This is a genomic window from Streptomyces axinellae (genome assembly GCF_039532135.1).
GTDB classification, from domain to species: domain Bacteria; phylum Actinomycetota; class Actinomycetes; order Streptomycetales; family Streptomycetaceae; genus Streptomyces; species Streptomyces axinellae.
In genome coordinates this window covers 1-115,343 of sequence record NZ_BAAARJ010000015.1, presented here as the reverse complement: position 1 = coordinate 115,343, position 115,343 = coordinate 1, and the positions used below count along the sequence as shown (strand labels likewise).

Below are 115,343 nucleotides of genomic sequence, written 5' to 3'. Positions count from 1 at the left end.
GTGGCCGGGATCCAGGGGGTCGGGGACGCGCTGCCGCGCGACCGGGGGCCGCACTGGCGCACCTACTTCGCGGTGGACGACCCCGACGCCGCGGCGCTGCGTGCCAGGGAACTGGGCGGGCAGGTCGTGCGCGGGCCTTCCGACTCGCCCTACGGGCGGGTGGCGGCCGTCTCCGACCTGGAAGGCGCGCACTTCAGTGTGATCCGGCCGGTCGAAGCGGATCGCTGAGGCCCGCGGCCTGCGGGCGGACCGTACCGCGTCCGGTTGCGGGAGGCGCGGCGGGCGGCTGGGGCATGTCGACCGGCAGTACATCGGGTGACAGTGCTCCGGCGCCCGCCGAGGCCGCCGTCAGCCGCCGCCGGTGGTGGCGCCTGCACAGGACCTCGTAGCCCACCTCGCCGCTGGGCTCGCCCACATCGCCGACGACGACCTGCGCCCCTTCGACGACCATCCGGCCGCCGACGGTACGCGCGTTGTGCGTGGCGCGGGCGCCGCACCAGCACAGCGCCTCGACCTGGAGGGTCTCCAGGCGGTCCGCCAGCTCCATCAGCCGCTGGGAGCCGGGGAAGAGCCGGGTGCGGAAATCGGTGGCGATACCGAACGCGAAAACGTCGATGCCCAGTTCGTCAACGACCCTGGCCAGCTGTTCGACCTGGTCGGGCGAGAGGAACTGGGCCTCGTCGACGATCACATAGTCCGTGCGTCCGCCCGCGGTGAGATGACGGACCAGGTGGGCCTGGAAGTTGAGGTCCTCGGCGACCTCGACGGCCTCGGCCACCAGGCCGAGCCGGGAGGAGAGCCGGCCTTGGCCCGCCCGGTCGTCACGCGTGAAGATCATGCCCTGGAGGCCGCGGGCCGAGCGGTTGTGCTCGATCTGCAACGCGAGCGTGCTCTTCCCGCAGTCCATCGTTCCGGAGAAGAACACCAGCTCTGGCATGGCGTGTTCGGCCTTTCTGACGTTCGGGCGTGTGGGGACGCGGGCGGTGAGAGGGCCGCTGTGGACCTCGGCCGGGGCGGTTGTCGGAGTCCGGCGCGGGACAGCGGCCGTGGGGCCTCCCCCGGCCGGTGGGGCTGTGCTGGGGTCGCGGGCTGTCCTGGGGGCGGGGGCGGGGGCCGGCCTCCCAGGGCGGGGCTTCAGACGCCGGGCCCAGGACGTCAGGCGCCGGCCTCGGGATGCGGGCCTGCGGCTGCGGGTCCTTCAGGTGCGGACCTCCAGAAGCGGCACGAGCTGTTCCGCGGGGGTCGCCGAGCCGTGCATCCCGATCAACTCGGACTCCTTGGGCTCGCGCCGGGTGGCCACCACGGCGACATCGTCGCGCATGGCAGCGATGACGTCGCCGATTCTGCCGCGCACCCGGGGCTCGACACCAGGACCGAACCAGCCGAGCGCGACGGCCTCTTCGCGGGTGGCGACCCACGCCTGTCCGACCAGCACCTCGCGCCAGACGGCGTGCACATCGGCGGCTGCGCCCGGCACGGCGTAGATGTGGCGCATCCGGCCCTCGCCGCCGAGCTGGGCGACGCCCGCGCTCAGCTCCCAGTCCTCGTCGAAGTCGATCCGGGCCTCGGGCCGTTCGGGGATGTCGACCATGCCGTGATCGGCGGTGATGTAGAGCGCGGAGCGGGGCGGCAGCCGCTCGGCCAGCCGCTGCGCGAGCCGGTCCACGTACATCAGTTGGCCCCGCCAGGCATCCGAGTCCATGCCGAAGCGGTGGCCGTTGCCGTCCAGCTCGGCGAAGTAGGTGTAGACGAGCGAGCGGTCACCGGCGGACAGGCGCTCGGCGGCCAGATCCATGCGGTCCTCGGCCGCCATGCGCCCCAGGAACGTGCCCCCGGACAGGGCGATCTTGGTGAGCGGAGTGTGCTCGAAGTGCGGGGCCGTCACCTGACAGGTGGCCACGCCGGCCGCGTCGGCGCGCTGGAAGACGGTGGGGTAGGGCTGCCATACGTGGGGGTCGGTCCATGGCTGCCAGCGCAGTTGGTTCATCAGACGGCCGGTGGCCGGGTCCAGGGCGGTGTATCCGGGCAGCCCGTGCTCCCCCGGCACCCGGCCCGTGCCGACGGAGGCGAGGGATGTCGCCGTTGTGGAGGGAAAACCCGAGGTGATCGGCTCACCCGTGCCCCCCGCCGAACTCGGCAGCAGTGAGGTGAGGAACGGTGCCTCGTCCGGGTGCGCCTTGATCGCTTCCCAGCCCATGCCGTCCACCAGGAAGACGCAGGCCCGGTCGGAGGGTTCGAGCGGGAGGCCCGCCGCCATGCCGGGGACGCCGAGGCCCGCGGCGATGGAGGGCAGCAGATCGGCGAGGGAGCCCGTGCCGTAGCGGGGGACGGGCGCCGTGCGCGGGTCGAGGGGGGCATCGTCGTCGTACCAGGTGGCCTGCCCGGCCGCGCCGAGCGGAGCCGTCCGGTCCGGGTCCGCGACAGGGGCCGCGGAGCGTGGGTGCGGGTGCGGGTGCGGGTGCGGGTGACGCTCTCGGGTCACTGCGGGGGCCCGACACGGGTGGTGCCGGCGGTGGCCTCGGAGAGAGCCTGCGCGAAGGCGAGGGTCTGACGGACGGTGTCGGGCCCGTCACCCGCCTCACTGACGCGGAGCGAGAGATCATCGGCCGTGGAGGAGCCCGTATAGCCGTGATCCGCCTCGCAGTTGGGGTCGCCGCAGGTCGCGGGCTCCATGTCGAGGCGGGAGACGGCCCCCCAGCCGATGGTCAGGACGACCTCGCGGGGCAGGGTGCCGGGAGTGTAGGACTCCGGGTTGGCCACGACCCGGGAGAGCACCACGGAGGAGATGCGCTCCAGCTTCACGGACTCGGTCGAGGTGGTGGCATAGGGCGAGGGCGAGGTGTCGTCGGCCGCCTGTTCGTCGGTGTGGCTGACGAGGAAACGCGTGCGGGTCAGCACGAGGACCGTGACATGGCGGCGGACTTCGTTCGAGTCGAACGTCGTCTCCTGGTGCACGAGATAGGAGGCCACGGGCTCCCCGCCCACCGAGGCCTCCACAGCCTCGGCCACGAGGGCCGGGTAATAGCCACTGCGCTCGATCGCCTCGCGCAGCCCCTGGGTCGTCGTACCGGTCTTCGCCATAACAGCCATCCTAAAGGCCCGGGTGCCGACGCAGCCCCGGCCCGTCCCGCTCCGCTCCCCGCGCTCCCGCCTCAGTACGCCGGGAGCCTGCGCGCCCCCAGGTCGGGGCGCTGCCCAGGAGCGGCGACGCGGACGGAAGCGCTCAGCACTGTTACCCCGCGCGGCGCGACGACCACCGGATCCAGTTCGACGGTGACGACCTCCGGATGGTCGTCCATCAGCAGCGAGACGCGCAACAGCACCTCCTCCAGCGCCGCGGTGTCGGAGGGCTCCGCGCCCCGCCATCCGAACAGCAAGGGTGCGGAGCGGATCGCCCGGACCAGTCCGGCCGCCTCCTTGTCGGTGACGGGGACGAGCCGGTGCACGGTATCGCCCAGCAGTTCAGAGGGGGTGCCGGCGAGCCCGAAGGAGAGGACGGCGCCGATGGCCGGGTCCAGAGTGCCCCTGATGACCGTGCCGACCCCGCGCGGCGCCATGGTCTGCACGACGGGCCGCAGCTCCCCGGGAGCGCCGAGCGTGGCCGTCAGTTCACCGTAGGCGCGGCGCAATCCGGACTCTCCCGCGATGTCCAGCCGTACGCCGCCGAGTTCCGCGCGGTGCCGCAGATGGGGCGCCGTGGTCTTGAGCGCGACCGGATAGCCCAGCTCGCGCGCCGCCTCGACGGCCGCGTCGGCGTCGGGCGCCGGAAGGGTGGGGAGGACGGCGATGCCGTAGCAGTCCAGCAGCCGTGCGGTGTCCTGGTCGGTGAGCGCCCTGCTGTGTCCGGGCCGGTCGGTGGCGCGGGTGAGGAGGCTCGCCGCCGTGGCCTCGTCCACCTCGAACTCGGGCACCTTGCCGGGCGTACCGGCCTCGGCCCGCCAGCGGGCGTAGCGCACGGCCTCTGCCAGCGCGTGGGAGGCCCGCTCGGGGGTGGGGTAGGAGGGCAGCCCGCGTGCCGCGAGAGCCTCCTCCAGCCCCTCCATGGCGAGGTGGACGACGGCGACAGGCTTGCCCGCGGCCGGCTCCGTCGCCTCGTGGCGCACGGTCGCCTCGTGGAGGGCTTCGGCGAGCGTCTCGACGTAGCCCTGCGGCGGGTCGGCCGCCTCGTGGGTACGTGCGGTGCCCGGGAGTTCGGCGGGGACTGCCGGGATGACGGTGACGAGCACGGCGTCGGTTCCGGTGTCCGCGAGCGCTTCGCCGAGCGCCGCGCCGAAGTGGCCGGGCCCGGCGGTGCCGGGGAGCGCGACGACCGGCCGGGGCCGCAGTCCGTCGTTGAGGCAGGCGTCATAGGTCAGCAGGCTGAGTGCGTCGGTGTTGCCGACGATGCCGACGCGCGGCCCGGACGGAACGGGCTGTTCCGCGAGCAGGAGCCCGGTGTCCAGCAGTTCGGTGAAGGTATCGACCATGAGGACACCGGCCTGCCGCAGCAGGGCGTGGACGGTGGCATCCGGTGTGCGGGTGGCCGGTGCGGCGTGGCCGGGCGGGGGCGCACTGCCGCGCTGCCGGGCGCCCTTGACGACGACGACCGGCTTACGCGCGGCCGTGCGCCGGGCGAGCCGGGTGAACTTGCGCGGATTTCCGATGGATTCGAGGTACATGAGGACGACATCGGTGTCCGGATCCTCGTCCCAGTGCTGGAGCAGGTCGTTCCCGGAGACGTCGGCGCGGTTGCCGGCCGAGACGAAGGAAGAGGGCCCGATGCCGCGCCGGTCCAGCCCGTCGAGCAGGGCGATGCCGATGGCGCCCGACTGAGTGAAGACTCCGGTACGGCCCCGTTCGGGCATCCGGAGGGAGGGGGTCGCGTTGAGCCGCACATCGGGCCCGGTGTTGATCAGGCCGAGCGCGTTCGGGCCGACCAAACGCATTCCGTAGGAGCGGGCCAGGCGTACCAGCTCGCGCTGTTCGTCGCGGCCGAAGCCGTCGGTGAGGACGACGAGGCCCTGTACGGCGGCCTCGCCGCACTCGGAGACGACGGCGCGCAGCCCCTCGGCGGGCACCGCGACGACGGCGAGATCGACTCGCTCGGGAATCTCGCGCACGGAGCGGAAGGCGGGGGCCCCTGCCAGCTCGGCGGGGCCGGTGGAATCGGCACAGCCGACGGGGCCGGTAGGGCCGGCGGACTCGGCGGGGCCCTCCGGCCCGGTGCCCGACTGGCCGCCCGGCAGCTCGCGGTTGACCGCGTACACACTTCCGGCGAAGTCTCCGGCGCGCAGGCTCTCCAGCACGGCGCGTCCGGCGCCGCCCGGGGTACGGCTGGCGCCGATGACGGCAACGGAGCCAGGGGCCAGCAGCCGGGCGACGGAGCGGCCCTCGGCACGCTGTTCGCGGGCCCACATGACCGCCTGGGAGCGCTCGGTGGGTTCGAGGTCGAGGGTGAGGTGGACCGAGCCGTCCTCGAAGCTGCGCTTCTGTGAGTATCCGGCGTCGGTGAACACCTTGATCATCTTGGTGTTGGCGGGCAGCACCTCGGCGGCGAAGCGGCGGATGCCGCGCTCGCGGGCCACGGCGCCGATGTGTTCGAGGAGCGCGGAGGCCACTCCCCTGCCCTGCTGGTCGTCGCGGACGAGGAAGGCCACCTCGGCCTCGTCGGCGGGGTCGCCCGCGGGTCTGCCGAATTCGTCGATGCGGTCGTAGCGGACGGTGGCGATGAACTCGCCTCCGACGGTCGCGGCGAGGCCCACGCGATCGACATAGTCGTGGTGGGTGAAGCGCCTGACGTCCTTGTCGGACAGCCGGGGGTAGGGGGCGAAGAAGCGGTAGTACTTGGACTCGTCCGAGACCTGCTCGTAGAAGCTGACGAGCCGCTCCGCGTCGTCGGGCGCGATGGGCCGGACCCTGGCCGTCCCGCCGTCGCGCAGGACGACGTCGGCTTCCCAGTGGGCGGGGTAGGCGCGCTCCTCGGGGCTCGGCATGGGGCCAGCGTACGGCGGTGGGGGCCGCCGTGACGGCCGGGCGGGCAACGTATCGTCGCACCTTGGGATCGACGGATATGCCGGACGGCGCTGCGGAATGATCGCGGAATGGGCCACTCCGGCACCGTGCGAGACTGGTCTAGACAACGTTTCGAATCGAAGGGCAACACCATGGTTGAGCGCCGCGTCACCGTCGGCTGGGCCGAGGGGCTGCACGCCCGCCCCGCCTCGATCTTCGTCCGTGCCGCATCGGCCGCCGGGGTCCCCGTCACCATCCAGAAGGGCGACGGCAGCCCGGTGAACGCCGCCTCCATGCTGGGTGTGCTCGGGCTGGGCGCCGAGGGCGGCGAGGAGGTCGTCCTGGCCTCCGAGTCGGACGACGCCGCAGAGGCTCTCGACCGTCTGGCCAAGCTGGTCTCCGAGGGCCTGGAAGAGCTTCCTGAGACCGTCTGAGCCGGCTTGGCGAAGCCGCATCCGACTGATCAGCCCCCGGTCACCGTGACCGGGGGCTGATCAGTACGCGACTCGGAACGACGCGGTTCGGTACGCGGTGCGTACGCGGTGTCCGGATGGCGTGTGTCCGGCGCGAAGTGGCCCGGGTCTCAGACCTTGAGGCCGTGGCTGCGCAGATAGGCGATCGGGTCCATGTCCGAGCCGTAGTCGGGGCCGGTGCGGGCCTCGAAGTGCAGATGCGGGCCGGAGGAGTTGCCGGTGGAGCCGGACAGCGCGATCTGCTGGCCCGCCGTGACGCTCTGACCGACCGAGACGCTCATCGAGTTGAGGTGGCCGTACTGCGTGTACGTGCCGTCCTTGTGCTTGATCACGATGTTGTTGCCGTATGCGCCGCCATTGCCGGCCTCCACGACCTCGCCTGCCGCGACCGACTTGACGGGGGTGTTCATGCCCGCGTGGAAGTCGATACCGGTGTGACTGCCGGAGGACCACATGCTGCCGCCGGTCTTGTATCCGGTGGAGACGTAGGAACCGTCGACGGGGAGGACGTAGCCGCTCAGCTTGGCACGCTTCGCGTCGGCCGCACGGGCCGCCTTGACCTTCTCGTCGCGGTCCTTCTCGGCCTTCTCGGCCGCCGCCTTGCGCTTGGCCTCGTCGGCCTTCTTCTTGGCCGCCAGCTTGGTCTTGGCCGCGGCTTCCTTCGCCCTGGCTTCGGCCTGCGCCTTCTCGACCTCGATGGCCTGGGTGTGCGCCTGGTCGTCCAGGGTCTCGGAGATCTGACCGCTGATGCTGAAGGCGTCATCGAGACCGGTCTCGTGGACGCGGCTTTGCTCACCGCTCGCGGCAAGAGCCGGGGAGGCGAGCGTTCCGACGACGCCGACAGTGGCGAGCCCGGCTATGCCTGCGGCTCCGGCACCGGCCCTGCGGACCTTGCCGGGACGTCGGTGCTTCCCGGTGGGACGGGTGAACGCCATGGAGAGGCGTACTCCTTTCCTTCCTTCTCGCCTACCGGGTTAGCTGACGGGTTCGGAGCAGGAAGGTCTCCTACGGGCTGCCTCTGGCGAGGCGGCCCGATTCACCCCAGGGACTGCGTTGGGTCCCCGGCTCCCCTCGGCTCGCACCTCGGGAACTCGGCGATCGCCGTGCGTCGGCCGCGGGCGCGGTCACTTCTGACGAACAGCGGCAATGACGCTAAACGGGCCCACTTCTGAGCGGCAAACAAATCCCCGGGTTTGTCACGCACGCCACACCCCATATGGTCATACCCGGGCGAGAACCGGACATTTGACAGGGCCCGAAAGGGGGCCCGGAAGGGGACGTTCCACTCACGTCGCCCCCTTCCGGACCCGCCCGACCGGCCCGGCATCCGGGCCCGCCGTCAGTGCTCAGGAGCCGGTGACGACCTTCACCTCGCCGATCCCCAACTCGCGTACCGGGTCCGCGATCTGGGAGGCGTCACCGACCAGCACGGTCACCAGACGGTCGGCCGGGAAGGCGTTGACGGCCGCGGCCGTGGCCTCCACCGTGCCCGTCTCGGCGAGCCGGGCGTAGAGACGGCCCTGGAAGTCGTCCGGCAGGAACTGCTCGACCTGATCGGCCAGCGTCCCCGCGACAGCGTCCGACGTCTCGTAGCGCAGCGGCGCGACGCCCACCAGGTTACGCACGGCCACATCGCGCTCCTCGTCCGTGAGCCCCTCGGCGGCCAGGACGCGCAGCACCTGCCACAGGTCGGCCAGCGCCGGACCCGTGACATCCGTGGCCACCGAGCCGCTGATGCCCAGCAGCGCGGCGCCCGTGCCCTCCGCCGAGGAGCGCAGCACCTGCCCGAAGGCCCGCACTCCGTAGGTGTAGCCCTTCTCCTCGCGCAGCACGCGATCCAGCCGCGAGGTGAGGGTGCCGCCCAGGCAGTACACCCCGAGGAGCTGGGCCGGCCACACGCTGTCGTGCCGGTCGGGCCCGATGCGGCCGATGAGCAGCTGGGTCTGCACGGCGCCGGGCCGGTCGACGATGATGACGCGCCCGCTGTCGTCCGCCGAGATGGGCGGCATCGGGCGGGCCTCGGCCGTCGTCCCCGTCCAGGCGCCCAGGGTGTCGGCGAGGGCGGCATCCAGATCCACGCCCTCCAGGTCGCCCACGACGACGGCGGTGGCCGTCGCGGGGCGCACATGGGCCTCGTAGAAGGCGCGCACGGTGGGCGCGTCGATGCGCCGCACCGTCTCCTCCGTGCCCTGCCGGGGGCGCGACATCCTCGACTCGGCGGGGAACAGCTCGCGCGACAGCTCCTTGGCCGCGCGCCTGGCCGGATTGGCCAGCTCGTGCGGGATCTCATCCAGCCTGTTGGCGACCAGCCGTTCGATCTCGCTGTCGGGGAAGGCCGGGGCGCGCAGCGCGTCCGCGAGCAGGCCCAGTGCCTTGGGCAGCCGGGAGACCGGGACCTCCAGGGAGACGCGCACGCCCGGATGGTCGGCGTGTGCGTCGAGCGTGGCGCCGCAGCGCTCCAGCTCGGCGGCGAACTCCTCCGCGTCGTGCTTGTCCGTGCCCTCGTTGAACGCGCGGGCCATGATCGTGGCGACCCCGTCCAGGCCGTCGGGCTCGGCGTCCAGCGGCGCCGGGAGGTTGACCTCGACGGCGACGATCTCCTGGCCGGGGCGGTGGCAGCGCAGCAGCGTCAGCCCGTTGGGCAGGGTGCCGCGCTCGGGGGTGGGGAAGGCCCACGGCTTGGGGGTGCCGCTCCGGGGCTGGGGGTGGAAGTCCATGCTGGACGCTGTGGGTGCTGCGGATACTGCGCCCGCTCCGGTGTCGCTCACTGACCGGTCTCCTCGTTGTCGTTCTCCACGTGCGCCGCGTTCGCGTCCTGCGCCGTGCTCTCCCCGTGCTCGGCGGCCTCCGCCTGCTCACCGGACTCGACCGGCTCGTAGACGAGCACGGCGCGGTTGTCCGGGCGCAACCGCTGTGCCGCGACGGCGCGTACCTCTTCGCGGCTGATCTCCAGGACGCGGCCGACCGCTGTCAGGGCCAGCTGCGGGTCTCCGAACAGCACGGCGAAGCGGCACAGTTCATCGGCGCGCCCGGCGACCGTTGCGAGCCTGTCCAGCCACTCGCGCTCCAACTGGGCCTGCGCACGCTCCATCTCCTCCTCGGTCGGCCCCTCCTCGGCGAAGCGGCGCAGCTCGTCATCGACGGCGGCCTGGATGTCGGCGACCTCCGCGCCACCGGATGCCTTGACATCCAGCCATCCGAGCGAGGGCGCACCGGCGAGGCGCAGCATCCCGAATCCGGCGGCGACGGCGCTGCGGTCGTGCCGCACCAGCCGGGCGTAGAGCCGCGAGGACTCCCCGCCGCCCAGCGCGGTCAGCGCCAGGTCGGCGGCGTCCGCCTCGCGGGTGCCGTCGTGCGGGAGGCGGTAGGCGGCCATCAGCGCGCGTGAGGGCACCTCTTCCTCGACGACCTGGCGCTGCTCCTCGCCCATGACCTCCGGCAGGGAGCCGTCGCGCGGCGGGTGCTTGCCCCCGTGCCCGGGGATCGAGCCGAAGTACTTCTCGACCCAGGCCAGCGTCTGCTCCGGGTCGATGTCCCCGACGATGGCGAGCACGGCGTTGTTGGGCGCGTAGTACGTGCGGAAGAACTCCCGCGCGTCCTCCAGGGAGGCCGCGTCCAGGTCGGCCATCGAGCCGATGGGGGTGTGGTGGTAGGGGTGGCCTTCGGGGAAGACCATGGCGGTCATCCGCTCGAACGCGGTGCCGTACGGGACGTTGTCGTAACGCTGGCGGCGTTCGTTCTTGACCACGTCGCGCTGGTTTTCCATCGACTCTTCGTCCAGAGCCGACAGCAGCGAGCCCATCCGGTCGGCCTCCAGCCAGAGCGCCAGCTCCAGCTCGTGGGTCGGCATGGTCTCGAAGTAGTTGGTGCGCTCGAAGCTCGTGGTGCCGTTGAGGGAGCCGCCCGCGCCCTGCACCAGTTCGAAGTGCCCGTTGCCCTTCACCTGGGCCGAGCCCTGGAACATCAGGTGCTCGAAGAGATGCGCGAGGCCGGTGCGGCCCTTCACTTCGTGGCGGGAGCCGACGTCATACCAGAGGCAGACAGCTGCGACCGGGGTCAGATGATCCTCGGAAAGCACCACTCGGAGGCCGTTGGCCAGCCGGTGCTCCGTCGCTGTCAGCCCACCGGTGGCCGGCGGGGGCGTGGCCGTGTGACCCATGGGCGTGGAGTCCCTTCGATCGCGGGGGATTCCCGGCGGGGCGCCGGGAACTGCGGGGGCCGTCTGCGCGCCGCGCGCTGCGGACGGCCCTGTCACTGTATGCAACCACGCGGACAACGTGCGAAGTTCCCGTACGGTCTACCTCGCGGCGCTCCGTGTACGCCGGGTCGGGGAGCCGCTTGTCAGTGCGGCGGTCCACAATGGTCCGCGTCACAGCCGTGACGGCCGAAGCGCCGGAGCGCCGAAGCACCGGCACAGAGCTCCGGCGTGAAGCACTCGCACAAAACGACCCGCACCAAGCACCCGCACCGAGCACCGCACCACAACACGCGCACGAGACACGAGCCGCAGCGCACACGAAGACGCAGCGAAGCAGCACGAAGCAGCGAAGGAGCCGCAGCCGCGATGGCCCGCCGCAGTAAGAGCCGTACGCCCGGGACGACGCCCGGAGAGGACTTCGAGGAGCGCATCCTCGACATCGACGTCGTCGACGAGATGCAGGGCTCCTATCTGGAGTACGCGTACTCGGTGATCTATTCGCGCGCGCTCCCCGACGCCCGCGACGGGATGAAGCCCGTACAGCGCCGGATTCTCTACCAGATGCACGAGATGGGCCTGCGCCCCGACCGCTCTTACGTGAAGTGCGCGCGCGTGGTCGGGGAGGTGATGGGAAAGCTCCACCCGCACGGTGACTCCCCGATCTACGACGCGCTGGTGCGCATGGCGCAGGGCTTCTCCATGCGTCTGCCGCTCGTGGACGGGCACGGCAACTTCGGCTCGCTGGGCAACGACGACCCGCCGGCCGCGATGCGCTACACGGAGTGCAGGTCGGCCCCCGCGGCCGGACTGATGGTCGAGTCGATCGACGAGGAGACCGTCGACTTCGGCGCCAACTACGACGGCAGCGAGGAAGAGCCGGTCACCTTGCCGGCCGCGTACCCCAACCTGCTGGTCAACGGCTCCTCGGGCATCGCCGTCGGCATGGCGACGAACATGCCCCCGCACAATCTCTCCGAGGTCATCGCCGCGGCCCGGCATCTGATCAAGCATCCGGGTGCCGACCTGGAGACCCTGATGGGCTTCATTCCCGGCCCCGACCTGCCGACCGGCGGCAAGATCGTCGGCCTGGAGGGCATCAAGGACGCCTACGTCTCCGGACGCGGCACCTTCAAGATCCGCGCCACCACCACCGTCGAGCAGGTCACCGCGCGGCGCAAGGGCCTCGTGGTCACGGAGCTGCCCTTCGCCGTGGGCCCCGAGAAGGTCATCTCCAAGATCAAGGACCTGGTCAACTCCAAGAAGCTCCAGGGCATCGCGGACGTCAAGGACCTCACGGACCGCGAGCACGGGCTGCGTCTGGTCATCGAGATCAAGAACGGCTTCAACCCCGAGGCCGTGCTCACCCAGCTCCACAAGCTGACGCCGATGGAAGAGTCCTTCGGCATCAACAACGTCGCGCTGGTGGACGGCCAGCCGCTGACGCTCGGTCTCAGGGAGCTGCTGGAGGTCTATGTAGACCACCGGTTCAACGTGGTGCGCCGCCGCAGCGAGTTCCGGCGCGGCAAGCGGCGCGACCGGCTGCATCTCGTCGAGGGCCTTCTGGTGGCGCTGATCGACATCGATGAGGTCATCAGAATCATCCGGTCGAGTGAGAACTCGGCGGATGCCAAGGCATCCCTCATCTCCCGCTTCGAACTCAGCGAGATCCAGACCCAGTACATCCTCGACACCCCGCTGCGCCGCCTGACCAAATTCGACCGCCTGGAGCTGGAGGACGAGCGGGACAAGCTCAAGGACGAGATCGAGAAGCTGACCCAGATCCTGGACTCGGACGCAGAGCTGCGAAAGCTCGTCTCCTCCGAGCTGTCCGCCGTCGCCAAGAAGTACGGCACACCGCGCCGCACCGAGCTGCTGGACTCCGCCGAGGCACCGGTGGTCGCCGTTCCACTGGAGGTCGCCGACGATCCCTGCCGCGTGCTCCTGTCCTCCACGGGCCTGCTGGCGCGCACGGCGAACGGGGAGACGAGCTTCGCCGAGCCGGCCAAGCGCCAGAAGCACGACGTGATCGTCTCCGCGGTGCCCGCGACCACCCGGGGCGAGGTCGGCGCTGTCACCTCGGCCGGACGGCTGCTGCGGCTGACGGTCGTGGACCTGCCCCAGCTGCCCGAGACCGCCTCCTCCCCCAGCCTGGCGGGCGGAGCGCCGGTCGCGGAATTCCTCTCGCTGGAGAGCGACGAGACGCTGATCTGCCTCAGCACACTGGACGAGTCCTCCCCGGGGCTCGCCCTCGGCACCGAACAGGGCGTAGTGAAACGCGTGGTGCCCGACTACCCCCCGCACAAGGAGGAGTTGGAGGTCATCACGCTCAGGGACGGCGACCGTGTGGTCGGCGGTGCCGAGCTGCGCACCGGCGAGGAGGACCTGGTCTTCATCACCGACGAGGCCCAACTGCTGCGCTATCCGGCCGGCCAAGTGCGCCCGCAGGGCCGCCCGGCGGGCGGAATGGCGGGCATCAAGCTCGCCGAGGGGGTAAAGGTGCTCTTCTTCGGCGCGGTCGATCCGGCCGTCGAGGCCGCTGTGTTCACCGCCGCCGGATCGGAGGGCACTCTGGACGACTCGCTGAGCACTGCCAAGCTCACGCCCTTCGACCAGTACCCGCGCAAGGGGCGTGCGACAGGTGGTGTGCGCTGCCAGCGGTTCTTGAAGGGTGAGGACAAACTGCGGCTCGCCTGGGCGGGCCCCACCCCGGCGCACGCGGCCACCAAGGCCGGTGCCCCGCTGGAGCTGCCCGAGGCGGACCCGCGCCGCGACGGCTCCGGCCTGCCCCTGGAAAAGCCGGTGGCGGCTGTGGCCGGGCCCGTGTGAGGCGTGGGGGTCCGACGACCTGTAGCGGAGTCTCTGCGCCCTGACCGAGGAACCGGCTCCGGCGGCGACCGCCATGAGGGAGGCCCTGGCGTGACAGTGCGGCTGTCGCGCCAGGGCCTCCTTGCGCGAAGAGGTGAGCCTGGACAGGCAGTTGCCGACCGTGAATGGAGACCTCGCGGACGACGGCGCAAGGGCAGGCACATGAACACCAAGACGCAAGGAGCCGACGCGGCAAGGAGGCCAGGGCGGAGGCCGACGGGGGGCTCAGCGCGGGTCGAGTTGGCTTGTGTCGTCGGGGGCGCCGGAGGCACCGAAGCCGTCGGGCGCGGCGGGGTCGCCGGGCTCGGCCAGGCCGGCGGAGTCGTCAGGCTCGGTGGGATCGTCAGGCTCGGTGGGATCGTCGAAGTGGGCCAAGTCGCCCCGCCCGGCAGCGATGTCCGGGTCGCTGGGATCGTCGTCCGTCTCGGCGTCCACGTAGCGGAGGATGCCCCACATGGCCTGCGGGTCGCCCGCCCCGGAATGGTTCACACTCGCGTCGAGCCCCTTGCGCAGGGCCGCCGCGTCGATACCGGAGCCGATCATGACCAGTTGGGTCTCCCGCTCCTCCCCCCGGGGCCATGGCGCGGGCGCGAACCGCAGGAAGCCGCCGACGGCGTGGAGCGCGTACCGGTGTGCGGGATCGGCCGCGCCGAAGTCGACAAAGCCCTTCATCCGGTAGAGCCCGGCCGGCCTGCTGTCCAGGAAGGCGAGAAAGCGACGGGGATCCATGGGCGCGTCCGAGCTGAACTCGACCGCCTCGTAGGCGGCGTGCAGGTGCCCGGAGTGATCCTGCCCCGCGCCGTGCGCGCCCCCCGGAGCCTCCCCGTTCTCTTCCTCCTCCTCGTCGCCGTAAAGGAGGGAGTCGAACGACAGCTGCTCGACGGCCGCACGCTCACGCCGCACCCGGTCGAACAGCAGTGCCGGATCGACCCGGCCGTGGCGCGCCGGAACGACGGGTGTGCCCGGACTGAGCCGCTCCAACTCCCCGCGCAGCGCGCGCTGCCGCTCCTCGTCCACACGGTCGGCCTTGTTGAGCACCAGCAGGTCGGCCGCCGACGCATGGCGCGCCAGCTCGGGATGGTGTTCCCGGACGGCGTCGAACTCGGCGGCGTCCACGACTTCGACGAGCCCGCCGTAGACGATGTGCGGGCTCTCGCTCGCGAGGATCATCCGGATCAGCGTCTCGGGCTCGGCCACCCCGCTCGCCTCGATCACCACCACGTCCATGCCGGGGGAGGGGCGGGCGAGCACGTCGAGTACCTCGTCCATGTCGCTGGTGTCAACCGCACAGCACAGGCAGCCGTCCCCCAGGGAGACCATCGAATCAACCTGCCCGGACACGGTCATGGCATCGATCTCGATGCTGCCGAAGTCGTTGACGACCGCCCCGATACGGGTGCCTCTGCTACGCCGTAGAAGGTGGTTGAGGAGGGTGGTCTTCCCCGAGCCCAGAAATCCGGCGAGGATGATGACCGGAATCCTGCCGTCCACCGCGCCGCGCCCACTGCCCGCCGCACTGTCCACGCCGTGTGCCCTTTCTCCTTCAGCCGCAGGCATCCTCCTGGAGCCCCGCAGGCGCCCCGAGCGCCTTCCGGCCTCCCTCCCGGCCGTCGCCGGACGGCTGCCGATCGTAACCGAGGCCGCGTGCCCGGTGGCGGGCGGCGGGGGCTGTCGGTCCCGCGAGCGGCCCGGCCCGGCGGCTCGGTGGACCGGCGGCCAGTGGACCGGCGGACCGGCGGACCGCCTCCAGGAACCCGGGGCCGCCCGGGCCCAGGCCCCGGCCCCGGGCCCCGGCTCCTGACCATGCGGGGCGGCCCGGCGAGCAGGGGCGCGTGTCCGCTCCGCAGCCGGGAACCCAGGTTAGGGTCGCCTTTGTGACGACATGCGCGGCGGCCTCCCGGACACTGGCCGAACCCCTCGCGGGGACGGCGGCGACAGCCCGCACGTGGCTGCTGATCGAACAGCCCGGCCCCTGGGGCAAGCGGGCGCTGGCCGAGAGCCACCTCGACCCCGCGCTGGGCAAGGCCCTGGAGACGGCGGCGAGCGCGCACGGCGCACGCGTCGCGCTCATCCGCCGCCCGGGCAGGCAGGCCGACAGCGCGGACGGCCATGGACACCACCACGTCTTTCTGGCCCGCACGGTGCCCGGCGACTCCTGGGTATACACGGCGCGGCTCCCGGCCGGGGGAGGGCTGGAGGCGCTGCGCGCACTTGACTTCGCCGCGCTGGACGGGCACAGCGCCCGGCCGGGATCCGACGGGACCGGGCAGGCCATGGAAATCCAGCCACCCGACGGACGCCACGCGGCCCAGGCCCCCGGGCCTCTCTCCGGTTCTCGTTCCCATGCCCGTTCCGACACCCGTGCGGCGGGTCTCGGCCCCGGGTGGCGGCCCTACGAAGGCGATCCCCTGGCTCTCGTCTGCACCAACGGAAAGCGCGACCGCTGCTGCGCTCTGCTGGGCAGGCCGCTGGCCGCCGAACTTGAAGCATCCGGTGCGGCGAACGTCTGGGAGATCAGCCACATCGGCGGCCACCGCTTCGCCCCCACCCTCTTGGTGCTGCCCTACGGGTACGCCTATGGCCGACTCGGCGCAGTGGCGGTCAAGGGCGTGCTGGACGCGGTACGAGACGGACACGTGCTCACCGAGGGCTGTCGCGGACGCTCGGCCTGGGACCGTCCGGGGCAGGCCGCCGACCTGGCCGTACGCGAACGCACCGGCGAGATCCGCGCCGCCGCGCTGACCGTCCTGGCCACCACACCCGCCTCCACGGCCACTTCCACGTCCACGTCCACCTCGGCCCCGGCCTTGGCCTCGGCCGAAGAACCGGACAGGGCCCGCTGGGAGGTGACCGTCGGGCACGTGGACGGACGCCGCTGGCGCGTTGTCCTGGCCGAGGCCGACGACGGTCCCGCCCTGTCCGCGAGCTGCGGCGCCGCCCCGACTCCGGCCATCCGGATGGACGTCGAACGTTTCGAGACACTGCCACCGGGATAGCTCCGATGCGGCGCGTCATGGCACGCCGCCCGGAGGGACCGGGCCTGACGCTTGCCCACGTCGCCGCCCAGCCCAAATCGCCGCCCGGCCCGTGACGGCGCAGGTCAGCGGGGTGCGCGAAGCCGGGAGGTGCGCATGCGGGGGTCCGCCGGATAGCGTCCGAGTACCGGATGCACCGGATGCCGGATGCGCTCATCCGGATGCACAGCCCTTCGCGCCTCCGGTCGGCCCCCGACCCCCTGACCCACTCCCTCCACTTCCCTGCGTTCCCCTGCACTTCGCTGCACTCGTTCGACCCGCTCCCCGCTCACTCCTCCCGCCGTGAGGTCGCCCGTGTCCCTCTCCGGCCCGCACGCCGCACACCGCCGCTCACCGGAGCCCCCGAACCGCCCCGGCCCGCCCGTTCGGTCCGGGCGTCCCGGTCGGCCCGGTCGATCCGGCCGTCTCGGCCGCTTCGGCTGGCCACGGCGGCTCTCCTCGCAGGTTCTGCTCATGCAGTTGGCGGTCGTCACCGGGGTGACCGCGGTGGCCACCGGACTTTTCCTGGCGCCCTTCAGCTCGCAGCTGGACGACCAGGCGGCGCGGCGCGCGCTGGCCATCGCACAGGCGACAGCCGCCGAGCCGGGCCTGGACGACCTCGTCACCGAAGAGGCCCGCCCCACCCGCAACGGCCCGGTCCAGCGTGTCGCCGAGCGGGTACGCCGCGCCACGGGCGCCAGCTACATCGTGGTGATGGACACTCGCGGCATCCGGTGGTCACACGCGGAGCCCGCCCGTATCGGCGAACGTGTCTCCACCGATCCGGGTCCCGCGCTGGCCGGGAAAGAGGTCCACCACATTGACGAGGGCACCCTCGGCCGCTCCGCACGGGGCAAGGTCCCCCTGCGGAACGGGCAGGGCCGCGTGGTGGGCGCCGTATCCGTCGGCATCGCCTACGACAGCGTCCGGGACCGCTTCATCCGGTCCGTCCCCGGCCTGCTCGCCTACGCGGGAGGCGCTCTGGGGGTAGGCGCGCTGGCAGCCCTGCTCATCTTCAGAAGCGTCCAAAAGCGCACCCACGACCTCGCCTTCTCCGACATCACCGCGCTGCTGGCCGAGCGGGAGGCGATGTTGCACGGCATCCGGGAGGGCGTCGTCGCGCTGGATGCGAAGGGCAGGATCCGGCTGGTCAACGACGAGGCGCACCGGCTGCTCGACCTGCGGCCGAAGCACATCGGCCTGTCCCCCCACGAAGCCCTGGGCCCGGGCCGGACGGCAAGGGTGCTGGCCGGCGAGGTGCCGGGCGCGGACCTGCTGACCGTCAGCGGTGGCCGGGTGCTGGTCGCCAACCGGATGCCCACCGACGACGGCGGTGCGGTCGCCACTTTGCGCGACAGGACCGAGCTGGAGCTGCTGGGCCGCGAACTGGACGGCTCCCAGGGCCTCATCGACGCACTCCGCGCCCAGGATCACGAACACGCCAACCGGATGCACATCCTGCTCGGTCTGCTTCAGCTCGGCATGTACGACGACGCGGTGGAATACCTGAGCGAAACGGTCGGGGAGCACCGGGCCACGGCGGAGGAGATATCCGAACGGGTGCGGGACCCCCTCCTGGCCGCGCTGCTCGTGGGCAAGGCAACGGTGGCCGCGGAGCGCGGGGTCGCCCTCCGTCTCGCCGAGCACACCCTGCTGCCCGACCGTCTGGTCGATCCGCCCGAACTCGCCTCGGTGCTGGGGAACCTCGTGGACAACGCCCTGGACGCGGTATCCGGTTCGCCCGGGGGCCGGGGCCGGGTGGAGGTCACGCTCCAGGTGCACGAGGAGCCGCCGCCCACCGGACCATCGGCGCGAGGGCCGGACGGAACAGCCGAGCCGGCCCCGGACGATGACGGCACCGGCGACGCCGAAGTTGTCAGCGGCGGCGACGGCGCCTTGGACGGCGTTCAGTACGGCGGTCGGGCCCGGGACGGCTCGGAGGGCCGCCGCGGCAGACCCGGCACCCTCGTACCGACGCAGTCCCCGCCCCAGCGGGAGGACTCCGGCCCGCTGCCGACCGGCGTCACCCTCCGGGTGAGCGACAACGGGCCGGGCATTCCGCCCGAGCGCCGCGAGGCGGTCTTCGCCGAGGGCTGGTCCACCAAGGAGCCTCCGGCGCACGGAAAACGCGGCCTCGGCCTGGCGCTGGTGCGGCGGCTGGCCGAACGGCACGGGGGTACCGCCAAGGTCGGCGAAGGACCGGATGGTGGTGCGGAGTTCACCGTCACGCTTCCGGAGGCCCTTCATCCGGAGGATGTCCCGCCGCCGCTTACACCGCCCCACCGCCCGTGAGCCCGGTCAGCCCGGTAAGCCCGTGAGGAAGCGCGCCTCCGTCTCCGAGGCACGTCCACGGCGCCGTGACGTTCGCTGCGCTCCGAGCGCTTCGCCCCTTCACGTGACGCGACGGGAAAGGGACGAACGGCTCGGACGGGCGTACGGGAGGGGGCTACCGGCCGAGAGTGAACGCGGCGCGGTAGTACCTCAGACGTCGATGCGCGAGCGGTCCAGCGTGGCGGCGGAGGAGCTGATGAACTCCCTGCGCGGGGCCACCTCACTGCCCATGAGCAGATCGAACGCCTGCTCGGCTGCTTCCAGGTCGCTGATGTTGATCCGTCGCAGGGTCCGGTGGCGCGGATCCATGGTGGTCTCCGCGAGCTGGTCGGCGTCCATCTCGCCCAGGCCCTTGTAGCGCTGGATCGACTCCTTGTAGCGCACCTTCTTCTGCTCCAGCTCCAGCAGGGTCTGCCGCAGTTCGTTGTCCGAGTAGGTGTACAGGTATTTGTCCTGCCCCTTCTTGGGGTTGACCAGCTCGATCCTGTGCAGCGGCGGCACCGCCGAGAAGACCCGGCCCTGCTCGACCATGGGCCGCATGTAGCGCTGGAAGAGCGTGAGCAGGAGACAGCGGATGTGCGCGCCGTCGACATCCGCGTCGGCGAGGAAGATCACCTTGCCGTAGCGGGCCTGGTCGATGTCGAAGGTCCGCCCGGACCCGGCTCCTATGACCTGGATGATCGAACCGCACTCCGCGTTCTTGAGCATGTCGGAGACGGAGGACTTCTGGACGTTGAGGATCTTCCCGCGGATCGGCAGCAGCGCCTGGAATTCCGAGTTCCGCGCGACCTTGGCCGTGCCCAGCGCGGAGTCGCCCTCGACGATGAACAACTCGGTGCGGTCGATGTCGTCGGCCCGGCAGTCCGCGAGCTTGGCGGGCAGCGCCGAGGACTCCAGCGCGGTCTTCCTGCGCTGGGCCTCCTTGTGCTGACGGGCCGCGATCCGCGTACGCGCCGCCGCGACGACCTTCTCCAGCACCGAACGGGCCTGCGCCTTGGCGTCGCGCTTGGTGGACGTCAAGAACGCCTTCAGCTCCTTGGTGACGACCTGCGAGACGATCCGCGAGGCGGCCGAGGTGCCCAGCACCTCCTTGGTCTGCCCCTCGAACTGGGGTTCGGCCAGTCGTACCGTCACGACGGCGGTGAGGCCCTCCATCGCGTCGTCCTTGACGACATCATCGTCGGCGACCCGCAGAAGCTTCGTGGACCGCAGCGCCTCGTTGACGGTCTTGGTGACCGAACGCTCGAATCCGGACACATGAGTGCCGCCCTTGGGAGTGGCGATGATGTTCACGAACGACTTGAGTGTCGTGTCGTATCCGGTGCCCCAGCGCAGCGCGATGTCCACGCCCAGCTCGCGCTGCACCTCCGTGGGGATCATGTGGCCGACCTCGTCCAGGACGGGCACGGTCTCCTTGAACGTGCCCTGCCCCTGGAGCCGCACCACGTCGCAGACGGGCTTGTCGGGCGCGAGGTACTCACAGAACTCACTGATGCCGCCGTCGTAGCGGAACGTCTCCTCGGTGGCCCCCTCGCCATCCAGCCCGCGCTCGTCGCGCACGACCAGAGTCAGGCCGGGCACCAGGAAGGCCGTCTGCCGGGCACGCCCGTACAGCGTCTCCAAGGAGAGCTTGGCGTCCTTGAGGAAGATCTGCCGGTCGGCCCAGTACCGCACCCGGGTGCCGGTGCGGGTCTTGGGGACCTTCTTGCCCTTGAGGAGACCGGATGCCGGGTCGAAAGGCGCGTCCGGGCCCGACTCGGTGAAGATCCCGGGCACTCCGCGCCGGAAGCTGATGGTGTGCGTCCGGCCGTCGAGATCGACCTCGACGTCCAGGCGCGAGGAGAGCGCGTTGACGACGGAGGCGCCCACACCGTGCAGACCACCGGACGCCGCGTAGGCACCGCCACCGAACTTTCCGCCGGCGTGCAGCTTGGTCATCACGACCTCGACACCCGAGAGCCCGGTCTTGGGCTCGACATCGACCGGAATGCCACGGCCGTTGTCACTGACAGCGACGGAACCGTCCTCGTGGAGGGTGACCTCGATGCGGTCGCAGTAGCCGCCCAGCGCCTCGTCGACCGAGTTGTCGATGATCTCCCACAGGCAGTGCAACAAGCCACGACTGTCCGTCGAGCCGATGTACATGCCCGGGCGCTTGCGTACCGCTTCCAGCCCTTCGAGGACAAGCAGGTGCCGCGCGGTGTAATTGGAGCCTCCGTCCCGGTCTGCCCCGGTCAGCAGTGCGGTGGACGGCACGGACATATCGGCGGTCACGCGGTTCGCTCCTCGCTGAATTCTGCTTGAGACGGCTGGAGTGCCGCGTCAGAGGGTACCGAGGCCCAGGACAGCACGTGTCGCGCGACCCAGGCGACGGATCAGGAGATCCGCCATGCTAGCCCATTTTCGATATCCTGTTCGATAACACGTCCGGGTGACACACACATCACGTTCCCTTCGAGGCATGAACCATTTAGGCTCCGGGCACGTCCTCCAGAACGAAGGGCCTGAAGCAGCCCGGAGGCGGACAACAGCACAGCGTCACCGAGAAGGACCTGCCAGCGCCACTGGCAGGGTTCAGCCACCACGAACACCGCGAAAAGCTCAACAACAGACTGACCGATCAATCCCTGCAATACGGCCCATTCGCCGCCACCGGCAACATCCCGGCCTCCCGGACAGTTCGATCTCCGGGAATTAAGGCCAGAGCGGGAACGTTTTCGGCCTGGTTGGATGTTGACCCTGGTACGACAGCTCGTCGAGCTAGAGAAGAGGCGACGTGACTACAGTTCTGACCCCCGCGACCCCGCTGACGGCCGCCGACCGCTGTGACCGCTGCAATGCACAGGCGTACCTGCGCGTTGTTCTGGTGAGTGGCGGAGAGCTGCTGTTCTGCGCCCACCACGGCCGCAAGTTCGAGCCGGAGCTCAAGAAGATCGCCGCGGAGATACAGGACGAGACGGAGAAGCTCACCGCGGCTCCTGTGACCACCGGCGACGACGAACGCTGACGCGTTGATCTGACGCCCCTCGCGTACGCATCCGACGAGCTCACTCCGGCACAGGCCGGCAAGGCGGGCGGTTCCCCGGGCATCCGGGAAACCGCCCGCCCTCGTCGTCTAGTGCCCAGCCTTCGATGGCCACCGCCCCGCACCCACCCACGGGCCGGGCTTGAGCCCCATGGGGACCCCGCGATCCGCCGACAGAGCGCCCAGTGGGCCTCTCGGCGGCACCCACTGCCCGTCAGTCTCAGAGGGACCTGACCACCGAATCGACCGCTGAGATGCGCGTATAGACCCCTGGACGGCCCCGCTCCCCGCAGCCCACGCCCCAGGAAACGAGGCCCACCAGCTTCTTCTGGGCGATCAGCGGGCCGCCGCTGTCGCCCTGGCAGGCGTCGTGGCCGCCACTCTCCACCCCCGCGCAGAGCATGGTTCCCGGGTCATAGGTGCCCTCCTGGGAATTGCCCGGGTAGGCGCGCTGACAGGAGGAGTCGGCCAGCACGCTCACGTGGGCGGCCCGCAGCGAGGTCGCGTACGAGCCGCCGCCCGTGGTGTCCCCCCAGCCGTAGACGGACCCCGGAGTGCCGGGCCTGTAAACGGGGTCACCCTTGGCCGCCATTGGGATGACGGAACCCTCCGGCACGGCGGAGGAAAGCCGCAGTACGGCGATGTCACCCTTGTTGCTGGCGCTGTCGTAGTCCGGGTTGACCTTTGTGGACGCGACCGCGATCTCCTTGCCCGTCTGGCCCGTGAGGTCACCTCGCCCCGTGATGACCTTCAGATCACCCACCTGACCGGGCTCGGCCCCCAGCACCTCCTTGCTGAGGCAGTGCGCCGCCGTGACCGCCGTACGGGGCCCCACGATCGCTCCCCCGCAGAACTGGCCCGAGCGCTCTGACCCGAACCGGGCACGGCTGGAGAGCGCCACCACCCAGGGGTGGCTCTCGGCACGCACGGGGTAGCCGCCGATGACGGCGCGGTCCGGGTCCTGGTCATGCGCGGCGGCCTGCGGCACCAGCGGGACGAGCAGGGTCACTATCAGTGCCGTCACCATGACGGACACATGGCTTCCCAGGTTCTTCGGGATTCGGGCGGCGCGTGTTCGCTCACAGCGCATCAGTCGCATGGGACCGACCTCCTGACCGTACGGAACTACGTGACTACCCAGGGTGTTCCGGGTCCACGCTCGCCGCATCCCGGGCCCCGGATGCGCACCCTGTCGTCCGCACGCAGCACGAAGGGCGGTGACACCCCGCAGTGCGGGGTGTCACCGGCCTTCGTCATCGGCTCTGCACGGGCCTTCCCCGGCTTCGCTCTCGCTCGTTCGCCGCCTGTCGCGCCCCCCTTGCGCGCTCGCGTTCAGGCTCAGTCGAGGTAGTCCCGCAGGACCTGCGAGCGTGAGGGGTGGCGCAGCTTCGACATCGTCTTCGATTCGATCTGACGGATGCGCTCACGCGTCACGCCGTAGACCTTGCCGATCTCGTCCAGCGTCTTGGGCTGACCGTCGGTCAGGCCGAAGCGCATCGAGACGACGCCCGCCTCGCGCTCACTGAGCGTGTCGAGGACGGAGTGGAGCTGCTCCTGGAGGAGCGTGAAGCTGACGGCGTCCGCCGGGACGACCGCTTCCGAGTCCTCGATCAGGTCGCCGAACTCACTGTCGCCGTCCTCACCGAGCGGGGTGTGCAGCGAGATCGGCTCGCGGCCGTATTTCTGGACCTCGACGACCTTCTCGGGCGTCATGTCCAGCTCCTTGGCCAGCTCCTCCGGGGTGGGCTCGCGGCCCAGGTCCTGGAGCATCTGACGCTGCACACGCGCGAGCTTGTTGATGACCTCGACCATGTGCACCGGGATACGGATAGTGCGGGCCTGGTCTGCCATCGCGCGGGTGATGGCCTGACGGATCCACCACGTGGCGTACGTCGAGAACTTGTAGCCCTTGGTGTAGTCGAACTTCTCGACGGCGCGGATCAGACCGAGGTTGCCCTCCTGGATGAGGTCCAGGAACAGCATGCCGCGCCCCGTGTAGCGCTTGGCCAGGGAGACCACGAGGCGGAGGTTGGCCTCCAGCAGGTGGTTCTTGGCCCGTCGGCCGTCCTCGGCGATGATCTCCAGCTCCCGCTGGAGCTTCGGCGCGAGCTTGTCGGCAGCGGCCAGCTTGTCCTCGGCGAAGAGCCCCGCCTCGATCCGCTTGGCGAGCTCGACTTCCTGCTCGGCGTTGAGGAGCGGGACCTTGCCGATCTGCTTGAGGTAGTCCTTGACCGGGTCGGCCGTCGCACCGGCGGCGGCCACCTGCTGCGCCGGGGCGTCGTCCTCGTCGTCGTCGGAGAGAACGAAACCCTCGTTCTCATTCTTGACCTCGGCGGTAGGACCGTCCTCGGCGCCGGGCTTGCCCGACGGCTTGCCCGGAACCTCCTCCGCCATTTCCTCGTCGCCCTCAAGGAGTTCGTCGACGACGGACTTCTTGGCTGCGGCCTTCTTGGGAGCCGCGGTCTTCTTGGCCACGGCTTTCTTCGCCGCGGGCTTCTTGGCGGCGGCCTTCTTGGCCGCGGGCTTCGACGGATCGCCCGCGGATCCGGTACCCGCGATGGGGTCGTCCGCCCCCGCGGTCACGGCCGGGGCGGGAGCGGCGCTCGCCGGGGTGGCCTTCTTGGGAGCAGTGGGCTTGGCGGCGACCGTCTTGGTGGCGGTGCGCTTGGCCGGGGTCTTCGCTGCGACGCTCTTACGGGTGCGTTTGGGGGCCTCCGCGGCACTCACCATCAGCGTCACACCCTCCTCGTCGAGGATCTGGTTGAGGCTGCGCAGAACGTTCTTCCACTGGGTTGGCGGAATCTGGTCAGCCTCAAAGGCCCGACGCACGTCATCGCCGGCGATCTGCCCCTCAGCCTTCCCCCGCTCGATGAGCGCCATCACGGACTCGGACTCGGCGATCTCCGCAGGGAGAGTACGGGATGTGCTGGCCGACACGAACAACCTCTCGGAACGATGGAAACGGCGGACCACCGGTGGGGATGAACCGGCGGCGCGGGCGGAGCAGTGAAGAAACAACGACTTGGACAAAAGCCCCGGATGGAGCGTCCATATTCCTTCCTCGGCTGTCACCTCTTGAGTCATCGCGCTGCAACGCGAAGCGTTACGCCCAATTCACGTGGCCCGAGTCACACCGTGTACCTGCCCATACGCGGGCGAAACCGGGTGAAACGACCTGACGTGGTGCGCAAGGGCGGTCTCCGCCACCCCGCGCGTACGGCCGTGCCACCGGGTTCCGGTGGCACGGCCGTACGTACCGGGGCCGGTCCTGGGAAGAGCGAGGCCGCGGGCGCCCGGCCCTCCCCGCAGTGGAAGTCACGGGGAACATCGCCGGGAGGAGAGGCCGCCGGAAAGGCGCAGAGGATCCGGGAGGGCGGGAGTGGCCTCACAGAGACGGTGCGGCAGACCCTTGACCCGAAGCCGTCACTTCCACAGGACTCGCCGAACCCGGATCTGGTCTTGCGGCGCCACGCGAGCCGTCGGGACTTGCAGGTCCGTCGGAGCCGACGGGCCCACCGAGGTGGACCGAGTCGGGTCCCGGCGGCGTCGCGGCGCCTGAGATGCCGCGTGGTCGTGCACATGCTTGCGGTAGTGCTGCGGACAGTTGTGCTGTTGTGCTGTTGCGCTGTTGTGCTGCGGACTGGGCCAGTAGCGCTGGGTCGCGCCACCGGCACGGAGCGAAGCCGGCTGACCGGCTTCTCACAGGTTCCGGCACTCGGCCACGCCCGCGAAGACGGCTGGTGCTCGCCGCTCGCCCGCCCCGCCGTCAGTGCTCGCGCGGAGCCGGCACCACGTGGTCGGCACCCCCGGGCGCGGCGGTACCCGACTGCGGCGGCTGACTCGCCCCCGAGGAAACGGCGTGTCCCGCGGGGCCGGCTTGCGCCGGCTGTCCGGCCGGAGCGGGCTGCCCCGGCGCCGACTGCGCGCTTTGTCCTGCCGCGACCGGCTCGGTGTGCGCGCCGAGCAGTTGCCGCATCGCGGCCTCCGCGACGGCGGCCTCGCCGGAGACCAGGGCCTCGACGACCCGGTGGTGATGGGCGACGGACGTCTCGTTCGGCCGCTCGCACCCGGTGGCGGGGCCCCCGGAGACCTGAAGGGCGGAGGAGACGATCCCGGAGAGGTGCTCCAGCATCCGGTTGCCGGCAGCCTGAAGGATCAGACCATGGAACTCGGCGTCGGCACGGGAGAAGGTGAGCCCGTCTCCCTGCGCGAGTGCGTGGCCCATGATCTCGACCATGTCGGCCAGCCGCTGCTGAACATCCTCACGGCTCTGACCGGCGGCGAGGCGGGCGGCCAGCGGTTCGATGGTCCAGCGCAGCTCGCACAGCTCGCGCCGCTGGCCCTCGCGCTGAGGACCGAAGGCCCGCCATTCGATGATGTCGGGGTCCAGCAGATTCCAGTCACTGACAGGTCGGACCCGGGTGCCCACATTGGGCCGCGCGCTGACGAGGCCCTTCGCTTCAAGGACCCGGAGGGACTCGCGCACGACCGTACGCGAGACCTCGAAGCGCTGGCCGATCTCCTCCGGGACGAGCGGGCGGTCGGCCCCCAGGTCCCCCGAGACGATCATCTGGCCGAGCTGCTGGACGAGTTGGCCGTGCAGACCACGGCCACGGCTACCGGTCGCACGCCGGCCCACACGATTCATGTCAGCCTCAGAACCCTCCCACGCCGAGGCGTTGGTGGTGGTACGCGCCGTTCCCGTGGATTCGGCGTACGCGTAGCGGTCCAGCTCACCCGGGCCAACGAGGCCGGTGTCGACGGGGCGAGCCGCGGTCATCATGGAGTGCGCAAGGGTAGTCACGACCATTTGTGTCGGCGGGGCTTGAGACGGCCTTGAGGGCTATGGTGAAAAGCACACGAAAGGGTGATCGCTGACTTTCGCACAATTGACGCCTTATCGGAATGGGTGGACGGCGTCGTCGGTGGTCAGCGGCATCACGGACGTCTGAGGCCCGGTTGCCGCTGGACGCCGACGAACATCTGACGGAATTCGGTGAACTCGGGAACGATTGCCTCTCACCCGTGAGCTTCCGTGGGGCCCGGGGAGCGCGCCCGCGTGGGAGAGCGGGGCCTGCTCCGCTCCTGAACCACACCCGCCCGGGATGATGGGGTTATCTGTGTCTTGGACGCCCGCGCAAAGAGGTGAGGGCGTAGGCGCAGAGAAGGACCGTCAGCGACAACGCCAACGCCCGACCCACCGGCTGGGCCCCGATGCGCAGCACGACCGTGAACCACTGCTCCGCCCCCGGAGGCCATGGAACCAGCATCGTCGACCGCAGCCGCTCGGGCAGTCCTTCGAGGGACTGAGCGCCGGGACCACCCAGCCACTTGCGCACCAGCGGTGCCACAAGCAGGGGAACGGCGACAACAGCCGCTGTCCCAACGATCGTTGACCGGGAGACTCCCGCCGCCAGCACACCCGCCCACGCACAGCCGATGCTCAACATCAGTACGAGCGCGACCTGCGCACCGATGGAGAGACCTGCCGCTCCGGCCCCGGCCGGCCCGACCGGGACCAAGAGACTGGAGAGGTCGAAGGTGCCGGCGGGGAACGTCAGAGCGCCGCTGTCCATGCCGTACAGCAAGGTGAGTGCTGCTCCGTTGACCAGCGCTGTGACCAGGCACAGCGCTACGGCCGTGCCCGCCGAGACCAGCAGCTTGGCCCCCAACAGCCCCAGACGCCTGGGTACCGGCACATGAGCGGGAACAAGTGCCGGATATCTGAACTCCTGGCCGAATGCCAGGGCCCCCAGCAGCCCCGCCGCGAGCGCCGCGGGCGGCACGAGGAACGGTGAGCCCGGAGGCCAGCCGGTCAGCAGCTTCATTGCCGGGGACAGACCTGCCACGTGCTCGTCTGTAGCGTCTCCGCCGGCACGCGCAACGACCACGGCGACTGCGAGTGCCGACAGCAGCGCCAGTCCCAGCACCACCCACGGCGTCCGCACCCCGAACAGTCGCCGCAGTTCATACCGCACCGGCGCCACCGGCCCCGACCTGCGGGCCACGGGCAGACGAGGCGGCAGTTCCACCGAGACACCGCGCCCTTCCGAGCGAACTCCTGGATGCGCGGAAGGCGTAGGGGCGGGAGGCGTGGCCGAGTGTGCGGGGGCTGCTGGCGTGGCGTCGGCAGGGGCGAGGTGGGAGGACACAGGAGTGGAGGGGTTCAAAGTGGCTGGCTCTGCCCCGTTCGGAGAGACCGAAGAGACCGAGGAGACCGAGGCCTGCGTCTGGGGTGTGGTCGGGGCCGGGGCTGTTGGAGTGGCTGAAGAGTTCGAAGTAGGGGGAGCTGTCGGAACGGTCGAAGACGGAGGTGGTGAGGACGGTGCTGTGGAGGTAGATGAGGATGTGAGCGCGGACCCGAAAGCACTGGGGGCATCAAGGGCCTCCGGAGGAGCAGAATCTGCGCCGTCTCCCAAGAGGGGAGAACCAGATGGATTCAGGCCAGCCGAGATCTCCAAGGCGATCGGGCCCTGGGGAGCAGCCGCCGGGGAAGTGACCGAGGCCGCAGAAGTTTTCGGCTCCCGGCCCTCTGCGCCCCGCGCCGCGGCGGACACCCGCACCAGCGCCTCTTCCGCGTCGCCTCGGAACCCCTCCGACTCCGGCTCGCTCAACCGCTCGTCGGGATGCGGCGTCACTTCGGGCCGGACCTCTCTCCCCTGCGTCTCGGCGTTCACATCCGCCGCCTCGGCCCCACGGCGGCGACCGTCGCCCCCGCTGTGCCCGCCACCCCCAGCGCAACTTGAGCCCTGGGGCGGTTCGCCGCTGACGAGGTTGCTGATCCCCATCCCCGTGACGGTCTCGGCATCCGCCCTGACCTCGGTCTCGCCGCCGCACGCGCGACGCGACGTTCCAGGCGCGGGTACCGAAGCGTGCCCTGTCGAAGGCCCCGGTCCTCCCGCGCTCCGGCTCTCGGCCGGAGGCTCGGCCTGAGAACGGGGCTGAGGATCGGCCTCGGGCTGAAGCATCGGCCGGGACCCGACCTCACTCGTACTCGCAACCGCCGTCGCAAGCGTAAGGCTGCCCCCGGAATCGGTATCGACTTCCACCTCGCAGTCGATACGCGCGGCCTCAACCAGCATCGCGCCACCGCCCTCACCGCTCGCCTCCGGCCCCCGGGGCCCATCGCTCTCCATCTCCGTGGGCAAGTCGTGCGTCCGAACCGCCGTCACTTCGCCGGGCGCCCGCCCGTCAGCCCTCGCCAACGGTCCGGGGTGGTGGCTGTCCCCGGCATCGCCGATCTCCTCTGCCAACTGGTGCACAAGGATGCCGTGCCGAAATGCCGACTCCCCCACTGCCGCGCAATTGCTCCCATACACCGAAACCCTGCTCCCCCCGTCACACACCACTTCAACAACCCCGCGCCCCCTCTGGGAACGCTCGGCGCCGCGCGCCTCCTGAGTCAGCACCGCCGCGAACCGCTCGGCGTGCGGCGTCCGCACCGCCACCCGAGGACGCAGCCGCGTCCTTGAAAAGTCCTCGGCGTCCTGGTCCGCCACCAGCCTGCCGCTGTCGACCGAGACGACCCGGTCAGCGATCCGCGCCGCTTCCTTCGGATCCCGAGAGGTGGTGAGCACCAGCCCGCCCTGCTCGGCGTAACCACGCAGCAGCCCGTTCAGCCAACTCGCCTCCCGGGGGGACAACCCCCGCGCCGGCTCGTCCAGCACCAGCGTGTGCGGATCGCCCAACAGCGCGGCAGCCATTCCCAGCCTGCGGTCCATCCCCAGCGAAAAATCCCCCAGCCGATGGTGGGCAAGGCCGCTGAGTCCCACCACGTCCAGCACATCGTCCGCCCGGTCCAACGGCACTCCCGCCACCGCCGTCAGCATCCGCAGGTGACTCCGCGCCGTGCGAGCCGGATGCCCTGGAACGTCTCCGAGCAGCACTCCGATTTCCCTGGCCGGATGGGGAATCCGGTGCACTGAGCGTCCTCTGAACAGCGCAACGCCTCGCCCCGGGACGAGTTGCAGCATCAGCCGCAGCGCCTCGCTCTTACCCGAACCAGCCGGTCCCAACAGCACAGTGACCTTGCCAGAGCACGCCTCGAAGGTGAGGTCGTCTACACACGGCAGTCGCTTGCGCCGGGGCGTACTGGTGAGGCCGATGGCCTGAATCATCACTTCTCCCGCAGAACGCGTGGCGGACGCACCTCTGCAAGATAACGCGACATTTCCGACTTTCAGGGCAACCCGCTCGACGGGCGCTCCTGACGGATCGTGCTCCCGTCCCAGGGCGTGTCCAGGTCAGACCTCTGGCCGCAGCATCGGGGGATTCAGCAACGTCGCCCCGCCCGCCCTGAACAACTGTGCGGGCCGCCCTCCTTGACGGGTCGTCGTTCCGCCGGTCGGCACCAGGAATCCCGGGGTACCCGTCACCTTCCGGTGGAAGTTCCGCGGGTCGAGCGCCACTCCCCACACCGCTTCATAGACTCTGCGCAGCTCGCCCACAGTGAACTCGGGAGGGCAGAAGGCAGTGGCGAGTGAGGAGTATTCGATCTTCGATCGTGCCCGCTCCACACCATCCCGCAAGATCTCACCATGATCGAATGCCAGTGATTCCTGCTGCTCCGTACCGTCCCACTCCGCGCCGCTATCGGTCCCGGAGAGACTGCCGACCGGCGCCCATCGGGCGCTGCGCGCATCGCCGCCCGGGGTGGGCGAGGGCAGGTCGGGGGCGAGCACGAGATGGGCGACGCTGACGACCCGCATCCGCGGGTCCCGCCGTGGTGCCCCGTAGGTGGCGAGCTGTTCAAGGTGTGCGCCCGCGTTCTGGCCCCCGGATACGTGTGGCCGCAGCCCTGTTTCCTCCGTGAGCTCACGCGCCGCAGCGGCTTCGAGATCCTCGTCGCCCCGGACGAAGCCACCCGGCAGCGCCCAGCGCCCCTGGAAAGGGGGTCCGCCGCGGCGGACCACCAAGGCGCACAGTGCGTGTTTGCGCACGGTGAGCACCACGAGGTCGACGGTGACGGCAAAGGGCGGGTAGGCCGACGGGTCGTAGGGCATGACGTGATCATAGTCGTCTCCCTGACGATAAACAGTCCGTTCTCCAGCATCGGTCCACCTCCTTCTCTCACCCCGTACACCGCTCCCCCACCCGTTCGAAACCTCGCCTCAGCTGCTCAGATGGAGGCGCTCCGCTGCCTCCTCGACCACCGCCATACCGGCTCGGCTGATTCGCACCGCGAACGGCTCTTCCGCCACCCTCAGCCCGCTCAGCCTGAGCGCTCCCAGAGGAGCCGACTCCACCGGCCGGACGGCCACTGTTCCGGCCGGAGCGTCGGGCCTGACCCCGGCGAGCGCGGTGAGCAGCTGCACAGCGCCGGCCGCAGCGACAGCCGAGGGCCGACACGCCGCCGGGTGCGGGAGCGGCGCGCTGCCTTCGGTGCGCTGCTCTGCCGCGTACATCTCCGGCAGCCGGTATCCGAATCTCTCCGCCGCGTCCACGACCCCACGGAGCAATGAGCACGCCTCCCTTTCGTATCCGGCGGCGAGCAATCCCGTCACCGCTGTGGCCGTCTCCTGGATCCGCACCGCTCCGGTGCGATGGCCAAGCGGGTTGTGCCCGTCTTCGCCGTCGCCGAGGCTCCGCAGTCCCCATCCGGAATCCATCTGGGGGCCGTTGAGGAGCCTGCCGAGCTGCTCCGTGCGTACTGGGTCGAGCATGCCCGGAGCCATTTGTCCCTTCGGGGAAAGCCCCGTATCCAGTAGCTCGACGGCAGCCGAGCCCAGGTGGCTGTCGCGGGCCCCCGTGGGTGACAGCAGGGCCAGCGGCCGACCGCCTCCGGGGGCATCGCACCAGAACACCCCTGCGAAGTCCGTTCGCAACTCCGCTGCCCAGTCGCGCAGTTCGGCCCCGCCCTCCTTGCCGCAGGCATCCAGCAGCTCTGCACCCAGCACCGCCGCGCGGTGGGCCTGCGCCTGGACTTCGCAGCGGTAAGGACCGTGCGGAGCCGGATCGGGAAGGAAGGGCCCGCCTTCGGATGCCTTCAGCATCCACCGCAGACAGCTTTCGGCCGACGACAGGAGCCCTTCGACGTCGCGCTCCGGCAGCCCCCAGTACCGTGCCTCCGCCAGCACTGTGGGCAGTAGCAGCGTGGCCTCGATCCCAGTGCACCTGGGCGCGGCTCCGGGGCCTGCGTGACGAAGCGTCCCGGGAATCTTTCCGTTGTCCGAACCTCGGCCTGTGTGCTGACTCCGTGCGAGAGTGCGCATTGTCCCTGCGGCCAGCGCCGTGCCCAGGGGGAGCAGCATCCGGGCAGCGCGCAGAGACTCGGCCGGGGCGAGGGAACAGCGCCACGGCATTCCCGCCGCCAAGAACAGGTCGGATGGGCTCTCGGGGGCCCGGAGCAACAGAGCCCCGAGATCGTCGAGGGAGGTTTTCAGCAGCCGGTGGACCCTGGGATCATCGCCCTCCGCACGAAAGCCTTCCCAGAGGGGAGGACCGACCGCGTGCATCCCCTTTGCACTGGCCTCCGCCCGCAGCCTTCCGCTGTGGAGGCGGACTCCGGACTTGTGCTCGGGCTCATACAGTTTGATGCCGAGAACGAGGCACCGGCTCTCGCCGGGGTCCAATTGCCACTCCCACTGGAGAACTCCCGCCGATGCCCAGGCGGTGTCGGGGCCGGGGTGAGCGGTAACGGTGACGTGCACCCCCTGATCGCTCCAGCGCAGCCCGTTCCCATGGACGGTCGGTGTCAGTGCGACGCCTGATGCGCCGGCCGCGACTGTCCCCAGCTGTGCGAGATCGGTGCCCAGACGCAGCTCCAGCGGGATATGGAGGGGGCGTGTGGCGCAACTGCGCACGGTGATCCGCTCGGTGCCGTCGGCCGACCGAAGCCGTTCGACCATGATCTGAGGATCCGGTCCGTTGTCGGACGGAGTGCGTGCTGCGGCGAGGAAACGCGCCTGCCGCGCGTTCACCATACGTCCCTGAAGCGGCACCGGTTCCTGGCCCGACAGACGAAGCTGGCAACTGGCCAGCACCCGCCTTCCCCTGTCGTAGAAGCCGTCGAGCCCTTCTCCGCGCAACTGGCCATGTTCTGGAGAGATCGCCAGCGCGGGGGCGGCGGCGCAGATGAGGGAGGAGTGCACCGTCCTGTGCTCCGCAGGACGTCCGGCCGGGGCTCCTGGGTGTGTCCGCTTCGGCGCAGCGCGATCAGGTGCCCGTGTTGACGCCGTGGCGGGCCGGGATGATGCCGTCGGTTCCGTGCCCATGGACATGCGTGTTCCTCCGCTTCCTTTTCTCGGCGGACCGGATAGGGCCGGGACAACAGGGGTACGGGTGCGCTCCGTCCGCCACTCAAATGAACGGCGGGTGGCCTTGAGGGTCACGGGGCACTGCCCTTGGAGGCGTCGGACTGCTCGCCTTCGTCGTCGGACGCGCGCCGCTCCCGATCAGCGCGCAGAAAGCGGCGGATCAGCTCGGGGTCGAGCCCTTCGTTGCATGCCTGGTTGAGGAGTTGCGCGAAGAGGTAGTCCGGATCGGTGCGCAGGGCGAGCCCCAGGGCTACCCGGGCTGTGGGCCCGTCCCCTCCCGACCAGGCGACCCAGCCGGTCAGGGTGAGCAAGGCGGCTGCGTGTTCGGTGTACGGCCCGACGCAGCGACGGGAAAGAGCCCGCCAGAGTCGAAGGGCCGGGCCCACTTCCATGCCTTCCATCCACTCCGCCGCCTGATCACGCGTCCTACGGTCCTGGAGGCCGAGGATCACGGCGGCGGCCTCCTCATGACTGAGCAGTCCGTCATCGTGCGCGTCGGCGACTGTGTGGGTCCCCGCTTTCTTCGGTACGGAATGGTTGAGGCGCTCCATCAGGTGCCCGACAAGCGCCAGGGTGTCGCTGCACACCCGCTGACGCCCTTCGACGGTGAGCATGCGCTGGGTCAGCTCCGCGCTCACGGCATCGAGCACCCGCTCCTGCTCTTCCGCGAACGGCGGCCCGAGGGGAGTCAAGCGACTCTCCATGTCGCGAAGGGAGCCGTGCACCTGCACGCCGGCGTAGGTCGCCGCAGCGGCCATCGCCGAGGTGCCGGGCTCCGCCAATGGCATACCTTCGGGCACACAGCAGCGGGGGTCTGGGCAGCAGTAGGAGAAATAGCGTCCGCCAGAGAGGCACAGAGCCTCGTAGACAGGCATGTCCAGTTCACCGCACGCGGTGCGCAAGCGCTGCACGAGAGGCTTCAGCCGCTCCATGACCTCTTTGCCACTGCTGCCTTCGCCCGGCTCCTGGCAGAGGAAGAGGATGGCGCCGTCTGGACTCGCACCGCGCGCCCGCGAGCTGGCGTCCAGGCATTCGGCCACCTGCGGTGCCAGCGCCATCCTCTCGTCTTCGGTTTCGGGAATCCCGATCCGGAGGCGACCGCCGAAGCGGCCCCGCGGCCCGTGGAGAGCCACGGCGACGATGGAGTCGTCGGGGTAGAAGCCGAGGAGATACGGCAGCGCGTCAGCGAGCTCGGCCGGCCCCCGCAGGGAGATGTCGGCTACGTCACTCCCGGATGAGGGAGTCCCGGCGCTCCTGTCCGTGAACTCGTCCTCATCAGGGCGTGTCTGTCGTCGGTCGCCTCCCGTGTGCGGGAGGTGCGGTTCGTTGCCATGGGAATCGCGGTCGTGGTGAGTCATGTCTCGACGGTGACGCGCATCGTGAAATGGCTCCGCGAGTTGTACACAGGAGAGCATCGGTAATCTGCTCTTCATACGAATCCCGGGTTTTCCACAAGCCAGGTTCGTCCATAACCGGTGCCATCGGGTTGCATAGATGCATGAACACAGAGCTGCGCCGAGAGGCCGATGCCGTGCTGGCGGATCTCGTCGGCGATCGTGAGACGCCAGCACGGCTGCGCACCGATCAGTGGCGAGCCATCGAAGCCCTCGTCGCGGAGCAGCGGCGGGCTCTTGTCGTCCAGCGGACGGGCTGGGGGAAGTCGGCCGTGTATTTCGTGGCGACCGCCCTGCTGCGCAAGCGCGGTGCCGGACCGACTGTCATTGTCTCCCCGCTGCTGGCGCTGATGCGCAACCAGGTCGAGGCCGCCGCTCGGGCCGGGATTCACGCCCGCACCATCAATTCCTCCAACCCGGAAGACTGGGGCACGATCCGGGCGGAAGTCGCCGCAGGAGATGTGGACGTCCTGTTGGTCAGTCCCGAGCGCCTCAACAACCCGGACTTCCGCGACCAGGTACTCCCCCAGCTGACCGCCTCCACCGGTCTGCTTGTCGTCGATGAGGCGCACTGCATCTCCGACTGGGGTCATGACTTCCGCCCCGACTATCGCCGGCTCCGTACGATGCTCGCGGAGCTGCCCCCTGGTGTGCCGGTGCTCGCGACCACTGCGACAGCAAATGCCCGGGTCACGGCCGATGTGGCTGAGCAGCTCGGCACCGGCAAGGGTGCCGCCAGCGGCCACGCGGAGAAGGCAACGGGCGTGGCTCCGGCTCTGGTCCTCCGCGGCCCGCTGGACCGAGAGAGCCTGAGTCTGAACGTGCTCCGCCTTCCGGATGCCTCCCACCGTCTCGCCTGGCTCGGAGAACATCTCAAGGAACTGCCGGGCTCCGGCATCATCTACACGCTCACCGTGGCGGCGGCCGAGGAGGTCACCGCCTTCCTCCGCCAATGCGGTCATGAGGTGGCCTCGTACACCGGCAAGACGGAGAACGCGGAGCGGGAGGCCGCTGAGGCCGACCTTCTGGCCAACCGTGTGAAGGCGCTGGTGGCCACCTCGGCTCTGGGCATGGGTTTCGACAAGCCTGACCTCGGCTTTGTCGTCCACCTTGGTTCGCCCTCCTCGCCCATCGCCTACTACCAACAGGTGGGGCGCGCGGGCCGCGGGGTGGACCACGCGGAGGTCCTCCTCCTGCCGGGCCAGGAAGATGAAGCGATCTGGAGGTATTTCGCATCGCTGGCCTTCCCTCCGGAGGAACAGGTACGCCGCACACTCGACGTGCTGGCTGCCTCCGAGCGGCCCATGTCCCTGCCCGCCCTGGAGCCGAGGGTGGAGCTTCGAAGGTCACGGCTGGAGGTGATGCTGAAGGTCCTGGATGTCGATGGTGCAGTACGACGCGTCAAGGGCGGCTGGACCGCGACAGGCAGTCCGTGGGAATACGACGCCGAACGGTACGAGTGGGTGGAGCGCCAGCGCCAGGCGGAGCAACGGGCGATGCGCGGCTACACCGAGACCACCGACTGCCGGATGGAGTACCTCCGGAGGGAACTCGACGACGAGGGGGCCGCGCCTTGTGGCCGGTGTGACAACTGTGCGGGCAGAAGGTTCACGGAGGAGGTGGACGAGTCCCTCGTCGTGGCGGCCCGGGGCGAGTTGCGCAGTCCTGGAGTCCGGGTGGAGCCACGGAAGATGTGGCCCACTGGCATGGAAGCCGTCGGTATGAACCTCAAAGGACGCATTCCGGAACAGCAGCAGGCCGGGACCGGCCGGGCCCTGGGCAGGCTCACCGATATCGGCTGGGGAAACAGGCTCCGCCCATTGCTCTCCGTAACCGGTGAGGATGGGCCCGTGCCCGACGATGTGCTCCAGGGAGCGGTGACCGTGCTCTCCGACTGGGCCAAGAACCCTGAAGGCTGGGCATCGGGGTCACCGGACGCACCCGAGCGGCCGGTCGGGATCGTGGCGATCGAGTCCCAGACAAGGCCACAACTGGTGCGGTCCTTTGCGGAACGGCTCGCGGACATCGGCAGGATGCCGCTCCTGGGCGCGCTGATCAGTGTGGATGAGTACGGCGTCAAAGGGGCGCCTCGCAGCAACGGCGCACAGCGGCTCAGGACGGTGCACGAGGCGTTGGCCCTACCGACGGAGCTGGCCGACTCCGTCGCAGCGATGGGCGGTCCGGTGCTGTTGGTGGACGACTTCACCGACACCGGATGGACCCTCACTGTCGCTGCCCGGCTGCTTCGCCAGGCCGGTGCGAAGGAGGTGTTGCCGCTGGTCCTGGCGGTTCAGAACTGACAGGCCGCCCAAGGAAGCAGAGGCAGAGAAGAGGAAACAAGGAACATAGCGGGAACAACGAAAGGAGACAGCCTCAGAAGGCCGCGTGATGCACCAATTTGTTCGTTGCCGCCTCCCTCCGGGGCCGCGAGAATTGGAGCGGTTTCAGGACGAAGGGAGGAATGTGACCTTCGGCTTTGCTCCGTCCCCTGGAAGCGATCCCGTCTCCCGGCTCGGTCGTATGCTCCAGCCGGCCGAGTGGGCCGCCGCCGGTATCCCGCTCCTGCGCGACCCCCGTGAAATCGTCACCGGACTCTATGAACGTCATCTCCCCCGCCCGTCCACCACCGTGATAGCGGTGCTGGGACCCGAGGAACGGCTCGTAGCCAGCGCGTCGTTCAGCCAACACCCGGCCCGCCCCGACGGCTGGGAGTACCGAAATGCCCTGCTCGGTCAGCTCCGGCAGGTCATCCCGCACGACCTTCGCCTCCGGGCCCCTGTCCGCACCGCGGTGCTCCTTTGCTGCCGGCTGGGCGAGCAAGGATGGACTGCTGTGGACGGTGCCTGGATGTGGGGCCTGCGCGACGCCTGCACCCTGCACGGGTTGCGCTGCGGGGCCTACATCACGCTGACAGCAACAGGGTGGCAGGTGCTCGGGGAGGGGCGGGGCGGGCGGCGTCCCTCGGCCGTGACGCTGCAGGAGCGCTCACCTTCCAAGGGACAGGCCGCCTCCGCCGACGGCGCGCATGCCCCTGCTCCACCGCCCCCGTCCTCAGCCCGGAGAACAAATGCGGTGACCAACGGGCGACAGGCAGCCTCGGCATCCAACCCGACCGGGACGCCTCGGAGTTCGCACCAGACCCCTGCGGCGCGAACTGGCGGCAATGACGCTGCCGCCAGACAGCATCCGCGTCCGGCAGCAGCGCTGTAGTGCTGTAGCACCCAAAAGCAGGCCCCGGCCGCCCCCGGGCCCGTGCTCCACAGGGCCGGGCGGCTGCCCGGCCCAGGTGGACCAGGGCTCAGAGCAGTGCGCGCAGGCGCTCAGGATCGCCACACACGATGAGCTGCTCGGTGGCCTTCTCCAGAGCGCCCGGCAGGGCAGCCGCAGCGTCGGAATCTGTTCCTCCGTTGACCGCGAGCAACACGATGGTGCGATGCGTGGTGCGGGCTATCGCGGAAGCGTGGGCGCAGAAGATGTCCTCTCCGTCGGCAAGTTGGCGCCAGTAGGCGTCCTCGCCGAAGGAGAGTTCGTGCTGTGCCCACGGATGCTGCTCCCCGGTCGTGAGGAGCAGGATCTCACCGGGGGCGCGGCCCTCGTCGAGGAGCTTGTCGACGGTCTCGTCGGCAATCTCCACGGCGGTGGCATCGGTCGCTGGGACCAGTTGGATCTGGGCCGCGGCGGGGGCCGTAGCGGCAGGCGTGCGCGGGGCCGGCGGGTTCCCCTGGCGAGGGGCGCCAGGGCGCCCGGGGGTGCTGGGGCCCTTGCTGTCCACGCGCGGAGGTGCGGGCCGCGGGGATGGCCGGGGGCCGGGTACGGGTGCTGCGGTGTGGGATGCCTGCGGAGTTCGGGCTGCTCCCGCTGCGTTGCGGGGGCCCGGGACGCTCTCGTAAATCTGTGGCTCCTCGGGAGTGAGAGGCATGAGGTGTTGTCTATCAAATGACTGAATGAGACGTGTCAGCGGGTACGGGATCCAGGAGGGAATTCCGGTGTGGCTCCAGTACGTCGTGACCGCCGCCCGGGTGGGGCCGGGTCAGAAGAGGCCGATCTGTTCTGTGGGCTCGCTCCGAGTGCGCTTGAGATGCTTCCAGCGGGTCAGTGCGTCCATGTAGGACCAGGACAGCCGGTGGTGCGGTGTGGGGCCGCACTCCTCCAAGGCTGCCTTGTGCACGGGCGAGGGGTATCCGGCGTTGTCCTGAAAAGCGAACTCCGCGTGCTCCGGGGCAAGTTCGGTCATGATCTCATCCCGGCGGACCTTGGCGATGACGGAGGCCGCGGCGACGGCGACGCAAGTCTGGTCGCCCTTGATGACCGTGCGGACCCGCCAGGGCGCTCCGAGATAGTCGTGTTTGCCGTCCAGGATGATGGCGTCGGGACGTTGCGGCAGGCCCTCCAGGGCGCGGACGGCGGCGAGCCGGAGGGCGGCGGTCATGCCGTGCTCGTCGATCTCCTGTGGAGAGGAGTGACCGAGAGAGTAGGCGGTGACCCAGTTGCTCAGCTCCGCCGCGAGCTCGCTGCGGCGTGGCTCGGGGATGAGCTTGGAGTCGGTCAGGGTGGGTGGCGGACGGCGCAGTCCTGTGATCGCGGCGCAGACCGTGACAGGCCCCGCCCAGGCTCCGCGGCCGACCTCGTCCACTCCAGCGATGATCTTCGCACCGGTGGTCGCGCGGAGCGATCGCTCGACGCGGTGGGTTGGGGGCTCGTACGGCATGGCATTAACAAGCGTATCCGCTGGGGATGCGGCGAGTTCAGCCGAGTCCGCCAAAGGGCGAGAAAGTTCGCCGGCGGTCGCGGGTGGAGGTCGGATGGTGACGGAGAGTTCACAAACGGGCCACCCGCTCCAGGCCCAAACTCCATGTCCAGACTCCATGCCAGACTTGTCCAGCGCCTGCTGCACGGTCTCGGGTTCGCGGCTGTCCCCGTGTCGGGCTCGACTTCCGGGGCCAACTTCCCGGCGGCTTCAGCTTCAGCTTGGGCTTCGGCTCTCGGGGTGCTCCCCGCTCTGGCCGTTCCGGCAAGCCCGGTGAACCCGGTGGAGCCTGTGAACCGGCGGCGGCTCGGTGCCGGCCATCCGCCCGGACAGCGGTCGGCGACAGTGCAGGTGGCGCCCGCGTGAGCCGTGAGCCGTGAGCCGTGACACCACAACGACATCAGGAGCCGGGCCACCGAAGAGACCGCTCACCAACTGACTCCGTTTGCCGCCCTGTTGGCGCTCAAGTCAGGCGTCGCCTCCCCGGCGCCACTCCCCCCGCCACGGCCCCGCGGCAATGACACGACACCGCAAGCAGCCCTGGCCACAACTGTCGGGGGCCGCCAGGGCTGACAGGACTGCCGCTCCCCGTGCCCCGTCCTTCACCGCCCTCGTCGAAGACACGGGTACCGGCGCGTGGCGTCACCGGTCCCCGTAGGGGCGGGGGGTCCGCCAGCGTTCGAAGGGACGGTCCAGGTGGTATCGCCCGCCTGGGCCCAGCAGGAGCGCGCGGGTCTCGCCGTTGTCCGGGTTGGAGAGGGACTCGAACTCCTCGACGGTCCAGTGGAACCACCGCATACAGAAGAGGCGCATGGTGAGTCCGTGCGTGACCAGCAGGACATTCGGCGGGTTGTCGGGGGCGTCGAAGCTGCGCCAGAGGCTCTCCAGGAAGGCCCCGACCCTGTCGTAGACGTCAGCGCCGGACTCGCCCTGGGCGAAGCGGTAGAAGAAGTGCCCGTAGGCGTCGCGGTATTTCTTCTGCTGGCGTACGTCTTCGCGCTCCTGCCAGTTGCCCCAGTCCTGCTCGCGCAGCCTGGGCTCCTCGCGGACGCGCAGCTTCGAGGTGTCGAGATCGAGTCCGGCGAGGGTCTCGCGAGTGCGGCGGTAGGGGGAGACATACGCGGAGACCCGTTCGGCCCCGAAGATCTCGCGCAGTCGCTTGCCGGTGTCCCCGGCCTGTCGCACACCGCGTTCGGTCAGGGCCAGTGCGTGATCAGGTACGCGTTCGTAAATGCTGTCGTCGGTGTTTCCCTCCGACTCTCCATGGCGCAGAAGGACGATACGACGGGGACGTGCCATGGTCACCACATTAGGTCAGACCGTCCAGCCCGGCTCCAGGTCGATCACGTCGCCGGTGACGTCGGTGATGTCGGCGCCTGTCTGTGCGCGCAGCGCCAGCCGCTCCACCCGTTCCGGCCGGTATTTTCCGTGCTCGGCGGCGGAATCCCACATCGACAGGACCAGAAACTCGTCCTCTGGGGCCGTCTGCGACTCGGAGCGGGGCCGCTCCCCGGAGCCGGACAGCGCTCCCGCACTCGCCTGGGGCCCGATGCGGGGCCGATTCTCGGTACGCGCCTGTGGCTGGTTCTCCAGATGTGCCTGTGCGAAGATCCCACGCAGCATGCCTGGCGATCCGGCCATCGCCGGATTCCACACCTTCTCCTGCATCAGGATGTAGTGCTCGGCACGGTCCGGCCGCACCCGGCAGTGGGCCACCCGCAGCAGATCCGCGTCGGTGAAAACGGGTCGGAAGCCGGTCTTCACATCGAAGCGGTATTCGAAGAGCCGCACCTGCGCGTTCTTGTAAGTGCCGACCTGCGAGGCGTGGAGCCGGTCGTGTGAGCGGGCCATGAACGAGTCGTAGAAGGCACGGCTGTCCCAGAAGCCGAAGAGGTGCACCACCCCGTCCCGAGTGCGGCTCCATCCACCGCCCTGACCCCGGAAGCCCGGCTCTCCGGGCAGTCCAGCCCACTTCCGCTGCGCCCGCGCGAATCCCGGACGGTCCACGACGGTGCAGCGCACCCACTTGACCAGCACCGCGCTATCGTACGGCCATCCTGGTGACACTCCGGTTCTCTCGCGGCCACGTACCCAGGGTCTTCACTCGACGGTGTTCCGGGGCCCCGCCCGGGTCAGCCGCCCCTACCCGTCCCCGCTGCCCCCTGGCGCATCCCCCGTCTCCCCTGTGTCCCAGCCTCCCGGCCGAGTCCACAGCGTCCGCGTGTCCATCCGACGAGCACACCGGGCGAGATTCGCACCCGCAACGTGCTTCCTCGGCCACTGCACACCACATGACAGGGACAGAAAGGGACAGAAAGAGGAGGGGGAGCCGGCCTCGACCGACTCCCCCTCCTCATGAGCTAGCCCTTTTCACGGGCAACAGCTTCTTCCGAAGGACCATGGCACCTCGCGAAAACCCTCGCTCCTCATGAAAACCCTGGCTCCTCGTGGAGAGCCCTGGTTTCTCACCGAAGGTCAGGCTCCTGCCGAAGCGCCGGCTCCGGCAACTGCCTAGCTGCAGCCGCTGGTCGAGCCGCAGCCCTCGCACAGGTAGCAGCTGCCGGCGCGCCGCATCTTGGTACCGCAGGAGAAGCACAGCGGAGCGTCGGCGTTGAGGCCGAGTTGCATCTCCATCAGCTCCGTGGAGTTGTGCGCTTCCCTGGGTGCGGGGGTCGCGGCCTCCGGTTCGGTGGCGGTCCGCTGGACATCCTTGGCGTCCTTGGCCTCCTCCTTCGGCAGGGCCAGCTCCGCCTTGGGCGCGGACTGGGCCAGGCCGTCGGCGTCGAAGTCGGCGTCGTCCGGTTCGTACGAGCCGGTCTCCAGGTGACGCTCGCGTTCGGCGGCGGAGTGGATGCCCAGGGCCGAACGGGTCTCGAACGGCAGGAAGTCCAGTGCCAGGCGGCGGAAGATGTAGTCGACGATCGACTGGGCCATCCGCACGTCCGAGTCGTCCGTCATTCCGGCCGGCTCGAAGCGCATGTTGGTGAACTTCGAGACGTATGTCTCCAGCGGCACGCCGTACTGGAGGCCGACGGAGACGGCGATGGAGAAGGCGTCCATCATGCCCGCGAGGGTCGAGCCCTGCTTGGACATCTTCAAGAAGACCTCACCCAGGCCGTCGTCCGGGTAGGAATTGGCCGTCATGTAGCCCTCGGCGCCGCCCACGGTGAAGGAGGTGGTGATGCCGGGGCGGCCCTTCGGGAGGCGGCGGCGGACCGGGCGGTACTCGATGACCTTCTCCGGCTCGGGCTGCTCCTCCTTCTTCTTCTCCTTGGCCTTGGCCGAAAGCGGCTGGCCGACCTTGCTGTTCTCGACATAGACGGCGAGCGCCTTGGTACCGAGCTTCCAGCCCTGGAGGTAGATCTCCTCGACGTCCTCGACCGTGCTGCTCGCGGGCATGTTCACGGTCTTGGAGATGGCGCCGGACAAGAACGGCTGGGCCGCCGCCATCATCCGGACGTGTCCCATCGGGGAGATGGAGCGCTCGCCCATGGCGCAGTCGAAGACCTCGTAGTGCTCCGGCTTGAGGCTGGGCGCGTCCACGACGTTGCCGTGCTCGGCGATGTGCTCGACGATCGCCTCGATCTGCTCCGGCTGGTATCCGAGGCGCTTGAGGGCCTTGGGCACCGTGTTGTTGACGATCTGCATCGAGCCGCCGCCGACGAGCTTCTTGAACTTGACCAGGGCGAGGTCGGGCTCGACGCCGGTGGTGTCGCAGTCCATCATCAGGCCGATGGTGCCGGTCGGGGCCAGCACGGACGCCTGTGCGTTGCGGAAGCCATTCTTCTTGCCGAGCCGCTGCACGTCCTGCCACGCCTCGGTGGCCGCGGCCCACACCGGAGTGTCGAGGTCGTCGACGCGAGTGGCGCTGTCGTTGGCGTCCCCGTGCTGCTGCATGACGCGCTTGTGCGCGTCGGCGTTACGGGCGTACCCCTCGTACGGGCCGACGACCGCGGCCAGCTCGGCCGAGCGCTTGTACGAGGTGCCGGTCATCAGGGAGGTGATGGCACCGGCCAGGCCCCGGCCGCCGTCGCTGTCGTAGGCGTGACCGGTCGCCATCAGCAGGGCACCGAGGTTGGCGTAGCCGATGCCCAGCTGGCGGAAGGCCCGCGTCGTCTCGCCGATCTTCTCTGTGGGGAAGTCAGCGAAGCAGATGGAGATGTCCATCGCGGTGATGACCAGCTCGGTGACCTTCGCGAAGCGCTCCGCGTCGAAGGACTGGTTGCCCTCGTCGTCGTCGCGCAGGAACTTCATGAGGTTGAGCGAGGCGAGATTGCACGAGGAGTTGTCCAGGTGCATGTATTCGCTGCACGGGTTGGAGGCGGTGATGCGGCCCGTCTCCGGCGAGGTGTGCCAGCGGTTGATGGTGTCGTCGTACTGGATGCCGGGGTCGGCGCAGACGTGGGCGGCCTCGGCCATCTTGCGGAAGAGGGACTTGGCGTCCACTTCCTCGACCGTCTCGCCCGTCATGCGCCCGCGCAGCGGGAACTTGGCGCCGGACTCGACGGCCTTCATGAACTCGTCGTTCACGCGCACCGAGTTATTGGCGTTCTGGTACTGGACGGAGGCGATGTCGTCGCCGCCCAGGTCCATGTCGAAGCCCGCGTCGCGCAGGGCGCGGATCTTCTCCTCCTCCTTCACCTTGGTCTCGATGAACGCCTCGACGTCGGGGTGATCGACGTCGAGGACGACCATCTTGGCCGCGCGGCGGGTGGCGCCGCCCGACTTGATCGTCCCGGCGCTGGCGTCGGCACCGCGCATGAAGGAGACCGGACCGGAGGCGTTGCCGCCGGAGGAGAGCAGTTCCTTGGAGGAGCGGATGCGGGAGAGGTTCAGACCGGCGCCCGAGCCCCCCTTGAAGATCATTCCCTCTTCCTTGTACCAGTCGAGAATCGACTCCATGGAGTCGTCCACGGACAGGATGAAACAGGCACTTACCTGCTGCGGCTGCTTCGTGCCGACGTTGAACCACACCGGGGAGTTGAACGCGAAGACCTGGTGCAGCACGGCGTAGGCCAGCTCATGCTCGAAGATCTCAGCGTCCTCGGGAGAGGCGAAGTAACCGTTCTCCTCACCCGAGGCCCGGTAGGTCTTCACCACGCGGTCGATCAGTTCCTTGAGGCTGCTCTCCCGCTGCGGGGTGCCCACGGCGCCCCGGAAGTACTTGCTCGTAACGATATTGACCGCGTTCACCGACCAGAAGTCGGGGAACTCGACGCCACGCTGCTCGAAGTTGATCGAGCCGTCGCGCCAATTGGTCATGACGACGTCGCGGCGCTCCCAGTTCACCTCGTCGTACGGATGCACGCCGGGAGTCGTGTGGATGCGCTCGATGCGCAGCCCCTTGTTCGCCTTGCTGCTGCCCTTCGCGCGGGAGCCGCGTGCCGGGCCGCTCGTCGTCTCTGTCATTCCGCCTCCCTGTGTGGGGCATAACGCCCCAACATGCCCCGGTTCTTCCCCGAGATCTGTGCCTGTCTGTTGACCCGGACACGGTGTGTGCCCAGGCCAGGTCTCTGTGTGTGTGCCGGATGCCCATGACCCGGCGTTTCGGCCCCGCGCTCGGCGGCCGGCCGCTCAGCCGGCGGCTGCGGACGCCGGGGCGCTGGAGGCTCCGTCGCCTCCGCCGCGCCCACCGGGCCGCTGACTCCCGCCACCGCCCCCGGCGGGCCTGCCCTCTCCTGGCTCGCCCTCCGTGGCGTCGCCCCGGACGGGGCCGCCTCCTGTGGAGCCCTCACCTCCGGTGGCGGGCGGACGCGGCGGGTGCGCCTCGCGCAGTTCGGCTATGGCCGTCTCGAAGTCCTCCAGGGACTCGAACGCCTTGTAGACCGAGGCGAATCGCAGATACGCGACCAGGTCGAGGTCCTGGAGCGGGCCGAGTATGGCCAGCCCGACGTCGTGGGTGGACAGCTCGGCGCTGCCGGTGGCACGGACCGCTTCTTCCACCCGCTGGCCGAGTTGCGCCAGCGCGTCCTCGGTGACGGGCCTGCCCTGGCATGCCTTGCGGACGCCGGCGATGACCTTGTCCCTGCTGAAGGGCTCGGTGACGCCACTGCGCTTGATCACGGTCAGTGACGCGTTCTCCACCGTGGTGAAGCGGCGGGAGCAGTGGGGGCACTGGCGTCGTCGTCTGATCGCCGCACCGTCATCGGCCGTACGGCTGTCGACCACGCGACTGTCGGGGTGCCGGCAGAAGGGGCAGTGCATCGATTCCACCCTCCCAGGACTCTCGGAGCCCTCACCGTGCATGACAGATAGCGCCGCGCAAGCCCCGTCACAGGAGCCCCTCGACGCACACCCCAGCATAGGCCAAGTCCCTCCGGAGTGAGCACCGGGGACCACAACTTCTGGTGGTGCGCGCTCATCAAACCACTAGATCTGGTAGGCCAGACATCATCGCGATTCCTACGCGTGTCGCACTCGGCGCGGCCCCGAGCCTACGCGAGGCGGGGTGCCCGGCCGGGCGCGGGGCACGCCTGCGACACTGTGCACGGCGGCGACGGAAGCCGGCCCCGTGCGGCAGCAGAACCGCGACAGGGCCTCCCGGGCGCGGCCCATACACCTACCAAGCGGGCAGAGTCCGGTGAACTGCGAATTTTCACTCGAACGTGTGTTTGGCGCAACCTTTCGAAACCAACTACCGTTGTCCAACTAGGGAGAACCGTTCGAGAGGGGCCCACATGACCACCGCAGCAGACAGCGCCACCATCACCTCCCAGAACCGCGCCGCGCAGTCGACCGACGAAATTCAGCCGGTGAACGACGCCACGAGCGCGGAGACTCAAGAAGGTCCACAGGCGAAGCGTTCCTTGCCAGGACGACCTCCCGGCATCCGCGCGGACAGTTCCGGACTCACGGACCGGCAGCGGCGGGTGATCGAGGTGATCCGGGACTCCGTCCAGCGGCGCGGCTACCCGCCGTCCATGCGCGAGATCGGCCAGGCCGTCGGCCTCTCCAGCACCTCGTCGGTGGCGCACCAGCTGATGGCACTGGAGCGGAAGGGCTTTCTGCGCCGGGACCCGCACCGCCCCCGCGCCTACGAGGTGCGCGGCTCGGACACGCCCAGCACTGCGCAGGCCGCGGCCGACACGACAGGCAAGCCGTCCGCCTCCTACGTCCCGCTGGTGGGCCGGATCGCGGCCGGTGGACCCATCCTCGCCGAGGAATCGGTCGAGGACGTGTTCCCACTGCCGCGCCAACTCGTAGGCGATGGCGACCTGTTCGTCCTCAAGGTCATCGGAGACTCGATGATCGAAGCCGCGATCTGCGACGGCGACTGGGTCACCGTGCGGCGCCAGCCGGTTGCCGAGAACGGCGACATCGTGGCCGCGATGCTCGACGGAGAGGCGACCGTCAAGCGCTTCAAGCGCGAGGACGGGCACGTCTGGCTGCTGCCGCACAACGCCTCGTACCAGCCGATCCCCGGGGACGACGCCACCATCCTCGGCAAGGTCGTCGCCGTGCTGCGAAGGGTCTGAGACCCCCCGCCCCTGCTGTTCTCGTCTCCCGGAAAGACCTTCCGGCACGCTGTACGGCCCCTCGCGGCCGGAGGCCGACGGGCCGCTGGTTCCCTCCGCACCGGAACCGGCGGCCCGTCGGCATGCCCGGGGCTGCGCGTGCCCCGGGCCAGGCGCCTCCCCGGCTCCGCACCTCTTGGGCACGCAGGATCTCCTGCCCTGTCCGTCTCCTGCCGTGCCCGTCTCCGGCGGCCCTGCCCGTCCGCACCGGCGGGAAAGCGCTCAGGGCTTGGCGGCCTCGTCGATGGCGGCCAGCGAACGGCGCACCTGGTTGCGGTCGGTCGTGTACCAGAAGCTGGGCATGGAGGCGCGCAGAAAGCTGCCGTACCGGGCGCGCTCCAGCCGGGGGTCGAGGACCGCGACGACTCCCCTGTCGCCCGTCGCCCGCACCAGCCGGCCCGCGCCCTGCGCCATCAGCAGCGCCGCGTGTGTCGCCGCGACCGCCATGAAGCCGTTGCCCCCCGCCTGCTCCACTGCCTTTTGCCGGGCGCTCATCAACGGGTCGTCCGGGCGGGGGAAGGGCACGCGGTCCATGACCACCAACTGGCAGCTCGGGCCCGGCACATCCACGCCCTGCCAGAGCGAGAGCGTGCCGAACAGACACGTCTCCGCGTCCTCGGAGAACCGGCGGATCAACTCCCCCAGTGTCTCCTCGCCCTGAAGGAGGATCGGCAGCCCCAGCCGGCCCCGCAGTTCCTCAGCAGCCGTCTGCGCGCCCCGCATCGAGGAGAAGAGCCCGAGCGTGCGTCCGCCGGCGGCTTCGACCAGCTCCGCCAGCTCATCCAGCATGTCCGCCCGGGAGGCGTCCCGGCCGGGCGGCGAGAGGTGCTTGGCGACGTAGAGGATCCCCTGCTTGCCGTAGTCGAACGGAGAGCCGACGTCGAGCCCCTTCCACGGGGGCGTCTGCGACTCTTCGTCGTCGTCACCGATGCCTTCCGGGGCGAGGCCGAGAGAGGCGCCGACCCCGTTGAAGTCTCCGCCCAGCTTCAAGGTGGCGGAGGTGAGGATCACGGAGCGCTCAGTGAACAGCTTCTCGCGCAGCAGCCCGGAGACCGTCAGGGGTGCCACCCGCAGGGAGGCGCCGTAGCGGTCGTGGCGTTCGTACCAGATGACGTCGAACTCGGAGCCCTCCAGGATGCGTTCGGCGACATCGTGCACGGTCTCGACAGCGGCCTTGGCCTGCTTGCGAACCGCGTCCTCATCCTGGACGGACTTGTCGCGTGTGTTGCCCAGGGCGCTCAGGCAGTTACGGCCCGCGTCGCGCAGCGCCATCAGCGCGTACCCGAGGTCGTCGGGGACCGACTCCAGGCGACCCGGAAGGGCCAGCTCCATCAGGCGCTCGAACGTCTCGGCAGCGGTCTGGAGCTGGTCGGCCGCCTTCTCGTCGATCAGCTTGGCCGCCCGGCGCACCGCGCGGTTCACCCCGCCGGGGGTCAGCTCGCCGGTGGCGACCCCGGTGACGCGGGAGACCAGCTCGTGCGCCTCGTCCACGATGAGCACCTCGTGCCCCGGCAGGACCGGGGCGCCCTCGATCGCGTCGATGGCCAGCAGCGCGTGGTTGGTGACGATCACATCGGCGAGCTTGGCGCGCTCGCGTGCCGCCTCGGCGAAGCATTCGGCGCCATAAGCACACTTGCTGGCGCCCAGGCACTCACGGGAGGCGACAGAGACCTGTGACCAGGCGCGGTCGGAGACGCCCGGGGTGAGGTCGTCGCGGTCGCCCGTCTCCGTCTCGTCCGACCAGTCGCGCAGGCGGAGCAGGTCCTTGCCGAGGCGCGAGGTCGGGGCCGCTCCCTCGAACGGGTCGAAGAGCCCGTCCTCTTCTTCCTGCGGCACGCCTTCGTGGAGGCGGTGCAGGCACAGGTAGTTCGACCGGCCCTTGAGCATGGCGAATTCCGGGCGGCGGCGCAGCAGCGGGTGCAGCGCATCGACCGTGCGCGGCAGGTCGCGCTCGACGAGTTGGCGCTGGAGCGCGAGCGTGGCGGTGGCGACCACGACTCGCTCGCCGTGTGCCAGCGCGGGGACCAGATATCCCAGCGACTTGCCGGTACCGGTGCCCGCCTGTACGAGGAGGTGGCGTCCGTCATCGACGGCCTCGGCGACGGCTTCGGCCATAGCGGCCTGACCTGGGCGTTCGGTACCCCCGACGGCGGTGACGGCGGCCTGGAGGAGTTCGGTGAGGGCGGGCTTGCTCATAGACCCGACACCCTACGCGGCGGCACTGACACTCCGCCTCACGACGACCGGCTCTGTACCCCGCGGGCGACCGGCTCGTTCCGGCTGCTTCCGATTACTTCCGGCCCCTTCCGGCGGCTCTGACCACACCGGCCGCACCGGCCACACCCGCTGCTCCCGTGCTCCGGCTGCTCCGGCTGCTCCGGCGACGGATCGTTTCGTTCCGTGCGGCTACGGTCCGTACAAGGGGTTGCGCACCGTCCCGTGTACGGCGGCGTGGGGGCGCTCGGCCCTGTCTCGGTAGCCGTCCAGATGCAGACGGTTGCGGTTGAGACACAGCCGCTCGATGCGCGGCGTGAGCAGGTCGAAGGTCTCGAAGCGGGGCTTCAACGCGGGGAAGCGCTCGTGGTACCGGTCGATCTCGGCGCGCAGAAGTGACCAGAAGTCCTCCTCGGGCACCTTGAGTTGTTCCTCGCACAAGGGCGCGAGAAAGCGGAAGACGCCGACAAAGAGCGCGGAGTGGATGAACTGCGTGAGGAACGCGGGCTGCTCGCTCAGCAGCACGGAACGCACGTCCTCGGGCATGGAATCCAGTTCCGGTACCGGCTGGGCGCTGACGTTGACATCATCGACGAAGTCCTTGATCGCCAGCCGTACGGGCACATCCCGCTCGTCGAAGACGACGATGGCGTTCTCCCCGTGCGGTGAGAAGACGGTGCCGTAGCGGTAGAGGAAGTGCAGCAGGGGCGGCAGCAGCGCCGCGAACAGGTGGGCCAGCCATACTCCGGGCTCCAGGCCCGAACGGCGGACGAGTTCGGCGGTCAGGGCCCGTCCCCCGGCATCCGTGTGGATGAGGGCCGCGAGGGTGCGGGCGCGCTCGCCGGGGGCGAGGTAGGGCGTCAGCGGCTCTCGCCAGATGCAGCCGAGCAACTCGCGGTACTGGTACGGCGCATCGGACAGCTGGTCGTAGACCGGGTGGGCGACGGCGACGGAGGCGACCTCGCCCAGCAGGATGACCCGGCACTCCTCGGACAGGAACGGGTCGCCGTCGCGCAGACTCTGGACCCAGGAGGTCACGGCCGGGGCCGCCAGCGTCCGCTGGGTGGGCAGGCCGCGCCAGACCAGGGTGTTCAAGATCGCGAGCGGCAGCTTGACGGTGTGCCGGTCGGGCCTGCTGGTGTTCAGGAACGTACGGACGGACTGCTGGGGCAGCCGCAGATCGCCGTCCGTGCTCAACGGCACGATGGCACTCTCGGCGAGGGAGGAGGCGAACAGGGGGGCGATGGTCTCGTCCCACTGCCAGGGGTGCACGGGCAGATAGAGGTACTCCTCGGGGGGCAGCCCCCGTGAGCGCAGCGTCTCGTCGAAGCCCAGGAGTGTCCCGTGGCTCAGCTCGCGCGCGTACAACCGGTGCGGCTGGGCCAGGCCCGGAACCCCGCGGTACTGCGCCAGGCCCTTGCGTACGGCGATCCAGGGCAGCGGGCCCGCGGTGCGGCCTTCCGGCGCCCAGCGCGCGGTGTCGGAGGCGGAGAATCCGAGTCGCCCTTTGTTGGCGACCAGCCAGGGGTGTCCTCCCATGTGGCCCTCCAGATCCGCGTAGCCCAGGGACGCGAGGTCGGCGACGGGCAGCTCGGTGGCCAGCAGGCGGGCGTCGGCGGCGAGGGTGGCGGTCAGCTCGCGCAGGTAGTGGCCCACGGTTTCGCAGCGGATGCCGAGCAGGTCGCGGGCGCGGGCGAGGAAGGCCAGCGGGTCGAGTCCCTCCTCCAGCGAGGAGGAATCGACGCTCCAGTGGCCGTAGGCGCCCCGTCGGGCGCGGAAGCGGAGGGTGAGGCCGTCATCGACTTTCAGCGTGTACGCGTCGGGCCCTGTCCCATGGTCGGTGCGGGGCTGGAGGATCTCCTCATAGGCGAATTCGGAGATCATCTTGGCGAGCAGCCGGCGGGCGGCGTGGTCCCAGTGCTGCCGGTCCAGGCCGGCGGGGGCGGCTAGCGGAGCGCAGTCGTTCGACGATGATCCGGTCGACGGTAGGGACATGGGCTTGCTCCTTGTGGGAGGGGACGGTTTCAGTGAGCGGTGCGGCGGAAGTACGCGAAGCCCGGGGTGCGGGGAGCCCTGCGACCCTGCGGGCGGCCCCTGGAGCGTCGGTCGTCGGCGGACGGACCGCCGGGGGCGGGCCGTCGGGCACGGACCGTGGGGGACGGACGGGCCGTTGGGGACGGACGGGCCGTTGGGGACGGACGGGCCGTTGGGCGCGGGTGGGCCGTTGGGCGCGGGTGGGCCGTTGGGCGCGGGTGGGCGGGTGCGGAACAGCCGGGCCGTCGGCCCGGGGCCAGGTAGAGGGGGCGGGCCGAGGGCCGGGGAAAACGTTCGCCGGATGCCGGGCGGTGCCGGAACTCGCAGCATCCGGTGGGCCGTTTCCGGGCCTGCCCGGCATTTCGGCCCTCGCCGCCGTCCGGACGGCGCCCCGTCGTTTCACGTTTTCGCCCGCCATCCGGTCCGGCCGCTCAGAGCATGTGCCGCAGCGCGCGGTCCCGGACCATCAAGGCAGCGCGCTTGGCAGGGAGTTCGACCTCGGCCCCGAGGCGGAATCCGGCCCCCAGGAAGGCCGCGACGGAGGGAACGTTGCGCACATCCGGCTCGGCCAACACGCGTGCGCACAGGGGCCGGTGATCGAGCACCAGGTCGGCGACGGCTCGCAGCAGCGACGTGCCGATGCCCCTCCCCCGGTGGGCCACGCCGCCGACCAGCAGGTGGATGCCGGTGTCGTGCGGCCTGGTGGGGCAATGGCGCGCCAGGGGGTCGAGATCGGCGCGGTACAGCTCCCAGTAGCTCATCGGCGCGCCGTCGAGCACCCCCAGGCAGGGCACGCTGCGCCCGTCGCCTTCCAGTTGGGGGCGCAGATGGGCCTCGGTGACGGATTCGGGCCCGGCCAGCTCCCAGAACGCCGCGACTGCCGGATCGTTCATCCAGGCGGCGATCAGCGGCAGATCGCGTGCCAGGTGGACGGGGACGAGCCGGAAGCGCCCCACGCCGGTCTCGGCGGCCGGCCAGTCGGCGGGCGAGTCGAGCAACCCGCCGCGCCGCGGGGGCCCGCCGCGGCTCTCCGCCGGGTCGTTTCCCTCCCGCAGCGCGAGCAGGTCGCCCCACTGCTGGGACAGTTCGAGATCGAGGGTGTCGTCACTGCTGGAACTTGAGCCGGGATCCGCCGTACCGGAGCCGGGGGGCCCGGCGGGTGGTGCGGAACCTGGCTGGGTGTGCGGCATGACGACGTCTCCTCCCGTGCTGGGGGCAGGGGGTCAGAGGGCTAGGGGGTTGTCCAGGGTGACGTAGACGGACTGCGTATCGACCGGGCCGACCAACTCGTCCATCCCGTGCAGACGGGTGAGCAGATTGGCCTTGCAGCGGAGCGTGGCGGACTCCAGCAGGAGCGCGGGCAGCGGCGAGACGGGCTCGTCCTCCCTGCCGCGCGCCGCCCCCTCCAGGAAGCGCCGGAAAGCGGCGATCAGCAACTGTTCGTCGGCGAGGTGCTGGGCACCGAACGCGCCGATGAGACCGAGGACGTTGTTGATGCCGAGGTAGTACGCGAAGCGTTCGTCGGTGACCTCGTCGGCGACGAAGGTGTCGCTGGCCACTCCGAGCCCCATGCCCGGCAGCCGCTTGACCAGTTCCTGCCTGCGGGAGACGCGGAAGTAGTACCCCTGGTTGTCGCGGTAGCGTCCGCCCTCGGGCCAGCCTTCGGCGTCCAAGAGCACGAGGGTGTTCTGCTGGTGCGCCTCCAGCGCGATCCCGGCGTGCGCGTCGAGCCAGAGCACGGGACGCACGACGGCATCCAGATACCGCAGGAACCACTCGGTGGCCACTGCCGCGACCGGCCGGCCCGTGCGCACGGCCAGGGCGGCGACCACCCGGGCGAGCCGTGAGCGCAGCGCGGTCGGCGGCCCGGTCGGGTCCGGTACCGGCGCGGTCAGCCCGGCGACGCAGACGGCGTCGTCGGAGGGGCCGAAGGGGTTGTGCCGGATGACCGTGTCGAAGCCGTGGACGCGCTTTTGACCGGGGAGGTCGATGCCGAGCCAGGCGGGGTCGCGGACGATGTCGAAGCCCGGGTGTGCGATGCGCCAGGCCGCGCCCAGGCTGCCGCGCAGCAGCCGGTGGATCTCGACGCCGCGCAGCAGTTCCTTGCGCAGGTTCTCCCGCCGCGAGTTGGTGATACGCAGACCGAGGGAGAGCTTGAGCATGGCGGCGGCGCCCGGACGGAAGACGGTGCGCACGGAGGATGTCGGATACCAGTGCTCTCCCGCTTGCCCGAGGTCGTGCAGCAGACCGGCCTCCAGCAGCGCCACCACGTCCGGGCTGTGGCTCAGCTCGCGAGCCTGCCAGGGGTGCAGGGGCAGCGGCACGCAGTCTTCGGGCAGGCGCGCGCCGAGTGCGGGCCGCGCCATCCGGAGCGCCAGTTCGGCGGCGGGGACGGGCTTGCCCCGGTCGGTCCAGGCCGAGTCCCCCGCCAGCACGGAGCGGTCCACGGCCATCCAGTGCAGCGGAAAGCTGCCGCGCAACTCGGGTGAGAAGACCCTGGCCTCGGCCTCCGAAAGCCCCTCACGGCTCTTCGGCGTGGGGTGGAGGGGGTGCCCGAACAAGAGCGCCTGCTCACCGTCGAGGAACGGGCAGGTCTCCGCGGGCTGTTCAGGGTGTGCCCGGCGTTCGCTGAGAAAGTGGGCGGTGCGCTGGAGCGAATCGGCGACTCGGCCGACCAGAGCGGCGCCTTCCGCCTCCGGCGCGCGGCGCGCCCCGTGCGCGGCCTCGCGCCCGATGAGGGCGGCGAGCGCCACGGCTTCGAGCGGCGGCGCGTCCTCGGGGGCCCGGTCCAGGAAGGGCGGGTCGAACCGGTGGCAGCCGACGGACGACCAGTGGCGTACCGGAACGGTGAGGGTGGCACCGGTGGCGGGGAGCGGGACGCGCAGCACGCCGTCCTCGGGGCGGGTGAGACCCGTCTCGCGCACCCAGCAGCGCAGCAGGTTCTCCAGCGCCGCGGCATCGGCGGCCCGCTGCGCGCTGGGGTCTTCCAGCGGGTCACCGCCCAGACCGGTGACGTTCTCTCCCTGTCCGGCAGCCGGATCGGCCGCACTGCCCGGGCCGCCGTTCGGACCCGCGAGCGTCCCGGGTTTCGCCGGCGCCGTGGATCCGGCCCTCTCCTCCTGGTCGTGGGCGCCGGACTCGCCGTTGCCGCCGTCCAGCACGCCGGTGAGCGCCACCGCACCGGAGTGCATGGCCACCGCGCCGGAAGGGGCCGCCGCACCGACAAGAGTCGCCGCATCGTGGAACGGGGTGTCATGGACGGGGACTTCACGGACCGGCGCCTCGTGGCCCGGGACTTCGGGCGGCGAGGCTTCATACGACGCCTCGTGGAGCGCCGGGTCGTGCGGTGCCGGATCGTGCAGCGCCGGGTCGGCGCGCGGATGGCCGGGGCCGTGGATCAGTCCTTGGCCGCTCAAATCGTCGTGCCATCCGGTGCGCCGCGGCTGCCGGGGCACGGCCGGCTCGATGAGCCGGGCGAGCCTTTTACGGACCGGGCCCTTCGGGGCGCCTTCGGCTCCGGAGCGCGCGTTCACTGAGGTGTCCTCCGATGATGTCGACTGGGCGCGCTGGGCAGCGAGCCACTGTCCCCCGTACGTACCAACGAAGCGAACGGCGCCGGATCACGGGCATGTTGAAGATCCCTTGCGTCTCGGGAGGCGGGCAGATCGCGCCCCGCGTGCGCGTGCGCGGCCGAGGCATGCGGGCGTCCGGGACCAGGACCTCGTCCGTGCTGCGCTCTGTGGCCGGTGGGGGAACCGCGGACCCTGCTGCGCCCGTCCCCCACCTCACCGGGCATAGTGGGGTGCCCGCCCCTCCCGGCGAGGTGCATGACAAATTCACAGGCACGAGATCCACTTCAGGGGGAGTTCAGCCATGCCATCGATAGCCAGGTCAGCGCGGCGCCGCTCGGCGTTGGCCGCGGCGGCGGTCGTCGCCGTACTGACGGTGACCGCGAGCGCCTGCGGTCCGGAGGACGACAAGGCGGACGAGAAGCCCGCCGCCGCCCCGTCCGAGTCCAAAGAGGCCAAGGATCTCAAGCGTGACCTCGGGCTGCCGGACAACCTCCCCAAGGACCTGCCGACATCGCTGGACGACCTCGACAAATGGCGCGATGGCCAGTGGAAGAACTGGAACCGGGACAAGTGGCTGAGCGAGGCCAAGGAGTTCTTCAACCCCATCATCGATGACCTGTGGGACCCGGACCGTATGAAGGACGCGGACGGGAACGACCGCAAGGTCGATGATTCGGACATCGACGACAGCCAGAGCGGCGGCAAGGACGGCACCGGCGAGGACGAGGGCGTCACCGATCCGACGCCCCAGCCGGTCAAGGCCGCGGCGGTGCCGACGCCGTACAACCAGGACGATCTCCCCGTCGGCAAGGTGTTCATGGACACCCCGAAGGGCTCGATGGTCTGCTCGGGCACCGTCATCAAGGACCCGAACCACCCGGGCAAGTCCAACCTCGTGGCGACGGCGGGCCACTGCGTGCACGGCGGCGCCGGCAAGGGCTGGTTCCGCAACGTGATCTTCGTGCCGGACTACAACCCCCAGGGTCTGCCCAACGCGCAGTTGGAGAACGCTTCGAAGAGCGCCGTCGCACCGGACGGCATCTGGTGGGCCAAGCACGCGCGCACCACCAACCACTGGATCAGCACCGGCGCGGACCGGGGCGGCAAGGGCGCACAGCAGGACTTCGCCGTCATGAAGGTGCAGCCCGAGGACAAGAGCAGCACCACTTCGCTGGAGGAGAAGGCCGGCGGCGCCGTGCAGGTGGCCTTCAACACCCCGCGGGTCAAGTCGCTGAAGAGCCTGAGCGCCGTCGGATACCCGGCCGCGCCGCCCTTCGACGGCTCGAAGATGTACCGCTGCACCGATAAGCCGGGCCGTCTCACGCTCGACCCGGCACAGCCGACGATGTACCGCATCGGCTGCACCATGACGGCAGGCTCCTCCGGTGGCCCCTGGCTGAGCGCCTCGGGCAAGCGGCTGCTGTCGGTGACGTCGATCGGTCCGGTCACCGCCGACTGGCTGGCAGGCGCCCGCCTCGGCAAGGAGGCCAAGGGCGTCTTCGACGCCGTCAGCAAGCAGGGCTGAACCACAGGCGCCGAATCAGCGCCCTCCGCTCCGCCCCCGGCAGCGTTCCCGGCCCGGGGGCGGAGGCACACGGCCGGCCGGAAGCACCGGAACCACCGCCGCGCCAAGGCGACATCGGCTCGCGGAAGCGGCGCTCGGCGGCCAGAAGCCGGGGCCCAGCAGTCGTCGTACGGGCGTACGGCGCATGGCGCACAGCTCCGCGCGGAAGCAGGTCGGGCGCGGAAAACGTCGGCACAGCAACAGGGCGCGTCCGCGCGCCGATTCATCTCAGGGGGACTCGCATCCGCATGTCACGTGTAAGCAGATTTCGCCGCCGTCCAGCAATGGCCTTCGCCGCCCTCGCCGCGGCGCTCGCCGTCACCGCGACCGCCTGTGACTCGGGCGGCGGCGGCGACAAGAAGGACGACGCCAAGCCCGCGCCCTCCGCCTCGGCGGGCGGGTCCGCGAAGCAGGACTCGCTCGGCATCCCCGACAAGCTGCCGAAAGACCTTCCCACCTCACTGAAGGACCTCGACGAGTGGCGTGGCGGGGCCTGGAAGAACTGGAAGAAGGACCAGTGGGTGCGTGAGGCGGCCGACTTCATCAATCCGTACATCAAGGGCCACTGGAGCCCGGGACGGATGAAGAAGGCGGAGGACAACGAGAAGCAGGTCCCCAAGAACGTCGAGAGCACCTCCGGTACGGCCGCGACGGACCCGGAGCCCGCAGCGGTCAAGGCCGAGGGCGTGCGCACGCCCTACACGCGCAACGCGGCACCGGCCGGGAAGATCTTCATGGACACGCCCGACGGTCCGATGGTCTGTTCCGGCACCGTCGTGAAGGATCCGCGCCACCCGGGCAGGTCCAACCTCGTGGCCACGGCGGGTCACTGCGTGCACTCCGGCCGGAACGGCGGCTGGCTGCGCAACATCAACTTCATCCCCGCCTTCAACGACCAGGGCCTCTCCCCCGCCGCGCTGAACAGCGCACGGCCCGAACAGGTCGCGCCGTACGGGCAGTGGTGGGTGAAGTGGGCGCAGACTTCCAATTACTGGATCCAGAAGGGCGCCAAGTCCGGGGGCGGCGGCTCCCAGCAGGACTTCGCCGTGCTGCGCGTCGAGCCCGTGAACAAGAGCGGCAAGTCGCTGGAGGAGACCGTCGGCAATGCCGTGAAGGTCAACTTCCACGCCTCCTCCGCCCGTATCAGGGGCGTCAGCTCCTTCGGGTACCCGGCGGCCCCGCCGTTCGACGGTTCGAAGATGTACTCGTGCACCGGGCGGCCCAGCGATCTGACGATCGACCCGCAGCAGCCCGCACTGCACCGTGTCGGCTGCACGATGACAGGTGGCGCCTCGGGCGGCGCCTGGCTGGTCAAGGGCTCGGGAGGCAAGCCGGAGCTGATCTCGGTCAACTCCATCGGCCCCCACCCGGCGACCTGGCTCGCGGGGCCGCGCCTGGGCGCGACGGCCAAGGGTGTCTTCGACGCCATCAGCACGAAGTACGGGGGCAGCTGACCTGAGCCTCGCCGCCCGCGCCCCGCGCACGGACAAACGGAGGCCCCGCTTCCCTTCCGGATCCCGGAGGGGAAGCGGGGCCTCCGCCGTGGTGCCGGACGCCCGCGGAGCACGCGGGATATGCCGACCGCCGCTGAGGGCCGTACCACTCGAACGCCTCGCGCTCAGGCCACGGGCTGGAACTTCCGCAGCTCGGCCGCCAGTTCCTCGTGCACCCTGGCCTTGAGGAGCGTGCCCTGGCCGGTGTGCTCCTCGGAGAGCACCTCGCCCTGATTGTGCACGCGGGAGACCAGCTTGCCCTCGGTGTAGGGCAGCAGGACCTCCAGCTCGACGGAGGGGCGCGGGAGTTCGTTGTCGATCAGCTCGCGCAGGTCGTCGATGCCCTGACCGGTACGGGCGGATACGACGAGTGCGTGCTTCTCGGCGTGCAGCAGCCGCTGGAGGACCACGGGGTCGGCGGCGTCCGCCTTGTTGACCACGACGATCTCCGGTACCTGTGCGGCGCCCACCTCCCGGATCACCTCGCGCACGGAGGCGAGCTGCTCCTCGGGGGCCGGGTGGGCACCGTCCACCACGTGGAGGATCAGATCGGCGTCGCCGACCTCCTCCATCGTGGAGCGGAATGCCTCCACCAAGTGGTGCGGAAGGTGCCGTACGAAGCCGACCGTGTCGGCCAGCGTGTAGGCCCTGCCGCTGGGGGTTTCGGCCTTGCGCACGGTGGGGTCGAGGGTGGCGAACAGCGCGTTCTCCACCAGCACACCCGCACCGGTGAGGCGGTTGAGCAGCGAGGACTTGCCGGCGTTGGTGTATCCGGCGATGGCGACCGAGGGGACCTTGTTTCGCCTGCGGTCCTGGCGCTGGACGTCGCGGCCGGTCTTCATGTCCGCGATCTCCCGGCGCATCTTCGCCATCTTCTCGCGGATGCGCCGACGGTCCGTCTCGATCTTGGTCTCACCGGGGCCACGCGTCGCCATACCGCCACCGGCCGAACCGGAGCCACCGCCGCCCATCTGGCGAGAGAGCGACTGCCCCCAGCCGCGGAGCCTGGGCAGCATGTAGTTCATCTGCGCCAGCGCCACCTGCGCCTTGCCCTCACGGGACTTGGCGTGCTGCGCGAAGATGTCGAGGATCAGCGCCGTGCGGTCGACGACCTTCACCTTGACGACGTCTTCCAGGTGAATGAGCTGCCCGGGGGTCAGCTCACCGTCGCAGACTACGGTGTCGGCGCCGCTCTCCAGCACGATGTCCCGCAGCTCGGCAGCCTTTCCGGAGCCGATGTAGGTGGCGGCGTCGGGCTTGTCACGCCGCTGGATGACGCCGTCGAGAACCAGTGCACCCGCCGTCTCGGCGAGTGCGGCCAGCTCGGCGAGGGAGTTGTCCGCGTCGGCGGCGGTACCGGAGGTCCAGACGCCGACCAGCACGACGCGCTCCAGGCGCAGCTGCCGGTACTCGACCTCTGTGACGTCCTCCAGCTCGGTGGAGAGACCTGCCACCCGCCGCAGCGCCGCCCGCTCGGAGCGGTCGAACTGATCACCGTCACGGTCCTCGTCGAGCGTGTGACTCAGAGCGACGTCCTCTTCCATCAGGGCGTCGGCTCGGCGGTTCGACTGGGCGATGCGCTGGCCGTTCTGTGGAAGGGAAGAGGAGAGGGTCAAGTGGATCCTTAAGGTCGAGGGAGATTCTGTACGGGACAACGCCCCGGCGGCCGGGAAGATTCCCGGCCGCCGGGCCGGCCAGGCGGTCGCGCCCGGGGGCGCGACAGAAAGATGGTGGCACGCCGGAGCAGTGCGGTCACCCCGATTTCAGGGCGGCCCGGGGGCGGGGACAGGCGTACGGGCAGGCACAGGCGGCCTGCGGCGGGGAGCGGCCGGCCCGGCGCCCGCCGGTTCTCAGCTCTTGGTCCAGCGCGGGTGGCCGGGCATGGGCGGGGTCGTCTTTCCGTAGAGCCACTTCTTCAAGAAAGCTCTCTGGTCCTGTCCGGAGATCTCGCTCGCCAGGGCGATGTAGTCGGCGGTGGTGGCGTTGCCGTCGGCGTACCGCCGCGGCCATTCGTGCTGGAGCCGGGCGAAGGCGGTGGCGCCGATCCGCTCGTGCAGCGCGTAGAGGACCACGGCCGCGCCGTCGTAGACGATCCGGCTGAACAGCCGCGTCTTGCTGCCCTCCTTGGCGGGCAGCAGCGCGGCGGGCGGGCCGAAGCGCTTGCGCCAGCCGTCGGACTGCCGGTACGCCTCCCGCATCCGGTGTTCCAGGGTGGGGCCGCCGCGCTCCGCGCCGTAGGACCACTCGTACCAGGTGGCGTGGCCCTCGTTCAGCCACAGGTCGGTCCACATGCGGGGAGTGACGCTGTTGCCGAACCACTGGTGCGCCAGCTCGTGCATCATCAGCGATTCCTTGTACCAGGTCGGGTAGGCGTGCGAGGTCAGAAGCTCCCGTTCGAAGAGCGACAGCGTCTGGGTCTCCAATTCGAAACCGGTCTGCGCGTCGGCTGCCAGCACGCCGTAGTTCTCGAACGGATAGCGCCCCGCCCTGCGCTCCATCCACGTCAGCTGCCCGGAAGTCCGATCCAGCCAGGGCGCGAGCGCGGTGCGCTGGGTGGCGGGTACGACATGACGCAGCGGCAGGCCGTGCGGTCCGGTGGCGCTCACGACGGCGGAGCGGCCGATGGAGATCTGCGCCAGTTCGGGGGCCATCGGGTGCGCCATCCGGTACCGCCATACGGTGTCGGCCCCGGCTCGCGCCTTGCCCGCCGGCAGGCCGCCGGCCACGACGGTCAGCTCCCGTGGGGCCGTGACGCGGAAGGTGAACAGCGCCTTGTCCGAGGGATGGTCGTTGGAGGGGAAGACGCGGTGGGCCGCGTCGGCCTGGTTGGCCATGGCGAGCCCGTCCTTGGTGCGCAGCCATCCGCCGTCGGCCTTGGAGGTCTCGCTGGTGTGCCTCAGCTCGACGCGCAGCCGGGAGCCGTGCTCCAGGGGGCGGACGGGGGTGACCACGAGATCCTCGCCGGCCCGCGTGTGCCGCGCGGGAAGCCCGTTGACCGTTACGGAACGCACCTCACCGGCGGCGAAGTCGAGGTTGAAGCGCTCCAGGGAGTCCGCGGTGACCTGGGCGTCGATCCTGGTACGTGCCGTCAGCGGCTTGGTGTTGTCGCCGCTGTAGTGGAAGTCGAGGTCGTACGCGCGTACGTCGTAGCCCGGGTTTCCCAGCTGGGGGAAGAGACGGTCGCCGACCCCTGCGGGCCGGGGGGCGGGGAGGGCTGCGGCGACGAGGGCGAGAACGGCCGCTGTGACCGTTCCCGCCACGGCGCAGCGGCGGCGGATTCCGGCGCGTGAGCGAGTGAGGGGCATGCCCCATCGCTACCAGCGCCCGGTGGACGCGCCCGCGTGGCACGGGCGCGTCCACTCGAACGGGCGGGATACGAGCTCGCCAGGGGGTCCGGGCGGCTCAGCCCGCGGCGGCCTGGCGGACGGCGCGGGTCACGTCGTAGACGCCGGGTACCTGCTGCATGGCGCGCATCAGCGCGGGAAGCCCTGCGGCGTCGGGCAGTTGGAGCGTGTAGGTGTGCCGTACGCGCTGTTCGCGCGGGGGTTCGACCTCGGCGGAGACGACCGCCGCGCCCTGTGCGGCGATGATCTCGGTGAGATCGGCGAGCAGATGGGGCCTGCTGAACGACTCGGCCCAAAGTGTGACCCTGCATCCCACGGCGCCCTGCTCCCACCGCACGGCGAGCGCGGTGCGCCCGGCGGAGACCATCCGGGCCACCGACTGGCAGGTGTCCCGGTGCACGGTGACCGCGCCTCCGCGCACCGGGAACCCGGTGACGCTGTCGGTCGGTACGGGCGTACAGCAGCGGGCGAGGCGGACCGGGGTGCCGGGGTGGCCGGGCACCACAGGGGTGTTCTCGGCGGCGGTAGCACCGGATGCCCCGGGAAACGGGCTGTCCGCTGCGGGCTCTTCCGGCGCCGAGGGGGCCGATGGAACAGACGGAGCCGCCGCCGCGCCTGCGGAAACAGCCGCTTCGCCGGACGGAGCCGGGCATCCGGTGGCCCGGGAACGCTTCCCCCGGGATCGGCGGGGTTGCCCGGTTTGGCCGGGCCGGCCGAGTCGGCCGGGCTCGCCGGGCCGGTCCGCCGCAGGCTGTGCGTGGGCGGCCTGCCACTGCCGGATGGCGATGCGGGCGGCCGGGGTGCGCACATGGTCGAGCCACTCGGGGGACGGCCCCGAGGGGTTTCCGCTGCCGGGCTCCAGGAAGAGCTGGAGCGCGTCGCCGTCTCGCAGCGGCGTCGTGAGGGAGGTCAGCCGGCCGTTCACACGCGCGCCGATACACCGGTGCCCGGCCTCGCCCAGCCGCGCGTAGGCGGCGTCCACGCAGGTGGCCCCGGCCGGGAGGGGGAGCGCACCACCGCCGGTGCTCTCGGGGCCCGGTACGGCGCAGTACACGGTGATCTCGCGGTCCTGTGCGAGTTCGTCGCGCAGCTCGGCCCAGAAGGTGTTCGAGTCCGGTGCGTGGCTCTGCCACTCCAGGAGCCGGGAGAGCCATCCGGGGCGCGTGGGGTCGGCCCGCTCCCCCGGCGCCGCCTCGGATCCCGCGCTCCCGGCAGCGCCGCCCGCTCCGGCGGGCGGCGCGGTCTCGGCGCCCTCAGCCGCGCCGCCGTCGGATGAGGCGGTGGCGTGCGGATCGCCGAGGGCGACGACCCCGGCCTCGGCGACGCGATGCATCCGGTGAGTGCGTACGAGCACCTCGGCGACCCTGCCGTCGGTGTCGGCGATGGCCGTGTGCAGCGACTGGTAGAGGTTGAACTTCGGCGCGGCGATGAAGTCCTTGAACTCGGAGATCACCGGGGTGAAGCAGGTGTGCAGCTCGCCGAGGACCGCATAGCAGTCCGCGTCCTCGCCCACCAGGATCAGCAGCCGCCCGAAGTCGCACGCGCCCAGCTCGCCGCGTTTGAGCCGCAGCCGGTGCACGGAGACGACGTGCCGGGGACGGATGAGCACCTGAGCCACGATCCCCGCCTCGCGCAGCATGCGGCGTACCTCGGTGGCGATGCCGGTGAGCGGGTCGGGCCGGCCGACGTGTTCGCGGATCAACTCGCGGGTCGCGGCGTGCTCTTCAGGGTGCAGGATGGCGAAGACCAGGTCTTCCAGCTCACTCTTGAGTGCCTGCACACCGAGCCGTTCGGCGAGCGGAATGAGTACGTCGCGGGTGACTTTGGCGATGCGCGCCTGCTTTTCGGGGCGCATCACACCGAGGGTGCGCATGTTGTGCAGCCGGTCCGCGAGTTTGATCGACATCACGCGTACGTCGTTACCGGCGGCGACGAGCATCTTGCGGAAGGTCTCGGGCTCGGCGGCCGTTCCGTAATCGACCTTCTCCAACTTGGTGACGCCGTCGACCAGATAGGAGACCTCTTCGCCGAACTCCTCCCGCACCTGATCGAGGGTCACATCGGTGTCCTCGACGGTGTCGTGCAGCAGGGAGGCGGTCAGGGTCGTCGTCTCGGCACCGAGCTGCGCCAGCAGCAGTGTGACCGCCAGGGGGTGGGTGATGTAGGGCTCACCGCTCTTGCGCATCTGGCCCCGGTGGGAGGATTCGGCCAGCACGTAGGCGCGGCGCAGGGGGCGCAGATCGGCGCCCGGATGGTGGGCCCGGTGGACCTTCGCCACATGCTCGATGGCGTCCGGCAGGGAGCCCCGGGGCGTGGCGCCCAGCAGCGCCGCTTTGCTGAGCTTCCGCAGACTGCGCACCGCGCTCATGGGCACCTCCGCTCCTGTGCACCCCGGCAGGGGGTGCGGTGTTGCTGACCCCATCATGTGCCGCTGACGGGGTCGCCCTCGCCGAGGGCGGGATCACCCCATCGTGCGACGTTTAGAACCGGCCCCTCACAGAAGCAGGCCGGAATCGATTCTGCCCTCGGCGACGATCTCCGCGGGGCCGGTCATCTCGATCTCGCCGTCGGTCCGCTCGGTGATGACGAGCCGGCCGCCGGGCACATCCACGGTGTAGGTGGCGGGAACGCCGTCCCGCCGGGGGTCGGCGCCGTCCCTGCGCGCGGCGGCCACCATCACGGCGCAGGCCCCCGTGCCGCAGGAGCGGGTCTCGCCCGCTCCACGCTCGTGCACCCGCAGCGCCACATGGCGCGGGCCCCGGTCGACGACGAACTCGACGTTGACGCCATCCGGGTAGGCGGTGGCGGGCAGCGTCTCGGGCGCCTCCAGCAGGCGTCCCGCTTCGGCCAGATCGGCGACGAAGGCCACGGCGTGCGGGTTGCCCATGCCGACCTTGCGGGCGGGCCAGGTGCGGCCCTCCACTCCCACGGTGACCCCGCCGTCGTCCGCGCCCTCGGACAGCTGGGCGGAGCCCATGGTGACGGTGATGTCCCCGCCTTCCTTGGCGATGTGGACCTGCCGCACCCCGGCCCGGGTCGCGATGGCGAGGTCTCCGGGCCCGGCCAGCCCGGCATGCTCCAGGTAGCGGGCGAAGACCCGGGCTCCGTTGCCGCACATCTCGGCCACCGAGCCGTCCGCGTTGCGGTAGTCCATGAACCACTCGGCGTCACCGGCCATGGCTCTGGCTTCCGGGTGGGCGCCCGAGCGGACGACGCGCAGGATCCCGTCGGCGCCGATGCCCGCTCTCCGGTCGCACAGCCGTGCCACCGCCGCCGGGGACAGGTCGAGCAGCCCGTCCGGGTCGGGGACGATCACGAAGTCGTTCTCTGTGCCGTGTCCCTTCAGGAACGGCACGCCCTGTGCGCTGGTCACCCTGTCGATCCTACGGGACACGTGTACGGCTCAACCACGAAGCCTGGCCACCCGCCAGACCGCGAGGACGACCACCGTGCACACGACCACGGCGTAGACCAGGACCACGCGCCAGTCGGGGCGCCGACCGGCCCCCCGGGCCGGCAGTCCCGGCCAGGTCTGGCCCACTTTGCGGGCCGCCATGACGCCCCAGCCCGCCGCGCAGCCGCACAGCAGCAGGCCCAGCATGGAGACGACGGCACCCGAGCTGCCGCCCGGCTCGAAGGCCAGGGGGAAGGCGAACATCAGCGAGCCGAGGGCGCCCAGCACGACGATGGGGGCCAGCTGCCACAGCCGCAGCTTGCGCTGGGGGCGCAGTTCGTGGGACTCGACCGGTGGCTCGGTGCCGTCGGGCACCGTGCCGTCCTCGCTGTCCTCGGACACCACGTGGTGAGGTTCCGCTTCCTGTTCCGCTGCGGGGCCGTGCCGGGGCAGTGGTACTGGTTCCGCTTCCGCCGCGGGCACCGGGACCCGGGGGACCGGGGTACCCCTCGCACCGGATGCCGCGCCGGCCGGGCCCGAGCCGGGCTCGGCCGCCTGCGGGGGCTCTCCGTTCACCGGGGTCTCGTCGTTGTCACGAGGGCCGGCCTCCATCGCCACGTGCCCTCCCAACTCCGGCTCAACGGCTCGAACGATGGTCGATGATGGCATGCCGGGGGTAACGGGACGGTTGCACAGTGCCTCCCGATGCCATCACGTGATCAGGCTGTGACCGCGCCCGCCAGCAATGCGAGCGCGGCGGCGGGCAGTTCCGCCCGGTCGGCCACGGCCCCGCTGAGCCAGTGCACCCGGGGATCGCGCCGGAACCAGGAGTCCTGCCGGCGTGCGAACCGCTTGGTGGCACGGACCGTCTCCGTCCGCGCCTCCTCTTCCGTGCACACGCCGGCCAGGCTGGCGAGCACCTGCTGGTATCCGAGGGCCCGCGAGGCCGTGCGCCCCTCACGCAGCCCCTCGCTCTCCAGCGCCCGCACCTCATCGACCAGACCGGCCTCCCACATACGGTCCACGCGCCGTGCGATCCGCTCGTCCAGTTCGGGGCGCGCGACATCGACGCCGATCTGGACGGTGTCGTAGACGGCCTCGTGGCCGGGCAGGTTGGCGGTGAAGGGCCGACCGGTGATCGCGATGACCTCCAGTGCCCGGACGATGCGCCGCCCATTGCTGGGGAGTATCGCGCGGGCCGCCTCCGGATCCGCGTCGGCCAGCCGGGTGTGGAGCGCGCCGGGCCCTCGCTCTTCCAGTTCCGCCTCCAGGCGGGCGCGCACCAGCGGATCGGTGCCGGGGAAGTCCATGGCATCCAGTGCGCCGCGCACATACAGACCGGAGCCGCCGACGAGAACGGGCACCCGCCCCCGCGCGCGCAGCTTGTCGATCTCCGCACGGGCGAGCTTCTGGTATTCGGCGACGCTGGCCGCCACCGTGACGTCCCAGATGTCGAGCAGATGGTGCGGTACGCCCTGCCGCTCCTGGACGCTCAGCTTGGCGGTGCCGATGTCCATCCCCCGGTAGAGCTGCATGGAGTCCGCGTTGATGACCTCGCCGCCCAGTTCTTGGGCGAGAAAGACGCCCAGGTCCGACTTTCCGGCCGCCGTGGGCCCCACGACGGCGATGACCGGCGGGGCGTCGGGGGAGGCGGGCAACGGCTGCGGAGGTGCGGCGTGGGCGTTCACGGCTCAAGTCTCCCAAACGCCGCTCCCACTTCCCGAACGAGCGACGTGACGGGCCCGCTCATGGGGTCGTTGCCAGTTGCGAGGTTCCGACAGCCGGTTTGCGCGCCGGTGCCCCGGGGCGACGCAATGAGACGCTCCGCAAGGCGCGGGATTTCGCCCACACGAGTAAGGTCTGGAGTAGATATGGGCGTTTTTGCGAAGCTTCTTCGTCTTTCATCCCGCAAGTCAACAGAGAACACCGCTGAGACAGCCCCCGCGAACAAGGCCGCGGCTCCCGGGAAGGAAGCCGGAACCGGCGAGCACACGGGGCGAACCAGCGAGAAGCCCGCGTCGGCCAGGACCGAGTCAGCCGCCGGGGACACTGAAGCCGCCCGGGGCGTTGAAGCCTCCGGGGAGGCCGGAACGGCCGGAAGTCCCGCTTCCGGAACCGGGGCGGCCGAGTCGGCGGAGGACACCGGTGGTGACAGCGTCGCTACGGAGAATCCCGCACCATCCGGTGAGCGGGAGGAATCCCCGGGTAAGAGCGGGGCGGGCACGCGGCGGGCGGGCGCGGAATCCGGCGCGGACACGGAAGCCCGCGCTGGCGAAGAGCCCGAACCCGCGGCCGATGCCGATGGCGCCGGTCGTGACGGCGAGGGCGGCAACAGTGGCGGCGTCGGCATCCCCAAGCAGCAGGCGGCCGAGGAAGCCGCCGACAGCGACAGCGGGGAGAGCGCCCGCAAGTGAGCCGTGCGGAGAGTCCGGACGGCCTGGGAGAAGGGTGAGCGCGATGGGCTTCATGGACAAGATCAAGGGCCTGATGGGACAGCACGGCGACAAGGTCCAGCGCGGACTGGACAAGGCCGCGCAGACCGCGGACTCCAAGACCAAGGGCAAGTACAGCGACCAGATCAAGTCCGGTACGCAGAAGGCCAAGGAAGCGACCGAGCGGCTCTCCGACAACGGCGGCCCGGGAAAGAGCGGCGGCGAAGGCGGAAGCGGCCAGGGCCCCAAGGGCGGCTGACGGAGGTCCAGAGCCCCCAGGGCGCCGCGAGCGGCTCCGGACCGGATCAGGCGGGCCCCGGAGTCAACTCACCGGCCTCCGGCCTCGCAAGGCGCGCTGGAAAGCATTCGCGGGGGTGTGCGGTACGCCGCGCACCCCCGCCGCCGTACGTCCTCCCGGCGACGCGCACGCCGCCCCGTGATATGCGCGCACCTCCCCGCGACGGCTCACGGCCCGGCCGCGGCGCCGGGCCTCCGCACGCGTTGCGGGCACCGTCCTGCGACGGTCCTACGACCAGCTCGCGACGATATAGCCGACGCCGTACGGCGCTTCGTCGTACAGGAGGCGGCCGGCGAGCCCCGCCCCCTCCCCCGCGCCCGCGAGGGTCTGCCAGGAGGAGCGTCCCGCCGCCTTGAGGTCGTAGGCCAACTCCTCGTCCAGCGCCAGGATCCCCTCCACATCGGCCGCACCCAGCACCCGGGCGGCCTCGGAGTCGAAGGCAGCGGCGCGGTCGTCGAAGTATCCGGGGGCCTTCAGAGTGCGGCAGTTGCTGCCGTCACCCATCACCAGCAGCGCGACACGGTCAGCGCTCGCGGCCAGTTCGCGCCCGGTCTCCTGGCAGCGCGGCCCGGCGAGCGGTTCGCCGATGCCCAGCCCCTCGACGGGGGAGCCCGTCCAGTCCGTACGCTCCAGCAGCCAGGCGCCGACCGCCAGGGAAGGCGGCAGTTCACGCCGGGCGGGGTCGCCCTTGCCGAGGCTCACCTCCAGCGGGACGCCGAAGCCCGCGAAGGATCCGCGGGTGCCCTGCGGGTGGGGGCCCCGGCCGGACTGTTCGGCCGGGCCGAGGACGTAGAGCCGGTCGGGGCGTGCGGCGGCCAGGACGCCGAGAGCGTCGTAGCAGGCGGCACGCGCCGGTTCCATCTCGGAGGCGGCACCGCCGGCCACGTCGGGGACGAGCAGCGGCGGGCAGGGGCATACGGCTGCGGCGACAAGCATGGCGCGCAGCTTAGGCGCCGGGGGTGCCGCTTCCCACCCTGCCCGCGCCGTGACTCACCCGCCCGTGCGAGAGCGTTGGCGGCCGGCTGGACGGCGGGGATCTCATCTGCCCGCCGCCGCAGGGCGGTTCCACTGCGCCGTCGTTCCGGGTCGCGCGGAGCCGTATCCGCGGTGCCCGGTTCAGTGTGTGCCGCAGCCTCCGGTCGCGGCGGGCAGCGGCGCGGGCACGCCGACCGTGGGCAGCCCGAGCATCACGCCCTTGCCCTCCAGGGGTTCGGGGTCCGTGGCGCGACGCTCCCAGGCGTCTCCCGCGCGGGTGCGGCGCACCGCGAGCGGGGCGCCCTCGGCGAGCAGATGGTGAGGGGCGGCGTAGGTGATCTCCACGGTGACGACGTCGCCGGGGCGTACCGGCTCCAGGGGCCGGGTGAAGTGCACCAGCCGGTTGTCGGGGGCGCGGCCGGACAGGCGCTGGGTGGCGTCGTCCTTGCGGCCCTCGCCCTCGGCGACCATCAGCTCCAGAGTGCGGCCCACCTGGCGTTTGTTCTCCTCCCAGGAGATCTCCTCCTGGAGGGTCACAAGCCGTTCGTAGCGCTCCTGGACGACGGATTTGGGGATCTGCCCGTCCATCTCGGCTGCGGGCGTACCGGGGCGCTTGCTGTACTGGAAGGTGAACGCCTGCGCGAAGCGGGCTTCCCGTACGACGTGCAGCGTCTCTTCGAAGTCTTCCTCGGTCTCACCGGGGAAGCCCACGATGATGTCGGTCGACAAAGCGGCCTCGGGGATGGCGGCGCGGACCTTCTCGATGATCCCGAGGTAGCGCTCCTGGCGGTAGGAGCGGCGCATGGCCTTCAGGACGCGGGAGGAGCCGGACTGGAGCGGCATGTGCAGCTGCGGCATCACGTTGGGGGTCTCGGCCATGGCGGCGATGACGTCGTCGGTGAAGTCGCGGGGGTGCGGGGAGGTGAAGCGCACGCGCTCCAGGCCCTCGATGCGGCCACATGCGCGCAACAGCTTGCTGAACGCCTCACGGTCGCCGATGTCGGAGCCGTAGGCGTTGACGTTCTGGCCGAGCAGGGTGATCTCGCTGACGCCCTCCTCGACCAGGGCCTCGACCTCCGCGAGGATGTCGCCGGGCCTGCGGTCCTTCTCCTTGCCGCGCAGCTGCGGAACGATGCAGAACGTACAGGTGTTGTTGCAGCCCACGGAGACGGAGACCCAGGCCGCGTACGCGCTCTCGCGGCGGGTGGGCAGCGTCGAGGGGAACGCCTCCAGGGAGTCGGCGATCTCCACCTGTGCCTCTTCCTGGACGCGGGCGCGCTCCAGGAGGACGGGGAGTTTGCCGACGTTGTGCGTGCCGAAGACGACATCGACCCAGGGGGCCTTCTTCACGATGGTGTCGCGGTCCTTCTGGGCGAGGCAGCCGCCGACCGCGATCTGCATGCCGGGACGCGCGGCCTTCTTGGGGGCGAGCTGACCGAGGTTGCCGTAGAGGCGGTTGTCGGCGTTCTCCCGGACCGCGCAGGTGTTGAAGACGACGACATCGGCGGCTTCGGTCCCCTTGGGTGCCGGCACATATCCGGCGTCCTCCAGCAGACCGGCCATCCGCTCGGAGTCGTGGACGTTCATCTGGCACCCGAAGGTGCGTACCTCATATGTGCCCTTGACACCCGCTGCCTGGCTCCGGTCGCTGCTGCTCATGCGACAAGGGTAGGCGCTGGTCCGGATGCCTCTCGCGCCGGAGGCGGCCGACGGGCAGGCGGACGGCGCTCAACTGTGACGCAGATCACCGTGGTCGAATCCCGCGGGCAGCGAGAGCGTCGCCCACACCGCGTTGCCACGGGTGAGCGGAGAGCGGCGGACGCCCCACTCGCGGGCCAGTGCCGCCACTATGCACAGTCCGCGCCCGCTCTCTTCGTCGGAGTCGCCGTACCGGGGGCGTGGCACTCTTTCGTGCTCGGCCTGGTCGTGCACCTCTATGCGCAAGAGTCCGCCGCCAGCGGCTCCCCAGCCGGCCTCCGGAGCGAGGGCGGCCCGGCACACCAGGCCGGAACTGGTGGGGCAGTCGGCGTGGACGACGGCGTTGGCGGCCAGCTCGGAGAGGAGCAGGACAGCACTCTCGGTGACCCCCAGTGGCACTACGGGCTCCCGGCGGTCCTCCAGCCACCGCGTGAACACGGCGCGCGCCCGCGCGATGTGCCTCTTGCGGGCGGGGAAACCGAACTGCCAGTCCTGGGCCGCGGCCGGGCCGCGCGGGGCGAAGGCGGGGGTGGAGGCGGAGGGTGCTGCTGGGGCCCTGAAGGCGGGGGCAGCGGACACGTGAGGCGCCTTCCGTCGTACTGGTCCGGACCTTGTCGCAAGGCCGTCGAGCATGGTGTGCCCCGTCACTATGGCCCCTGGAGTCCCAGTCAGCAACCAACAGACTGCAATTTTCATTTCACGCACCGCACTCTGCCCAGGGGCCGGTTTTGCTGGCACACTCTCGCCGGTGCTGCCGCGTGCCAGGAGGTGGACGGACATGAGTCCTCCAGTACAGCCGGGAAACGGAAACCCTCCCTCCGTGCTCCGGATGGTGCTCGCGAAACGACTGCGACACCTTCGCGAGCGCGCGGGCGTCTCCCAGGAGGAGGCCGCTTCCGCCACGGAGATCGGTGTTGCCGCGCTCTGCCGGATGGAGAGCGGTGAGAGCGCGGCGCGCCCGCGCTGTCTGCGCGCGCTGCTGCGGCACTACGGGGTGTCCGGCAAGGAGAGCGAGGAGTTTCTGCGGCTCGCCGGGAAGGCGGAGGAGCCGGGCTGGTGGCACTCCTTCGAGGACGCGCTGCCCGGCTGGTTCGGCGGCTACCTCGGTCTGGAGCGCGAGGCCCGGATGCTCGCCGTATATGAACCGCACTATGTCCCGGGGCTGTTGCAGACTCCGGACTACGCCCGCACCCTGCTGCGCACCGGATTCCCCCATGAAACCGAGGAGAAGATCGAGCGCCGCGTCGCACTGCGCATGGAGCGCCGGCACATCCTCCGGCGCGAGGACCCGCCCTCGCTGTGGCTGGTGCTGGAAGAGGCCGTGCTGCGCCGGAACGTCGGCGGCCCCGCCGTCATGCGCGCCCAGCTCGACGTGCTTCTGGAGGCCGTCGGACGGGAGCACATCACGCTGCGCGTCCTGCCGCCGGGCGCGGGCCCGCATCCGGCCGCGGGCGGCCACTACGGCTATCTGCGCTTCGCCGAGCCCGGGATACCGGACATGGTCTACGTCGAGAGCCTCACCACAGCCCAGTATCTCCAGGACAGTCGGGACGTCGAGCCCTATCTGGAGGCTCACAGGAGGGCATCCGCCATGGCAGCCGAAGCCGTGCCCGATGTCGGCGCCCGGCTGAGGGAACTGCGTGAGGAGTTCGCGTGAGACCGGTGGAACGGGAGGCCCCGAGGGAGCCGCGAGGGGCAGGCGGAACGTGTCCTGACCGCCCGGGCGGTGGACCCTCCTCTCCCCTGGGCCGCCGTGGGCTGGCAGTATCCGGTCCATGGCCGCCACCCGTTCCCTTGTGAAGGAGCCTCATCCGGTGCGGCGTTCCGGCGCCGGCGGACGGCTCCGCCTCGGGCGGCGGCGCGCGCTGTGGGCGGCGGGAGCCGTCGCGGTGGTGTGCGGGCTGCTGACCTGGTGCCTGATGCCGCCTTCCCCGCCCCCGCCCGGGGGAAAGGTCATCTTCGGCACCGGCGTCCGCACCGGCGTGTACGAGCGCTACGGCACGCTTTTCAAGCAGCGCCTCTCCCGCGACCTGCCCGATGTCGATCTGCGGCTGCGGCGCAGCCAGGGCTCCGTCCAGAACGTGGAACGCGTGGCCACGGGAAAGACGGACTACACCATCACGGCATCCGACGCGCTGGCCGACTACAAGGCATCCGGTGGCAAATACGCCTCCCGTATCCGGGCGTGCGCACGGTTGTACGACGACTACATGCAGCTGATCGTGCCCAGGGACTCCCCGGTGCGCAGCGCCAAGGACCTCAAGGGCCTGCGGGTGGGGGTCGGGGAGCGGCGCTCGGGGGTCTCGCTGGTGACGGGACGGCTGCTGGAGGCCGCGGGGCTGGACATGGACCGGGATGTGCGCGCCGTACGCGCGGGCATCGACCGGATGCCGCGGCTTTTGTCCGAGGGCAGACTGGATGCCTTCTTCTGGTCCGGAGGGCTGCCCACGACGGCGATCGAGCGACTGGCCGACCGCACGGACATCCGCCTGGTGCAGCTCGGCGACCTGGTGCCGCGCCTGCACGAGATCGAGCCGGAGACCCGCTACTACCGGGCGGCGGTGCTGGCGCCCGACGCGTATCCCACGGTGCAGCGCGGCCAGTCGGTCAAGACGGTGGCGATCGCCAACTTGCTGGTGACGACGGACCGTACGGACCCGGCGCTCACGGAGGGCATCACGCGCTCCGTCATCAGGAGCAGGGATCAGATCGGCCGTGAAGTGCACGCGGCGCAGAAGGTGGACCTGCGCACCGCGATCTACACCGATCCGGTCCCGCTGCACGAGGGAGCGCGCCGCTACTACCGCTCGGTCAAGCCCTGAGACCTCTGCCGCCCGGGTAGTGGTCCCGGCCGGGCTTCGAGGCCCGCGCCCTCACGTTCCGTGCGGGGCGTTCCGCGGCACGGTGATCACCACGCGCAGGCCCCCGGGCTCGTTGTGCGCGAAGGAGAGCGTGCCGCCCGAACCGGCGAGCAGCGCACGCGTGATGGACAGGCCCAGGCCCGAGCCGGACACGTTCTGGTGCCTGCCGCTGCGCCAGAAGCGGTCTCCGACCCGCTCCAGCTCCTCGTCGGTCAGGCCGGGGCCGCCGTCTGCCGTCTCCACGGTGACGCGGTCGCCCCCCGCGGTGACGGTGACGGTGACGGAGCCCGATTCCGGGGTGAACTTCACGGCGTTGTCCACGACGGCGTCCAGCGCGCTGGAGAGCGCCACCGGATCCGCCCATCCGGTGGCGGCCGACTGCCCCTCCGTCGTCAGCTCGACGCCCTTGCGCTCGGCAACCGGCCGCCATGCCGCCACGCGCTCGGCCGCGACCTCGGCGACATCGGTGAGCACGGCATGCGCGGCGTCCGCGTGCTCGGCCAGCGCCAGGTCCAGCAGATCGTCCAGGACCTGCGCGAGCCGCTTGCCCTCCGCGCGTACGGCGGCCGACTCCTCGCTGTCCTCGGGAAGTTCCAGCGCGAGCAGCTCGATGCGCAGCAGCAGCGCCGAGAGCGGATTGCGCAACTGGTGGGAGGCGTCGGCGACGAAGGCGCGCTGCTGTTCGAGCACGTCCTCGACGTTTCCGGCCATCTCGTTGAAAGAGTCGGCGAGCCGGCGCAGCTCGGGCGGGCCACCGGAGGCGACGACGCGGGAGGTGAGCTTGCCGGTGGCGATCTCATGGGCGGCCCGGTCCAGGGTGCGTACGGGCCTGAGCACCCACCCGGTCAGGCGCAGTGCCGCGCCGATGGCGAGCAGCATCGCGGCGGCCTCACCGGCGGCGATGGCGAGCCAGCCGTGCAGGATCCGCGAACGCATCGGTCCCGTAGGTGAGTCCGTGAGGACGACGGCCGCCACATCGCCGTCCCGGATGACGGGCGAGGCCACCGCGATCCGGCCGTCCTCCTCCCAGGGCCACACCTGCGGCGGGTCGTGACTGCGGCGTCCCGCCAGCGCCTCGGCGAAGGCCCGTGCACCGTCCGAGCCGGGCTTGCCGGCGCCCTGTCCCCCGTCGCCGGGAATGCGCCAGCCCTCAGGTGAGGAGGCCATCACCCGCCCGTCGCGGTAGAAGACGCCGGCCCGAATGCCGTAGAGGGCGTGGTAGCGGTCCAGTTCCTTCTCCAGGGTGGCCTGGCGCTCGTCCGGCTGGCTGGGGGCGGTGACGAACTGGGCGAGGGAGGCGAAGCGCGCGGTGTCGTCGATCCTGTCCACCACCACGCGCTGCTGCTGGCCCCGCGCCTGGCTCACGGCGAGGGGGAAGCCGAGGGCGAGCAGCACCCCGGCCAGCAGGATGAGCAGCAGCGGAAGCAGTCGTGAACGCATCTCGTCGATCCGGCCCGGCGGGTCAGGCGCCCCGGGCGGCCATGCGGTAGCCGACCCCGCGCACCGTCTCTATGAGCGCGGGCCGCTGGAGCTTGGCGCGCAGCGAGGCGACGTGCACCTCCAGGGTGCGCCCCGTGCCCTCCCAGCTCGTGCGCCAGACCTCGCTGATGATCTGCTCCCTGCGGAAGACGACACCGGGCCGCTGGGCGAGCAGCGCCAGCAGATCGAATTCCTTGCGGGTGAGGGAGATCCGGGTGCCATCGACGCTGACCTGCCGGGTGGGCAGCTCGATGACGACGCCTCCCAGGCGCAGGGTGCCGTGCTCCGCGCCGCCCGCTCCCCTCGTCGCGCCCCCGGCGCTCGCGGTGTCGCGCGCGCCGCTTTCCGCGCCGGCGCCGTCCTCTCCGGCGCGCCGACGGCTGACCGCGTGGATACGGGCCAGCAGCTCCCCCATGTCGTAGGGCTTCACGACGTAGTCGTCAGCGCCGAGGTTGAGGCCGTGGATGCGCGAGCGGACATCGGCACGCGCGGTCACCATGATCACGGGCGTCGAGCTGGTGCGCCGGATCTTGCCGCAGACTTCGAAGCCGTCCTGGTCGGGCAGGCCGAGGTCGAGCAGGACGACGGCGAAACCCGGTGCGTCCTGCCCGCCCGCCAGCAGTTCCTGGAGCGCCTCGGCGCCGCTGCGCACATGCGTGACGTCGAATCCGTGCCGCGCCAGCACAGCGGAGAGCGCGGCGGCGACCCGGTCATCGTCCTCGACCAGCAGCAGTCTCAACCGACGCCCCTCCTGTCCTGTCCTTGTGCGAACCGCCCCTGCGGAAGATCCGACAGTGCATCCACGCCGACGGGCGCAGGTGAGTCAAGAGCCTGGTGAGCGCACGCGGACATCCGTTATACAGCCGGTACGGCGACCACGGGGCCGCCGCGAGGAGAGCCCTGGCGGGCCCGGACAGGGCCCGGGTCACGGACCCGGGCCTGGAACGGGCCCCGGCCTCCCGCCGGAGGGCCGGGGCCGAGAGCCGGGGCCGGAGGCCGGGGAGGCTCTTTCCCGCGGCGGCCCCTTTGGTCAGTCTGCCCAGTCGCGGCCAGATCGTTATGCTCAATTTCAGCTCAGATGTAATGACGGTCACGTCAACAGCTCACTAAGGTCCTCGCAACCGACGAGGACGGAGCTATACGCCGATGAGTGAAGTATCGGTGATCAAGGACGCCGGCGGCCCCGACCCGGCGACCGACAAGCTGGTCGTGCTGGACAACGTCAACAAGCACTTCGGTGCGCTCCATGTCCTTCAGGACATTGACCTGACCATCGCGCGCGGCGAAGTCGTCGTCGTCATCGGTCCCTCGGGATCCGGCAAGTCCACGCTGTGCCGCACCATCAACCGTCTGGAGACGGTCGATTCGGGCAGCATCACCATCGACGGCAAGCCACTGCCCGCCGAGGGCAAGGAGCTGGCCAGACTGCGTGCCGATGTCGGCATGGTCTTCCAGTCCTTCAACCTCTTCGCACACAAGACCGTGCTGGAGAACGTCACCCTCGGCCAGACCAAGGTCCGCAAGGCCGACAAGGGGTCGGCCGATGAGAAGGCCCGCGCCCTGCTCGACCGGGTCGGGGTCGGCAACCAGGCCGACAAGTATCCGGCGCAGCTGTCCGGCGGCCAGCAGCAGCGGGTCGCCATCGCGCGGGCGCTGGCGATGGACCCGAAGGTGATGCTCTTCGACGAGCCGACCTCGGCTCTCGACCCCGAGATGATCAACGAGGTCCTCGAAGTCATGCAGCAGCTGGCCAGGGACGGCATGACGATGGTCGTGGTCACCCACGAGATGGGCTTCGCCCGCTCGGCGGCCAACCGCGTCGTCTTCATGGCGGACGGCCGCATCGTCGAGGAGGCCACTCCCGAGCAGTTCTTCAGCAATCCGCGCAGCGACCGCGCCAAGGACTTCCTCTCGAAGATCCTGCACCACTGAGGACCGCGCCCGTTGGCGGGCGCGGCCCTCACAAGGCAGCGCCGCCGCAGCGCGTACAGAGCACCACGGGAACTCAGCGCACGCACCACAGGACGCGCGCACACCGCAGGGCCCGCACGCACCACAGAGCAGCACGCACCGCAGGGCGCTCAGAGCACCGCAGGGTGACGACGGCAGCCACCGGCTGGGCCAACGACTGTTCAAGTAAGGGATGTTCAACTATGCGATTCCACAAGACCGCCGCTTCGGCGGCCGTGATCCTGGCTCTCGCCGCCACCGCGGCGTGCGGGGGCAAGGAAGGCTCCGCCGGCGACAAGCCCAAGGACCAGACGGACGAGAAGGCGCTGCCGTCCTACCAGGTCGCCAAGGACGTCAAGGTCGACTCCCCCGTGCTGAAGAAGGCCCAGAAGCGCGGGAAGATCGTCATCGGCGCCAAGGCCGACCAGCCCTACCTCGGCTTCCAGGACCAGTCGACCAAGAAGTACTCGGGCTTCGACATCGAGATCGCCAAGATGGTCGCGGCCGACCTCGGCTTCTCCGCCAAGCAGATCGAGTGGAAGACGGTCGACTCCGGCGCCCGCGAGACCGCAGTCTCCAAGGGCGACGTGGACCTGATGATCGGCACCTACACGATCAACCCCGAGCGCAAGAAGCAGATCGACTTCGCGGGCCCCTACTTCCACGCGGGCGCCTCGCTGCTCGTCAAGAAGGACGAGAAGGCGGTCAAGGGCCCGGAGACGGTCAAGGGCAAGAAGGTCTGCTCGATCGTGGGCTCGACCCCGCTGAAGACCATCAAGGAGCCGAAGTACGGTGCCAAGGTCACCGAGCTGAGCAAGTACTCCGAGTGCGTCTCGCAGGTGCTCGACGGGCAGGTGGACGCGCTCACCACCGACGACGCGATCCTGATGGGCTACGCCGCGCAGAACCCCGGCAAGCTCAAGGTCGTCGGCAAGCCGTTCTCCGACGAGCCCTACGGCGTCGGCCTGAAGAAGGGCGACAAGGCCCTCCAGAAGGCGGTCGCCGACGCCCTCAAGGCGCACCAGGACAACGGTGACTACAAGAAGGCGTTCGAGGCGACGCTCGGCAAGTCGGGCTCGAAGCTCAAGACTCCCCCGGCCATCACCGAGAAGTGACGCCGCGCGCCCCGCTCCCCGGTGCACGAGCCGCGCGGAGCGGGGCGCCTGCCGTAGCCGTGCGGCGCGCACGCCGTGAACCCGTCCGCGCGGCGGGCCGGTTCCCGGTTCCATTTCCCGCCCCGTCGGTCTTCCCTGCCGTTCCGACGCGATTCCTCGCGGAGAATTCATGAACGTACTGCTCGACAATCTCGCGCTGTTTCGCGAGGGATTCCTCGGCACGCTGTCGTTGACCGTCGTCAGCGGCCTGCTCGCCGTGGTGCTCGGCCTGGTGATCGCCGGCTTCCGGGTCTCGCCCGTACCGCCGCTGCGGTTCTTCGGCACGATGTGGGTGACGGTGCTGCGGAACACCCCGCTGACGCTGCTCTTCCTCGTGGCGTTCTTCGTGGTGCCCAAGGTGCTCTTCCCCGGCATCAATTCCTTCGTGCTGGCGGTCCTCGCCTGCGGCTTCTACACCTCGGCCTTCGTCGCCGAGGCCGTGCGCTCAGGTATCAACACCGTTCCGCTGGGCCAGGCCGAGGCCGCCCGCGCGATCGGCATGTCCTTCACCCAGACCATGCGGATCGTGGTGCTCCCCCAGGCGACGCGCTCCGTGGTACCGCCGCTGAGCAGCATATTCATCGCCCTGACGAAGAACACGGCAATCGCCGGAGCCTTCGACAACGTCGACTTGTTCAACGTCGGGAAGACGCTGAACAACGACGGCTACGACATCGCCGTCCTCTTCATCTGGATCACCATCGGCTACCTCGTCATCACCTACGCCATCAGCGGCCTGTTCAAGCTGCTGGAAAACCGTCTGGAGGTGGCCCGATGAGTGCGAACGTCCTGTTCGACGCACCGGGCCCGAAGGCACGGGCGCGGAATATCGTCTACACCGTGGTCGGGGTTCTCGCGCTGCTCGGAATCGCCGCATGGGCCGGTATCCGGCTCTATGACAAGGGGCAGTTCGAGGGTGAACTCTGGGACATCTTCAATTACGCGGGCATCCGGGAGAACATTCTCGACGCGCTGCTCTCCACGCTGAAGGTCTTCGCGCTGGCGGGCGTTCTCTCGCTCGTCTTCGCGGTGATCCTGTGCGTCGCGCGGCTGTCCGACCACAAGCCGGTGCGCTGGGTGGCGGTCGTCTTCATCGACCTCTTCCGGTCGATCCCGCTGCTGATCACGATCTTCGCCCTGTGGGTCGGCATCATCGGCGACATGACCCCGATGTGGGCGCTCGTGCTCGGCCTGACCATCTACAACGGCTGTGTGCAGGCCGAGGTGCTGCGGGCCGGCGTCAACGCCGTGCCCAGGGGACAGGTCGAGGCCGCCTACGCCATCGGGCTGCGCAAGACGCAGGTGACGGCGACGATCCTGTTCCCGCAGGCAGTCCGGTCCATGCTGCCGACGATCATCAGCCAGCTCGTGGTCACCCTGAAGGACACCTCGCTCGGCTTCATGATCCTCTACCCGGAACTGCTCTACTCGGCGCGGCTCATCGCCAACAACACCCCGGTGGGCGGCACCTACCCGATCGTGCAGACGGTCATCGTCTTCGGCCTGATCTACATCGCGCTCTGCCTCCTCCTGGCCGCACTGGCCAACTGGATCGAGCGGCGCGGGCGCCGCTCCAAGGTGGGCATCGTGCCCGCGAAGGCGAAGGAGCTCAAGGAGACGGTGCCTTCGGAGCCGTAGGACGGCCGCGGGGGCGGTGACCGGGCGGTGACCGAAACAGTGGCCGAAGACGGCCCCTGGAAACACCGCCTGTGTTTCGAGGGCCGTCCGCGGGCATGCTCCCGGAATGTGTGCGGTCCGTGCGCCTGAGCTGTGTGGGTTCGGCGGACAACCCGGCGTGCGTCCCCGGACCGACCCGTATGCGGACCGGACCGACCCGCATACGGATACGGATACGGATACGGAACAACCGGCATGCGGATGTGAACGAACCGGCGTACGGCCGGAGACAGCGGGCCCCCGTGCCCCCCGGTCTCCGGCCGTTCGCCGTTCCCGGGCCTCACTTGACGCCCGCTCAGGCAGTGGGTTGCATACGATCGTGATCGTGCACCAGGCTCCAAGAACAGCGAACCCAGGCCCCCGTCAGCACCACCAGGGCTGTGAGGTCTCCCCGCTGTGGACCCGGTGATCGTGGTAGGCGCCGGGCCTGCCGGACTCGCACTTTCCCTTGCCCTCGCCCGGCACTCCGTACCCTCCGTCGTCCTGGACGCGACCGACGGCAGCACGCCGCCCCGCGCGGCCCGCACATGCGTGCTGCGCCCGGATACCGTAGCCCAGCTTCCGCCGCTTCCCGGGCTGCGCTGGCGCTCCTGGCGGACCCAGCGGCGGGCCCAGCTCGTCGAACGAGTCGATCTGGCACCGGACGAGGCGCCTGTGCACATCGAACAGCACGCGCTGGAGCGCGCGTTGCGCACCGCGCTGGAGCACGAGAAGCTCGCCCGGATCGTCACCGGCAGCCATGTGGACGTCCTGGAACAGGACCCACGCGGCGTCACCGCCCACACCCGCGGTCCGCAGGGCACCTGGTGGCGCGGCAGTTACGCGGTCGGCTGCGACGGAGCACGCTCCACGGTCCGCAAGCTGCTCGGTGTCCGCTTCCCCGGCAGGACCGCCGTCGAACGGCACGCGGTCGCGACCCTGCGCGTCCGGCTCCCCTGGGAGGACGAGAACTTCACCGCGATCCGGGCCGGGGTCGGGAACGGGAACGGGGGTGGGCCCCAGGGCCTGGGCGGAGCGCCGCACGGCCCGGTCGCGGCTCTTGAGCCCGGCCCCTCGGGACGGGCCGGTGGAGCGTTCGTACTCGGTACCGGTGTAGAGGCCGGGCGCGGTCCGGGCCCCGGTCACGGTCCCGAACGCGGGCACCGTGAGAGGGCAGACCGGGAAGAGGCGGAGGCCAGGGAGTCCAGGCGGGCCGGGGAAGGCGGGTTCGGGCGCTCGGGTGAGCCGGCGGGGTGGGAGTGGGGCGGCGCGGGAGCCGCTCTGCTGCACCGGGACCCGGGCGGGACGCCGGGCGAGGTGACGGCCCGCCCGCTCCCCCAAGGACTGTGGCGCCTGGACTGGCTGCTGGCGCCGCGCGGGGGCCTGGTGACACCCGAGGAAATGCTGGAGCGCGTCGGCGACGCCCTGTCGGTCTGGTCCCAAGAAGCCCTCACATACGGCCCCAACGGCCCCCGCAAGGGTACGTCCCCCACCAGCGGCGCCAGGACGAACCGGGGCACAGGGGCGGGCGGGGGCGCACGCGGCGCCGGTAGCGCGGGGGGCGGCCTCGGTGGTGTGGGGGGCAGCGGCAGTGCGGGAGGCGGCATCGGCGCGTACGAACTGGTCGACACCGGGGTGCACACCTCGCACCAGCGGCTGGCCAGGCACTGGCGCGCAGATCGCGTCTTCCTCGCGGGGGACGCCGCACATCTGACAGGCGCGCTGGGTGTGCAGTCCATCGACGAAGGGCTGCGGGATGCGGCCAACCTCTCCTGGAAGCTCGCGATCGCCTGGCACGACGGCCACCACGGCGCAGCAGACACGCTGCTGGACAGCTACGAGACGGAGCGGCGCGGCGCCCTCGCCCACCGGCTGCGTTCCGTGGACCAGGCAATCGCTGTGGTACGGCGCGGGGGCGGACTGCGCGCCCTGCTGCCCGGCGGGGGCGCCCGCTCGCATCTCGGACTGCTGACCGACGGCCATCTGGGTCGCGGGCTCATCGGAGCGCCCCCGGCGTACGCGCGCACACCGCTGGCACCTCCGAGCGCTTCGGTGAGCGGAGTGCCCGTCGGCACGGCCCCGGGCGCCCCGGTACACGATGTGCCGGTCACCGCGTCCGACGGCGCCCGGGGCAGACTCCGTGACTGGCTGGGCGGCCCGGGCGGCGAACTGCTGGTGGTGCTGGTGGCGCCCGGCACCGGAGTGTGGGACAGCCGCCACTGGCTGTCGGCGGGCATGATGCCCGAGCTGGCCGCGCTGGTTGCCGAACTGCCGCTGCGCGCCACGCTGCTGGTGGCCGAGAGCTACCCGGAAGCCGCGGCCCATACGGTGCTGGCCGTCCGCGCCGACGGCCACTTGGCCGCCGCCGTCCCCGCCGGCCGCACCACGGAACTGCGCACCTGCGCGGAGGCCGTGCGCGGTGGCACCGGCCGGCAGATCGAAAGGGCGAGCGGCGGAGGACTCAACAGGGGCTCCGATGGCGCACGTTGAGGGGCCCGCCGCCGACACCTGCGGCCTGTCATCGCGATGGGATACCGGGGCGGACCAACGCGAGCCCGCCCGCCCCAACGCCCCTGGACACCGGCACGGCGGGCCGGCTAACCAGCCACGTGCCCCCGGCCGCCACCGGCCCCACGCACCGCCAACCTCCGCGCGCCGACGGAGACCACGGCGATGACGCTGAGGCTGAGGACGAGCCCGGGTGACAGCATCCCCAAGGCGACCCGCCCCTCGTCTCCGCCGACGAACAGCGGGAGCGGGGCAGCGAAAAAACACAAGGATCCCGGCGGAATGTCACCATAGGCCGCCACCGGCAGACCGCCACCGTCTAAATGCCGGGCAGGTGCTCCTCAAGCGACTCCGGGTCCTCTCCTTCCTCCTCCAGCGCCTGCCGGACGACGCTCAGCGCGAGCCCTTCCGAATAGCCCTTGCGAGCCAGCATTCCGGCCAGGCGCCGCAGCCGCTTGTCTCTTTCCAGGCCCCTGGTGGAGCGCAGCTTGCGCTCCACCAGAGCGCGGGCCGTCTCCTGTTCGCGCTCCGAGTCCAGTTGGCCGACCGCTTCGTCGATCACCGTGGACTCCACGCCCTTGGTACGCAGCTCACGGGCGAGCGCGCCACGGGCCAAGCCCCTGCTGTGGTGCCGGGATTCCACCCACGCGGCAGCGAAGGCACCGTCGTCGATGAGGCCGACCTCTTCGAGTCTGGCCAGCACCTGCTCTGCCGCCTCCTCGGGCACTTCCCGCTTCCGGAGCGCGTCCGCGAGTTGCTGTCGGGTGCGCGGGGTACCGGTGAGAAGTCGCAGGCAGATGGCCCTGGCCCGCTCCACCGGGTCCTGCGGCTCCTGTGCCCGGCCGCCCCGCTCCCCCTTTTCGGGGCGGCCCTGTCTCCCCCGCCCGCCCCGTGAGCTGCGAGGCGCATGCGGTGATCCCGCTCCGGCCCTCGACGAAGCGGGATCACCGCCGTCCTGGTGATCGGCCGCCGGCCCCTCGGTCCGGCCCGAACCGGCCGAAGAACCGTGGCGTTCCGCGTGCACTTGCTCGTACGCGTACTCGTACTCCGGCCAGTCGCTGCGCCGCGTCACGGACTAGCTCTTGGCCGCGGCGGTCTTGGTGGCCTTGCTCGTCTTGGCTGTCTTGCCGGCCGCCGGGGCCGGGACGGTCTTGGCCGCCGCGTCCGTGCCCTCGCCCGGAGTGCCCGCTGCCGAGGCCGGGGCCGCCGGGTCGGTCGCGCTCCCCGCGGCGTCCGCCCCGGGCTCAGCGGCCGGCTCTTCCGGCTGCACGCCGATGCCGAGCTTCTCCTTGATCTTCTTCTCGATCTCGTTGGCGAGGTCGGGGTTGTCCTTGAGGAAGTTGCGGGAATTCTCCTTGCCCTGGCCGAGCTGGTCGCCCTCGTAGGTGTACCAGGCACCGGACTTGCGGATGAAGCCGTGCTCCACACCCATGTCGATCAGTCCGCCCTCGCGGCTGATACCCATGCCGTAGAGGATGTCGAACTCGGCCTGCTTGAAGGGGGGCGCGACCTTGTTCTTGACGACCTTGACGCGGGTGCGGTTGCCGACGGCGTCGGTGCCGTCCTTCAGCGTCTCGATCCGTCGGATGTCGAGCCGCACGGAGGCGTAGAACTTCAGCGCGCGGCCACCGGTGGTGGTCTCCGGCGAGCCGAACATGACACCGACCTTCTCGCGGAGCTGGTTGATGAAGATCGCGGTGGTCTTGGACTGGTTGAGCGCACCGGCGATCTTCCTCAGCGCCTGGCTCATCAGCCGGGCCTGGAGGCCGACATGGGAGTCGCCCATCTCGCCCTCGATCTCAGCACGGGGAACCAGCGCGGCCACCGAGTCGATGATGATCAGGTCGAGCGCGCCGGAACGGATGAGCATGTCGACGATTTCGAGGGCCTGCTCGCCATTGTCCGGCTGCGAGAGGATCAGTGCGTCGGTATCGACCCCGAGGCGCTTGGCGTACTCGGGATCCAGGGCGTGCTCGGCGTCCACGAAGGCGACCGTGCCGCCGGCCTTCTGCGCGTTGGCCACCGCGTGCAGGGTCAGGGTGGTCTTACCGGAGGATTCGGGGCCGTAGACCTCCACGACCCGGCCGCGTGGCAGGCCGCCGACGCCCAGGGCGACGTCGAGGGCGGTCGAACCGGTGGGGATGATCTCGACCGGCTCGTTGGGCCGCTCGCCCATGCGCATCACGGCGCCCTTGCCGAATTGCCGTTCAATCTGGGCGAGAGCGGCATCGAGTGCCTTCTCGCGGTCGGTTCCTGCCATGGGGGCCACCCGGTTGGTTGCTTGAGTCGATCGCTTCACGTCAAACGACGCTAGCGCCTGCCACTGACAATCGGTCCGGCCGCTCGGCCCGGACCCGCGCTCCTCCGGCCCCGGCCCGAGTGGTCGGGCTCGCCGGAACACCCATAAGAATCGATGTTCGATTTCTGCGTCAAGTCACCCCTCCAACCTGTGGATAACCAGGAAACCAGCAGGTCACGGGGGTAGAGCAGGGGTTCAGGAGCGGCGTCGCCACCGCCGCCGGGGGCCCTTTTCACCCCTCGAACCCCGCCTGGCGCGGACGTCCGTCACGTCGTAGCGCCTCACATAAGCGCCCAGAAATCCCTGGAGTGTCGCCGTCGCCGGGATCGCGATCAACGCGCCCGCCACTCCCAGGAGCGAGGTACCCGCGATCACCGATCCGAAGGCGACAGCGGGGTGGATGTCCACGGTCCTGGCGGTGATACGCGGCTGGAGCACATAGTTCTCGAACTGCTGGTAGACGACGACGAACGCCAGTACCCACAGCGCGGACCAGGGATCGACGGTGAACGCGAGCAGCATCGGCAGCGCCCCCGCCAGATACGTGCCCACCGTCGGCACGAACTGGGAGACCACCCCCACCCAGGCCGCCAGCGCCGCCGCATAGGGCACCCCGAGCAGCAGGAGGAAGACGTAGTGCGCCACTCCGGAGATCAGGGCCATCAGCGCCCGTGAGTAGATGTAGCCGCCGGTCTTGGCCACCGCGATCTCCCACGCCCGCAGCACCTCCGCCTGATGTGCCGGGGGCAGCATCGAGCACAGTGCCATCCGCAGCCGGGGCCCGTCGGCCGCGAAGTAGAAGGTGAACAACACCACCGTCAACAGTTGGAAGACCCCGCCCAGCACGGTCGCCGAGATCCCCCACACGTTCTGCGCTCCACTGCGCAGGGAGCCGCGCACCCAGTCGGAGTGGATGACATCCGACTGGAGCTTGTGGGCATCGAGACGGGTGTGGAAGGTCGCGTTGATCCAGCTGATGACGTCACTGACGTAGGCGGGCAGGTTGTCGACAATCCTGGTGATCTGGTCGGCGAGGAGCGAGCCGAGAGCGGCGAAGAAGCCCGCCCCGGCGACCAGCACCACCAGGGAGACCACGGCCGTCGCCGGACCGCGCCGCATCCCCCGCCGGGCGAGGCCATCGATCGCGGGCTCCATGGCCAGCGCCAGGAAGAACGCCATCAGGACGTTCAGCAGCAGCCCGAGAGTCCTCAGAAAGGCCCAGCCGAGGAGTTGGTAGGCACCGACCAGCGCCAGCGCGAGTGCGAAGGCCCGCGGCAGCCAGCGGGGCATCCGGGACGCCCCCGCCGCGGGGCCACCGGGCAATGCCGCGTTCACGTCCGCGTCTTCGCGTCCGCTCCCTTCGCGGCGGTGAAGGTGCCCCTCGCTGGGACCGGTCTCTTCCCGGTCGTGACCGCGCCCCTCGCTCTGGCCGTCCCGGCCGCCGTCGTCTGATGCACCCATCGGGCAAGTTTCGCGCTCCGGGACAAAACACCCGCTCATGGCTCGCTCGTGTCGGGAGCCTCGGACCCGCCACCGGCGCCACCGTGCGGTAGCGGACCTCGGCCCCCGGACCGGGTCCCCGCCCCCCATCCCCGGCAGGAGCGCCGCGCTCCGTGGCCCGTCCGGACTCCGGCCCTCCCGGCCGCGGCGCCGGACATCGGACTGCGGGTGGCCGCACCTTGGAGCCGCCGGCAGTTCAGGCCCTGGAACGCCGCGTTCTCCGGCTCAGCGCCGCTCCGCGGACATGATTCAGCGCCACTCCGCGGATCCGGCTCAGCGCTTGCTCGCAGGAACGCCCATCACCGCGCACACCACCCGCCAGACGTCCTTCGCCTCCCAGCCGGCCGCGAGCGCCTCATGAACGGTCCGGCCGCCGAGTTCGGACATCACGTAATCGCGCGCGAAGGAATCGGCGTACGTCTCACCGAAGTGATCCGCCATTCGCTCCCAGAAGACCGTCAACCGCATGCGTCCATTATCCCGCCCTCCGGGTTGGCTCCAGTCCGTGGCCGTGACCCGGCCGCCGCGCGCGCCTACGGTCGGAGGATGGCTCCCTCTGGATCGACTCCTCTCTCCCGTGCCGAACACTTCATCTGGCTGACGGCGCGCGTGCTGGAGCAGCGGCGCTTCGAACACCATTTCCTGGACGGCGACCCCGACACCGTCGAGACCGCCCTCGATGCCTACCGCAACGCCGATGGCGGCTACGGCCACGCACTGGAGCCCGACCTGCGCGGCCCGGTCAGCCAGCCGCTGCACACGGCAGCTGCCCTCCACGTGCTGGACGACATCGGGCGCTGCTCCGGACAGCGGGTGGAGCGCATCGGGCGCTACCTGACGGCCGTCTCCACCTCGGAGGGCGCGCTGCCCGCCGTGCACCCGTCGCTGCGCGGGTATCCGGCGGCGCCCTGGATCCCGGTCGTGGACTCCCCGCCGAGTGCCCTGCTCGCGACCGGCCCGGTAGTCGGCACGCTGCACCGCAACAGCGTCTGGCACGCCTGGCTGTTCCGCGCGACGGACTACTGCTGGCACACCATCGAGTCCCTGGAAAAGACCCACCCCTACGAGGTGCGCGCGGCGCTCGCCTTCCTGGACGGAGTCCCCGACAGGCGACGCGCCGAGGCCGCCGCCGACCATCTGGGCACACTGGTGCGCGAGCAGCGGCTGGCCGTCACAGACCCGGATCACGAGGAGGACTTCCCCGTCCCGGAGGGCTACGCGTCCACGGAGCACCACTACGTGACCGACTTCGCGCACACCCCGGATTCGTTGGCCCGGCGCTGGTTCACCGAGAACGAGCTGGAGCGCGGCCTCGACCACCTGCTGCGCCGCCAGCAGGAGGACGGCGGCTGGAACATCACCTGGCGCCGCTGGGCCCCCGGGACGGAGCTGGAGGGGCGCCCCCTGGTGACCCTGGAGGCGCTGCTGACCCTGCGCGCCTACGGGCGGCTCTGAGGCGAGGTTCCTCAGTGCGCTCCGGAAACGGAACCACCCGCCACGCCCGTCCCTCCCCGTCCTGGTCCGATTCCTGCTCCAGCTCCAGGCGTACCTCTCACGCGGCGTCCACCCGACCGGGACCGGCGGACGCCGCGTGAGGGCGGGGAGGCGTCTAACCCAGCGCCCGGGCACCCGCGGTGACCAGCACGGCAGCCGCTACGACCACCAGGAAGGGAGCGCGCAGCAACAGCGCGCCGGCAGCCGCCGAGAGGCCGGCCGTACGGGCGTCGAGGGTCAGCGCGGCCTCCTCGCTGAATGTCTGCTGCGCTATCAGCGCGGCCAGCAGCGCCACCGGCAGCAGAGCTGCCAGCCGCTTGGTGAGTGGTCGTTCCAGCGCTCCTGCGGGGACCGACAGGCCGAGCAGCTTCACCAGATAGCAGCCGACGATCGTCGCCCCGATCGCGATCCACACGCTCACCGGGAGCCCCCCTTCTTCGCCTGCCGCTCCTGGCCCGGCCCGTTTTCGTCCTTCATCCGGTGCCGGTGTGGGTGTGGGTCCTGCGCGGACACGTTTTCGTCCTCCATCCGGTCGGCTTCTTCTTTCCTCGCCCGGCCACGAGGCAGTGCCCAGCCGTGTACCAGCAGCACCACGGGCGCGGCCAGCGCCGCTACCAGTACCGGCACTCCGGCGGGAAGTACCGGCAGCAGGCCAAGGCCCAAGACGACGGCGAGTCCGGCAGTTGCCCGCTCCACACCGGTGCGGACCATGGGGGCGAGCAGCGCGAGGAAGACGGCGGGGCCGGCGGCGTCCAGGCCCCACGCGTCGGTGTCCCCCAACGCCTCGGCACCCAGGGCGCCGCACAGCGTGGTGAGGTTCCACAGGGTGAAGATCGAGGCGCCCGTGACGGTGAAGCCGAGCCTGACGGCATGCCGGCTCCGCTGGGCGAGCGCGACGGCGGTGGTCTCGTCGATCACCCAGTGGGCCGCCGCGAGACGCGCCCCTGGCCGCAGCCCGAGCAGGGCGGACAGGCGCAGCCCGTAGAAGGCGTTTCTGGCGCTCAGGAAGAAGGCGCCCACCGCGGCCGTCAGCGGGGCTCCTCCGGCGGCCAGCGCGCCGACGAGCGCGAACTGCGAGGCCCCGGTGAACACGAAGAGGCTGAGCGCGCAGGTCTGCGCGACGCTGAGCCCGGCACCGGCCGAGGTCACTCCGAACGCGAAGCCGGACAGCCCGACGGCGACGCCGACGCCCAGCGCGTCCCGGATGACGGCGCGGTCGCCCTCTCGCGGATCACGGACCCCGCTGCCCGGTTGGTCCGGTCCGCCTGCCTCACCGGGTACGGCGCCGGGCGCGGTGGCCGCCTCATCCGGTGTGTGTTTCCGTGCGGCATCCGGCTTCGCGTCCCGAGTGGCTTCATCCGGTGCGGGGGAGGCCGCCACGGTGTCCCGGGCCTCCGGAGGGTCGAAGGTCTCTCTTTGGTGTGGCACGGCGTCACACTAGAAACTCGCACGTCAGTGCGTCTTGTACGTTTTTGCGCGACCGCGCTGGTAGGCGCCGGGCGGAACACCGATCACGCGGCCGAAGTGCCGCGTGAGATGCGACTGGTCGGTGAAGCCCACCGCGGTGGCGGCCTCCGCCGAGGTATGCCCGTGGTCCAGGAGCGTGCGCGCCCTGCGCACCCGGGCGTCGGTCAGCCAGGTGTGCGGCGGCATACCGTATTCGGCGCGGTACGCGCGCAGCAGCGCGAACGAGCCGGTGCCCAGTTCGCTCGCCAGTTCCTCCAGGGACGGCGGGTCCGCCATCCGTTCCTCCAGAACGGTCCGCGCCCGCCGCGCGTGGAGCGCGCCTGCGGTGCGCGGGACGCGCCGGGGCAGTGGTCCGCCGTGCTCCCGCAGGATGCGGGCGATCATGACACGCATGAGGCTGTCGGCGGCCAGCCCGTTGCCCTCCTCGACGGCGCGGTGCACCGCGTGGACGTAGCGCGCCGCGACCGGGTCCTCGGCGACGGGCCTGACGAATCCCGGAGTTCCCCGGATGGTCGTCGTTTCCGCGGCGATGTCCGCGACGAGCCGGGGAGCGGGGTAGAGGACGCTGTAGCGCCAGCCCTCGGGCACCCCGGCGTGACCCGTGTGCGTCGTGTCAGGGTTGATCAGGGCGAGTGTTCCCGGCCGCGCGTAGTGCACGCTTCCGCCGTGGTGGAACGCCTCCACGCCCTCGGATACGGCAGCGATCACATACGCCTCGTGCGTGTGTCGGGTGAACGTCTTTTCGATGTAGCGGGCGCGCAGCAGATCCACATGCGGCAGTTCCGGGGACTGCCAGTAGCGCGCGCTCTCCCCAGCGGTCATGTGCCCATTGTCTGGAGGCGCCCGGTCCTCCCGGCTCCCGGGCGCCGGTTCCAGGAGGCAGGATCCGGGCCCCCGGCTCCTGGAACCGGCGCTCCCCCGGCCCGACCTCGCGCGGGCCGGGCCCCGGGCCGCTCCCCACCACCCCCGGGCCGCTCCCGGAGCCGCTGTCAGTGCCGTGCTGCACGATGGGGGGCATGGGTCGGACATCGGCGCTGGACGCCTTCTCACCAGCGACTCGTGCGTGGTTCACGGGTGCCTTCAGCGAGCCCACCTCCGCGCAGGAGGGGGCTTGGCGTGCCCTGACCGAGGAGTCGGACGCGCTGGTGGTGGCCCCGACCGGCTCGGGCAAGACTCTGGCGGCCTTTCTCGCCTCGCTGGATGCCCTGGCTGCCACTCCGCCGCCCGCCGACGCTCTCAAGCGCTGCCGGGTGCTCTACGTCTCCCCGCTCAAGGCCCTCGCGGTGGATGTGGAGCGGAACCTGCGCAGCCCGCTGACCGGCATCCGGCACGAGTCGCTCCGGCTCGGGCTGCCCGAGCCGGAGATCAAGGTCGGCATCCGCTCCGGTGACACCCCGGCGACGGAGCGCAGGTCCCTGGCCCGCCGCCCCCCGGACATCCTGATCACCACCCCCGAGTCGCTCTTCTTGATGCTGACCTCCAGCACGAGGGACGCGCTCGCGGGCGTCGAGACCGTCATCCTGGACGAGGTGCACGCGGTGGCGGGTACCAAGCGCGGCGCGCATCTCGCACTCTCCCTGGAGCGGCTCGACCAGCTCCTGGAGCGTCCCGCGCGCCGCATCGGCCTGTCGGCGACGGTACGCCCGGTCGACGAGGTGGCCCGCTTCCTCTCCCCCCGGAGGAACGCGGCGATCGTCCAGCCCGCCTCCGGCAAGGAGTTCGCGCTCTCGGTCGTCGTCCCGGTGGAGGACATGGGCGAGCTGGGCAGCTCACCGGCGCAGGACGCGGCGGGGCCCTCGTCCGGCGGCCCCGGCGGCGGTGGCAAGCCGTCGATCTGGCCGTCCGTCGAGGAGCGGATCACCGACCTCATCCAGGAGCACCGCTCCACCATCGTGTTCGCCAACTCCCGCCGCCTGGCCGAGCGGCTGTGCAACAGGCTGAACGAGATCGCGTACGAGCGGGCCACCGGCGAACCGATGCCCGAGGACCACTCCCCGGCGGAGTTGATGGGCAATGCGGGCGCCGTCACGGGCGCCCCGCCCCTGCTCGCCCGTGCGCACCACGGGTCGGTCTCCAAAGAGCAGCGCTCACAGGTCGAGGAGGACCTGAAGGCGGGGCGGCTGCCGGCGGTGGTGGCCACCTCCAGCCTGGAGCTGGGCATCGACATGGGCGCCGTGGATCTGGTCATCCAGGTCGAGTCGCCGCCCTCGGTCGCCTCGGGGCTCCAGCGCGTGGGCCGGGCCGGCCACCAGGTCGGCGCCGTCTCCGCAGGGGTGGTCTTCCCGAAATACCGCGGCGACCTGGTGCAGTCCGCCGTGGTCACCGAACGGATGCGCGAAGGCGCTATTGAGGCGCTCCGCGTCCCCTCCAACCCGCTGGACGTCCTCGCACAGCAGATCGTGGCCATGGCCGCCGCCGACACCTGGGACGTGGATGAGCTGCTGGCTCTGGTGCGCCGCGCGGCGCCCTTCGCCGCCCTCCCTGAGTCGGCGTACGTCTCGGTGCTGGACATGCTCGCCGGCCGCTACCCCTCCGACGCGTTCGCCGAGCTGCGCCCCCGCCTGGTGTGGGACCGGGTGGCGAACACGGTCAACGGCCGGCCCGGCGCGCAGCGGCTCGCGGTCACCTCCGGGGGCACCATTCCCGACCGTGGCCTGTTCGGGGTGTTCCTGGCCGGTGCCGACCCGAAGAAGGGCGGGGGCCGGGTCGGCGAGCTGGATGAGGAGATGGTCTACGAGTCCCGCGTGGGCGACGTCTTCACCCTGGGCACCACGACATGGCGGATCGAGGACATCACCCGCGACCGAGTGCTGGTCACCCCGGCGCCAGGGGTGCCCGGCAGACTGCCGTTCTGGAAGGGCGATCAGCTGGGCAGGCCCTTGGAGCTGGGCAGGGCGCTGGGCGCCTTTCTGCGGGAGATCGGCTCCCTCACCCGCGAGCGGGCCGAGGAGCGGCTCGCGGCCTCTGGTCTGGACGCGCTGGCGGTCACCAATCTTCTGGCCTATCTCGATGAACAACGCGAGGCCGCAGGCCATGTCCCCGACGACCGGACGATCGTCGTCGAGCGCTTCCGCGACGAACTGGGCGACTGGCGGATCGTGGTGCACTCCCCCTTCGGCGCCCAGGTCCACGCCCCCTGGGCGCTGGCCATCGGCGCCAGGCTGACCGAGCGCTACGGCATGGACGCACAGGTCATGCACGCGGATGACGGACTCGTGCTGCGCCTGCCCGACGCCGAACTGATGGGCCTCGACCTTTTCGGCTTCGAGGAGGATCCGGCTCCTCTCACAGCGGCCGAGGCGTCTCTCACGGGGGCCGGGGAATCCCGCTCCGGTCCCGCCGGAAGGGCCGCTCCCGCACGGGGTGCTGCCCCTTCCGGGGGCCCCGCTCCCGCGCGCGATCTGCCGGTCGATCCCGACCAGCCCCCGCTCGGAGTCTCCGATGTGCTCTTCGACAAGGGAGAGATCGAGCAGATCGTGACCGACCAGGTCGGCGGCTCGGCGCTGTTCGCCGCCCGGTTCCGCGAGTGCGCCTCGCGCGCGCTGCTGCTGCCCCGGCGCAACCCGGGCAAGCGCACGCCCCTGTGGCAGCAGCGGCAGCGCGCCTCGCAGCTGCTTCAAGTGGCGGGTGAGTTCGGCTCGTTCCCGATCATTCTGGAGGCCGTCCGTGAGTGCCTCCAGGACGTGTTCGACGTGCCCGGCCTGACCGAGCTGATGGGTGACATCGAATCCCGCCGCGTCCGGATGGTGGAGGTCACCACCCCTGAACCGTCGCCGTTCGCACGCTCGTTGCTGTTCGGCTATGTCGCGCAGTATCTGTACGAGGGCGACTCCCCGCTGGCCGAGCGCCGCGCCGCGGCCCTCTCGCTGGATTCCCGGCTGCTGTCCGAGCTGCTGGGCCAGGCCGAGCTGCGCGAGCTGCTGGATGCCGATGTGCTCCACGAATTGGAGCGCGAGCTTCAGTGGCTCACCGAAGAGCGCCGCGTCAAGGACGCCGAAGGCGTGGCCGACCTCCTGCGCCTGCTGGGCCCGCTCACCACCGCGGAGCTGACCGAGCGCGGCGCCGAGCGGGCCTGGGCCGCGGAGCTGGAGTCGGCCCGCCGCGCCATCCGGGTACGCCTGGCCGGCCAGGAGCACTGGGCCGCGATCGAGGACGCCGGCCGGCTGCGGGACGCGCTGGGGGCCGCGCTGCCGGTCGGCGTACCGGAGGCGTTCACCGAGCCGGTGGCCGACCCGCTGGGCGATCTGCTCGCGCGCTATGCCCGCACACACGGCCCGTTCACCTCCGCCGACGCCGCCTCCCGGTTCGGGCTGGGCACGGCCGTGGCGGATGGGGCGCTGCACCGGCTGACGGCCGGCGGGCGGCTGGTGCAGGGCGAGTTCCACCCTTCCGGGGTCGGCCAGGAGTGGTGCGACGCGGGCGTGCTGCGCCGCCTGCGCCGCCGCTCGCTGGCCGCACTGCGGCATGAGCTGGAGCCGGTGGCCCCGACCGCTTTGGCCGCGTTCCTCCCGCAGTGGCAGCATCTGGGCACCGGCAGTCTGCGCGGTGTCGAGGGCCTGTTGCGCACCGTGGAGCAGCTCCAAGGCGCTCCTGTCCCGGCCTCCGCCGTGGAAAAGCTGGTCCTGCCGGGCCGGGTGGCGGACTACGCGGCGCCGATGCTGGATGAGCTGACCGCCTCGGGGGAGGTCGTCTGGGCGGGCGCCGGCGCGCTTCCGGGCAAAGACGGCTGGCTTTCGCTGTATCCGGCCGAAACGGCACCGCTGTTGCTGCCGCCACCGCATCCACTGGAGCTGACGCCGGTTCACCAGGCGGTGCTGGCCGCATTGGAGGGCGGCTACGGCCTCTTCTTCCGGCAGATCGCCGAGCGCGTGCGCGGCGGAGGCGGCCGTGACGGCAGCGGCGGCCATCCGGAGGCTACGGATCCGCAGCTCGCCGAGGCCCTGTGGGACCTGGTGTGGTCGGGCCGCGTCACCGGAGACACTCTCGCCCCGCTGCGGGCCCTCCTCGGCTCGGGTCGCACGGCCGGCTCGACGGCGCACCGCGCCAAGAGGCCCGCGCCGCGCGGGCGTTACGGCTCCTTCACCGCCGCCGCAGTCGCGGCGGGCACGGGTGCGGGCCGCCGCGCACCGGGCCGGGCGCCGCACCAGGCGCCGCCGACCGTCGCCGGGCGCTGGTCCCTGCTGCCCGCGCCCGAAAGCGAACCCACCCACCGGGCCCACGCGCTGGCTCGCACACTGCTGGACAGGCACGGGGTGGTGACGCGCGGAGCGGTTGCGGCCGAGGGCGTCGAGGGCGGCTTCTCCGCCGCTTACCGCGTGCTGTCGGTCTTCGAGGAGAGCGGCCAGGCGCGTCGCGGGTACGTCGTCGAGGGGCTGGGCGCCGCCCAGTTCGCGATGGACGGAGCCGTCGACCGGCTGCGCGCGGTGAGCACGGCGAAGGAACGCGACGGGGGCGAAAGCGCTCCGGGGCCCGGCCGTTCTGCGCCGCGTGCGCTCGTGCTGGCGGCGGCCGACCCGGCGAACGCCTACGGCGCGGCACTCCCCTGGCCGGCGCCCCCGCAGGGCGCCACCCACAAGCCGGGCCGCAAGGCGGGCTCCCTCGTCGTTCTGGTGGACGGCGCCCTGACGCTGTATGTCGAACGCGGTGGCAAGACGATGCTTGCCTGGGCGAACGGCCCCGAGGCACCGCCGAATCCGGACGGCGGAAGCACGGGCTCCAGCCCGGCGGAGGGCGCCGCTGCCGGATCGTACGGCTACGACGCGGATGCGGGAGCCGCCCGGATCGCCGCCGCCGTCGAGGCCCTTGCCCGCGCGGCCCGCAGGGGCGCGCTGGGCACCGTCACGGTCGAACGGGTCAATGGGACAGCCGCGCTCTCCTCACCCCTCAGCGCGGCCCTGGAGTCGGCCGGCTTCCACCCCACCCCTCGCGGCCTGCGGCTGCGCGCCACGTAGGGCCCTGCGCGGCGGCCGGTGAGGCGAACCGCGCCGGCCTCTCCGTCGGCCCCCCGTCCTCGAACACCAGGAGGCGGCGCGAGCCTGGCGCCCGTCACTCCGCGTCGTACTCCTCGGCCTTCAGCATCATCCTCCGCAACAGTCCCGCGATCAGCCGCCGTTCATCGGAGTCGAGGCTGCTCAGCAGGCGGTACTCCTCGTGCCCCACAGCGTCTATCGCCGCCAGCCACGCGGCGTGCCCCTCGTCGGTCAGCGTGACCTCGACGCTTTCGGGGTCCACATCCGAGGAGGCGCACCGCACATACCCGCGCTCCTCCAGCCCGTCCAAACGCCCCGTCAAGGAGCTGGGGGGCAGCCCCATGTCCGACGCGAGATATACATCGGTGGCGCTGCCGTCGCGGCCCACGAGCGCGTGCAGGGTGTCGTACTCGTGCCGGTGCAGCCCGATCTCGGTCAGTGACTTCTCCCGCACCCAGCGCAGATGGTCGCTCAGCAGCTGGATCCGGGTGACGGAACCCTCGACGTCCCGGTCGAGGTCGGGGAGCACCGGCTGCCACCTGTCCAAGTGGTCGTCGATGCGATCCCGCAGTTCCTCTTCGTCCCAGTCGAAGTCGTGCGCTTCATCCGCTCCGTCCACTTCAAGCGCGTCGTGCTGTCGTTCGTATCCCCACTGGCCCATGGCGGGATCGTATCCCTGAGTTCAGCCCCTGTTGAAAGCCTCGAAGACAACAAACCCCTCACGACCGGCCGTCGCGCACCGCGCCACGGTCCCCGCTGTCAACGCGCCCCACGTCACTACCGCCCGGATCGGCGCACGCCCGTCTCAGCGCACCCCTGCGCCGGCCACATGCCGATGTCAGTGCGCCCTGCGACCATGGGCGCATGCCCGAAGGAGACACGGTCTGGCGTACGGCGCACGCCCTGGACGCGGCGCTGGCGGGCCACGCGCTGGTCCGCACGGACTTCAGGGTGCCCCGCCTGGCAGCCGTCGATCTCTCCGGCCGCACCGTCTTGCAGGTGGCACCGCGAGGAAAGCACCTCCTCACCCGCCTGGAAGGCGGCCTGACGCTGCACTCGCACCTCGGAATGGAGGGCACCTGGCGCCTGACCGAGAACCCGCCGCCCGCGGCCCGGCAGCCGGACACACCTGGAAGACCGGGCACCCCGCGTACCGCCCCGCCCCTGCTCGGCGGCTCCGGTCCCGCTCACCAGATCCGCGCCGTCCTGATCACCGACCGCCACACCGCGACCGGATACCGCCTGCCGGTGCTCGAACTGGTGCGTACCGCCGAGGAGTTCTCCGTCGTCGGACACCTCGGCCCTGACCTGCTGGGCCCCGGCTGGGACCCGGCCGAGGCCGAACGGCGGCTGCTCCAGGACCCTGACCGCCCCTTGGCCGAGGCGCTGCTCGACCAGCGAAACCTCGCCGGAATCGGCAATGTGTACGCGGCCGAGCTGTGCTTTCTCGCCCGCACCTCCCCCTGGACACCCGTGGGTTCGCTGCCACCACACCTCCCCTCCCGGCTGCTGACCGTGGCCAAGCGGCTCCTGGAGGCCAACAAGGACCGCAAGGTACGGCGCACCACCAACGGCCGCCGTGCCGACCGGAATCTGGCGGTCTACGGACGTGAGCACCGCCCCTGCTATCGATGCGGCACCCCCGTACGCACGGGCCACTACGGGCCCTCCGAACGCATCCGCACCATCTGGTACTGCCCGCACTGCCAGCCGGGCCCACCAGACAATTGACGGCCCGTCAGTTCTGCTCGTACGGTCTTTCCCCATGACCGTCACGGCGTACGACCTGACCGGCCGGACCGCCCTCGTCACCGGCGCCGCCGGCGGCATCGGCCGCGCCTCAGCGGTGCTGCTCGCCCACGCGGGCGCCGCCGTACACTGCGCCGACCGCGACGAGGAGGGTCTGGCCTACACCGCCGCCCTCATCACCCGCGCCGGCGGGACCGCGCACGCCCATCCGCTCGATGTGACCGACCGCTCCGCGCTCGCCGAGGCCGTCGAGGCGGCCGTCCGTACCGGCGGCAGACTCGACATCGCGGCGGCCATCGCCGGGATCATGCACCGCAGTAGCGTCCTGGAGACCCACGAGGCGGATCTGGACCGCGTGCTGGACATCAACTTCAAAGGAGTCCTGCGCACCTGCCAGGAGGCCACCCGCAGCATGATCGCCGCCGGGACCGGCGGCAGCATCGTGACCATGGCCTCCGGAGCCATCGACACCGGCGCCCCCGGGCTGCTGTGCTACGGCGCGGCCAAAGCCGCCGTCGTCCAGCTCACCAAGACGCTCGCGTCGGAGGTGGGCCGGCACGGCATCCGGGTCAACGCGGTCGCGCCCGGCTGGGTGCGCACGCCCATGACCGCGCGGGACGATGAGGCATCCCAGCGGCAGGCCGAGACCGCGTCGGCCCGCATGGCACCGCTGGGGCGGGTGGGCGAGGCCGAGGAGATCGCCCACTCCGTGCTGTACCTGGCCTCGGATGCCGCGTCGTTCACCACCGGCCAGATCCTCCGCCCCAACGGCGGAGTGGCCATGCCCTGGTAGCAGGCACCCGCTCCGGCTCACCTGACTCTCCGCTATCCCACGTCACGGGCGCTCCCCCCAGCACACCGGCCGGCACACCCTGCCCGGCCAGACGACGAGGCGGTCCGCGATACGCGACAGGTCCCGCCGGAGCTTCCCGGCGGGACCTGTCGCTTCTCGTACCTCGTACGTCTGCCCGTTACCTCGTGCCTCTGCCCGCACACCGGTCCGCCCATGGGCGCCGGAGCGAACGGGCCATCTCCGGATCGGGGCCGACCCGGTCGGACCAGCGGCCCGTCCGGCGGGGCCACCTGGGCCACGAGCGTCGTCGGGCGGTCAGGCCGCGACGACGTCCACGGCTTCGGTGGGTGCCTTGATCGTGACGCGCTCTTCGGGCACTCCGGTCACGGAGGTGACCGAGAGAGGGTTCAAGACCGGCCGCATCGGGGCGGGCACGGCGTCGCTCGCGGCGGACTCCGCCAGCTCCGCGAGTGCCAGCTCGTCGCTGACCTCCCGCATCAGCTCGGACATCCGTACATCGAGAGCGTCACAGATCGACGAGAGCAGTTCGGATGAAGCTTCCTTCTGGCCCCGCTCCACCTCGGAGAGGTATCCGAGCGAGACCCTGGCGGACGAAGAGACTTCGCGCAGGGTACGACCCTGGCGTTGGCGCTGCCGACGCAGCACGTCACCCAGCAGGCGACGGAGCAGAATCATCGGTGCTCCTCCCTCTCAACGCGCGGCGTCTTCCACAGCCTGTATCGGGACGGCCAGTTGGCCCCGACTCCTTCAGGCTCCACCGTACCGCCTCGGCCCGCAGCCGTGCGGGGAGCGATGTCGTGTTCACTCAGGGCTGCAAACATCCATTCCCCCCGGTCTGTTCCCCGTCCTTTCCCCGGCATTCTCGATCAGTTGCTTGTAGAGCAGCTCCAAAGCCCCTTGAACACTCTCCGTACGGATCCCAGCACGCACCCGGTCACCGGCTTCCTCACCGTTCTCACCGGCTCGGTCGCCGCTCCGGCTCCCTTCGAGCTGGAGCAGCTCCGCGACCGGCGGAACGCCGGGTCCCGCGACCGCGACGTACACCGTTCCGACGGGCCGGCCGTCCTGGGGCTGAGGGCCCGCCACTCCTGTTGTGGCGACGCCCCAGTCGGCGCCCAGTGCTTCCCGCACGCCCCGCGCCATCTGACGTGCGACCTCGGCGTCAACCGCACCCCGCTCCTCTAGGAGTGCCCCGTTCACGCCCAGTACATCCCTCTTCAGTTCGGTCGCGTATGCGGTGACCGAACCACGGAACGCTCCTGATGCTCCCGGGACAGATGTGATCTCCGCGGCGACCAGACCGCCTGTGAGGGATTCGGCAGCGGCAAGCGTTTCACCACGCTGAGTGAGCACCGCGAGCACTCCGGATGCCCGCGAACCCTCTGTGATCATGACCGTTCCGCCCCCGCCTGCTCGTCCCGCGCTCCGTCGGCAGCCGGCTCTCCTCCGGTGGCGGACTCCCCTCCGGTCGCGGGCTCTTCCCCGGCCGCCCGCTCTCCCCCTGCCGCCAGTTCGCGCTGCGCCGCCAGCCCGGCCCGCCGCACCACGACGGCCTGGCGTACGTAGTCGAACCCGGTGGCCACGGTCAGCACGACCGCCACCGCCATCACCCACCAGCGCAGCGTGGCCAGCGGCCCGGTCAGCGCCAGGACGTACATACCGACGGCAACGCCCTGCGCGAGGGTCTTCAGCTTGCCGCCCCGGCTGGCGGGGATCACCCCGTGCTTGATCACCCAGAACCGCATGACGGTGATGCCCAGCTCGCGGAAGAGGATCACTCCGGTGACCCACCAGGGCAGGTCGGAGAGCGCCGAGAGGCAGATCAGCGCGGCGCCCATGATCGCCTTGTCCGCTATGGGGTCGGCGATCTTGCCGAAGTCGGTGACGAGGTCGTACCTGCGCGCCAGCTCACCGTCGAACAGATCCGTGATCATGGCGACGGTGAAGGCGGCCCACGCGAAGGAGCGCCAGGCCGGGTCATGCCCGCCGTTCGCCACCATGAGCAGCACGAAGCCGGGCACCAGCAGCAGCCGCACCATCGTGAGGATGTTGGCGATGTTCCACAGACTCACTTGCCGCACAGCTGCCGCCTTCGGCTTCGCGACGGGACCGCGCCCCGCGGCGGAGGCCGGGACTCCCGTCATCCGCGCGCCTCCTCACTCACCTGGCGAGGTCGGCCGACCGTACCGGCGCTCACCCCCGTGCCCGCCGGCTGGAGCGGCTCGGCGACCAGATCCACACCTTCGGCCGCAGCCACCCGTGCTTCGACCATACGACCGACGACCAGGGGCTGTCGCGGTGTGGCCGGGCCGCCGGAGGGCTCCAGGCGCACCTGTCCGTCGGTCTCGGGAGCCTGGTGTGCGGCCCGCCCCCAGACGCCCTCCGTCTCGTCGGCCGACTCCACCAGCACCCGTACGGTCTCCCCGACGCGCTCCTCGGCGCGCTGGGCGGTCAGCTCCTCGGCCAGCCGGGAGAGGTGCGCCAGACGCTCGGCGACCTCGTCCTGCGGGACCTTGTCCTGGTAGCCGGCGGCCTCGGTACCGTCCTCGTCCGAGTATCCGAACACCCCGATGGCGTCCATCCGCGCCTCGGTCAAGAAGCGCTCCAGCTCGGCGAGGTCCTGCTCGCTCTCGCCGGGGAAGCCGACGATGAAGTTGGAGCGCACGCCCGCGTGCGGCGCCTTGGCCCGGATCTCGGCCAGGAGTCCCAGGAAGCGGTCGGTGTCGCCGAAGCGGCGCATCGCACGCAGCACTCCGGGCGCCGAGTGCTGGAAGGACAGGTCGAAGTACGGGGCGACTTTCTCCGTGCCGGTCAGGACCTCGATCAAGCCGGGCCGCATCTCGGCGGGCTGGAGGTAGCTGACCCGGATCCGCTCGATTCCGTCAACGGCCGCGAGCTCGGGCAACAGGGTCTCCAGGAGCCGGATGTCCCCCAGATCCTTGCCGTAGGAGGTGTTGTTCTCGGAGACGAGCATGACCTCGCGCACGCCCTGCTCGGCCAGCCAGCGCGTCTCGCCCAGCACGTCGGCGGGCCGCCGGGAGATGAAGGAGCCCCGGAAAGAGGGAATGGCACAGAACGAGCAGCGCCGGTCGCAGCCGGATGCCAGCTTCACGGAAGCCACCGGGCTGCTGCCCAGCCGCCGCCGCAGGGGGGCGCGCGGTCCCGAGGCGGGCGCCAGGCCCGCGGGCAGGTCGGAGGGGGCCGACTCGGCCGGCGAAGCGGCTGGTGAGGCTCCCTCCACACCGGCGCCCGCGCGGGAGCCGGCTCCCGCTCCGGCGCCCGCGCCGTGGCCCGGCAGCGCCACGGAGGCGCTCTGGCGCTCGGCGGGGCTCACGGGCAGCAGCTTGCGCCGGTCGCGGGGAACGTGCGATGTGTGCGCGCCGCCGCTGAGGATCGTCTGGAGCCGGTCGGAGATGTCGGCGTAGTCGTCGAAGCCGAGGACGCCGTCCGCCTCGGGCAGTGCCTCGGCAAGTTCCTTGCCGTACCGCTCGGCCATGCAGCCCACGGCCACCACGGCCTGCGTTCTGCCTTCCCCGTCCCGCGCGGCCGACTTGAGGTCGTTCGCCTCCAGCAGCGCGTCCACGGAGTCCTTCTTGGCGGCTTCGACGAAGCCACAGGTGTTGACGACCGCGACATCGGCGTCGGCGGCTTCCTCGACGAGGTCCCAGCCATCCGCCGCCAGGCGGCCTGCGAGCTCCTCCGAGTCCACCTCGTTACGTGCGCAGCCGAGAGTGACAAGGGCGACGGTACGGCGTTCTGGCATGCGCTCAGCCTACTTCGTCCCGTCCGCACCACCTGCCGCGAGGTTCCCGCTCCCGCAGCTCACCGCGCGCCCGCTGTCAGCCGCGCTGCCCTGCCGCCCGCGCTCCCGGGCCGCGGGTCACCCGGCCTCGGGGTCGCCCCGCGTGTAGCTGACGCGCTGGACCTGCCCGACCTCTCCGACGTGCTTGACCTCCTTGCCGTTGACGAACACCTTCACGCCGCCGGCGTTGCCGAGCACGAGGTCGAGCCGCTTGTCGTCGGTGAGAGTCTTGGACTTGCCCTGCTTGAGCACGCCTTCGTGGATCAGCCGTCCGTTGTGGTCCTTCGCGGAGACCCAGCTGTTGCCCCGCTCCGCCGTCATGCGCACGGTGACCTTGTCGGCCGGTGCGCCGGCGATGGCGCTCTCGGAGGGCTTGGGGTCGCTGGTCTTGGACGGGGAGGGCTTGCCCGATCCGCTCTTGGAGGGGCTGTGCGAGGGGGTGCCCTCCGCCACCGGCTTGCCGGATCCCCCGCCTCCGCTGAAGAGGGTGAAGCCGACGAAGCCGATCACGGCGACGATGGCCGCGACCATGGCCGCCGTCCAGTTGGGCCTGCGGGGTTCGGGGCGGATGCGCTCCGCCTCGAACAGGGTGCCGGGCGGGGTCGGCGCCGGACGGCCGCCGTGCTCCGCGTCGTACTGCTCGATCAGCGCGGCGTCATCGAGGCCGACAGCGCGCGCGAGGGTGCGGATATGGCCGCGCGCGTACACGTCCCCACCGCACCGTGAGTAGTCGTCCTGCTCGATCGCCTGCACGATCGGGGCTCGTACCCGTGTGGACGTACTCACCTCGTCCACGGTCAACCGTGCGTCGATCCGGGCCTGGTGGAGGGCTCGACCGACCGAAGGCCGGTCCTCTTCGGGGGAGTTGCCGATGGACACGGGGGCGCCTTTCGAGCGTGTAGCCACCTGCTGGAGGTTCAGTCTAGGGGCGGGGCAAAAGGGTGGGGCAAGCGGGCGGAGCGACTTTGTACGCCATATGTATGGCTACTGACGGCTGCGCGGCGCCCCAGCCCACCCCTTCCCTCAACTTGACGTACGGACTGCGGAAACGGTTGCCCTGCTCGCCCCTTCGAGTGAGCCGATGCCCTCCGCCCGGCGGGGCGCGCGCCCCGCGTCGCGCCCCGTACGCACTCCGCAAGCCCCATGAGCCCCGCTTGTCCGGCGCCCGCCCGCGCCTTCCCCCCGCGCCCCGTCACACGGCTTGTCCAGCGCCTGGCGGTGCTTACTCGCCGCCGCCCCTGATCACTGCCAGCACACCGTCCAGCTCATCCGGCTTGACCAGCACATCCCGCGCCTTGGAACCCTCACTCGGGCCGACCACGCCGCGCGACTCCATCAGGTCCATCAGCCGCCCCGCCTTGGCGAAGCCCACCCGCAGCTTGCGCTGGAGCATCGAGGTGGAGCCGAACTGGGTGGAGACGACCAGCTCCGCCGCCTGGCAGAGCAGGTCCATGTCGTCGCCGATCTCCTCGTCGATCTCCTTCTTCTGGCCCTGCCCGACGGTGACGTCCTCCCGGAAGACCGGCGCCATCTGCGACTTGCAGTGCTCGACGACAACGCCGATCTCGCGCTCGGTCACGAAGGCGCCCTGCATACGCACCGGCTTGCTGGAGCCCATCGGCAAGAACAGACCGTCACCCTTGCCGATGAGCTTCTCGGCGCCCGCCTGGTCGAGGATGACCCGGCTGTCGGCGAGTGAGGAGGTCGAGAAGCCGAGGCGCGAGGGCACGTTCGCCTTGATGAGGCCGGTCACCACATCCACCGAGGGCCGCTGGGTGGCCAGCACGAGGTGGATGCCCGCCGCGCGCGCGAGCTGGGTGATCCGCACGATCGCGTCCTCCACGTCGCGCGGAGCCACCATCATCAAGTCCGCCAGCTCGTCCACGATGACCAGCAGATACGGGTAGGCGGCCAGCTCGCGCTCGCTGCCCTCGGGGGCCGTGACGCGGCCCGAGCGCACCGCCTCGTTGAAGTCGTCGATATGACGGAATCCGAACGCGGCCAGGTCGTCGTAGCGCAGATCCATCTCGCGCACGACCCACTGGAGGGCTTCGGCGGCCTTCTTGGGGTTGGTGATGATCGGCGTGATCAGGTGCGGGATGCCCTCGTAGGCGTTCAGCTCGACCCGCTTGGGGTCCACCAGCACCATGCGCACGTCCTCGGGCGTCGCCCGGGCCATCACCGAGGTGATGAGGCAGTTGATGCAGGAGGACTTGCCGGACCCGGTGGCGCCGGCGACCAGGATGTGCGGCATCTTCGCGAGGTTGGCCGAGACGTAGCCCCCCTCGACGTCCTTGCCGAGTCCGACGAGCAGCGGATGGTCCTCGCCGGATGCCTCCGCCGAGCGCAGTACGTCGCCGAGGCTCACCATCTCGCGGTCGGTGTTGGGGATCTCGATACCGACCGCGGACTTGCCCGGAATCGGGTTGATGATGCGCACATCCGGGCTGGCCACGGCATAGGCGATGTTCTTGGCCAGCGCGGTGATCTTCTCGACCTTCACGCCGGGGCCCAGCTCGATCTCGTAGCGGGTGACGGTGGGGCCGCGGGTGAAGCCGGTGACCGCGGCATCGACCTTGAACTCGGTGAACACGGTGGTCAGCGACTGCACCACCTGATCGTTCGCCGCACTGCGGGTACGCCCGGGCCCGCCCCGGTCCAGCAGTTCGAGGGAGGGCAGCGAGTAGGTGATGTCCCCAGCGAGCCGGAGCTGCTCGGCACGGGGCGGCAGCTCGGCGGGCTCGGGCGGCGCGGGCGCCTTGGTCAGATCGGGTACGGGGCCGCTTGCGGACCGCTCCTCCTCTTCCCGCGCCACCGGGAGGGCGGCGCCTGCCCCCTGTCCCTTGGCGCGGGCCTTCGACACGGAGCTGGTCAGGTCGGCGACCAATGGGGAGGGCTGAATTCCGTTGACCACGGCGCCGTCCAGCGAGGCGGCTGCGGCGGCGGCCACGTCCACCGCGTCCAGCGTCCGCTCGCCGTCCCCGGCACTGGCACCGATCGCCCCGGCGCCGGCAGCGCCCGCGGGCAGCGGGTCCTGCGTCCCCGCGCCGGCTCTGCCCTTGCGGGCGGTACGCCGCCGGTCGAGCGCCTCCTTCTCGGCGTGCGCCGGGTCGAGGTGGTCCTTGCGCATGCTGTGCGGGCGGCGGGACGAGGATGCCCCGTGGACCTCGGCGGCGTCATCCTCGCCGTCGTACGGCTCCAGAGGCTGGAGGAGCCCGAGCCGGACTCCTGCGGCCCGCAGCCGCTGCGGAATGGCGTTCACCGGTGTGGCCGTGACGACGAGCAGGCCGAAGACGGTGATCAGGGCCAGCAGCGCGACCGCGAGCATCTCGCCGACGGTGAAGATGAGCGGGCTGGAGACCCCCCACCCGATGAGACCGCCGGCATCGCGCACCGCGTCCCCGCCCCCGCCCCGGCCGGGTGCGCCGCAGCCGATGTGGACCAGCCCGAGCACGCCGATCACCAGCGCCGAAAGTCCGATGACGATACGGCCGTTGGCGTCCGGCTTCTCGGGATGCCGGAAGAGCCGTACGGCGATGACACCGAGCAGTATCGGCACGAGCAGATCCAGGCGGCCGAACGCGCCGGTGACCAGCATCTCCACCAGGTCGCCGACCGGGCCCTGGAGATTGGACCAGGTGCCTGCCGCGACCACCAGCGCCAGGCCGAGCAGCAGAAGTGCCAAACCGTCCTTCCGATGTGCCGGATCCAGCGCCTTTCCGCTGCGTCCTATGCCGCGGAAGACCGCGGCAACCGTGTGAGCGAGGCCGAGCCAGCACGCCTTCAGCAAGCGGAAGACGCCGCCGGTGGGCGAAGGCGCGGGCTTCGGCGCGCTCTTGCCTTTCGCCTTGCCCGCCGGCTTCTTGGCCGGTGCCTTCTTCGCCGGGGGCCTTTTCGCGGCAGCCTTCTTCGCTGGGGCTTTCTTGGCTGCCTTTCCTGTTCCCGACGCACGTGAGGCCATAGGGGTGAGGTTACCCGCGCCGGGCAGCCGAGGCACGGAGGGCCAGGGGGCCCGAAGCGCCCTGGAGGTCAGTTCTGGGACGGCACCTGGGCCGAGGTGTCGCCGCCCGCGCCGGGCTCCAGGGCGTCAAGTGCCCTGCGCAGCCCGGACAGTTTGCGCTCCAGGTGTGCGGCAGTCGCCGCCGTGGCCGCGTCGGCCGAGTCGCCCAACTGCTTGGTGAGCGCCTCTGCCTGCTCCTCCACGGCCGCCAGCCGCGCGGAGAGCTCGACCAGCAGCCCGGGGGCCTCGCCGTCCTGACCGTGCGCCTCGCCGCGCTGTGCGGCTCCGTTGCCCTCCAACTGGAGGCGCAGCAGCGAAGCCTGCTCGCGCAGCTGGACGTTCTTCATGTAGAGATCGACGAACACCGAGACCTTGGCCCGCAGCACCCAGGGGTCGAAGGGCTTGGAGATGTAGTCCACCGCGCCTGCCGCGTAGCCGCGGAAGGTGTGGTGCGGCCCGTGGTTGATGGCCGTGAGGAAGATGATGGGAATGTCACGGGTGCGCTCTCGGCGCTTGATATGCGCGGCCGTCTCGAAGCCGTCCATGCCCGGCATCTGAACATCCAGCAGAATGACCGCGAAGTCGTCCGTCAGCAGCGCTTTGAGCGCTTCCTCCCCTGACGATGCCCGCACCAGCGTCTGATCGAGCGCGGAGAGAATGGCCTCCAGCGCCAGCAGATTCTCCGGCCGGTCATCGACCAGGAGGATCTTGGCCTTCTGCACCATGGCCCGTCCTCCTCGCCCCGGCAGCCCCTCGGACGCCGCCCCTGGGAGCGGCTCTCTGTCGCCGCCGCCCGTCCTTGTGCCGGTCATGGTAGCCGCACCCTGCGGCCCGCCACACCCTGTCACCGTGATGTCACTGTGCACGTAGCAGAAACGCTCCAGGGGACCAAAAGGTTCCCGGTTTACCGCGTTTCCACACGCGACTGACCACACTGAGTCAACATGTGGCCCTCAGTGGACACGGTGTCATATTCACCCCGCCTCCATCCACTGTCGCATGACGGACAGCAGATGATCAGTGTCCACGGGCTTGGTCACATAGTCCGAGGCGCCCGACTCGATGCTCTTCTCCCGGTCACCCTTCATGGCCTTCGCCGTCAGCGCGATGATGGGCAGTCCGGCGAACTGCGGCATCTTCCGGATGGCCGCGGTCGTGGCGTAGCCGTCCATCTCCGGCATCATGATGTCCATCAGCACGACGGCCGCGTCGTCGTGCTGCTCCAGCACCTCGATGCCCTCCCGGCCGTTCTCCGCGTACAGCACCTGAAGACCGTGCTGTTCCAGAACGCTGGTGAGAGCGAAGACGTTCCGGATGTCGTCGTCGACGATGAGCACCTTCCGGCCGGCCAGTTCGCCACCGCCGGAACCGGACGCAGAGGAGTCCGGGCTGCCGTAGTGCTCCCCGACCTGACCTGCCGGGGAATCGGCCACCGGATACCCGCTGATCTCGTCCCCGGACTCCGGATACTCCGCCGTCCGCAGGCCGGTGTCCGGCCCCGAGCCGTTCTCCTGCGCCGAGGCCGCCGGCTGTGCCTCCGGGGGCAGTTCGGGCCGTGCCTGCCCCGAGGCGTCCCGCTTACGGTGCCTGTCGGCCAGGGTGTGCGCCGCCTCCTCGGCCGCCTCCTCCTCGGTCACAGGGCCCGCCTCGACGCCCGCTGAGGACCCCTCAGCCGTCTCCACGGGCTCGGCCGCCGCCGCGCCGGTCCCCGCCGCGGCGGTGATGGCCAGCGTCGCGCCCGTCGCGAGCTGCGGATAGCCCTGCGGCGGCAGCTCGGTGGGGTGCAGCGGCAGGTACAGCGTGAACGTCGAACCGCGGCCCGGCTCGCTGACGGCGTAGATCTCGCCTCCCAGCAGCCGCGCGATCTCCCGGCTGATGGACAGGCCCAGGCCCGTGCCGCCGTACTTGCGGCTGGTCGTGCCGTCGGCCTGTTTGAACGCCTCGAAGATGACGCGCATCTTGCTCTGCGCGATCCCGATGCCGGTGTCCGTCACCGAGAACGCGACCAGTTCGGCGTCCGCGTCCCGCAGCGAGCCGTGCTCCAGCATCTGCTCGCGGATCGAGTCGGGAACATCCGCGCCGGCCGAGCGGATGACCAGCTCCACGGCTCCGGTGTCGGTGAACTTGACCGCGTTGGACAGCAGATTGCGCAGCACCTGCAGCAGCCGCTGCTCGTCGGTGTGCAGCGTCGCCGGCAGCTCGGGCGAGACCCGCACCGAGAAGTCCAGCCCCTTCTCCGCCGTCAGCGGCCGGAACGTCGCCTCCACGTAGTCCACCAGCTGGACGAGCGCGATCCGCGTCGGGCTGACGTCCATCTTGCCCGCCTCGACCTTCGACAGGTCCAGGATGTCGTTGATCAGCTGGAGCAGATCTGAGCCCGCGCCGTGGATGGTCTCGGCGAACTCCACCTGTTTGGGCGACAAATTGGAGTCGGCGTTGTCGGCCAGCAACTTGGCCAGAATCAGCAGCGAGTTGAGCGGTGTGCGCAGTTCGTGCGACATGTTGGCCAGGAATTCCGACTTGTAGCGCATCGAGACGGACAACTGCTCGGCGCGCTCTTCCAGAACCTGCCTGGCCTCCTCGATCTCCCTGTTCTTGATCTCGATGTCGCTGTTGGTCTGGGCGAGTTGCTCGGCCTTCTCCTCCAGCGCCGCGTTGGACTCCTGGAGGGCCTTCTGCCGGTTCTCCAGCTCTCCGGAACGCTCCTTGAGCTGCGCGGTCAGCTCCTGCGACTGCTCCAGCAGCCGCTCGGTACGCATGTTGACGCTGATGGTGTTGACACTGGTCGCGATCATCTCCGCGATCTGGTTCAGGAAATCCTTGTGGATCTGCCCGAACGGCTGGAAGGACGCCAGCTCGATCACGCCCAGGACCGTACCCTCGAAGATGACCGGAATGACGAACACATGCGCGGGCGGTGCCTCGCCCAGCCCGGAGGAAATCTTCAGGTATCCGGGCGGGACATTGCCCATCTGGATCGTGCGCTTCTCCTTCGCGGCCGTCCCCACCAGGGATTCACCGGGCCGGAAGGAGGTGGGCATGCTGTTGGTGCTGTATCCGTAACTGCCCAGCATCCGAAGCTCGTACGAGCCGTCCTCGCCCGGTCCCGCGCCCACACCGACCGCGCCCTCGGGCGTACCGGTGGGCAGCGAGATGAAGAAGGCACCGTGCTGCGCGGAGACCACCGGAGTCAGCTCGCTCATGATCAGGCCCGCCACATCGCGCAGATCCCGCCGGCCCTGCATCAGGCCGGAGATCCGCGCGAGGTTGCCCTTGAGCCAGTCCTGCTCCTGGTTGGCCAGGGTCGTCTCACGGAGGTTGGCGATCATCGTGTTGATGTATCCCTGGAGCTCCAGGATCTCGCCCGCGGCCTCCACGTCGATGCGCACGTTGTGATCGCCCCGCGTCACCGCGGTGGCCACCTCGGCGATGGCCCGCACCTGACGGGTCAGGTTGCCCGCCATCTCGTTGACGGAGTCGGTCAGGTCCTTCCACGTACCGGCGACACCCGGCACCCGCGCCTGGCCGCCCAACTGGCCCTCGGTACCCACCTCGCGGGCCACCCGGGTCACCTGCTCCGCGAACGAGGACAGCTGATCGACCATCGTGTTGATGGTCGTCTTGAGCTGGAGGATCTCCCCGTTGGCCTCGATGTCGATCTTCTTGGTCAGGTCGCCCTTGGCGATCGCGGTGGTGACCGTGGCGATCTGGCGGACCTGGCCCGTCAGGTTGGAGGCCATGGAGTTCACCGACTCCGTCAGATCCTTCCAGGTACCCGCGACACCCGGCACCCGCGCCTGGCCGCCCAGCACACCGTCCGTGCCCACCTCGCGGGCCACGCGCGTGACCTGCTCGGCGAACGAGGAGAGCGTCGTCACCATCGTGTTGACCGTGTCGGCGAGCTGTGCGATCTCGCCACTGGCCTCGACGGTGACCTTCTTGGTCAGGTCACCGTTGGCGACCGCCGTGGCGACCTGGGAGATGTTCCTGACCTGTCCGGTCAGGTTGTTGGCCATCAGGTTGACGTTGTCCGTCAGGTCCTTCCAGATGCCGGAGACGTCCCGCACCCGCGCCTGGCCGCCCAACTGGCCCTCGGTACCCACCTCGCGGGCCACCCGGGTCACCTGCTCCGCGAACGACGAGAGCGTGTCGACCATGGTGTTGACCGTGGTCACCAGTGCGAGGACCTCGCCCTTGGCGTCCACGGTGATCTTCTTCGACAGATCGCCCTGCGCGACCGCCGTGGTGACCTCCGCGATATTGCGCACCTGCGAAGTCAGGTTGTTCGCCATGAAGTTGACGGACTGGGTGAGGTCCTTCCACGTGCCCGAGACGCCCTTGACCTCGGCCTGGCCGCCCAGGATGCCCTCGGTGCCCACCTCGCGCGCGACCCTCGTCACCTGCTCGGCGAAGGACGACAGCTGATCGACCATCGTGTTCAGCGTGGTCTTCAGCTCCAGGATCTCGCCCCGCGCGTCCACATCGATCTTCTGCGACAGGTCACCGCGCGCCACAGCGGTGGCCACCTGCGAGATGTTGCGCACCTGGGTGGTGAGGTTGCCCGCCATCCCGTTGACCGAGTCCGTCAGGTCCCGCCATACGCCCGCGACACCCGGCACCTGGGCCTGGCCGCCCAGCCTGCCGTCGGTGCCGACCTCCCGGGCGACGCGAGTGACCTGGTCCGCGAAAGCGGACAGCTGGTCCACCATCGTGTTGATGGTGTTCTTCAGCTCCAGGATCTCGCCCCGCGCATCGACCTCGATCTTCTGCGACAGGTCACCCCGCGCCACCGCCGTGGTCACCTGCGCGATCTGACGCACCTGCGAAGTCAGGTTGTTCGCCATGAAGTTGACGGAATTGGTCAGGTCCTTCCAGGTGCCCGAGACGCCGTCCACCCGCGCCTGACCGCCCAGCCTGCCCTCCGTACCGACATCCCTGGCCATCCTGGTGACCTGCTCGGCGAAGGAGGAGAGCTGGTCAACCATCGTGTTGACGGTGTTCTTCAGCTGGAGCATCTCGCCGGAGACGTCCACCGTCACCTTCTGCGACAGGTCGCCGTTGGCCACCGCCGTCGTCACCTGCGCGATGTTGCGGACCTGGCCTGTCAGGTTGCGGAACGCGGTGTTGACCGAATCGGTCAGGTCCTTCCACGTACCCGCCGCACCCGGCACGGCCGCCTGGCCGCCCAGCTCGCCCTCCACGCCGATCTCCCGTGCGACACGGGTGACTTCGGCGCCGAAGGCGGAGAGCTGGTCCACCATCGTGTTGACCGTGTTCTTCAACTCCTGCATCTCGCCGGAGACATCGACGGTCACCTTCTGCGACAGGTCACCATTGGCCACCGCCGTCGTCACCTGCGCGATGTCCCGGACCTGAGCTGTCAGGTTGCGGAACGCGGTGTTGACCGAGTCCGTCAGGTCCTTCCAGATCCCCGCGGCCCCCGGTACGGCCGCCTGGCCGCCCAGCACACCGTCCGTGCCGACCTCGCTGGCCGCGCGCGTGACCTCGTCGGCCAGGGTGCGCAGCGTGTCCGTCATCGCGTTGATGGTCTCGGCCAGTTGCGCGACCTCGCCGCGCGCGTTCACCGTGATCTTCTGCGACAGGTCGCCGTTGGCCACCGCTGTGGTCACCTGGGCGATCTCGCGCACCTGGGAGGTGAGGTTGCCCGCCATCAGGTTGACCGAGTCCGTCAGGTCCTTCCAGACGCCCGCCACGCCCTGCACCCGCGCCTGACCGCCCAGCTCGCCCTCGGTGCCGACCTCCCGCGCGACCCGGGTGACCTCCGACTGGAACGAGGAGAGCTGGTCGACCATCGTGTTGACGGTGTTCTTCAGCTCCAGCATCTCGCCCGCGACATGCACCGTCACCTTGCGTGACAGGTCGCCCTTCGCGACCGCGGTCGTCACCAGGGCGATGTCCCGCACCTGAGCCGTCAGACGCGAGGCCATCGTGTTGACGGAGTCGGTCAGGTCCTTCCACGAGCCGGACATGCCGCGCACCCGCGCCTGGCCGCCCAGCTTCCCCTCGGTGCCGACCTCGCTCGCGACCCGGGTGACCTCGTCCGTGAACGCCGACAGCTGATCGACCAGCCCGTTGACCGTACGGCCCACTTTGAGGAACTCCCCCCGCAGCGGGTGACCGCCCCCCTCGATGCCCCGCGAGCGCAGATCCATCCGCTGCTCCAGGTCGCCGTCCGAGACCGCCGACAGCACCCTGCCGACCTCGGAGACGGGCCGGACCAAGTCATCGACCAGCGCGTTCGCCGCGTCGATCGCCGCCGCCCAGGAGCCCTCGCAGGTGCCGGTCTGCAGCCGTTCTGTGAGTTTTCCCTCACGGCCGACCACCCTGCGCACCCGCGAGAGCTCACCCGTCAGATGCAGGTTCTGGTCCGCGACCTCGTTGAAGACCGCGGCGATCTCTGCCATGGGGCCGTCGCCCGTCACGGTGAGACGTTTGCGGAAATTACCGTCGCGCATCGCGGTCAGCGCGGTGAGAAGCTTGTTGACGGAGGCCGCTTCGACCTCGATCGTCCCGTTCTTCCGGGACCGTCCGCCCTTCGCGCGCGTGTTGGTGCTACGCGCGGCTGCGCCAGACTCCACTGTCCCTCCTGCGGGTCGACCTTCGCTGCTGCCCGGGCCCTACTCCGAGCCTTCCCAGTGTTTCACCCTGAAGGAACCCGGCGATAACAGTTCGGCAGCATGGCATACCGCACCCGATCCGGGCCCGAGCGGAAATCACCCGCATCCGGCGGCCACGCACCATGCGAACGTAAGTAACCTGGCATCCGGCTGTCCATCGCCCCTTTCCCTCGGGCAGGGGTGCCCCGCCGGGTCCACTGGGTAGGGGTCTTCGCAGGGGGCAGCGATGTGAGTACGAAGGGCGATGGAGGGGCGCTGCGGTGACGCAAGAACAGAGCGCCGGGCGTGGGGGCTCCCCCACCGGGATTCCTCCCGTGCCGCCACGCCGGGAGCAAGACCCGATCGACGACGCGGGAACCACTGCGGCGCTGACCGCGCAGCGCACACCCGTGCGCTTGGCCGACAGGACATCCATGGGGAGACCAGTGATCACCGCGCGAGCCGCCGCCACCTTCGAGCCGGTGGGCCGCTCGGTCGCCACCGCACGCGGTTTCGTACGCGACACCCTCCAGGGCTGGGGCCTCGCCGACATCGTCGATGACGCCGTCGTCCTGACCAGCGAACTGGTGACCAACGCCGTCGTCCACGCCGGCACGGCGGCCGAGGTGCTGTGCCTGCGCGACGAGGACGGCGTACGCATCGAGATCATCGACCGCTACCCCGAGCGCGAGCTGCCCCTCCAGGAGCACAACCCGCAGCCCGTGAGCCCCGACCGCGAAGGGGGTCGCGGGCTGCTGCTGTGCGCGGCCCTGGCAACCCGCTGGGGAGTGGACTACACGGCGGCCGACAAGCGCGTCTGGTTCCGCCTCGACCTCCCCGAGCGGCCCGTGGGCACCCGCACCGCCGGCCCGGCACTGCCCGACACCGCGCTGCCCGTCACGGACACCCGCGTCCACGTCGCCGTCATCCAGGTGGACCGCAGCGGCTCCATCAGCGCCTGGAACGAGGACGCCGCCGACCTGTTCGACTACCCGGCCGAGCAGGTCGTCGGAAAGCCGCTCACCGACTTCGCCGCCTGGCCGCACACCCCGGGAACGGGCACCGGCGTCGCCGAGGCCCTGCGCCTCTCCCGCTGGGAGGGCTCGTACGGCATGCGCGGCGCCGACGGCCGCACAATCCCCGTGTACGCCTCCCACCTGCGCGTACGCGACAGCGACGGGGAGCCCTCCACGGTCTGCTTGCTGGTGCGCGAGCACGAACGCGCCGTCCTCCAGTCACCACCCCGCGTGCACTCGCACGACAACACCGGCAGCGCCGGCGACTCCCAGGAGCAGTCCTCCCACGACCCGTTCGAGGTCTTCATCGGCTCCCCCGCCCCCGACGACCTCGACGGCCTCCTCCAGCGCACCGTCGAGCGCGCCCGCGACATGCTCGACGGGGACGCCGCCTACCTGCTGCTAGCCACCGACGACGAGACCGAGCTGGAAGTCCGCGCCTCCACCGGACTCCCCTCCGCCCGCCAGCGGTTCGCCCGTGTGCCTGTCGAGGCCGGCAGCGGACGGTACGGCTCGGCCCGCATGCCGTCCGTCCACGAGGACCTGACGGTCGTTCCGGGCGCGGTGCCCCTCCTCGCCGGCACGGGCATGCGCTCGGTCGTCACCGTGCCGCTCAAGGTCGAAGGCAGACTCACCGGCTCCCTCGGCGTCGCCACCGAAGCCCCGGGACGCTACACGAACGAGGAAGCCCTGCGCCTCCAGTTCGCCGCCGACCGCATCGCGCTCGCCGTCGAACGTGCCCGCCTCACCGAACTGGAGCGGCTGCGCCGCGGCTCCCTCTCCTTCCTCGTCGAGGCGTCCGACCTCCTCGCCGGCACCCTCGACCGCGACCAGACCCTCGCCCTCATGGCCCAGATGACGGTCCCGACCCTGGCCACCTGGTGCGCCGTCTACACCGTCGCCGACCAGGGCTCCGACCCCAAGCTGTCCTACGTCCTCCACGAGGACGAGGACCGCATCGACAACCTCAAGGCCCTCCTCGCCAAGGTCAGTCCGCCCGAACCCGTGCCCGCCCCCGGCGCCCGGATGTGGACGGCACCGACCGACGCGGCACACTCCGACGCCCTGCGCACCTCACTGCGCAGCGTCGTGATGAACGAGGAGGACCACCACCTCTCGCCGGGGACGACCCTCACCACGGCCGCCGCCGTCGGCGGCGAGACGGTCGTGCTGCCGCTCGTGGCCCGCAACCGCGTCATCGGCATGCTCACCCTCGGCAAACCCACGGACGAAAGATTCCGCCAGGAGATCCTGGAGCTGGCCGAGGACCTTTCCCGCAGGGCCGCGCTCGCCCTGGACAACGCCCGGCTGTACTCGGAGCGCACCGCCATCAGCCAGTCCCTCCAGCGCAGCCTCCTGCCGCCCGAACTGCCCGACATCATCGGCGGAGTCGAACGCGAGGTCATCTACCGCGCGGCCGGCGAGGGCAACGAGGTGGGCGGCGACTTCTACGACCTCTTCGAAATCAGCGACGGCACCTACGGCTTCGCCATCGGTGACGTCTGCGGCACCGGCCCCGAGGCTGCGGCCGTCACGGGCCTCGCCCGGCACGCCCTGCGCCTCCTCGCCCGGGAGGGCCTCAGCGGCCCAGAGGTCCTGGAGCGGCTCAACGCCGCGATCCTCGACGAGGGCGCGCGCAGCCGCTTCCTGACGCTCCTTTACGGCGAGATGCGCCCCCAGGACGACGGCAGCGTCGAACTCAAGGTCGTCTGCGCCGGCCACCCACTCCCCCTGCGGCTCCGCCAGAACGGCTCGGTCGAACCGGCGGCCGACCCACAGCCGCTGCTGGGCGTCATGGAGGACCTGGAGCTGTACGAGCAGACCGTGACCCTCGACCCGGGCGACGTCCTCCTGTGCGTCACCGACGGCGTCACAGAACGCCGCGAAGGCACCCGGATGCTCGGCGACGACGGCTTGGCCGATGTGCTCACCAGTTGCACGGGACTGACGGCCGGTGCGGTCGCGGCCCGCATCATGCGCGCCGTCGAACGCTTCGCCAGCGACGCGCCCTCGGACGACATGGCCATCCTCGCCATGCGTGTCCCCGAATAGCGACCACACAACTGAGAAGGCCCCCGCCAACCGGCGGGGGCCTTCTCAACTCGCTTATACGGAGCCCCAAAACGGAATCGAACCGTTGACCTTCTCCTTACCATGGAGACGCTCTGCCGACTGAGCTATTGGGGCGCGGTCAGCGGAAAAGATCTTACCCGATCTCCGGAGCTCGTACGAACACACCCTCGCCCCGCACCCAATGACCGGCCCTCCGCTCTCAGCTCGCCCGCTCCCGCAACAGCCCGCCGAGCCCATTGCAGGCCGAAATGACGTGCTGGAGCTCCTTCTTGGTCATGGAAGCCGCCATAGGCAGCGCGAGACATTCATCCGCGGCCCGTTCAGCTTCCGGCAGCCGGACGGCCGTCCTGAACTCAGGGGTCCAGTGCACGGGCGCCCGGACCGGCACCTCACACTCGATACCCCTCATACGCAAGGCCCTGCGGAAGGCATCCCGGTCGGGCCGCCCATTGCCCGGCACCCGCACCACATACCGGGTGACAGCATGCTCGGCTTCCCGTTCCACATCCGGGGCCACCACTCCACTCAGCCGCCGCCCCAGGTAGGCAGCATGCTGCCGCCTGCGGACAGCGTCCACGGCATCGGCCCGCAGCAACGGTTCCCAGGCGACAACGCGTATCCCTGTACGCGCGCCCACCTCCTCCAGCATGGCCATGTCCGCGGGGTGACCGAAGAGATGGACAGGTACGACAGCGGCGGTATCAGGAGTTATCGCGGCCTCAACCGCGTCCGGATCAATACAGAAGGTGACGGCGTCGATGTCGGCGAAGACCGGCCGTGCTCCGAGCTGCCGCACGGCTTGGGCCACTTCGGCACCGCCGAACGACGGCACCACCACGTCGTTCCCCGCGCCGATGCCGGCTGCGGTCAACTGTGTAGTCCCCATGGACCGGATGGTGTCGGCGCAACGTGAACTCCGGGTGACGGAACGCAAAAAAGCCGTGGTCCCTGAATCGAAATCCAGGGACCACGGCCCTACGTTTAGTTCGGCGGTGTCCTACTCTCCCACACGCTCCCGCATGCAGTACCATCGGCGCTGAAAGGCTTAGCTTCCGGGTTCGGAATGAGACCGGGCGTTTCCCTCACGCTATGACCACCGAAACACAATGA

78 protein-coding genes, 1 tRNA gene, 1 rRNA gene, 2 pseudogenes and 1 riboswitch (1 of these 83 running past the window's edge) are annotated in these 115,343 nt (G+C 70.5%); of the genes and pseudogenes, 25 read left to right on the top strand and 57 right to left on the bottom strand.

The genetic code is table 11. The features are described from left to right. On the top strand, nucleotides 1-228 hold the end of the coding sequence (locus tag ABD339_RS22340) for a VOC family protein (protein ID WP_344568194.1). Its footprint begins 567 nt before the window's first position; 228 of the gene's 795 nt are visible here — the last part of the coding sequence; the start codon falls outside the window, past its left edge; the stop codon is at nucleotides 226-228. Here the strand turns inward: ABD339_RS22340 and ABD339_RS22335 are convergent. The 4 genes from ABD339_RS22335 to ABD339_RS22320 form a co-directional block, all read right to left on the bottom strand. Next, nucleotides 194-937, bottom strand: a complete 744-nt coding sequence (locus ABD339_RS22335; protein ID WP_344568193.1) for a thymidine kinase — start codon at nucleotides 935-937, stop codon at nucleotides 194-196. The two genes, ABD339_RS22340 and ABD339_RS22335, sit on opposite strands and share 35 nt — an antisense overlap. Before the next feature lie 261 nt (nucleotides 938-1,198). After that, the gene (locus tag ABD339_RS22330) at nucleotides 1,199-2,482 is read right to left on the bottom strand and encodes an alkaline phosphatase family protein (protein WP_344568192.1); all 1,284 of its coding nucleotides are present in this window, start codon (nucleotides 2,480-2,482) and stop codon (nucleotides 1,199-1,201) included. Then, nucleotides 2,479-3,081, bottom strand: a complete 603-nt coding sequence (locus tag ABD339_RS22325; protein WP_344568191.1) for a DUF5998 family protein — start codon at nucleotides 3,079-3,081, stop codon at nucleotides 2,479-2,481. The genes ABD339_RS22330 and ABD339_RS22325 overlap by 4 nt, the downstream gene beginning before the upstream one ends. A gap of 71 nt (nucleotides 3,082-3,152) precedes the next feature. Next, complete coding sequence (locus tag ABD339_RS22320; protein WP_344568190.1) at nucleotides 3,153-5,972, bottom strand: bifunctional acetate--CoA ligase family protein/GNAT family N-acetyltransferase; 2,820 nt, start codon at nucleotides 5,970-5,972, stop codon at nucleotides 3,153-3,155. A 171-nt stretch (nucleotides 5,973-6,143) separates the two neighbouring features. Here ABD339_RS22320 and ABD339_RS22315 point away from each other — a divergent pair, with 171 nt between their 5' ends. Next, nucleotides 6,144-6,425, top strand: coding sequence for an HPr family phosphocarrier protein (locus ABD339_RS22315; protein ID WP_344568189.1), 282 nt, complete (start codon nucleotides 6,144-6,146; stop codon nucleotides 6,423-6,425). Nucleotides 6,426-6,574: 149 nt separating this feature from the next. Here ABD339_RS22315 and ABD339_RS22310 read toward each other — a convergent pair whose 3' ends face one another. The 3 genes from ABD339_RS22310 to ABD339_RS22300 form a co-directional block, all read right to left on the bottom strand. Next, complete coding sequence (locus ABD339_RS22310; protein WP_344568188.1) at nucleotides 6,575-7,399, bottom strand: M23 family metallopeptidase; 825 nt, start codon at nucleotides 7,397-7,399, stop codon at nucleotides 6,575-6,577. Between the two features lie 14 nt (nucleotides 7,400-7,413). After that, nucleotides 7,414-7,571: riboswitch (cyclic di-AMP (ydaO/yuaA leader) on the bottom strand. A gap of 239 nt (nucleotides 7,572-7,810) precedes the next feature. After that, entirely contained in the window at nucleotides 7,811-9,181 is a 1,371-nt protein-coding gene (locus ABD339_RS22305; RefSeq protein ID WP_344568277.1) for a M16 family metallopeptidase, read from the bottom strand. Nucleotides 9,182-9,228: 47 nt separating this feature from the next. Next, nucleotides 9,229-10,623 (bottom strand): M16 family metallopeptidase, encoded by a 1,395-nt coding sequence (locus ABD339_RS22300; RefSeq protein ID WP_344568187.1) that lies wholly within the window; start codon nucleotides 10,621-10,623, stop codon nucleotides 9,229-9,231. Between the two features lie 405 nt (nucleotides 10,624-11,028). Between ABD339_RS22300 and ABD339_RS22295 the strand changes: the two genes are divergently transcribed. Beyond that, on the top strand, nucleotides 11,029-13,488 hold the full coding sequence (locus ABD339_RS22295; protein ID WP_344568186.1) for a DNA gyrase/topoisomerase IV subunit A: 2,460 nt from the start codon (nucleotides 11,029-11,031) through the stop codon (nucleotides 13,486-13,488). Nucleotides 13,489-13,752: 264 nt separating this feature from the next. Here the strand turns inward: ABD339_RS22295 and ABD339_RS22290 are convergent, their stop codons facing one another. After that, nucleotides 13,753-15,051 carry a CobW family GTP-binding protein gene (locus ABD339_RS22290; RefSeq protein ID WP_425576058.1) on the bottom strand — a complete coding sequence of 433 codons (1,299 nt, stop codon included), beginning with the start codon at nucleotides 15,049-15,051 and terminating at the stop codon, nucleotides 13,753-13,755. Nucleotides 15,052-15,401: 350 nt separating this feature from the next. Between ABD339_RS22290 and ABD339_RS22285 the strand changes: the two genes are divergently transcribed. Together ABD339_RS22285 and ABD339_RS22280 are read left to right on the top strand one after the other, a co-directional pair. Next, nucleotides 15,402-16,523, top strand: a complete 1,122-nt coding sequence (locus ABD339_RS22285) for a ferredoxin family protein (RefSeq protein ID WP_344568185.1) — start codon at nucleotides 15,402-15,404, stop codon at nucleotides 16,521-16,523. Nucleotides 16,524-17,015: 492 nt separating this feature from the next. Beyond that, nucleotides 17,016-18,833 carry an ATP-binding protein gene (locus ABD339_RS22280; RefSeq protein WP_344568184.1) on the top strand — a complete coding sequence of 606 codons (1,818 nt, stop codon included), beginning with the start codon at nucleotides 17,016-17,018 and terminating at the stop codon, nucleotides 18,831-18,833. Nucleotides 18,834-19,022: 189 nt separating this feature from the next. Here the strand turns inward: ABD339_RS22280 and ABD339_RS22275 are convergent, their stop codons facing one another. Then, nucleotides 19,023-21,146, bottom strand: a complete 2,124-nt coding sequence (locus tag ABD339_RS22275; protein ID WP_344568183.1) for a DNA gyrase/topoisomerase IV subunit B — start codon at nucleotides 21,144-21,146, stop codon at nucleotides 19,023-19,025. 502 nt (nucleotides 21,147-21,648) lie between these two features. On the opposite strand from ABD339_RS22275, the gene ABD339_RS22270 reads away from it, so the two are divergent. Then, nucleotides 21,649-21,879: a DUF7455 domain-containing protein gene (locus ABD339_RS22270; RefSeq protein WP_326687554.1), complete on the top strand. Its 231-nt coding sequence runs from the start codon at nucleotides 21,649-21,651 to the stop codon at nucleotides 21,877-21,879. Nucleotides 21,880-22,117: 238 nt separating this feature from the next. Here the strand turns inward: ABD339_RS22270 and ABD339_RS22265 are convergent, their stop codons facing one another. The 8 genes and pseudogenes from ABD339_RS22265 to ABD339_RS22230 form a co-directional block, all read right to left on the bottom strand. Continuing rightward, complete coding sequence (locus ABD339_RS22265; RefSeq protein WP_425576065.1) at nucleotides 22,118-22,987, bottom strand: S1 family peptidase; 870 nt, start codon at nucleotides 22,985-22,987, stop codon at nucleotides 22,118-22,120. A 248-nt stretch (nucleotides 22,988-23,235) separates the two neighbouring features. Continuing rightward, nucleotides 23,236-24,834, bottom strand: coding sequence for an RNA polymerase sigma factor (locus tag ABD339_RS22260; protein WP_344568182.1), 1,599 nt, complete (start codon nucleotides 24,832-24,834; stop codon nucleotides 23,236-23,238). Between the two features lie 829 nt (nucleotides 24,835-25,663). Further along, complete coding sequence (locus ABD339_RS22255) at nucleotides 25,664-26,680, bottom strand: FadR/GntR family transcriptional regulator (RefSeq protein ID WP_344568181.1); 1,017 nt, start codon at nucleotides 26,678-26,680, stop codon at nucleotides 25,664-25,666. Between the two features lie 331 nt (nucleotides 26,681-27,011). Beyond that, nucleotides 27,012-27,929 (bottom strand): hypothetical protein, encoded by a 918-nt coding sequence (locus tag ABD339_RS22250; protein ID WP_344568282.1) that lies wholly within the window; start codon nucleotides 27,927-27,929, stop codon nucleotides 27,012-27,014. 1,187 nt (nucleotides 27,930-29,116) lie between these two features. Next, nucleotides 29,117-30,014: pseudogene (locus ABD339_RS22245) on the bottom strand (ATP-binding cassette domain-containing protein); the annotation flags it as partial. Between the two features lie 126 nt (nucleotides 30,015-30,140). Then, nucleotides 30,141-30,899, bottom strand: coding sequence for an NUDIX hydrolase (locus tag ABD339_RS22240; protein WP_344568180.1), 759 nt, complete (start codon nucleotides 30,897-30,899; stop codon nucleotides 30,141-30,143). A gap of 108 nt (nucleotides 30,900-31,007) precedes the next feature. Next, nucleotides 31,008-33,116 carry a glycogen debranching N-terminal domain-containing protein gene (locus tag ABD339_RS22235; protein WP_425576056.1) on the bottom strand — a complete coding sequence of 703 codons (2,109 nt, stop codon included), beginning with the start codon at nucleotides 33,114-33,116 and terminating at the stop codon, nucleotides 31,008-31,010. 107 nt (nucleotides 33,117-33,223) lie between these two features. Beyond that, the gene (locus ABD339_RS22230) at nucleotides 33,224-34,510 is read right to left on the bottom strand and encodes a DUF4192 domain-containing protein (RefSeq protein ID WP_344568178.1); all 1,287 of its coding nucleotides are present in this window, start codon (nucleotides 34,508-34,510) and stop codon (nucleotides 33,224-33,226) included. A gap of 140 nt (nucleotides 34,511-34,650) precedes the next feature. Between ABD339_RS22230 and ABD339_RS22225 the strand changes: the two genes are divergently transcribed. Further along, nucleotides 34,651-36,846, top strand: coding sequence for a DEAD/DEAH box helicase (locus tag ABD339_RS22225; RefSeq protein WP_344568177.1), 2,196 nt, complete (start codon nucleotides 34,651-34,653; stop codon nucleotides 36,844-36,846). 163 nt (nucleotides 36,847-37,009) lie between these two features. Then, nucleotides 37,010-37,756 (top strand): hypothetical protein, encoded by a 747-nt coding sequence (locus ABD339_RS22220; protein ID WP_425576055.1) that lies wholly within the window; start codon nucleotides 37,010-37,012, stop codon nucleotides 37,754-37,756. 88 nt (nucleotides 37,757-37,844) lie between these two features. Here the strand turns inward: ABD339_RS22220 and ABD339_RS22215 are convergent, their stop codons facing one another. The 6 genes from ABD339_RS22215 to nrdR all read right to left on the bottom strand — a co-directional run bounded on the left by ABD339_RS22215 (nucleotide 37,845) and on the right by nrdR (nucleotide 45,497). Further along, nucleotides 37,845-38,180: a hypothetical protein gene (locus tag ABD339_RS22215; RefSeq protein ID WP_344568175.1), complete on the bottom strand. Its 336-nt coding sequence runs from the start codon at nucleotides 38,178-38,180 to the stop codon at nucleotides 37,845-37,847. A 396-nt stretch (nucleotides 38,181-38,576) separates the two neighbouring features. Then, a complete protein-coding gene (locus tag ABD339_RS22210) occupies nucleotides 38,577-39,254 on the bottom strand; it encodes a ribonuclease HII (protein ID WP_344568174.1) in 678 nt (225 codons plus the stop codon). Nucleotides 39,255-39,935: 681 nt separating this feature from the next. Continuing rightward, nucleotides 39,936-40,592, bottom strand: coding sequence for a histidine phosphatase family protein (locus ABD339_RS22205; RefSeq protein ID WP_344568173.1), 657 nt, complete (start codon nucleotides 40,590-40,592; stop codon nucleotides 39,936-39,938). A gap of 15 nt (nucleotides 40,593-40,607) precedes the next feature. Beyond that, nucleotides 40,608-41,330, bottom strand: coding sequence for a YdbC family protein (locus tag ABD339_RS22200; RefSeq protein WP_344568172.1), 723 nt, complete (start codon nucleotides 41,328-41,330; stop codon nucleotides 40,608-40,610). 474 nt (nucleotides 41,331-41,804) lie between these two features. Beyond that, entirely contained in the window at nucleotides 41,805-44,702 is a 2,898-nt protein-coding gene (locus ABD339_RS22195; protein WP_344568171.1) for a vitamin B12-dependent ribonucleotide reductase, read from the bottom strand. A gap of 165 nt (nucleotides 44,703-44,867) precedes the next feature. Continuing rightward, complete coding sequence (gene nrdR, locus ABD339_RS22190) at nucleotides 44,868-45,497, bottom strand: transcriptional regulator NrdR (protein ID WP_344568170.1); 630 nt, start codon at nucleotides 45,495-45,497, stop codon at nucleotides 44,868-44,870. Nucleotides 45,498-46,090: 593 nt separating this feature from the next. Between nrdR and lexA the strand changes: the two are divergent. Next, nucleotides 46,091-46,768 (top strand): annotated as a pseudogene (lexA, locus tag ABD339_RS22185) (transcriptional repressor LexA); the annotation flags it as partial. A 261-nt stretch (nucleotides 46,769-47,029) separates the two neighbouring features. On the opposite strand, the gene ABD339_RS22180 reads toward lexA, so the two are convergent. The 4 genes from ABD339_RS22180 to ABD339_RS22165 all read right to left on the bottom strand — a co-directional run bounded on the left by ABD339_RS22180 (nucleotide 47,030) and on the right by ABD339_RS22165 (nucleotide 54,246). After that, nucleotides 47,030-49,003 carry an ATP-dependent DNA helicase gene (locus ABD339_RS22180; protein WP_344568168.1) on the bottom strand — a complete coding sequence of 658 codons (1,974 nt, stop codon included), beginning with the start codon at nucleotides 49,001-49,003 and terminating at the stop codon, nucleotides 47,030-47,032. Nucleotides 49,004-49,213: 210 nt separating this feature from the next. Then, complete coding sequence (locus tag ABD339_RS22175) at nucleotides 49,214-51,016, bottom strand: IucA/IucC family protein (protein ID WP_344568167.1); 1,803 nt, start codon at nucleotides 51,014-51,016, stop codon at nucleotides 49,214-49,216. Between the two features lie 470 nt (nucleotides 51,017-51,486). Then, complete coding sequence (locus tag ABD339_RS22170; protein ID WP_344568166.1) at nucleotides 51,487-52,245, bottom strand: GNAT family N-acetyltransferase; 759 nt, start codon at nucleotides 52,243-52,245, stop codon at nucleotides 51,487-51,489. A 33-nt stretch (nucleotides 52,246-52,278) separates the two neighbouring features. Then, nucleotides 52,279-54,246, bottom strand: a complete 1,968-nt coding sequence (locus tag ABD339_RS22165) for an IucA/IucC family protein (protein ID WP_425576064.1) — start codon at nucleotides 54,244-54,246, stop codon at nucleotides 52,279-52,281. 682 nt (nucleotides 54,247-54,928) lie between these two features. Here ABD339_RS22165 and ABD339_RS22160 point away from each other — a divergent pair. Together ABD339_RS22160 and ABD339_RS22155 are read left to right on the top strand one after the other, a co-directional pair. Then, nucleotides 54,929-56,152 (top strand): trypsin-like serine peptidase, encoded by a 1,224-nt coding sequence (locus ABD339_RS22160; RefSeq protein ID WP_344568164.1) that lies wholly within the window; start codon nucleotides 54,929-54,931, stop codon nucleotides 56,150-56,152. A 323-nt stretch (nucleotides 56,153-56,475) separates the two neighbouring features. Beyond that, nucleotides 56,476-57,645: a trypsin-like serine peptidase gene (locus tag ABD339_RS22155; protein ID WP_344568163.1), complete on the top strand. Its 1,170-nt coding sequence runs from the start codon at nucleotides 56,476-56,478 to the stop codon at nucleotides 57,643-57,645. A gap of 164 nt (nucleotides 57,646-57,809) precedes the next feature. Here the strand turns inward: ABD339_RS22155 and hflX are convergent, their stop codons facing one another. The 6 genes from hflX to miaA form a co-directional block, all read right to left on the bottom strand. Next, nucleotides 57,810-59,300 (bottom strand): GTPase HflX, encoded by a 1,491-nt coding sequence (gene hflX / locus ABD339_RS22150; protein WP_344568162.1) that lies wholly within the window; start codon nucleotides 59,298-59,300, stop codon nucleotides 57,810-57,812. A 234-nt stretch (nucleotides 59,301-59,534) separates the two neighbouring features. After that, nucleotides 59,535-60,989 carry a M1 family metallopeptidase gene (locus tag ABD339_RS22145; protein ID WP_344568161.1) on the bottom strand — a complete coding sequence of 485 codons (1,455 nt, stop codon included), beginning with the start codon at nucleotides 60,987-60,989 and terminating at the stop codon, nucleotides 59,535-59,537. Between the two features lie 97 nt (nucleotides 60,990-61,086). Further along, entirely contained in the window at nucleotides 61,087-63,396 is a 2,310-nt protein-coding gene (locus ABD339_RS22140) for a RelA/SpoT family protein (RefSeq protein WP_344568160.1), read from the bottom strand. A 126-nt stretch (nucleotides 63,397-63,522) separates the two neighbouring features. Continuing rightward, nucleotides 63,523-64,401 carry a diaminopimelate epimerase gene (gene dapF, locus ABD339_RS22135; RefSeq protein ID WP_344568159.1) on the bottom strand — a complete coding sequence of 293 codons (879 nt, stop codon included), beginning with the start codon at nucleotides 64,399-64,401 and terminating at the stop codon, nucleotides 63,523-63,525. A gap of 30 nt (nucleotides 64,402-64,431) precedes the next feature. Beyond that, nucleotides 64,432-65,034 (bottom strand): hypothetical protein, encoded by a 603-nt coding sequence (locus tag ABD339_RS22130; protein ID WP_344568274.1) that lies wholly within the window; start codon nucleotides 65,032-65,034, stop codon nucleotides 64,432-64,434. A 107-nt stretch (nucleotides 65,035-65,141) separates the two neighbouring features. Beyond that, nucleotides 65,142-66,080: a tRNA (adenosine(37)-N6)-dimethylallyltransferase MiaA gene (gene miaA / locus ABD339_RS22125; protein ID WP_344568273.1), complete on the bottom strand. Its 939-nt coding sequence runs from the start codon at nucleotides 66,078-66,080 to the stop codon at nucleotides 65,142-65,144. Nucleotides 66,081-66,293: 213 nt separating this feature from the next. Here miaA and ABD339_RS22120 point away from each other — a divergent pair, with 213 nt between their 5' ends. Next, complete coding sequence (locus ABD339_RS22120) at nucleotides 66,294-66,836, top strand: hypothetical protein (RefSeq protein WP_344568158.1); 543 nt, start codon at nucleotides 66,294-66,296, stop codon at nucleotides 66,834-66,836. A gap of 43 nt (nucleotides 66,837-66,879) precedes the next feature. Then, complete coding sequence (locus tag ABD339_RS22115) at nucleotides 66,880-67,113, top strand: antitoxin (RefSeq protein ID WP_344568272.1); 234 nt, start codon at nucleotides 66,880-66,882, stop codon at nucleotides 67,111-67,113. 267 nt (nucleotides 67,114-67,380) lie between these two features. Here ABD339_RS22115 and ABD339_RS22110 read toward each other — a convergent pair whose 3' ends face one another. The 3 genes from ABD339_RS22110 to ABD339_RS22100 all read right to left on the bottom strand — a co-directional run bounded on the left by ABD339_RS22110 (nucleotide 67,381) and on the right by ABD339_RS22100 (nucleotide 70,404). Next, nucleotides 67,381-68,088, bottom strand: coding sequence for a class III extradiol dioxygenase subunit B-like domain-containing protein (locus ABD339_RS22110; RefSeq protein ID WP_344568157.1), 708 nt, complete (start codon nucleotides 68,086-68,088; stop codon nucleotides 67,381-67,383). Nucleotides 68,089-68,268: 180 nt separating this feature from the next. Further along, nucleotides 68,269-69,786, bottom strand: coding sequence for a tRNA (N6-isopentenyl adenosine(37)-C2)-methylthiotransferase MiaB (gene miaB / locus ABD339_RS22105; protein WP_344568156.1), 1,518 nt, complete (start codon nucleotides 69,784-69,786; stop codon nucleotides 68,269-68,271). Between the two features lie 69 nt (nucleotides 69,787-69,855). Next, nucleotides 69,856-70,404 carry an ATP-binding protein gene (locus ABD339_RS22100; protein WP_344568155.1) on the bottom strand — a complete coding sequence of 183 codons (549 nt, stop codon included), beginning with the start codon at nucleotides 70,402-70,404 and terminating at the stop codon, nucleotides 69,856-69,858. A 199-nt stretch (nucleotides 70,405-70,603) separates the two neighbouring features. On the opposite strand from ABD339_RS22100, the gene ABD339_RS22095 reads away from it, so the two are divergent. Together ABD339_RS22095 and ABD339_RS22090 are read left to right on the top strand one after the other, a co-directional pair. Next, nucleotides 70,604-71,482 carry a helix-turn-helix domain-containing protein gene (locus ABD339_RS22095; protein ID WP_344568154.1) on the top strand — a complete coding sequence of 293 codons (879 nt, stop codon included), beginning with the start codon at nucleotides 70,604-70,606 and terminating at the stop codon, nucleotides 71,480-71,482. Between the two features lie 118 nt (nucleotides 71,483-71,600). Further along, nucleotides 71,601-72,647: a TAXI family TRAP transporter solute-binding subunit gene (locus ABD339_RS22090; protein WP_344568153.1), complete on the top strand. Its 1,047-nt coding sequence runs from the start codon at nucleotides 71,601-71,603 to the stop codon at nucleotides 72,645-72,647. Between the two features lie 51 nt (nucleotides 72,648-72,698). Here ABD339_RS22090 and ABD339_RS22085 read toward each other — a convergent pair whose 3' ends face one another. Both ABD339_RS22085 and ABD339_RS22080 read right to left on the bottom strand, forming a co-directional pair. Then, nucleotides 72,699-74,126, bottom strand: a complete 1,428-nt coding sequence (locus ABD339_RS22085) for a sensor histidine kinase (RefSeq protein WP_344568152.1) — start codon at nucleotides 74,124-74,126, stop codon at nucleotides 72,699-72,701. A 22-nt stretch (nucleotides 74,127-74,148) separates the two neighbouring features. Further along, complete coding sequence (locus ABD339_RS22080) at nucleotides 74,149-74,904, bottom strand: response regulator transcription factor (protein ID WP_344568151.1); 756 nt, start codon at nucleotides 74,902-74,904, stop codon at nucleotides 74,149-74,151. 407 nt (nucleotides 74,905-75,311) lie between these two features. Here ABD339_RS22080 and ABD339_RS22075 point away from each other — a divergent pair, with 407 nt between their 5' ends. From ABD339_RS22075 to ABD339_RS22055, 5 genes are all read left to right on the top strand, one after another. Continuing rightward, nucleotides 75,312-76,097 carry an amino acid ABC transporter ATP-binding protein gene (locus tag ABD339_RS22075; protein WP_344568150.1) on the top strand — a complete coding sequence of 262 codons (786 nt, stop codon included), beginning with the start codon at nucleotides 75,312-75,314 and terminating at the stop codon, nucleotides 76,095-76,097. 221 nt (nucleotides 76,098-76,318) lie between these two features. Continuing rightward, the gene (locus ABD339_RS22070) at nucleotides 76,319-77,230 is read left to right on the top strand and encodes a glutamate ABC transporter substrate-binding protein (protein WP_344568149.1); all 912 of its coding nucleotides are present in this window, start codon (nucleotides 76,319-76,321) and stop codon (nucleotides 77,228-77,230) included. A 169-nt stretch (nucleotides 77,231-77,399) separates the two neighbouring features. After that, entirely contained in the window at nucleotides 77,400-78,047 is a 648-nt protein-coding gene (locus ABD339_RS22065) for an amino acid ABC transporter permease (RefSeq protein WP_344568148.1), read from the top strand. Next, on the top strand, nucleotides 78,044-78,907 hold the full coding sequence (locus tag ABD339_RS22060; protein WP_344568147.1) for an amino acid ABC transporter permease: 864 nt from the start codon (nucleotides 78,044-78,046) through the stop codon (nucleotides 78,905-78,907). Before ABD339_RS22065 ends, ABD339_RS22060 begins: the two co-directional genes overlap by 4 nt. A 435-nt stretch (nucleotides 78,908-79,342) precedes the next feature. Then, nucleotides 79,343-81,415 (top strand): FAD-dependent monooxygenase, encoded by a 2,073-nt coding sequence (locus ABD339_RS22055; RefSeq protein WP_344568146.1) that lies wholly within the window; start codon nucleotides 79,343-79,345, stop codon nucleotides 81,413-81,415. 337 nt (nucleotides 81,416-81,752) lie between these two features. Here ABD339_RS22055 and recX read toward each other — a convergent pair whose 3' ends face one another. The 4 genes from recX to ABD339_RS22035 all read right to left on the bottom strand — a co-directional run bounded on the left by recX (nucleotide 81,753) and on the right by ABD339_RS22035 (nucleotide 85,700). Then, the gene (gene recX, locus ABD339_RS22050) at nucleotides 81,753-82,505 is read right to left on the bottom strand and encodes a recombination regulator RecX (protein ID WP_344568145.1); all 753 of its coding nucleotides are present in this window, start codon (nucleotides 82,503-82,505) and stop codon (nucleotides 81,753-81,755) included. 3 nt (nucleotides 82,506-82,508) lie between these two features. Then, the gene (recA, locus tag ABD339_RS22045) at nucleotides 82,509-83,693 is read right to left on the bottom strand and encodes a recombinase RecA (RefSeq protein WP_344568144.1); all 1,185 of its coding nucleotides are present in this window, start codon (nucleotides 83,691-83,693) and stop codon (nucleotides 82,509-82,511) included. Nucleotides 83,694-83,927: 234 nt separating this feature from the next. Beyond that, complete coding sequence (locus ABD339_RS22040; RefSeq protein ID WP_425576063.1) at nucleotides 83,928-85,022, bottom strand: AI-2E family transporter; 1,095 nt, start codon at nucleotides 85,020-85,022, stop codon at nucleotides 83,928-83,930. Nucleotides 85,023-85,505: 483 nt separating this feature from the next. Continuing rightward, nucleotides 85,506-85,700, bottom strand: a complete 195-nt coding sequence (locus tag ABD339_RS22035; RefSeq protein WP_344568142.1) for a DUF3046 domain-containing protein — start codon at nucleotides 85,698-85,700, stop codon at nucleotides 85,506-85,508. A gap of 78 nt (nucleotides 85,701-85,778) precedes the next feature. Here ABD339_RS22035 and ABD339_RS22030 point away from each other — a divergent pair, with 78 nt between their 5' ends. Further along, the gene (locus ABD339_RS22030) at nucleotides 85,779-86,687 is read left to right on the top strand and encodes a hypothetical protein (RefSeq protein WP_344568141.1); all 909 of its coding nucleotides are present in this window, start codon (nucleotides 85,779-85,781) and stop codon (nucleotides 86,685-86,687) included. Between the two features lie 154 nt (nucleotides 86,688-86,841). Here the strand turns inward: ABD339_RS22030 and ABD339_RS22025 are convergent, their stop codons facing one another. The 3 genes from ABD339_RS22025 to ABD339_RS22015 form a co-directional block, all read right to left on the bottom strand. Then, entirely contained in the window at nucleotides 86,842-87,147 is a 306-nt protein-coding gene (locus ABD339_RS22025; RefSeq protein WP_344568140.1) for an AzlD domain-containing protein, read from the bottom strand. Next, entirely contained in the window at nucleotides 87,144-88,106 is a 963-nt protein-coding gene (locus ABD339_RS22020) for an AzlC family ABC transporter permease (RefSeq protein WP_425576062.1), read from the bottom strand. Before ABD339_RS22020 ends, ABD339_RS22025 begins: the two co-directional genes overlap by 4 nt. A gap of 72 nt (nucleotides 88,107-88,178) precedes the next feature. Next, on the bottom strand, nucleotides 88,179-89,015 hold the full coding sequence (locus ABD339_RS22015; protein ID WP_344568139.1) for an AraC family transcriptional regulator: 837 nt from the start codon (nucleotides 89,013-89,015) through the stop codon (nucleotides 88,179-88,181). 185 nt (nucleotides 89,016-89,200) lie between these two features. Here ABD339_RS22015 and ABD339_RS22010 point away from each other — a divergent pair, with 185 nt between their 5' ends. Then, a complete protein-coding gene (locus ABD339_RS22010) occupies nucleotides 89,201-94,144 on the top strand; it encodes an Lhr family helicase (protein ID WP_344568138.1) in 4,944 nt (1,647 codons plus the stop codon). 94 nt (nucleotides 94,145-94,238) lie between these two features. Here ABD339_RS22010 and ABD339_RS22005 read toward each other — a convergent pair whose 3' ends face one another. After that, entirely contained in the window at nucleotides 94,239-94,823 is a 585-nt protein-coding gene (locus tag ABD339_RS22005) for a MarR family winged helix-turn-helix transcriptional regulator (protein ID WP_344568137.1), read from the bottom strand. Nucleotides 94,824-95,026: 203 nt separating this feature from the next. Here ABD339_RS22005 and ABD339_RS22000 point away from each other — a divergent pair, with 203 nt between their 5' ends. Together ABD339_RS22000 and ABD339_RS21995 are read left to right on the top strand one after the other, a co-directional pair. Further along, complete coding sequence (locus ABD339_RS22000; protein WP_344568136.1) at nucleotides 95,027-95,893, top strand: Fpg/Nei family DNA glycosylase; 867 nt, start codon at nucleotides 95,027-95,029, stop codon at nucleotides 95,891-95,893. 34 nt (nucleotides 95,894-95,927) lie between these two features. Then, the gene (locus tag ABD339_RS21995) at nucleotides 95,928-96,704 is read left to right on the top strand and encodes an SDR family NAD(P)-dependent oxidoreductase (RefSeq protein ID WP_344568135.1); all 777 of its coding nucleotides are present in this window, start codon (nucleotides 95,928-95,930) and stop codon (nucleotides 96,702-96,704) included. 315 nt (nucleotides 96,705-97,019) lie between these two features. Here ABD339_RS21995 and ABD339_RS21990 read toward each other — a convergent pair whose 3' ends face one another. The 8 genes from ABD339_RS21990 to ABD339_RS21955 form a co-directional block, all read right to left on the bottom strand. Beyond that, nucleotides 97,020-97,400: a helix-turn-helix domain-containing protein gene (locus ABD339_RS21990; protein WP_019360111.1), complete on the bottom strand. Its 381-nt coding sequence runs from the start codon at nucleotides 97,398-97,400 to the stop codon at nucleotides 97,020-97,022. 126 nt (nucleotides 97,401-97,526) lie between these two features. Then, entirely contained in the window at nucleotides 97,527-98,117 is a 591-nt protein-coding gene (locus ABD339_RS21985) for a CinA family protein (RefSeq protein WP_344568134.1), read from the bottom strand. Next, nucleotides 98,114-98,869: a CDP-diacylglycerol--glycerol-3-phosphate 3-phosphatidyltransferase gene (pgsA, locus tag ABD339_RS21980; RefSeq protein ID WP_344568133.1), complete on the bottom strand. Its 756-nt coding sequence runs from the start codon at nucleotides 98,867-98,869 to the stop codon at nucleotides 98,114-98,116. Before pgsA ends, ABD339_RS21985 begins: the two co-directional genes overlap by 4 nt. Further along, nucleotides 98,866-100,488 (bottom strand): 30S ribosomal protein S12 methylthiotransferase RimO, encoded by a 1,623-nt coding sequence (rimO, locus tag ABD339_RS21975; protein ID WP_344568132.1) that lies wholly within the window; start codon nucleotides 100,486-100,488, stop codon nucleotides 98,866-98,868. Before rimO ends, pgsA begins: the two co-directional genes overlap by 4 nt. 117 nt (nucleotides 100,489-100,605) lie before the next feature. Further along, nucleotides 100,606-101,406 carry a helix-turn-helix domain-containing protein gene (locus ABD339_RS21970; protein ID WP_344568131.1) on the bottom strand — a complete coding sequence of 267 codons (801 nt, stop codon included), beginning with the start codon at nucleotides 101,404-101,406 and terminating at the stop codon, nucleotides 100,606-100,608. A gap of 343 nt (nucleotides 101,407-101,749) precedes the next feature. Beyond that, nucleotides 101,750-104,488, bottom strand: coding sequence for an FtsK/SpoIIIE family DNA translocase (locus tag ABD339_RS21965; protein WP_344568130.1), 2,739 nt, complete (start codon nucleotides 104,486-104,488; stop codon nucleotides 101,750-101,752). A 68-nt stretch (nucleotides 104,489-104,556) separates the two neighbouring features. Next, on the bottom strand, nucleotides 104,557-105,252 hold the full coding sequence (locus tag ABD339_RS21960; RefSeq protein ID WP_344568129.1) for a response regulator: 696 nt from the start codon (nucleotides 105,250-105,252) through the stop codon (nucleotides 104,557-104,559). 249 nt (nucleotides 105,253-105,501) lie between these two features. Continuing rightward, nucleotides 105,502-111,126, bottom strand: a complete 5,625-nt coding sequence (locus tag ABD339_RS21955; RefSeq protein ID WP_344568128.1) for a HAMP domain-containing protein — start codon at nucleotides 111,124-111,126, stop codon at nucleotides 105,502-105,504. A gap of 452 nt (nucleotides 111,127-111,578) precedes the next feature. Here ABD339_RS21955 and ABD339_RS21950 point away from each other — a divergent pair, with 452 nt between their 5' ends. Next, nucleotides 111,579-114,212 carry a SpoIIE family protein phosphatase gene (locus tag ABD339_RS21950; RefSeq protein ID WP_344568127.1) on the top strand — a complete coding sequence of 878 codons (2,634 nt, stop codon included), beginning with the start codon at nucleotides 111,579-111,581 and terminating at the stop codon, nucleotides 114,210-114,212. 62 nt (nucleotides 114,213-114,274) lie between these two features. Here the strand turns inward: ABD339_RS21950 and ABD339_RS21945 are convergent. From ABD339_RS21945 to rrf, 3 genes are all read right to left on the bottom strand, one after another. Then, a tRNA-Thr gene (locus ABD339_RS21945) sits at nucleotides 114,275-114,347 on the bottom strand. 85 nt (nucleotides 114,348-114,432) lie between these two features. Continuing rightward, nucleotides 114,433-115,119 (bottom strand): DegT/DnrJ/EryC1/StrS family aminotransferase, encoded by a 687-nt coding sequence (locus tag ABD339_RS21940; protein WP_344568126.1) that lies wholly within the window; start codon nucleotides 115,117-115,119, stop codon nucleotides 114,433-114,435. 98 nt (nucleotides 115,120-115,217) lie between these two features. Then, nucleotides 115,218-115,334: ribosomal RNA gene (rrf, locus tag ABD339_RS21935) — 5S ribosomal RNA — on the bottom strand. Nucleotides 115,335-115,343 lie beyond the last annotated feature (9 nt).

What these genes read in the sequence shown, in the direction of transcription:
- ABD339_RS22335 (WP_344568193.1), bottom strand. Translation starts at nt 937, where the DNA reads ATGCCAGAGCTGGTGTTCTTCTCCGGAACGATGGACTGCGGGAAGAGC.
- ABD339_RS22325 (WP_344568191.1), bottom strand. Translation starts at nt 3,081, where the DNA reads ATGGCGAAGACCGGTACGACGACCCAGGGGCTGCGCGAGGCGATCGAG.
- ABD339_RS22320 (WP_344568190.1), bottom strand. Translation starts at nt 5,972, where the DNA reads ATGCCGAGCCCCGAGGAGCGCGCCTACCCCGCCCACTGGGAAGCCGAC.
- ABD339_RS22315 (WP_344568189.1), top strand. Translation starts at nt 6,144, where the DNA reads ATGGTTGAGCGCCGCGTCACCGTCGGCTGGGCCGAGGGGCTGCACGCC.
- ABD339_RS22310 (WP_344568188.1), bottom strand. Translation starts at nt 7,399, where the DNA reads ATGGCGTTCACCCGTCCCACCGGGAAGCACCGACGTCCCGGCAAGGTC.
- ABD339_RS22305 (WP_344568277.1), bottom strand. Translation starts at nt 9,181, where the DNA reads ATGGACTTCCACCCCCAGCCCCGGAGCGGCACCCCCAAGCCGTGGGCC.
- ABD339_RS22300 (WP_344568187.1), bottom strand. Translation starts at nt 10,623, where the DNA reads ATGGGTCACACGGCCACGCCCCCGCCGGCCACCGGTGGGCTGACAGCG.
- ABD339_RS22295 (WP_344568186.1), top strand. Translation starts at nt 11,029, where the DNA reads ATGGCCCGCCGCAGTAAGAGCCGTACGCCCGGGACGACGCCCGGAGAG.
- ABD339_RS22280 (WP_344568184.1), top strand. Translation starts at nt 17,016, where the DNA reads ATGCAGTTGGCGGTCGTCACCGGGGTGACCGCGGTGGCCACCGGACTT.
- ABD339_RS22265 (WP_425576065.1), bottom strand. Translation starts at nt 22,987, where the DNA reads ATGCGCTGTGAGCGAACACGCGCCGCCCGAATCCCGAAGAACCTGGGA.
- ABD339_RS22255 (WP_344568181.1), bottom strand. Translation starts at nt 26,680, where the DNA reads ATGATGACCGCGGCTCGCCCCGTCGACACCGGCCTCGTTGGCCCGGGT.
- ABD339_RS22240 (WP_344568180.1), bottom strand. Translation starts at nt 30,899, where the DNA reads ATGCCCTACGACCCGTCGGCCTACCCGCCCTTTGCCGTCACCGTCGAC.
- ABD339_RS22235 (WP_425576056.1), bottom strand. Translation starts at nt 33,116, where the DNA reads ATGTCCATGGGCACGGAACCGACGGCATCATCCCGGCCCGCCACGGCG.
- ABD339_RS22230 (WP_344568178.1), bottom strand. Translation starts at nt 34,510, where the DNA reads ATGACTCACCACGACCGCGATTCCCATGGCAACGAACCGCACCTCCCG.
- ABD339_RS22225 (WP_344568177.1), top strand. Translation starts at nt 34,651, where the DNA reads ATGAACACAGAGCTGCGCCGAGAGGCCGATGCCGTGCTGGCGGATCTC.
- ABD339_RS22210 (WP_344568174.1), bottom strand. Translation starts at nt 39,254, where the DNA reads ATGCCGTACGAGCCCCCAACCCACCGCGTCGAGCGATCGCTCCGCGCG.
- ABD339_RS22205 (WP_344568173.1), bottom strand. Translation starts at nt 40,592, where the DNA reads ATGGCACGTCCCCGTCGTATCGTCCTTCTGCGCCATGGAGAGTCGGAG.
- ABD339_RS22195 (WP_344568171.1), bottom strand. Translation starts at nt 44,702, where the DNA reads ATGACAGAGACGACGAGCGGCCCGGCACGCGGCTCCCGCGCGAAGGGC.
- nrdR (WP_344568170.1), bottom strand. Translation starts at nt 45,497, where the DNA reads ATGCACTGCCCCTTCTGCCGGCACCCCGACAGTCGCGTGGTCGACAGC.
- ABD339_RS22180 (WP_344568168.1), bottom strand. Translation starts at nt 49,003, where the DNA reads ATGAGCAAGCCCGCCCTCACCGAACTCCTCCAGGCCGCCGTCACCGCC.
- ABD339_RS22175 (WP_344568167.1), bottom strand. Translation starts at nt 51,016, where the DNA reads ATGTCCCTACCGTCGACCGGATCATCGTCGAACGACTGCGCTCCGCTA.
- ABD339_RS22170 (WP_344568166.1), bottom strand. Translation starts at nt 52,245, where the DNA reads ATGCCGCACACCCAGCCAGGTTCCGCACCACCCGCCGGGCCCCCCGGC.
- ABD339_RS22165 (WP_425576064.1), bottom strand. Translation starts at nt 54,246, where the DNA reads ATGCACTCCGGTGCGGTGGCGCTCACCGGCGTGCTGGACGGCGGCAAC.
- ABD339_RS22160 (WP_344568164.1), top strand. Translation starts at nt 54,929, where the DNA reads ATGCCATCGATAGCCAGGTCAGCGCGGCGCCGCTCGGCGTTGGCCGCG.
- ABD339_RS22155 (WP_344568163.1), top strand. Translation starts at nt 56,476, where the DNA reads ATGGCCTTCGCCGCCCTCGCCGCGGCGCTCGCCGTCACCGCGACCGCC.
- ABD339_RS22145 (WP_344568161.1), bottom strand. Translation starts at nt 60,989, where the DNA reads ATGCCCCTCACTCGCTCACGCGCCGGAATCCGCCGCCGCTGCGCCGTG.
- ABD339_RS22140 (WP_344568160.1), bottom strand. Translation starts at nt 63,396, where the DNA reads ATGAGCGCGGTGCGCAGTCTGCGGAAGCTCAGCAAAGCGGCGCTGCTG.
- ABD339_RS22130 (WP_344568274.1), bottom strand. Translation starts at nt 65,034, where the DNA reads ATGGAGGCCGGCCCTCGTGACAACGACGAGACCCCGGTGAACGGAGAG.
- ABD339_RS22120 (WP_344568158.1), top strand. Translation starts at nt 66,294, where the DNA reads ATGGGCGTTTTTGCGAAGCTTCTTCGTCTTTCATCCCGCAAGTCAACA.
- ABD339_RS22115 (WP_344568272.1), top strand. Translation starts at nt 66,880, where the DNA reads ATGGGCTTCATGGACAAGATCAAGGGCCTGATGGGACAGCACGGCGAC.
- ABD339_RS22110 (WP_344568157.1), bottom strand. Translation starts at nt 68,088, where the DNA reads ATGCTTGTCGCCGCAGCCGTATGCCCCTGCCCGCCGCTGCTCGTCCCC.
- miaB (WP_344568156.1), bottom strand. Translation starts at nt 69,786, where the DNA reads ATGAGCAGCAGCGACCGGAGCCAGGCAGCGGGTGTCAAGGGCACATAT.
- ABD339_RS22095 (WP_344568154.1), top strand. Translation starts at nt 70,604, where the DNA reads ATGAGTCCTCCAGTACAGCCGGGAAACGGAAACCCTCCCTCCGTGCTC.
- ABD339_RS22090 (WP_344568153.1), top strand. Translation starts at nt 71,601, where the DNA reads ATGGCCGCCACCCGTTCCCTTGTGAAGGAGCCTCATCCGGTGCGGCGT.
- ABD339_RS22085 (WP_344568152.1), bottom strand. Translation starts at nt 74,126, where the DNA reads ATGCGTTCACGACTGCTTCCGCTGCTGCTCATCCTGCTGGCCGGGGTG.
- ABD339_RS22075 (WP_344568150.1), top strand. Translation starts at nt 75,312, where the DNA reads ATGAGTGAAGTATCGGTGATCAAGGACGCCGGCGGCCCCGACCCGGCG.
- ABD339_RS22070 (WP_344568149.1), top strand. Translation starts at nt 76,319, where the DNA reads ATGCGATTCCACAAGACCGCCGCTTCGGCGGCCGTGATCCTGGCTCTC.
- ABD339_RS22065 (WP_344568148.1), top strand. Translation starts at nt 77,400, where the DNA reads ATGAACGTACTGCTCGACAATCTCGCGCTGTTTCGCGAGGGATTCCTC.
- ABD339_RS22060 (WP_344568147.1), top strand. Translation starts at nt 78,044, where the DNA reads ATGAGTGCGAACGTCCTGTTCGACGCACCGGGCCCGAAGGCACGGGCG.
- recA (WP_344568144.1), bottom strand. Translation starts at nt 83,693, where the DNA reads ATGGCAGGAACCGACCGCGAGAAGGCACTCGATGCCGCTCTCGCCCAG.
- ABD339_RS22040 (WP_425576063.1), bottom strand. Translation starts at nt 85,022, where the DNA reads ATGCCCCGCTGGCTGCCGCGGGCCTTCGCACTCGCGCTGGCGCTGGTC.
- ABD339_RS22035 (WP_344568142.1), bottom strand. Translation starts at nt 85,700, where the DNA reads ATGCGGTTGACGGTCTTCTGGGAGCGAATGGCGGATCACTTCGGTGAG.
- ABD339_RS22030 (WP_344568141.1), top strand. Translation starts at nt 85,779, where the DNA reads ATGGCTCCCTCTGGATCGACTCCTCTCTCCCGTGCCGAACACTTCATC.
- ABD339_RS22015 (WP_344568139.1), bottom strand. Translation starts at nt 89,015, where the DNA reads ATGACCGCTGGGGAGAGCGCGCGCTACTGGCAGTCCCCGGAACTGCCG.
- ABD339_RS22010 (WP_344568138.1), top strand. Translation starts at nt 89,201, where the DNA reads ATGGGGGGCATGGGTCGGACATCGGCGCTGGACGCCTTCTCACCAGCG.
- ABD339_RS22005 (WP_344568137.1), bottom strand. Translation starts at nt 94,823, where the DNA reads ATGGGCCAGTGGGGATACGAACGACAGCACGACGCGCTTGAAGTGGAC.
- ABD339_RS22000 (WP_344568136.1), top strand. Translation starts at nt 95,027, where the DNA reads ATGCCCGAAGGAGACACGGTCTGGCGTACGGCGCACGCCCTGGACGCG.
- ABD339_RS21995 (WP_344568135.1), top strand. Translation starts at nt 95,928, where the DNA reads ATGACCGTCACGGCGTACGACCTGACCGGCCGGACCGCCCTCGTCACC.
- ABD339_RS21990 (WP_019360111.1), bottom strand. Translation starts at nt 97,400, where the DNA reads ATGATTCTGCTCCGTCGCCTGCTGGGTGACGTGCTGCGTCGGCAGCGC.
- ABD339_RS21985 (WP_344568134.1), bottom strand. Translation starts at nt 98,117, where the DNA reads ATGATCACAGAGGGTTCGCGGGCATCCGGAGTGCTCGCGGTGCTCACT.
- pgsA (WP_344568133.1), bottom strand. Translation starts at nt 98,869, where the DNA reads ATGACGGGAGTCCCGGCCTCCGCCGCGGGGCGCGGTCCCGTCGCGAAG.
- rimO (WP_344568132.1), bottom strand. Translation starts at nt 100,488, where the DNA reads ATGCCAGAACGCCGTACCGTCGCCCTTGTCACTCTCGGCTGCGCACGT.
- ABD339_RS21965 (WP_344568130.1), bottom strand. Translation starts at nt 104,488, where the DNA reads ATGGCCTCACGTGCGTCGGGAACAGGAAAGGCAGCCAAGAAAGCCCCA.
- ABD339_RS21960 (WP_344568129.1), bottom strand. Translation starts at nt 105,252, where the DNA reads ATGGTGCAGAAGGCCAAGATCCTCCTGGTCGATGACCGGCCGGAGAAT.
- ABD339_RS21950 (WP_344568127.1), top strand. Translation starts at nt 111,579, where the DNA reads ATGGGGAGACCAGTGATCACCGCGCGAGCCGCCGCCACCTTCGAGCCG.
- ABD339_RS21940 (WP_344568126.1), bottom strand. Translation starts at nt 115,119, where the DNA reads ATGGGGACTACACAGTTGACCGCAGCCGGCATCGGCGCGGGGAACGAC.